Annotated in this window: 89 protein-coding genes (2 of these 89 running past the window's edge); 44 read left to right on the forward strand and 45 right to left on the reverse strand. The window is 70.7% G+C overall.

The features are described 5' to 3' along the window. On the reverse strand, positions 1–1,537 hold the 5' portion of the coding sequence (locus tag ACG83_RS33465; RefSeq protein ID WP_083473798.1) for a class I adenylate-forming enzyme family protein. 56 nt of this gene lie to the left of the window's left edge; 1,537 of the gene's 1,593 nt are visible here — the first part of the coding sequence; it begins with the start codon at positions 1,535–1,537; its stop codon lies beyond the left edge, outside the window. A 110-nt stretch (positions 1,538–1,647) separates the two neighbouring features. Next, entirely contained in the window at positions 1,648–2,454 is an 807-nt protein-coding gene (locus tag ACG83_RS33470; RefSeq protein WP_054570243.1) for a LuxR C-terminal-related transcriptional regulator, read from the reverse strand. Between the two features lie 420 nt (positions 2,455–2,874). On the opposite strand from ACG83_RS33470, the gene ACG83_RS33475 reads away from it, so the two are divergent. The 5 genes from ACG83_RS33475 to ACG83_RS33495 all read left to right on the forward strand — a co-directional run bounded on the left by ACG83_RS33475 (position 2,875) and on the right by ACG83_RS33495 (position 8,102). Then, the gene (locus tag ACG83_RS33475; protein WP_235498348.1) at positions 2,875–4,320 is read left to right on the forward strand and encodes an ABC transporter substrate-binding protein; all 1,446 of its coding nucleotides are present in this window, start codon (positions 2,875–2,877) and stop codon (positions 4,318–4,320) included. A 278-nt stretch (positions 4,321–4,598) separates the two neighbouring features. Next, the gene (locus tag ACG83_RS33480; protein ID WP_063793298.1) at positions 4,599–5,558 is read left to right on the forward strand and encodes an SDR family NAD(P)-dependent oxidoreductase; all 960 of its coding nucleotides are present in this window, start codon (positions 4,599–4,601) and stop codon (positions 5,556–5,558) included. Positions 5,559–5,569: 11 nt separating this feature from the next. Next, positions 5,570–6,112, forward strand: coding sequence for a nuclear transport factor 2 family protein (locus tag ACG83_RS33485; protein ID WP_054570246.1), 543 nt, complete (start codon positions 5,570–5,572; stop codon positions 6,110–6,112). 39 nt (positions 6,113–6,151) lie between these two features. After that, positions 6,152–7,192: an alcohol dehydrogenase catalytic domain-containing protein gene (locus ACG83_RS33490; RefSeq protein ID WP_054570247.1), complete on the forward strand. Its 1,041-nt coding sequence runs from the start codon at positions 6,152–6,154 to the stop codon at positions 7,190–7,192. Between the two features lie 352 nt (positions 7,193–7,544). Continuing rightward, entirely contained in the window at positions 7,545–8,102 is a 558-nt protein-coding gene (locus ACG83_RS33495) for a nuclear transport factor 2 family protein (RefSeq protein WP_161934824.1), read from the forward strand. Positions 8,103–8,390: 288 nt separating this feature from the next. On the opposite strand, the gene ACG83_RS41725 is transcribed toward ACG83_RS33495, so the two are convergent. The 7 genes from ACG83_RS41725 to ACG83_RS33535 all read right to left on the reverse strand — a co-directional run bounded on the left by ACG83_RS41725 (position 8,391) and on the right by ACG83_RS33535 (position 19,591). Next, on the reverse strand, positions 8,391–9,776 hold the full coding sequence (locus ACG83_RS41725; protein ID WP_161934825.1) for a GGDEF domain-containing protein: 1,386 nt from the start codon (positions 9,774–9,776) through the stop codon (positions 8,391–8,393). 1,056 nt (positions 9,777–10,832) lie between these two features. Further along, positions 10,833–12,323, reverse strand: coding sequence for an aldehyde dehydrogenase (locus ACG83_RS33510; protein ID WP_054570251.1), 1,491 nt, complete (start codon positions 12,321–12,323; stop codon positions 10,833–10,835). Between the two features lie 74 nt (positions 12,324–12,397). Then, complete coding sequence (locus tag ACG83_RS33515; protein ID WP_054570252.1) at positions 12,398–13,513, reverse strand: NDMA-dependent alcohol dehydrogenase; 1,116 nt, start codon at positions 13,511–13,513, stop codon at positions 12,398–12,400. A 157-nt stretch (positions 13,514–13,670) separates the two neighbouring features. After that, positions 13,671–14,459 carry an ABC transporter ATP-binding protein gene (locus tag ACG83_RS33520; protein ID WP_054570253.1) on the reverse strand — a complete coding sequence of 263 codons (789 nt, stop codon included), beginning with the start codon at positions 14,457–14,459 and terminating at the stop codon, positions 13,671–13,673. After that, positions 14,456–17,239 (reverse strand): branched-chain amino acid ABC transporter permease/ATP-binding protein, encoded by a 2,784-nt coding sequence (locus ACG83_RS33525; RefSeq protein WP_054570254.1) that lies wholly within the window; start codon positions 17,237–17,239, stop codon positions 14,456–14,458. The genes ACG83_RS33520 and ACG83_RS33525 overlap by 4 nt, the downstream gene beginning before the upstream one ends. 74 nt (positions 17,240–17,313) lie before the next feature. Next, on the reverse strand, positions 17,314–18,582 hold the full coding sequence (locus ACG83_RS33530; RefSeq protein ID WP_131831125.1) for an ABC transporter substrate-binding protein: 1,269 nt from the start codon (positions 18,580–18,582) through the stop codon (positions 17,314–17,316). Between the two features lie 298 nt (positions 18,583–18,880). Beyond that, positions 18,881–19,591, reverse strand: a complete 711-nt coding sequence (locus tag ACG83_RS33535) for an RraA family protein (protein ID WP_054570256.1) — start codon at positions 19,589–19,591, stop codon at positions 18,881–18,883. A 434-nt stretch (positions 19,592–20,025) separates the two neighbouring features. Here ACG83_RS33535 and ACG83_RS33540 point away from each other — a divergent pair, with 434 nt between their 5' ends. From ACG83_RS33540 to ACG83_RS33550, 3 genes are all read left to right on the forward strand, one after another. Next, positions 20,026–20,568, forward strand: coding sequence for a TetR/AcrR family transcriptional regulator (locus ACG83_RS33540; RefSeq protein ID WP_054570257.1), 543 nt, complete (start codon positions 20,026–20,028; stop codon positions 20,566–20,568). A gap of 250 nt (positions 20,569–20,818) precedes the next feature. Beyond that, positions 20,819–21,838, forward strand: coding sequence for an acyl-CoA dehydrogenase family protein (locus tag ACG83_RS33545; protein WP_054570258.1), 1,020 nt, complete (start codon positions 20,819–20,821; stop codon positions 21,836–21,838). Further along, a complete protein-coding gene (locus ACG83_RS33550) occupies positions 21,838–22,965 on the forward strand; it encodes an acyl-CoA dehydrogenase family protein (protein WP_054570259.1) in 1,128 nt (375 codons plus the stop codon). The genes ACG83_RS33545 and ACG83_RS33550 overlap by 1 nt, the downstream gene beginning before the upstream one ends. Positions 22,966–23,274: 309 nt before the next feature. Here the strand turns inward: ACG83_RS33550 and ACG83_RS33555 are convergent, their stop codons facing one another. Continuing rightward, positions 23,275–24,144: an IclR family transcriptional regulator gene (locus ACG83_RS33555; protein WP_083473803.1), complete on the reverse strand. Its 870-nt coding sequence runs from the start codon at positions 24,142–24,144 to the stop codon at positions 23,275–23,277. Between the two features lie 273 nt (positions 24,145–24,417). On the opposite strand from ACG83_RS33555, the gene ACG83_RS33560 reads away from it, so the two are divergent. From ACG83_RS33560 to ACG83_RS33575, 5 genes are all read left to right on the forward strand, one after another. Continuing rightward, complete coding sequence (locus ACG83_RS33560; RefSeq protein ID WP_054570261.1) at positions 24,418–25,686, forward strand: amidohydrolase family protein; 1,269 nt, start codon at positions 24,418–24,420, stop codon at positions 25,684–25,686. A gap of 4 nt (positions 25,687–25,690) precedes the next feature. Then, positions 25,691–26,188: a hypothetical protein gene (locus tag ACG83_RS44745; protein WP_131831127.1), complete on the forward strand. Its 498-nt coding sequence runs from the start codon at positions 25,691–25,693 to the stop codon at positions 26,186–26,188. A gap of 187 nt (positions 26,189–26,375) precedes the next feature. Further along, entirely contained in the window at positions 26,376–26,774 is a 399-nt protein-coding gene (locus ACG83_RS33565) for a VOC family protein (protein ID WP_054570262.1), read from the forward strand. A 131-nt stretch (positions 26,775–26,905) separates the two neighbouring features. Further along, positions 26,906–27,445, forward strand: a complete 540-nt coding sequence (locus tag ACG83_RS33570) for a hypothetical protein (RefSeq protein ID WP_054570263.1) — start codon at positions 26,906–26,908, stop codon at positions 27,443–27,445. Positions 27,446–27,669: 224 nt separating this feature from the next. Then, positions 27,670–28,275 (forward strand): nuclear transport factor 2 family protein, encoded by a 606-nt coding sequence (locus tag ACG83_RS33575; protein ID WP_054570264.1) that lies wholly within the window; start codon positions 27,670–27,672, stop codon positions 28,273–28,275. Positions 28,276–28,440: 165 nt separating this feature from the next. On the opposite strand, the gene ACG83_RS33580 is transcribed toward ACG83_RS33575, so the two are convergent. The 3 genes from ACG83_RS33580 to ACG83_RS33590 form a co-directional block, all read right to left on the reverse strand. Further along, a complete protein-coding gene (locus tag ACG83_RS33580; RefSeq protein WP_054570265.1) occupies positions 28,441–29,328 on the reverse strand; it encodes an SDR family NAD(P)-dependent oxidoreductase in 888 nt (295 codons plus the stop codon). 50 nt (positions 29,329–29,378) lie between these two features. Next, positions 29,379–30,284, reverse strand: a complete 906-nt coding sequence (locus ACG83_RS33585; protein ID WP_054570266.1) for an LLM class F420-dependent oxidoreductase — start codon at positions 30,282–30,284, stop codon at positions 29,379–29,381. A gap of 159 nt (positions 30,285–30,443) precedes the next feature. After that, positions 30,444–31,154, reverse strand: coding sequence for a response regulator (locus ACG83_RS33590; RefSeq protein WP_054570267.1), 711 nt, complete (start codon positions 31,152–31,154; stop codon positions 30,444–30,446). A gap of 176 nt (positions 31,155–31,330) precedes the next feature. Here ACG83_RS33590 and ACG83_RS33595 point away from each other — a divergent pair, with 176 nt between their 5' ends. Then, positions 31,331–32,575 (forward strand): hypothetical protein, encoded by a 1,245-nt coding sequence (locus tag ACG83_RS33595; protein ID WP_152991596.1) that lies wholly within the window; start codon positions 31,331–31,333, stop codon positions 32,573–32,575. Here the strand turns inward: ACG83_RS33595 and ACG83_RS33600 are convergent. Next, on the reverse strand, positions 32,523–34,085 hold the full coding sequence (locus ACG83_RS33600) for an FAD-dependent monooxygenase (RefSeq protein ID WP_054570269.1): 1,563 nt from the start codon (positions 34,083–34,085) through the stop codon (positions 32,523–32,525). The two genes, ACG83_RS33595 and ACG83_RS33600, sit on opposite strands and share 53 nt — an antisense overlap. Before the next feature lie 284 nt (positions 34,086–34,369). Then, positions 34,370–34,561, reverse strand: a complete 192-nt coding sequence (locus ACG83_RS44750) for a keywimysin-related RiPP (protein ID WP_076828136.1) — start codon at positions 34,559–34,561, stop codon at positions 34,370–34,372. A gap of 353 nt (positions 34,562–34,914) precedes the next feature. On the opposite strand from ACG83_RS44750, the gene ACG83_RS33605 reads away from it, so the two are divergent. After that, on the forward strand, positions 34,915–36,366 hold the full coding sequence (locus tag ACG83_RS33605) for an NAD(P)/FAD-dependent oxidoreductase (RefSeq protein WP_054570270.1): 1,452 nt from the start codon (positions 34,915–34,917) through the stop codon (positions 36,364–36,366). A 153-nt stretch (positions 36,367–36,519) separates the two neighbouring features. On the opposite strand, the gene ACG83_RS33610 is transcribed toward ACG83_RS33605, so the two are convergent. Next, positions 36,520–37,671: a glycerophosphodiester phosphodiesterase gene (locus tag ACG83_RS33610; RefSeq protein WP_083473826.1), complete on the reverse strand. Its 1,152-nt coding sequence runs from the start codon at positions 37,669–37,671 to the stop codon at positions 36,520–36,522. Positions 37,672–37,984: 313 nt separating this feature from the next. Between ACG83_RS33610 and ACG83_RS33615 the strand changes: the two genes are divergently transcribed. From ACG83_RS33615 to ACG83_RS33640, 6 genes are all read left to right on the forward strand, one after another. Further along, the gene (locus tag ACG83_RS33615; protein ID WP_369812936.1) at positions 37,985–39,106 is read left to right on the forward strand and encodes a hypothetical protein; all 1,122 of its coding nucleotides are present in this window, start codon (positions 37,985–37,987) and stop codon (positions 39,104–39,106) included. Between the two features lie 11 nt (positions 39,107–39,117). Then, positions 39,118–40,830 (forward strand): VWA domain-containing protein, encoded by a 1,713-nt coding sequence (locus ACG83_RS33620; protein ID WP_235498349.1) that lies wholly within the window; start codon positions 39,118–39,120, stop codon positions 40,828–40,830. Positions 40,831–40,878: 48 nt separating this feature from the next. Beyond that, positions 40,879–41,910, forward strand: coding sequence for a hypothetical protein (locus ACG83_RS45590; RefSeq protein ID WP_054570273.1), 1,032 nt, complete (start codon positions 40,879–40,881; stop codon positions 41,908–41,910). A 345-nt stretch (positions 41,911–42,255) separates the two neighbouring features. Next, a complete protein-coding gene (locus ACG83_RS33630) occupies positions 42,256–43,971 on the forward strand; it encodes a DMT family transporter (protein ID WP_054570274.1) in 1,716 nt (571 codons plus the stop codon). Between the two features lie 130 nt (positions 43,972–44,101). Beyond that, positions 44,102–44,734: a MarR family winged helix-turn-helix transcriptional regulator gene (locus tag ACG83_RS33635; protein ID WP_054570275.1), complete on the forward strand. Its 633-nt coding sequence runs from the start codon at positions 44,102–44,104 to the stop codon at positions 44,732–44,734. Next, on the forward strand, positions 44,731–46,695 hold the full coding sequence (locus ACG83_RS33640; RefSeq protein ID WP_054570276.1) for an MDR family MFS transporter: 1,965 nt from the start codon (positions 44,731–44,733) through the stop codon (positions 46,693–46,695). The genes ACG83_RS33635 and ACG83_RS33640 overlap by 4 nt, the downstream gene beginning before the upstream one ends. Here ACG83_RS33640 and ACG83_RS33645 read toward each other — a convergent pair. After that, positions 46,674–47,384, reverse strand: coding sequence for a helix-turn-helix domain-containing protein (locus ACG83_RS33645; RefSeq protein ID WP_054570277.1), 711 nt, complete (start codon positions 47,382–47,384; stop codon positions 46,674–46,676). The genes ACG83_RS33640 and ACG83_RS33645 overlap by 22 nt on opposite strands. 163 nt (positions 47,385–47,547) lie before the next feature. Here ACG83_RS33645 and ACG83_RS33650 point away from each other — a divergent pair, with 163 nt between their 5' ends. Continuing rightward, a complete protein-coding gene (locus ACG83_RS33650; protein WP_054570278.1) occupies positions 47,548–48,375 on the forward strand; it encodes a class I SAM-dependent methyltransferase in 828 nt (275 codons plus the stop codon). A 267-nt stretch (positions 48,376–48,642) separates the two neighbouring features. Here the strand turns inward: ACG83_RS33650 and ACG83_RS33655 are convergent, their stop codons facing one another. Then, positions 48,643–49,290 carry a methyltransferase domain-containing protein gene (locus tag ACG83_RS33655; protein WP_235498350.1) on the reverse strand — a complete coding sequence of 216 codons (648 nt, stop codon included), beginning with the start codon at positions 49,288–49,290 and terminating at the stop codon, positions 48,643–48,645. 145 nt (positions 49,291–49,435) lie between these two features. On the opposite strand from ACG83_RS33655, the gene ACG83_RS33660 reads away from it, so the two are divergent. The 3 genes from ACG83_RS33660 (at position 49,436) to ACG83_RS33670 (ending at position 51,529) form a co-directional block, all read left to right on the forward strand. Then, positions 49,436–49,873, forward strand: coding sequence for a VOC family protein (locus ACG83_RS33660; protein WP_054570369.1), 438 nt, complete (start codon positions 49,436–49,438; stop codon positions 49,871–49,873). Between the two features lie 151 nt (positions 49,874–50,024). Continuing rightward, a complete protein-coding gene (locus ACG83_RS33665; protein ID WP_054570279.1) occupies positions 50,025–50,831 on the forward strand; it encodes a methylenetetrahydrofolate reductase in 807 nt (268 codons plus the stop codon). 92 nt (positions 50,832–50,923) lie between these two features. Next, on the forward strand, positions 50,924–51,529 hold the full coding sequence (locus tag ACG83_RS33670; protein ID WP_054570280.1) for a TetR/AcrR family transcriptional regulator: 606 nt from the start codon (positions 50,924–50,926) through the stop codon (positions 51,527–51,529). A gap of 16 nt (positions 51,530–51,545) precedes the next feature. On the opposite strand, the gene ACG83_RS33675 is transcribed toward ACG83_RS33670, so the two are convergent. Beyond that, a complete protein-coding gene (locus ACG83_RS33675; protein ID WP_054570281.1) occupies positions 51,546–52,625 on the reverse strand; it encodes a phosphotransferase family protein in 1,080 nt (359 codons plus the stop codon). A 99-nt stretch (positions 52,626–52,724) separates the two neighbouring features. Next, positions 52,725–54,023, reverse strand: coding sequence for an acyl-CoA dehydrogenase family protein (locus ACG83_RS33680; RefSeq protein WP_054570282.1), 1,299 nt, complete (start codon positions 54,021–54,023; stop codon positions 52,725–52,727). 600 nt (positions 54,024–54,623) lie between these two features. Here ACG83_RS33680 and ACG83_RS33685 point away from each other — a divergent pair. Both ACG83_RS33685 and ACG83_RS33690 read left to right on the forward strand, forming a co-directional pair. Next, positions 54,624–55,817, forward strand: coding sequence for an acyl-CoA dehydrogenase family protein (locus ACG83_RS33685; protein ID WP_083473809.1), 1,194 nt, complete (start codon positions 54,624–54,626; stop codon positions 55,815–55,817). A gap of 824 nt (positions 55,818–56,641) precedes the next feature. Beyond that, complete coding sequence (locus ACG83_RS33690) at positions 56,642–57,310, forward strand: HD family hydrolase (protein ID WP_198955567.1); 669 nt, start codon at positions 56,642–56,644, stop codon at positions 57,308–57,310. Positions 57,311–57,431: 121 nt separating this feature from the next. Here ACG83_RS33690 and ACG83_RS33695 read toward each other — a convergent pair whose 3' ends face one another. From ACG83_RS33695 to ACG83_RS33715, 5 genes are all read right to left on the reverse strand, one after another. Next, positions 57,432–58,889 carry an AAA domain-containing protein gene (locus ACG83_RS33695; RefSeq protein WP_054570283.1) on the reverse strand — a complete coding sequence of 486 codons (1,458 nt, stop codon included), beginning with the start codon at positions 58,887–58,889 and terminating at the stop codon, positions 57,432–57,434. After that, positions 58,886–60,427 carry a hypothetical protein gene (locus tag ACG83_RS33700; protein WP_054570284.1) on the reverse strand — a complete coding sequence of 514 codons (1,542 nt, stop codon included), beginning with the start codon at positions 60,425–60,427 and terminating at the stop codon, positions 58,886–58,888. Before ACG83_RS33700 ends, ACG83_RS33695 begins: the two co-directional genes overlap by 4 nt. Next, positions 60,424–61,785, reverse strand: a complete 1,362-nt coding sequence (locus ACG83_RS33705) for a hypothetical protein (RefSeq protein WP_083473810.1) — start codon at positions 61,783–61,785, stop codon at positions 60,424–60,426. Before ACG83_RS33705 ends, ACG83_RS33700 begins: the two co-directional genes overlap by 4 nt. A gap of 252 nt (positions 61,786–62,037) precedes the next feature. Next, positions 62,038–63,255, reverse strand: a complete 1,218-nt coding sequence (locus ACG83_RS33710) for a triacylglycerol lipase (RefSeq protein WP_054570285.1) — start codon at positions 63,253–63,255, stop codon at positions 62,038–62,040. Positions 63,256–63,376: 121 nt separating this feature from the next. Next, positions 63,377–65,884, reverse strand: a complete 2,508-nt coding sequence (locus ACG83_RS33715) for an MMPL family transporter (RefSeq protein WP_054570286.1) — start codon at positions 65,882–65,884, stop codon at positions 63,377–63,379. A gap of 522 nt (positions 65,885–66,406) precedes the next feature. Here ACG83_RS33715 and ACG83_RS33720 point away from each other — a divergent pair. Beyond that, positions 66,407–67,351: an aldose 1-epimerase family protein gene (locus tag ACG83_RS33720; protein ID WP_054570287.1), complete on the forward strand. Its 945-nt coding sequence runs from the start codon at positions 66,407–66,409 to the stop codon at positions 67,349–67,351. After that, positions 67,317–67,535 (forward strand): hypothetical protein, encoded by a 219-nt coding sequence (locus tag ACG83_RS33725; protein ID WP_152991597.1) that lies wholly within the window; start codon positions 67,317–67,319, stop codon positions 67,533–67,535. Before ACG83_RS33720 ends, ACG83_RS33725 begins: the two co-directional genes overlap by 35 nt. Positions 67,536–67,567: 32 nt before the next feature. Here ACG83_RS33725 and ACG83_RS33730 read toward each other — a convergent pair whose 3' ends face one another. Next, the gene (locus tag ACG83_RS33730) at positions 67,568–67,939 is read right to left on the reverse strand and encodes a hypothetical protein (RefSeq protein ID WP_054570289.1); all 372 of its coding nucleotides are present in this window, start codon (positions 67,937–67,939) and stop codon (positions 67,568–67,570) included. Positions 67,940–68,304: 365 nt separating this feature from the next. Here ACG83_RS33730 and fxsT point away from each other — a divergent pair, with 365 nt between their 5' ends. Then, positions 68,305–70,596, forward strand: a complete 2,292-nt coding sequence (gene fxsT, locus ACG83_RS33735; protein ID WP_152991598.1) for an FxSxx-COOH system tetratricopeptide repeat protein — start codon at positions 68,305–68,307, stop codon at positions 70,594–70,596. Between the two features lie 31 nt (positions 70,597–70,627). On the opposite strand, the gene ACG83_RS33740 is transcribed toward fxsT, so the two are convergent. Both ACG83_RS33740 and ligD read right to left on the reverse strand, forming a co-directional pair. Continuing rightward, positions 70,628–73,867, reverse strand: a complete 3,240-nt coding sequence (locus ACG83_RS33740; RefSeq protein WP_152991599.1) for a toll/interleukin-1 receptor domain-containing protein — start codon at positions 73,865–73,867, stop codon at positions 70,628–70,630. 393 nt (positions 73,868–74,260) lie between these two features. After that, positions 74,261–75,322 carry a non-homologous end-joining DNA ligase gene (gene ligD / locus ACG83_RS33745; protein ID WP_054570292.1) on the reverse strand — a complete coding sequence of 354 codons (1,062 nt, stop codon included), beginning with the start codon at positions 75,320–75,322 and terminating at the stop codon, positions 74,261–74,263. Between the two features lie 344 nt (positions 75,323–75,666). Here ligD and ACG83_RS33750 point away from each other — a divergent pair, with 344 nt between their 5' ends. Together ACG83_RS33750 and ACG83_RS33755 are read left to right on the forward strand one after the other, a co-directional pair. Next, positions 75,667–77,229 (forward strand): hypothetical protein, encoded by a 1,563-nt coding sequence (locus tag ACG83_RS33750; RefSeq protein ID WP_054570293.1) that lies wholly within the window; start codon positions 75,667–75,669, stop codon positions 77,227–77,229. 277 nt (positions 77,230–77,506) lie between these two features. Continuing rightward, positions 77,507–79,246: a GAF domain-containing protein gene (locus tag ACG83_RS33755; protein ID WP_054570372.1), complete on the forward strand. Its 1,740-nt coding sequence runs from the start codon at positions 77,507–77,509 to the stop codon at positions 79,244–79,246. 53 nt (positions 79,247–79,299) lie between these two features. On the opposite strand, the gene ACG83_RS33760 is transcribed toward ACG83_RS33755, so the two are convergent. The 4 genes from ACG83_RS33760 to ACG83_RS33775 form a co-directional block, all read right to left on the reverse strand. After that, positions 79,300–79,881: a hypothetical protein gene (locus tag ACG83_RS33760; RefSeq protein ID WP_083473811.1), complete on the reverse strand. Its 582-nt coding sequence runs from the start codon at positions 79,879–79,881 to the stop codon at positions 79,300–79,302. A 44-nt stretch (positions 79,882–79,925) separates the two neighbouring features. Further along, on the reverse strand, positions 79,926–80,162 hold the full coding sequence (locus ACG83_RS33765) for a helix-turn-helix transcriptional regulator (RefSeq protein ID WP_054570294.1): 237 nt from the start codon (positions 80,160–80,162) through the stop codon (positions 79,926–79,928). Continuing rightward, positions 80,162–80,653, reverse strand: a complete 492-nt coding sequence (locus tag ACG83_RS33770) for a DUF2975 domain-containing protein (RefSeq protein WP_054570374.1) — start codon at positions 80,651–80,653, stop codon at positions 80,162–80,164. Before ACG83_RS33770 ends, ACG83_RS33765 begins: the two co-directional genes overlap by 1 nt. Before the next feature lie 291 nt (positions 80,654–80,944). Beyond that, positions 80,945–81,850: an SAM-dependent methyltransferase gene (locus tag ACG83_RS33775; protein WP_054570295.1), complete on the reverse strand. Its 906-nt coding sequence runs from the start codon at positions 81,848–81,850 to the stop codon at positions 80,945–80,947. Between the two features lie 115 nt (positions 81,851–81,965). On the opposite strand from ACG83_RS33775, the gene ACG83_RS33780 reads away from it, so the two are divergent. After that, a complete protein-coding gene (locus ACG83_RS33780; protein WP_054570296.1) occupies positions 81,966–82,976 on the forward strand; it encodes an aminoglycoside phosphotransferase family protein in 1,011 nt (336 codons plus the stop codon). Positions 82,977–83,173: 197 nt separating this feature from the next. On the opposite strand, the gene ACG83_RS33785 is transcribed toward ACG83_RS33780, so the two are convergent. From ACG83_RS33785 to ACG83_RS33795, 3 genes are all read right to left on the reverse strand, one after another. Then, a complete protein-coding gene (locus tag ACG83_RS33785; RefSeq protein ID WP_054570297.1) occupies positions 83,174–83,611 on the reverse strand; it encodes an SsgA family sporulation/cell division regulator in 438 nt (145 codons plus the stop codon). 230 nt (positions 83,612–83,841) lie between these two features. Further along, complete coding sequence (locus ACG83_RS45860; RefSeq protein ID WP_054570298.1) at positions 83,842–84,093, reverse strand: hypothetical protein; 252 nt, start codon at positions 84,091–84,093, stop codon at positions 83,842–83,844. A gap of 195 nt (positions 84,094–84,288) precedes the next feature. After that, positions 84,289–85,188, reverse strand: coding sequence for an oxygenase MpaB family protein (locus tag ACG83_RS33795; protein WP_152991600.1), 900 nt, complete (start codon positions 85,186–85,188; stop codon positions 84,289–84,291). A 127-nt stretch (positions 85,189–85,315) separates the two neighbouring features. Between ACG83_RS33795 and ACG83_RS33800 the strand changes: the two genes are divergently transcribed. Next, on the forward strand, positions 85,316–87,415 hold the full coding sequence (locus ACG83_RS33800) for an NAD-binding protein (RefSeq protein ID WP_054570300.1): 2,100 nt from the start codon (positions 85,316–85,318) through the stop codon (positions 87,413–87,415). 57 nt (positions 87,416–87,472) lie between these two features. On the opposite strand, the gene ACG83_RS33805 is transcribed toward ACG83_RS33800, so the two are convergent. Then, a complete protein-coding gene (locus tag ACG83_RS33805) occupies positions 87,473–88,243 on the reverse strand; it encodes a thioesterase II family protein (protein WP_054570375.1) in 771 nt (256 codons plus the stop codon). Between the two features lie 208 nt (positions 88,244–88,451). Between ACG83_RS33805 and ACG83_RS33810 the strand changes: the two genes are divergently transcribed. From ACG83_RS33810 to ACG83_RS33820, 3 genes are all read left to right on the forward strand, one after another. Continuing rightward, positions 88,452–89,192, forward strand: coding sequence for a HEAT repeat domain-containing protein (locus tag ACG83_RS33810; protein WP_054570301.1), 741 nt, complete (start codon positions 88,452–88,454; stop codon positions 89,190–89,192). Then, entirely contained in the window at positions 89,186–90,244 is a 1,059-nt protein-coding gene (locus ACG83_RS33815; RefSeq protein WP_054570302.1) for a HEAT repeat domain-containing protein, read from the forward strand. Before ACG83_RS33810 ends, ACG83_RS33815 begins: the two co-directional genes overlap by 7 nt. Before the next feature lie 819 nt (positions 90,245–91,063). Beyond that, complete coding sequence (locus ACG83_RS33820) at positions 91,064–92,275, forward strand: amidohydrolase family protein (protein ID WP_054570303.1); 1,212 nt, start codon at positions 91,064–91,066, stop codon at positions 92,273–92,275. Between the two features lie 97 nt (positions 92,276–92,372). On the opposite strand, the gene ACG83_RS33825 is transcribed toward ACG83_RS33820, so the two are convergent. After that, positions 92,373–95,063, reverse strand: coding sequence for a sensor histidine kinase (locus ACG83_RS33825; protein WP_054570304.1), 2,691 nt, complete (start codon positions 95,061–95,063; stop codon positions 92,373–92,375). A 568-nt stretch (positions 95,064–95,631) separates the two neighbouring features. Between ACG83_RS33825 and ACG83_RS33830 the strand changes: the two genes are divergently transcribed. Then, on the forward strand, positions 95,632–96,399 hold the full coding sequence (locus tag ACG83_RS33830; protein WP_054570305.1) for an SDR family NAD(P)-dependent oxidoreductase: 768 nt from the start codon (positions 95,632–95,634) through the stop codon (positions 96,397–96,399). Positions 96,400–96,444: 45 nt separating this feature from the next. Here the strand turns inward: ACG83_RS33830 and ACG83_RS33835 are convergent, their stop codons facing one another. Further along, positions 96,445–97,239, reverse strand: a complete 795-nt coding sequence (locus ACG83_RS33835; protein ID WP_054570306.1) for a class I SAM-dependent methyltransferase — start codon at positions 97,237–97,239, stop codon at positions 96,445–96,447. Between the two features lie 152 nt (positions 97,240–97,391). On the opposite strand from ACG83_RS33835, the gene ACG83_RS33840 reads away from it, so the two are divergent. From ACG83_RS33840 to ACG83_RS33855, 4 genes are all read left to right on the forward strand, one after another. Then, positions 97,392–98,171: a class I SAM-dependent methyltransferase gene (locus ACG83_RS33840; protein WP_054570307.1), complete on the forward strand. Its 780-nt coding sequence runs from the start codon at positions 97,392–97,394 to the stop codon at positions 98,169–98,171. Between the two features lie 645 nt (positions 98,172–98,816). After that, entirely contained in the window at positions 98,817–99,536 is a 720-nt protein-coding gene (locus tag ACG83_RS33845; protein ID WP_054570308.1) for a haloacid dehalogenase-like hydrolase, read from the forward strand. Positions 99,537–99,899: 363 nt separating this feature from the next. Then, positions 99,900–102,443 (forward strand): hypothetical protein, encoded by a 2,544-nt coding sequence (locus ACG83_RS46250; protein ID WP_235498353.1) that lies wholly within the window; start codon positions 99,900–99,902, stop codon positions 102,441–102,443. Between the two features lie 18 nt (positions 102,444–102,461). Further along, the gene (locus ACG83_RS33855) at positions 102,462–103,310 is read left to right on the forward strand and encodes a hypothetical protein (RefSeq protein WP_054570309.1); all 849 of its coding nucleotides are present in this window, start codon (positions 102,462–102,464) and stop codon (positions 103,308–103,310) included. An 86-nt stretch (positions 103,311–103,396) separates the two neighbouring features. On the opposite strand, the gene ACG83_RS33860 is transcribed toward ACG83_RS33855, so the two are convergent. The 4 genes from ACG83_RS33860 to ACG83_RS33875 all read right to left on the reverse strand — a co-directional run bounded on the left by ACG83_RS33860 (position 103,397) and on the right by ACG83_RS33875 (position 107,817). After that, on the reverse strand, positions 103,397–103,912 hold the full coding sequence (locus tag ACG83_RS33860) for a pyridoxamine 5'-phosphate oxidase family protein (protein ID WP_054570310.1): 516 nt from the start codon (positions 103,910–103,912) through the stop codon (positions 103,397–103,399). A gap of 95 nt (positions 103,913–104,007) precedes the next feature. Continuing rightward, entirely contained in the window at positions 104,008–105,009 is a 1,002-nt protein-coding gene (locus ACG83_RS33865) for an aldo/keto reductase (RefSeq protein WP_054570311.1), read from the reverse strand. A 152-nt stretch (positions 105,010–105,161) separates the two neighbouring features. Further along, complete coding sequence (locus tag ACG83_RS33870) at positions 105,162–107,036, reverse strand: TerD family protein (protein WP_063793290.1); 1,875 nt, start codon at positions 107,034–107,036, stop codon at positions 105,162–105,164. Between the two features lie 151 nt (positions 107,037–107,187). Continuing rightward, positions 107,188–107,817 (reverse strand): lactate utilization protein, encoded by a 630-nt coding sequence (locus tag ACG83_RS33875; RefSeq protein ID WP_054570312.1) that lies wholly within the window; start codon positions 107,815–107,817, stop codon positions 107,188–107,190. A gap of 315 nt (positions 107,818–108,132) precedes the next feature. Between ACG83_RS33875 and ACG83_RS33880 the strand changes: the two genes are divergently transcribed. Beyond that, complete coding sequence (locus ACG83_RS33880; protein ID WP_235498354.1) at positions 108,133–108,564, forward strand: helix-turn-helix domain-containing protein; 432 nt, start codon at positions 108,133–108,135, stop codon at positions 108,562–108,564. A 135-nt stretch (positions 108,565–108,699) separates the two neighbouring features. On the opposite strand, the gene ACG83_RS33885 is transcribed toward ACG83_RS33880, so the two are convergent. Then, positions 108,700–109,626 (reverse strand): alpha/beta hydrolase, encoded by a 927-nt coding sequence (locus ACG83_RS33885; RefSeq protein ID WP_054570313.1) that lies wholly within the window; start codon positions 109,624–109,626, stop codon positions 108,700–108,702. 396 nt (positions 109,627–110,022) lie between these two features. Here ACG83_RS33885 and ACG83_RS33890 point away from each other — a divergent pair, with 396 nt between their 5' ends. Beyond that, positions 110,023–111,612, forward strand: coding sequence for an MFS transporter (locus ACG83_RS33890; protein WP_054570314.1), 1,590 nt, complete (start codon positions 110,023–110,025; stop codon positions 111,610–111,612). A 92-nt stretch (positions 111,613–111,704) separates the two neighbouring features. Here ACG83_RS33890 and ACG83_RS33895 read toward each other — a convergent pair whose 3' ends face one another. Further along, the gene (locus tag ACG83_RS33895) at positions 111,705–114,053 is read right to left on the reverse strand and encodes a hypothetical protein (RefSeq protein ID WP_054570315.1); all 2,349 of its coding nucleotides are present in this window, start codon (positions 114,051–114,053) and stop codon (positions 111,705–111,707) included. Between the two features lie 111 nt (positions 114,054–114,164). Further along, on the reverse strand, positions 114,165–115,343 hold the 3' portion of the coding sequence (locus tag ACG83_RS33900; protein WP_054570316.1) for a family 2B encapsulin nanocompartment shell protein. The gene runs 228 nt beyond the window's last position; the window shows 1,179 of its 1,407 coding nt (coding positions 229–1,407); its start codon lies beyond the right edge, outside the window; its stop codon occupies positions 114,165–114,167.

A 115,343-nucleotide genomic window follows, 5' to 3' on the forward strand; every position in this document is an offset into this window, starting at 1 on the left:
TGCCGCTGGAGGTCGTCGGAAGGGCATCGACGAAGTGGACGGCTCGTGGCACCTTGTAGGCCGCCAGCCGCGTGCGGCAGTAGGCCAGCAGTTCCTCGGCGTCGGCCTCGGCCCCCGTGCCGGCCGTGGTGTCCGTTCTGGCACGGGCGGCGGGCACCACGTACGCGTGTGCGACCTCGCCCTTGACCGGATCGGGCTCTCGGCCGACGGCGACCAGCGCAACCGCCGGATGGCCGATCAGCACGCGTTCGATCTCAGCGGGGTAGATGTTGTAGCCGCCGGTCACGATCATGTCCTTGAGTCGGTCGACCACGAAGAAGTGACCCAGCCCGTCGTGGGTGGCGACGTCACCGGTATGCAGCCAGCCGGCCGGGTCGATGGTCTGCCGGGTTGCCTCGGGGTTGTTGTGGTAGCCCAGCATGACGATCGGGCCGCGGACCAGCAGCTCCCCCTTCTCGTTCGGGCCCGCCTCGCGGGTCGGGTCCTCCAGCGAAACGGTGCGGACCTCCACCCCGGGAAGGGAGACCCCGATCGAGCCGTGCACGTTGGGTGCGTGCAGGGCATGGGTGGTGCCGAGCCCGGACAGTTCTGTCATGCCCCACAGCTCCAGCAGCGGCGCACCGCAGCGGGCCTCCCACGCCTCGATGACACTCTTCGCGATGGTCTGACCGCCCACCGTGCAGCGGCGAAGTGAGGTCAGGTCGGCTGCCGCCAGCTCCGGAAGGTCCAGCAGCATCGCGTACATCGCGGGGACGCCCTCGAGGAGGGTCGCCCGGTGCCGCTCGACGAGTCCCAGGACGGTCGCGGGATCGAACCGTTCCAGCAACACCACGGTGCCGCCGACCATCAAGGTGCCGTTGATCGCGATATTGCCGTACACGTGTGAGCATGGCAGGGGACTGACCACCACATCGGTCTCGGTGCGTCCGTGCATCGCCGCGGTGAGGGCGCAGTTGAGCACCAGCGAACGCTGCGACTGCATGGCGCCCTTCGGGCGCCCCGTCGTTCCGGAGGTGTAGGCCAGGCAGGCCAGGGAACCCGGATCGACGTCCAGCGCGGCGAAGCCGACCGACCCGGCGGCGACCAGCTCCGTGAAGGAGAGGGTGTCGAGCTCGGTCTCGTCGAAACTGATGACGTGCCGCAGCGAGGCGACGTCCCGAAGCGCGGCAGCGACGCCGGCAAGGCGTTCGGCGGAGGCGAGCAGGACCGACGCGCCGGCGTCGGCGAGCATGTAGGTCAGTTCGTCGGCCGTGAGCATGACGTTCGCCGGGATCACCACCGCACCGGCCCGCAGGATCGCATGGTAGGAGACCACCCATTCCCACCTGTTCTGGGCGAAGATCGCAATCCGGTCGCCCGGCGCCACGCCCAGGTCCGCAAGCGAGGACGCCAGGCGTCCGGCGTCCTGGTCCAGCTCGGCGAAGGTGAGGGTCCGCGTCGGGGTGACCAGTGCGACCCGGTCCGGGTAGGTGGCCGCGACCCGGGTTGACATCTGTCCCAGGCCGTCTGTCGCCGTCGGCACCGTCGCGATGGACATCGTCCCCCGCTTTCTTCAGGAAGCACAGTGATCCTGTGTCATGAAAGCGGGGTGGAGTCACCTGCGGCACCACCGAAGGGTTGTACCGCGTGATTCAGGTACCGCCCGATTCAGGCCAGCAGGCCGAAACCGCGTGCTGCTGTGATCGCCTCGACGCGGTTGCGCGCCCCGAGCTTGCCGAGGGTCGAATGCCAGTAGGACTTCACCGTGCTGACCATCAGCCCGAGGTCGGACGCGATCTCCGCGTTGGTGCTGCCGGTCGCGACCCGCCGCAGGACATCGAGCTCACGGGGAGTCAGCGCTGGAACCCCGGCACCCGCCCGGCCGACGCACGTGGCTGCCTGCTCCTCGGTGACCCGACGCCGCTCGGCCAGCATCCCCTCACGTCGCGCGATCTGCGCGACCTGTAACGACAGCGCTATCCCCTGCGCCAGGACGCGGATGCGTTCGCTGACGACCCCTCCGACGGCCCCGTTCTCCCTGCTGGCCAGGGTGAGCACCCCGAGGACGCGGGATCCGGCGACCACAGGCGCGGCGATCATCCGTACCACCCTCTCGGCGGTGATCACCTCGTCGAACTCGTGGGAGATCGTGGGCGCGCCGAGATAGCCGTCGACCCAGGCCAGCGCCTGCTCCTGGAAGACCTTGCCGGTCAGGCCCCAGCCACTGGGGATGGACAACCGATCGAGCAGGGGGGTCGTCTGGCCGTGCACATACTCGATCGTCAGCGCGCCGGACTCGGTCGTGAGCGCGACCCAGGCGACCTCGTCCCGGTCGCCGTCACCGCTGAGCAGCCCGTTGAGGGTCTGCCGGGCCGGCGAACCCGCGTCGAAGACGGATCGGGCGTCGAGGGCCGGTCGGGGATCGAGCGCTGTGTCCGCTCCGACCGCCGAGAAAGTGAGCGCATGGTCTGCCATCGGCCCCCCATCGTCCGGAACCCAACCCGCTCCCGTCGTCGGTGACGGTCGCGTCTGCGAGCACCGTGGGCCGGCCGGCGCGGCGATGCTGGCTGACAGTGTGCCAGAGTTCATCGGACTATTGAGCCAGTGACGGTGACCGGGCTCGCCAGAGCCGCAACCGCTGGCGAAGCCGACCCAGACGGCCCGTCACTGTCGAGTTTTTCCTTGTCATGAGCGTGGATGAGAGTACAGTCTGCGCTCAGACGCTCCCGGTCCATCGCGGGATCCGTAGCCATCCTGCTTGCGCTACGTAGGAGTCACGTAACCTTCAGCGCCTCGATGCAACCTTTTCGGAGCAGCCAGTGAGACTATTCGTCCGACTGCCGAGGTGGGATCGATCGCCATCTGCACTCACGAAGCCGCTCAGCGTGCCCGCCGGTGCGCCCGTCTGCGTCCACCCGCACCCGCCCCCGCCGCCGCGAGGCCCAGCCCAGTACGCGCGACTGCGCCCAGAAGAGGAGTTCTCACCTGATGCGAGCACCATTACGCGTGGCCGCGGTGGTCGTGGCCGCCGGTACGTTCATGAGTGGCCTGGCCGCCTGTTCGAGCGACTCATCGGACACCGGCTCCGCCCCGCTCGTCGCTGCCGACCAGGTGAAGGCCGGCCTGCCCACAGGATGGAGCAGCGGCGGCTTCGTTCCCGACAGTGCTGGATTGAGATGCGGCCAGACCGCGGACGACCCCACCCGGGGCATCACCGACACGGAGATCACCATCGGTGGTCTGGCGTATCTGACCAGCGCGAACGGTAGCTCGATGGCAGGATCCGAGCTGGGTGCGCAGGCACGGTTCGACCGGGCGAACGCGGACGGCGGTATCAACGGCCGGAAGATCCACTATGTCGGGACGCTCGACGATGGTAACGACCCGGCACGCAACATCGTTCAGGCCAAGGCGCTGGTCGAGCGGGAGAAGATCTTCGCCGCAGTGCCGGTGATGACCACCAGCGCCAATTATCTCGACACTTTCTGCGAAGAGACAGTGCCATTCTTCGGCTGGGGAACCAACCAGGGGTACTGTGGCACCTCGATTGGGTTCGGGATCACCGGATGCTCGCTCCCGGACGAAAAACTCGGGTATACGCTCACCACCTACGGCCCGCTTTTCCAGGCCATGTTCGACGGTAAGGCCAAGGGCAGGTCGATCGCCCTGATCGGTATCGACAACGATTCCGCGAGGGACGGGCTCGCGGCTGTCTCAAGAAGTATCAGCGCGGTCGGGCTCGACGTTGTCTACGAAGAGAACCCGATCCCACCCTCCGGTGCCACGGACACGACCGCGATCGTCAACGCGATCATGGGTGCGAACGACGGTGCGCCGCCGGATGTCGTCTACTACATCGCGGACTTCAACTCGACCATCAAGCTGACCGCGGCACTGGCCGCCGCCGGTTTCCAGGGCAAGAACCTCAACCCGGTCGGCTACGATCCGCGGCTCGCCGGCTTCGAGGGCCTGCAGAGCTCCTACACGGTCCTGTTGTGGCAGCCAGGCGTCGACACCAGCGTTCCAGCCATCAGGCAGATGGTGGACGATTTCGGAAAATACGCTCCGGGAACGGCGATCAGCCTGCCCGCCATGGCCGGATACTGGGCCGCGGACATGTTCGTCACCGCGGTCACCAAGGCGGGTCGCGACCTGACCATCGACTCGCTGCTCAAGCTGCTCAACAACGACTACTCGAACTACGTCGAGGGAGCGTTGCCTGAGACGAGGTGGCCGACGAATCACTACATCCAGGCACCTTGTGGATCGCTCGTGCAGATGAACGGCGACACGTACGACATCGTGAGCGATGTCGCCTGCGGAGCACTCGTGAAGGAGTAGTGGCGGGCGGTGGGCGGAAGACGACCGGCCGGGTCGTCCGCCGCCCACCCGGCCCGATGACGGGCGCATGTCGCCCCCGCCGAGCGCGACGACTGGCCGGCCGGCTACGGCCAGCCCTCTGCCCACGGTGAGCTGCTCGAAGATCGTCGGGACCGCCGACCGCGGACACCCTTCGCGCTGGAGGCGCTCCGGAGGGTGGCGGCCCTACCGTGCACGAGGGCCACTACATAGATCATCGACGGTGGCCTGAAGGCCCGATGGCAAGTGAGGGTGTGCTGATGTCTGACAGTTCTGGCAGTTCTGGCAGTTCTGGCAGTTCTGGCAGTGTCGAAAAGCTGGCATTCGATGGTGGCGTTGTCATCGTCACCGGTGCTGGCGGCGGGCTGGGCAGGGAGTACGCCCACCAGCTGGCCGCCCGCGGCGCGCGGGTCGTTGTCAACGACATCGGCCGGTTGCCCGCGGGCGATGACGGCGGCCACGCCAGCTCGGCGGCCGCCGTCGTCGCCGAGATCACCGCGGCCGGGGGCGAAGCGGTCGCGGATCACACGGATCTGCGCGCTCCCGACGGGGGGGAGCACATCGTCGCGACTGCCCTCGACACCTGGGGGCGACTGGATGGCGTCGTCAACAACGCGGGTGTCGCGTCAGGTGGATCTTTCAGCGATCTCCCGGCCCCTGACTTCGACGCAGTGCTGTCCGTCAACCTGTTCGGAGCCTTGGCCGTGACGCGGGCCGCCTGGCCTCACCTCGGCCGGTCGGGTGCCGGCCGGGTGGTCAACGTGACCTCTCACTCGATTTTCGGCGCGGTGTCCGCGAGCCCTTACATCGTGTCACGCACCGCTCATCTCGGCCTCACGGCCGCGCTGGCTGCCGAGGGCGCCGAACAGGGCATCAAGGTCAACTGCGTGATGCCGGCGGCCTTCACCCGGATGACCGCGGACATCCCTGATCCCGACCTGCTCGACCTTGTCAGGACCCACTTCCCGACGGAGCGGGTCGCGCCGCTTGTGGTCCTGCTGTGTCACCCGAGTTTCCCCAACTCCGGGCAGGTGTTTCACGCCGGCGGCGGCCTGTTTGCCCGAGTGGCCATCGCTGTCGGATCGGGCCACGTCGACCCCAAAGCGACGCCCGACGACCTGCTTACCCACCTCGACTCGCTGACATCAATGTCAGACCCTGCCGTCCCCACGGACATAAACGACGTCATGAACCGCGTTTTCACCCTGGCTCTCAGCTGAGGAGTGTACCCATGAAGCTGCACCGTTCCGCGATGGTCGAATCCCTCGATGCGCGCATCGAGGTCACCGGCGATGAACGGCACCGGGCCAACCTGGCCGTCGTGCGCGAGCACATGGTCGGGGAGATCGCCGAAGACATCGACGCCCTGCTGCGGACGCTGTCGCCCGATCCCGTCTACCACACCTGGGGCGCCGCACCGGAGCTGAGCCCTCAGGGCACCGAGCGGGTTCGGCGGTTCTACGAGGAGCGGGCCGCGGCCGGCCACCTGTATTTCCAGTACGACATCGAGCACCTGGTGGTCACCGACGACATCGTCGTCACCGACGGAGTCATGACCTCGCTGGTGCCGGCCAGGGGAATGCTCCAGTACGGAATCCCCGACGACGACACCGTTTACAAGCTGGTCGTTCGGATGGCGATCTTCTGGCCGATCGACCCCGACGGTCTGGTCATCGGCGAAGAAAGCCACAGCAGCCTACTCAGCTTCGATGCAGTCGACCCGGCCGACCTGCCGACGGATTTCCCGTCACAGCAGGCCCCGGCCGGGCCCTGACTTCAGCGACATGCAGGGGCGCGGTGAAAAGGAGGCGCGATGAAGGCCGTGATCTTCACCGGCAAGGAGCGGGTCGCCGTCGAGGACGTCGACGAGCCTCGGCTCGAGGACGCGTCCTCGGCGATCGTCGAGGTGGAGCGGACCTCGATCTGCGGCTCCGACCTGCACTTCTACTGGGACGAGTTCAACATCTCGCAGGGAGTCAGGCCGGGCCACGAGTTCATCGGAACGGTGGCCGAGGTTGGATCCGAGGTCGAGTCGTTATGCGTCGGGGACAGGGTCATGGCGATGGGCCTGTACGGGTGCGGTCATTGCTCCGGATGCGCGGACGACCGCCCGACCGCGTGCACCCGCGGCTGGGTGAACTTCGGCACCACGCTGGCTGTCCCGGGCGGTCAGGCGCAGCTGGTGCGGGCTCCCCACGCCGACCATGTCCTGCGCAGGCTGCCGACGTGGATCAGCGACGACGACGCGGTACTGATGACGGATGTCCTTCCCACAGGTGCCTTCGCGGCTCGCAACGCGGGCATCGAGCCCGGCTCCACGGTTGTCGTCATCGGACTCGGACCCATCGGGCTCAGCAGCGTCGCGAACGCGTTCGCCTACCAGCCCGCTCGGGTCATCGCGTTCGACGGGCTGGCGTCCCGACGCGGCCGTGCGGCAGTGCTGGGTGCGGAGGTCTTCGATCCGGGAGAGGCCGGCGTCGTCGAGCAGGTGCTCTCGCTGACCGCCGGCGTCGGCGCGGACAGCGTCATCGAAGCGGTAGGCCGTCCCGAGACGGTCGTCGCCGCGGTCTCCGCCGCGCGGGTCGGCGGTACCGTCTCGGTCATCGGCGTGCTGACCGAGGCATTTCCCGTCCATCCTCTGACACTCGGCACCCGCAACATCACCTTGCGGGTGGGGACGACGGATGTGCCGCTGATGTGGAAGCGCCTCCTCCCTCTGCTCGAGCAGGGGCAGGTGCGGCTCGCCGACGTGTTCACGCATCGCCTGCCGCTGACCGACGCCGCCCGCGGCTACGAGATCTTCGCCAACCGCGCCGACGACGTCTTCAAGGTCGTCTTCGACGCCCAGTCCTGAGAGCTGTGACCACACGACACCTGCGGGGCCATCGGGCGCTTGTCACCGGCGGCGGAACGGGCATCGGGTTCGGCTGTGCCGAGCAGCCTCTCGCCGCCGGTACCGCGGTCACCGTCGTCGTGTGTGGGTGGAGGCAGTAGCTACCGGAAGCGGATTTGCCAGTGGACGACGCGCCGCAGCACCTCGACCGTCGAGGTCGGCGTTTGTCTAGACAAATCCCAGACGACCGTCCTACTCTGACCACCGATCCAGGGTCCGTCCGGACGCTGAACCGCCCGACATGCGGGCGTCACGCGACGCGACGGGTCGAGGCGACGCCGCTGACACCAAATACGACCGAGGGAGGCACATCGTGGCCCGCAGCGAGCCTGCGCACCCAGCCGCCAGCAGAACAGACGACGCCGGTCGAACAGACGACGCCGGTCGAACAGACGACGCCGGTCGAACGGACGCAAACGAGCGGGCTGCGGCGACGGCCAACACACCCAACGCGGGAGGCCTCGTCACCGCTCTCGTGTCCGCCTTCGGCGACCCCGACGCGATCGCAACACTGCTCGCCGAGAACGCCACCTGGTGGATCACTCCGACCACCGGGGTGCTCGGCACTCCCGCCGTCGGCAAAGAGAAGATCATCGCAGACCTGCGGGTCATCTTCGGCTCGCTGTACGGCGACGTCCAGGTCGACATCCACCACCTGATCGAACAGGACGACCTCGCCGCCGTCCGCATAACGCTGCGCGCCAGCGCGCTGTTCGCCGAAGGCCGCCCCTACACCAACGAGTACTCGGTCTGGGCCCAGGCGCGCGACGGAAAGATCGTGCAGGTCTGGGAATACCTCGACGTCGCCCAGGCGACCGCGCAGTTCGCGCCGCCGGCGAACGCCAGCGCCCCGGGAACGGCCACGAATTGACTGCGCGGGACCAGACGGAAGGCGCCCTCGACGCGGCCGGCGCTGTCGACGCCACCACAGATCTGCGGTTCGACCGCCAAGCCGCGGCCATCACCGGTGCCGGAAGCGGCCTGGGCGCCGCCTACGCGACCTACCTCGCCGCCCGCGGCGCGCACGTCATCGTCAACGATGACGTCTCTGCGGGTTCCGGCCGCCGAGCTGGTGCGGTCGCTGTGCGACGCGGCCGACGGTTGTCCGGGGGTGAGACTCCCCCGGGCTACCCGGCGACTCGAACGCCGAACACACAGATTAAGAGCGCAGTTCTGGCGACAGCTCATCGAAAATCGCGTAACGACCGCCTCCGTGGCGCTTAGCCTCGTACATCGCAGTGTCGGCGGCGATCATGAGTCGCCCGGAGTCACTCAGCGCCTCGCCGGACAGCGCCACACCGACGCTGGCGGTGACGGATATGACCTGCCCGTATCTGGATTTGGTGAGATTGACGGCATGGACCAAGGAGTCGGCGAGAGCTCGGATCGGGGCCATTCCAGCGACGACCGGGCGGAGGATAGCGAACTCGTCGCCCGCTATGCGGGCCACGGTGTCGCCGCGAGAGACAGTTTGGGTGAGTATCAATGCCACTTCGCAGAGCACGTCGTCGCCTGCCTGGTGGCCCAGTGTGTCGTTGACGGCCTTAAAGCCGTCGAGATCAATGAACAGGAGGCAGACCCGATCCCGGTCCTGGCCGATACCGCATATGGCCCGGCGAAGCCTGTCGAGCAGTACCTCCCGATTCGGCAAGCCAGTGAGGCCGTCGCGCCGGGCACTTCGACGGGCCTCTGCCGTCGCGATCCATTGCGCATCATCCAGACCCGCCCTGACCACCCCCGTCGAAATCTGGTTAGCCACCAGTTCAACGAAGTCGCTGCGTTCGAGGTCGGTACCGAGGCATCGACCGACCCCAGCGATGAGGAGTCCGATCGGGGGTTTCGAGCGATGACTGACGAACGGCCAGATGACAATCCCTCGCGGCGGTGGTGACGCGCATAGCCCGCCAAGAAGCGGCTCAGGGAGCCGTTCGACGACGCGTACCCGGCCAGACGCCAGCGCCGACGCGAGATCGTGCGGCGGGCTGGGATCGAACACGCCCAGTATACCGAGGGCATCGTGTGCGTCCTCCAGGCCCCACGTGGCCATGGCGCGAAGTGGCCGTCGCTGCTGAGGCTCCTGGATGAGTATTGCTCCGAAGGGCAGGTCGTCGCGAAAGTGATCGAGTACGGTCGCGGCTGCCCGGCAGACCGCCCGCCGACCTCGCCTGCCCGACATTGCTGCGCCGATCTCGCGCAGACACGCGAGACGCCTTGCAGCCAGGACCGCGGGAGTCGTCTCAAGGAATGTCGCCAGGATTCCGGCAACAGCACCCCCGGCGGCGGTATCGCGAATCGGGCTGAAGGAAATCGTCGCAAAGCATACTTCGGGATACCCGTACCGCTCGACGGTTAACTGCCAGTTCTCCGTCCAGGTCGCGCTATCCCCGGAAACCACTCGGGCCAGTATGGGGTGTATAGTTTCCCAGATATCTGGCCACGCCTCTCTATAGGGAAGTCCAAGAACGTACGGATGACGTTGCCCCAGCAGTGGAATTACGGCATCGTTGTACAAGTAGATGTAGTCCGGCCCCCAGTGGACGACCATCGGGAAACGGGACTCCAGGCAGATCGCCACAGCCGTCCGAAGGCTGGGGCTCCAGTCCGTGATCGGGCCGAGGGAGGTGGTAGACCAATCCTTCTCGGCAATTAGCGACCCCATGCGACCGGCAGAGGCTACGATCCGGGAAAAGTCCGCGCCACAAGAGGCAGCCGAACCGTTTCGGTCACCGGACAGGGCCCAGCCGACCGGGCCAAGCTGCCCGTACGGCCCACTGAGATTATTCTGAGACTCCACCGCCCTCACTCTTCTCGGGAAGCCGCGTCGACTACGATTGATCTATAGTTAACCGCCCCTCACCCACAGGCCCCTTCCCTCTCTTGGCTTGCGCAACCGCGCGCCTCGCGTCGCGACCACTATCGGGGAGATCGCCGTCGACCCAGCGCGTGCGCCGATGACCGTCTTTCAGCCATTTGAGACCTGAAATTTGACAATGATAGCCTTTATGGCCAACTTGCACCAGACCCCCCTGACGCTGATTTGCCCGAAAAGATCCGAAATGTTTTGACCCGCGGGTTACGCCAGGGCGGCCGATTTCGTACTAAATGCTGACCCGAACGTAGGTGAGGCTGCGGCGCATCGGGATTGCTTCAAGATTGGTTTGTGCCACGAGGCGCCGCGTTTCGGGTGGAGGGGGGAGACCTTCGCCCTTGGCCTGTTGCAGCAGGTCGAGGTAGTTACGGCGGCTTCGCCGGACGACCTGGGTCGCTTCCTCGATCTGGGCGCGGTCGCCGGCGGCGAGGGTGTGCAGGTCGTCCTCGACGTCTCACGAATCCTGGTACGGATCTCGCCGACCGCGCCCAGTTCCACCACCACAGCGCCAGGGCCGACCGTGTCCCCATAGCCAGGCGATGCGCCGGGGATTTGACGGACGCCAAGACTCCCGTGGAAATCGACGTCGCGGGTTGCTTGGCCAACGAATCCCGGTCAGAACGGGCGCCTGCGCCAAGGCGGCGTGTGCTTCGACCGTCAACAGCGGCGGGTCGGGCGGAATCCACCTGCCTGGGAATTAGGAGAGGCATCGCACGAGGTGGCCCCGGACATCTACGATGCGGCTGTTTCGTCCGCTGTCGTAAGTGGCAGAAAAACGTTCTTGTGATGCACGAACTCTTCGATGCCCGCTCGGCCACCTTCCCGGCCGAAGCCGCTGTGCTTGGTTCCGCCGAACGGTGCGGACGCCGTCATCTGCGGGAATGCGTTGATCGACACGTAGCCCGCCTCGAGCTCCTCTGCGACGCGGTGAGCGCGAACGACGTTGTTGGTGTGCACATAGGCGGCGAGCCCGAAGTCCGAGTCATTAGCCTTGTCAATCGCGTCCCGCTCGTCCGAGAACGGCGTGATGGCGAGAACGGGGCCGAACACCTCTTCGCGGGCGAGGCGGCTGCGATTGTCGACGTCGGCGAAGACCGTTGGGCGAATGAAGCAGCCGTTCTCCAGGGGTCCGAGCAGCCGTTCACCGCCGACGACCAGGCGAGCTGCCGAACGGGCTTCATCGACATAGTCGAGAATGCGGCGGACCGCAGCCTCGTCGATGACTGGCCCCATCAGCACCGCAGGGTCCAGCGGATCGCCGATCGTCGGTGACTCGGCGATCGCGGTGACTCGGTCAACGACCTCCTCGTAGACACTGTCCTGAACGAGGAGGCGCGTCGGGAACAGGCAGCCCTGACCGGCGGCCATGACCGCTCCCATCATCGCCGACATCGTCGTCGCGTTGTCAAGATCGGCATCGGCGAAGATGATGTTGGCTGACTTGCCGCCAAGTTCGAGGACGACCGGCGTCAACGATTCCGCGGCCACCGCCATGACCTTTCGGGCCACAGCGGGTCCACCGGTCAACGACACCTTACGCACCAGGTCGTGTCGGATGATGTGCTCCGCCGTGGATGCGTCACCAGAAAGCAGGTTCACCACGCCTTCGGGAATGCCGGCTTCGTGAAGCAGCTCGACGAACCGGATAAGCGCAAACGGGCCTCGCTCTGGGCTCTTGATGAGGACGCAGTTGCCGGCTGCCAGCGCGGCCGCGATCTTCATCGATGCGTTGATGACCGGCCCGTTCCACGACACCAGCGTCGCCACGACTCCGTACGGAACGTACTGGACGTAGTCCAGCGCGCGGGCCGGATAGCTCGACACCAGCTCGCCGGCAAACTTGTCGCTGTACCCGGCATAGAACTCGAAGTTGTCAATCGCCATGTCCAGCGGGCTGGCCGATACCGGTGTGCCCGTTTCCAGCGCGGTCACGATGCGCAGTTCGTCCGCGTCGCGACGGAGCAGCTCGGCCACTCGCCACAACAGGCCGCGCCGCCGGTCGGCGGGAGTGTGCCGCCATGCACGTGCGGCGGCCGCCGCAGCGCGCGCGGCCGCGTCGACCTCGGCAGCGCCGGCGATCGGGAACTCGGCAAGTACCTCACCCGTTGTCGGGTCCCGGCGCGCCATGACCCCACCGCTCGCAGTCGTGACGTGCTCGCCGCCGATGATCAGGGCGGGCTCGGGCAAGATCTTGAGCACTTCGGTCCGTTGCCGCACGGCCATCTGACTCTCCCTGTCTGACTGTTGATCGGTCGTTCTCCTGCGGGCCGGAGCTGTTCCGAGGTGTTGGAGCACGGTCAGTCGAAAAGGACGACTCCGCGGATGTTGCGGCCGTTGCGCAAGTCGTCGTATCCGTCGTTGATCTGGTCGAGCCGGTACGTACGAGTGATCATCTCGTCGAGCTTGAGGACGCCGCGTCGATAGAGGTCGAGGAGCTCCGGGATCGCCGTTCGGGGATTGGCCGAGCCCCACAGGCACCCCCGAACCTGCTTTTCCCAGAAGGTGAGCTCCGCGAGGCTCATTGTCACGGTTTCCTGCCCGCGCGGGGCGGTTGACGTCACGACGACCCGGCCCCGTTTCGCGGCGAGGCCCATCGCCGGACCGATCATCTCGCCCGCGGCGAGGGAGGACGTGATCATGACGGCATCGGCCATGACTCCTCTCGTCCTGCCGACGAGATAGGCCGCGGCATTCGCGATGTTCTCGGTCGCGTGGGTCGCGCCGAACTGCAGTGCCTGGGTCCGCTTGAACTCGACTGGGTCGATCACCACGATTTCGGTGGCGCCGGCCGCGCGAGCGCCTTGTACAGCCGATATACCGAGGCCGCCGCAACCGATCACGACCACCGTCTGTCCGAGGCGGACGTCCGCGGCGTTAACGGCGGTTCCCCATCCAGTTGTCACGCCGCAGCCGACTAAAGCGGCCCTGTCCAGCGGGATATCATCGTCGATCTTGATCGCCGCAAGTTGGTTGACTACGACGTACGGACTGAACGTCCCCAACGAGGTGTACGTCGACACGTCCTGGTCCCCGACATGGACCCGGTATCCGCCGTCGGACAGCGCCCGGCCCGTCATAATGTGAGCGCCGTTGTCGCACAGATTCTGGTGTCCTGACACACAGAACGCGCAGACGCCACAGGCTGGGATGAATGTCAGGACGACATGATCCCCTTCCGTCAGCTGGTCGACTCCGGGCCCGACCGCGTCGACGACGCCTGCACCCTCGTGGCCGCCGACGATCGGATAGGGAACACCGGGAATGTCGCCGGTCACGAGATGCTCATCGGTGTGGCAAAGGCCGCTGGCGGCGAGGCGGACACGGATCTCGTTGCGTCGCGGCTCATCCAGCGTCACGTCTTCGATCTTCCACGGCTCACCGACGCCCCAGAGAACCGCTGCCTGTGTCTGCATACGAACCCCTCACCTCTTCCGCTACCGCCATAGCGTGACTTATCGCTATAGACACCGAGAAACTGTCCTGAATCTTGGTGGTGTGCACTGGCCGTGGTCCGCTCCTGATCGTGCCGATGTGTTGGCGCGGTCTACAGGTACGGGCTGGTGACAGCGCCTATTCGCCGACAGCGGCTTGGCCGGCACGTTCGTCGACTGACTGGCCGGCATGCATTCCCTGGCCGAGGTACTCCGCGACCAGCCGCGTCTCGTCCAACGTCGAGGGATGGCCGGCATGTGTGACGGTGCCCTTGCGCATCAGGTGGACTGAGTCAGCCATCGCGAGTGCGCGCTGCACGTACTGCTCGACGATAAGCAGGGACCGGCCCTCGGCGGCCAGCGCGGCGAGCGCGGCGAAGATGACATCCACGATCAGCGGCGCCAGCCCCATGGACACCTCGTCGAGCAGCACCACCGATGCCTGCGAGAGGATCGCCCGGGACAGCGCCAGCATCTGCTGCTGGCCGCCGGACATGGTGCCGGCGACCTGCCGCCGTCGGTCGGCAAGCAGTGGGAACGCCTCGTAGGCGGCATCGGGGCTCGCGGGCCGGATCCAGGGCGGGGTGCTCAGCCGCAGGTTCTCCTCGACGGTGAGCGCGCGGAAGATGCCGCGCCCCTCGGGGATCAGGCACAGCCCACGCCGGGCGCGCTCGGCGGGCGACAGCCGGGTGACGTCGTCCTCGCCGAGGTGGACTGTCCCGCCGGTCGCCGGGACCGTTCCGCTGATCGCGCGTAGCAGCGTGGTCTTGCCCGCGCCGTTCGCCCCGACCAGGGCGACGACCTCGCCCCGCCGCACGACGAGGTCCACCCCGCGCAGCACGGTGACGCCCCCGTAGCCCGCGGTCAGGCCACGGACGGTCAGGACAGGCTGCGCGGGCTCGTTCACAGGAGCGGGAGCGGCGGTCACCGCGCCTCGACCTTGACGTGGCTGTCGCTACCGGACGAGGCGTCGGCCCGGTCGGTGCCGTCCATCGGTCCCCCTGTCCCGAGATAGGCGGACCTGACCAGGTCCGACGCGGTGACCTCGGCCGGGCTTCCCGCGAACAGCGGCTTGCCGAAGTCGAGGACGAAGATGCGGTCGCAAAGATCCATCACCAGCGACATGTCGTGCTCCACGAGCAGAATGCCGACGCCGCGCGTGGCGACGACACGCCGCAGGAGCGCGCCGAACGCCTTTGTCTCGTGGGCGTCCAGGCCAGAGGACGGTTCGTCGAGCAGCATCAGGTCGAACGGTCCGGCGAGGCAGCGGGCCAGCTCGGTGAGGCGGCGTTGTCCGGTGGACAGACTGCCCACCACGCGATCGCTGAGATCAGCGATGCCGCACAGATGCAGCGCCTCCCGCGCCGCCCGGTCGATGAGGTGCCGGCTGCGGCCGGCGAAGATCTGGTTCAGCGGTCCGCGGCCGGCGAGCGCTGCCTCGCGACCGAGCCGGACGTTCTCCAGGACGGTGAGGGAATCGTAGAGCTGCATCTGCTGGAACGTCCTGCCCAGGCCGGCCGCCGCCCGCGCCGGCGGGGAGGCACCGGAGATGTCTCGGCCGTGCAGGTGGACCCGGCCCTGGGCCGCGGGATTCAGCCCGCAGATGGCGTCGAAGGTGCTGGTCTTGCCCGCGCCGTTGGGCCCGATCAGGCCGGTGATCTGACCGGCGGGTGCGGCCAGGGCGAGGTGGTCCACGGCGACCAGCCCGCCGAACCGCACCCGGAGGCTGTCGACGCGTAGTCCCTCGCCGACCGGGCGCCCCGCAGCGCCGGGCGGGCTGGGAAGATCCGTCTCATTCGGATCCGGCGTGGCGTCGGGCGCCGCGGGCACCGGCCCTGTGCCGCGCTCGCCGAGAAGCCGGGCGACGCCCGCCGCGCTGAACCGCACCCATCCCGGCACGTGCCGCGTCTGCGGCGCGAAGGCGAGCAGGACGGCGAACAGGCCGAAGACGATCTGCAGCCAGTAGCCCACGGACCCCGAGGTGACGTAGGCGGGGATCAGCATGAGGCCCGCCGCCTGCACGAGCGCGTACCATGGCGCCCCGCCGACGGCCAGCACGATCAGCGCGAGGTAGGTCAGGGACAGCGTCGGGTTGAAGGAGGTCGGGTCAACCTGGATCAGGCTGACGCCGAGCAGCGCCCCCGAGATGCCGGCAAGGAACGCCGAAATGCAGAAGACGAGTACCTGGGTGGTGGGCACGCTGGTCCCGCCCATGGACAGTGCTGTCGGCGAGTCACCGAGCGCGTTCAGCAGCCGGCCGAGCCGGGTGCGGGTGAGCGCGATGACAACGGCTGTGGCGACGGCGAGGACCGCCAGAACCACGTAGTAGAAGCCGGTGTCGGACTCCAGGTCCAGCCAGGACAGATGCGGCCGGGGCATGGGCACCCCGTAGCCGTTGAGGCCGAACATCAGACTGGTGTTGTAGAACATGTTCTGCAGCAGCAGGCCGAAGCCGAAGGTGGCAAGCGCCAGGTACAGGCCGGACAGGCGAATCGCCGGGATGGCGATGACGGCGCCAATGGGGACCACCACGAGCCCGGCGACGAGTAGCGCCAGCAACCACGGCAGGTGAGCCTCGGTCGCCAGCTTCGAGAAGGCGACCGCCCCGATCGCCCCGAATCCCGCGTGGCACAGGGAGACCTGCCCGGACGTTCTGACCAGCAATCCGAGCGACAGGAACATGATCGCTATCGCGAGGAAGCCAGCCCACTGGCCGATGTGGTCGCCGCTGAACTGCGGCACGAACGCCAGGGCGGCCAGGGCGATCAGACAGAAGAAGATCTGCGTGCGCAGCGGGGCGGTCCAGGCCGCGCGCGGCAGCGGGATGCTTTGCAGGCGGGTGGCGAGGCGCCGCCGGGGAAGCACCACCAGGACTCCGAACAGCACCACGAACGGCAGGCTGGCCGGCAGGCCGGCGAGGTATTCGCTGGACGAGGCGTACCTGGTCAGGATCGCCGACAGAACACCGACGGCGAGCCCGCCGGCGTAGGCGAGCGGAAGACTGGCGAACGCGCCGAGGGCCGCGGCGGCGAAGGCCTGGGCGACCAGCGCGGTCAGCGTCACCGGGTCGAGGTTGGTGCTCTGCGCGAGCAGGATTCCTGACATGAGCGCGCAGACGGTGCCGATCATCCAGGCGATCCGGCGAACCGTTGTGGGACGGGTTCCGGCCAGGTCGAGCAGGGCCGGGTCGTCGACGACCGCCCGCATGGCCATGCCCAGCCGAGTGCGATGAAGGAAGACGTAGAGCGCCAGCGTCAGGACCAGCGCAAGGCCCATGATGATCAACTGGCTTGCGCTGACGTACGCGTCGAAGACCTTGAAGCGGTTGTCCGGCAGGAAGGTCGGGAAGGTCTGAGACTCGGTGCCGTGGGCCAGCAGGAAGGCGCCTTCGATGACGAGCACGATGCCCAGCATCGCGACGATCCGTACCGCCAGGGCGGCACGTGAGAGGTGCCGCGCGAACAGTTCGAACACGTAGCCGAGCACGGTGCCCAGCACGACGGTCGACAGCAGCGCCGCTACGGGCCAGGGCAGGCCGTGCGAGACGTTGAGGCTGTAGAAGACGTAGGCCGCGAGCGTGCCCAGGGCCCCGAAGGCGAAGTTGAACACACCCGAGGTCTTGTAGGTGAGAACCAACCCGACGCCCGCGAGGCCGTAGGCCGACCCGCTCGTCAGGCCAAGGATGACAAATGGCAGCAGGTCGCGCATGCGGACCCCCAACTACGGCTGTGGACGGGAAACCGGCGGAGGGCGGCATGGGATGACCAGGCCGCCCCTGGTGGTCAGCCGGTGGGCAGGCAGTCGTACTTGCCGGGATTCGGCTCGACCCACGCGCCGTTGTGGACCTTGGCCGTGAAGTAGCAGCTGATCGGCGGGTTGGGGCTGCCGGCGGCGCCGAACGTCAGTGGCGGGGTCACACCGTCGACCATCCAGCCCTTGGGCAGCGCGTGGATCGCGTCGACCAGATCCTTGGAGGTGGAGCTCGGAGTCAGCTTGCCCTGCTCGGCGATCGCCTTGTACACCTCGAGCGAGGCCCAGGTCTGGGAGATGTTCGCGTTGAAGGTCTGGGACTTCGACAGATCCGGGGCGTACTGGGCGATAGCGGCCTGGAGGGTCTTCTCGACCTCGGTCTCCGTGCCGAACCAGGGGAAGTTCTGCTCTTCGACGAGGGCGCCGTCCAGGGCCGGCTCGGTCAGCCAGCTGTCGTCCGCGGACGGCCCGTAGCCGACGACCGTCGGCTTGAATCCCTGGCTTGCGCAGTCCTTCAGGATGCGAACGGTCACCGACGCGGAGTTCGCGACGTAGAGGGCGTCGACCCCGGCCTGCTTTGCCGCGAGGCACTGCGCGGTGTAGTTCGGCGCGGAGGACGCCACCGTTCCGGTGTACGCGATGGAGATCCCGTTCAGCGCCGCCGAGTACTTCGCGGTCGCCTTGGTCAGCACCTCCGTCTGGGAGGCGCAGGCCGGAGCCTCGGTGCAGTACATGACGCCGAACTTCTTGCGGCCCTGGGAGGCCGCGAGGCTCACCACGCCGGCCGGGTCGGTCGCGCCGGTCGGAAACAGCAGCGGCTCGGTCTGGTACAGGCCCGCGCCGTTCGTCTGCCCGCCGATCACCGGGATCCCGGCGGCGGTCACGAGCTTGTGCCAGCTGGCCACGGTGTTGCTGACCGGGCCGACGATCGCTGTCACCTTGTCGGACATGAGCGCCTTGGCGGCCGCTATGCCCTTCGACGGGATGCCGCCGTCGTCCTTGGCAATGATCTTCACGGGGTGGCCGTTGATGCCGCCATGAGCGTTGGTCCACTGCGCCCACGCGTCGACGAGGGGGGCCGCGCCGCCGATCGAGCTCGCGTAGGTGCCGGTCGCGGACGTGATGTTGCCGATGACGAAGGGCGTGTCCGATCCCCCTGACCCTGCGGACGACGAGCCGTCGGAAGACGAGCAAGCCGCCGCTAACACGGCAGCCGCGAGTAAGGGAAGGCCGAGGCGGGAACGGCCCGCCCGCCGCCAGGGGCGCGCGGAGTCTGTGGTGGCACGGCGGTCTTGGGGCATGGAAGTCAACTCCTGGTTCCTCGACGTGTGGTAGATCGTTGAGCGGGGCGCGCCGGCTGCCCGCAGGCGGTCCGGCCCGCGCCGTGTGGTGACGGCCGGCGGCCGCAGCACGGTCCTGCCTGGCTGCACTCGTTCCCGGCGCCCGATCAGGCTGGGCCGAGCGGTCGGCACCGGCAGCTGGCCGGCTCCGGCTCCATCACCCGCCACGTGGCGGGTGGGGCTGTTGCACCGACACCGACACGTTCGACTAGGCGCGCCAGTACAAGCCGTCGCCGCCGGTTCCCCGGTTCAGATCGGTTCAATATGACCTGGCGGTCCATGCCGCGGCGTAGCCGGGCAGCGAGAAGGCGGACGAGCGACACAGGTCGATCACATTGCGCTCTTTCGCCTCATGTCCGCGTATCGCGTCAGGCAGCGCCTCGACCAGTTCCAGCGGGACCTTCACGACACCGTGGCCGTCACCGTGTAGCAGGTCTCCGGTCGCGACAGCGACACCGCCGATCTCGACGGGTTGCCCGGTCTCGAGGACCTTCACGAAGCCTCCGCCGACGTCGACGCCGCCAGCGTAGGTCTGGAACCCTACCTCCTGCATTTCGTCGATGTCACGCACCGGGCCGTTGGTGATGCCCGCGGTACAGTCGAGCGCCTTGTAGAGATTGGCTGCGACTTCTCCCCAGATACAGACACGGCCCCGCCAGTCACCGACGTTCTCGGCGACGAGGATACGCGGCCCGGGTACCGCGAGGATGTGATCGTCGTGAGCCCCGGGAATATCCAAGGCCGTCAGGCCGCTCGACTCGGGGTTGTCTCGGCCGGTCCATACCTTCCGGGTGGCAGCGAAACCGACTCGTCGGCCGAGCCCCGGCGAGATGCAGCGGACCACGTTGCGGTCGAGGCTCTCCAGCTCGGACGGGTGCTTACCCAGTCGCTTGAGTCCGTTCAGCACTGACGGCGTGCTGAACGCCAGAAGTGCCTCGACAGCCTCTCGGTCTGGAATTCCCACAGTCATGTCAGCCATTCCGATGTGTGCACGGTGGGTCCTGCCTCGTCGTTGTCTCCGGCTGTGAAGGACGCCTGGTCGTCGAGCGGGCGCATGGACTACGACCGGACCGCGCCCCCATCCGTTCCTGATCCGGGCGGGCGGCCCCAAAAACCGAACGCGGTTCGGAAGGTAGCCCCGCGACAGGCGCCCGTCAAGAGGCGCCGCTGCCCGGACGTGACCACGAGCACCAGCTCCTTGCGCGACCGAACCGCGTTCGGTAGTCTCGGCGGACCGGTTTCGCCGCGCTCCGACCGGCAGACCACTCCTCGTCGAGTTCCCCCGGAAGAAAGGTGGATCTATTTGTGCCCAACGGAGCCGGGCGTTCCTCGCGTCCACCAAAGGCAAGGAGGCAGGAAAAGGGTCGGACGAACGAGGAGCGGAGCGCCCAGTCGAAGCAGGCGATGCTCGATTCGGCGCGCCAGCTGTTCGCCGAAAAAGGATACGCGGCGACGTCCATCATCGACATCGCCGAGCGCTCCGGCATCAGCGTCGGCGGCCTCTATCATCACTTCGGGAGCAAGAAGCAGATATTCCTCGCGCTGTGGGCTGAATACCAGCGCGCCCAGGAAGAACATACGCGATCGGCGGTGGCCGCGGCGCGCAAGGCCGATGCCACCGGCAAGGAACTGCTCCTGGCGGGAGTCGAGTCCTACCTTCAGGGAGCGTGGCTGGCGCGGGACTTCGAGCCGATGGTGGTGCTCGGCACCGACGCGCCTCCCGGTTTCGACGGGATCCTGGCCGAGGCCGACCGTCAGTGGGCTCGGCAGAACCGGGCGCTGTTGTCGGAGTACGATCCCCAGTTGGTGAACGCCGCCACGGTGATGTTGGCCGGCGCACTGAAATCGCTCTGCCTCGAATTCCCTCACTGCCGCAGCGACGCAGAAGGCAAGCGCCTGATAGACGACGCGCTGAAGCTGTTCTCCAGCATGCTGGCACTCCTGTAGAAGATGGTTGGCGACGGTCCGCGAGCGGCCTGCCTGTCGCCGCGGCTGTGTCGGCCGGACAGTGCCACACCGGACCGCTCGCCCGGCATGTCCATGGCGCGCTCGATCCGCTGGTGGCTGGGCGGTCTTCGAACCGGCGCGCTGGCAGACGTCATCGCGACGGGCGGCGGTGTTGATGCGGGTCCGCCGCTTTGGGCGGTGGCCGAGATGACACTGAATTTCGTTCAGTATGGAGAGGGATGGTTGTCCGGTGCTTGCGCTGCTGAACAAGGAGCAGGAGCTGCTCGCCATGACCATCAGGTCCATGCGCCCCGTCCTCGGAGTGTCGGGGCCAAGAGATCTCGACGACTTCGACCACCGGCGTGCCTGGGACTCGCTGGTGGAGGCGGGCCTGCTCGGCCTGCGCCTCCGCTCGGACGACGCACCGCTGGGCAGCGGGGTGGACGCGATGATCGTCGCCCGCGGCCTGGGCGAGATGCTGTGCCCCGCTCCGTTCGTCCCGGCGCTTCTGGCGACCGAGCTGCTGCTGCTGGGTGGTGAAGCAGGCGAGCTCGCCGAAGCGGTCGCCGCCGGTGACGTGACAGCAGCCGTACTGCTGCGCCGCGACCTCGGAGGCCTGGCGACTGCCGACGACCTCGAGGGCGCGGTCCGCTGGGGAGACGGGGAGGTCGGGCTGTGCATCGGTTCGCCCGGGACTTTGGCGAGAGTCACCCTGTCACCGGTCGAGCGCCACGGTTCGACCGGTGACATGCTCTTCCCGCTCGAATCGCTGCCCCCCGACGGAGCGATCGAGCGGAGTGGGCGCATCAGTGCCTCGGACCACGACCGTTGGATGTCGCTGGCCATCTCCCTGGTCTGCGCCGACGCCCTCGGTTCGATGCGCGCGGCGGTCGACGGGGCGATCGAATACTCAAAGACACGTGTCGCGTTCGGCGCGCCCATCGGTTCCTTCCAGGCCATCCAGCACATGTGCGCTGACGCGGTGGTCGTCTGCGAGGCGACCGATGCCGCGATCAGCTACGCCGCCTGGGCCGCCGACGAACTCGACGCCCCGGACGCGCGACTGGCCGCGTCGACCGCCAAGGCGTGGCTCGGACACACGGGTCGAGAGGTGACAGAGATCGTCATGCAGGTTCTCGGTGGCGTCGGCCAGACGTGGGAGCACCCGGCCCACCTGTACACGCGGCGTGTGATCGCCGGAAGCTCCCTGCTGGGCGACGCCGATGGCCATCTCGACCACGTCTACGACGCGAGGGTGAGGCAGCGCTAGTGGACTTCCGTGACACGCCGGCCGAAGCGGAGTACCGGCGCGCCTTGGCCGACTGGCTGCGCGCCTTCGTCGCGAACCACGACGCGGCACCGAGCAGCCGTGAGTGGCAGCATGCGCTGTACGAGGCGGGATACATAGCGCAGACCTGGCCCGAGGAACAGGGCGGCAAGGGTCTCTCGCCGGTCTACGACGTGATCCTCAACGAGGAGGTGGCCCGGGCCGGCGCCCAGGCCATACCGCCCAACGTCAACTATCTGTGCCGCGCGATTCTCGAGTTCGGCACAGAGCAGCAGCGGGACCGCTTTCTCCTACCCACGCTGCGCGGCGACATCCAGTGGTGCCAGGGCTTCAGCGAGCCGGGCGCGGGGTCGGATCTCGCGGCCCTCACCACCTCTGGCCGCTGGAACGGCGACGCGTGGGTCGTCAACGGGCAAAAACTGTGGACCAGCGGGGCGAGCGATGCCGACTGGTGCCTGCTGCTCGCCCGGTCCGAGCCCGATGCCCCGAAGCACCAGGGCATCTCCGCGTTTCTCATCGACATGACGAGCCCCGGGGTATCCGTCCGTCCGGTCATGACCGCCGATGGCGAAGCCGACACCTGCGAGACCTTCTGGGACGACGTCGTGGTACCGGCCGACTGCCTGCTGGGCAGTCAGGGCGACGGTTGGCCCATCGCCATGTGGGCGCTGCAACTCGAGCGTGGTCCCGCCGACCTCGGCGTGGTTCCCAACCTGCTCAACAGTCTTGAGGACCTCGAACGGATCGTCACGTCGAGTGGGCTGGACCGGCACGAGCGGATCCGGCGTACGCTCTCACGGGCCTACATAGATGTCCAGATTCTCCACCTGTACTCCATTCGGCAGGTCTCGCTTCGCGCGGCCGATCGGGCTGAGGGACCCTCCGGGCCCGCGGCCAAGCTGCTGTGGGCACGCGCCGCGCAGGCGGTCGGGCACGCCTGGCTGGACGCGCTGGGGGGTCTGGCAGTCACCGGCGCCGAGTCGGACCGAGCGGTCCGGGAGTACTTCCACTCACGGCCTACGAGCGTCTACGGGGGGTCCGCACAGATCCAGCGCAACCTGCTCGCCCAGCGGGTACTGGGGATGCCTCGAGCAGACGCCCGGCGTTGAGCGATCGTCCCGCACCACGCCAATCGGCGGTTTCAGCAGTGGTCGCGGGCGGGCTGGGTGTGGCCGAAGCTGCACCGAGACGGACGAACGCCTCGTGCGCCGTGCCAGGCAATCCCCAGCGTTGCGGCGATCCGCGTGACCGGGACGAGCCAGTCCCCGCATAGACGGCCGATCGTCCCGCGGCCCGGCGGGACATTCCCGGCGCACGGGAGCGACACCCAGTCACCACGGCGCGTCATGATCTGAAGGCGCACCGACACGGTTTCCAGTGAACTGTGCGGAGCCGGTTTTCATGGCCCATTTCAGCACTTATCCGGGAACTGACTGCGTAAGCGTGTTCCGGCCAGGAGTGGCTCGGACCGGCTTGTCGCCGCTGGCGTCAGCGGCGGCAAGCCGCAGCGCCGCCACCAACTTGGACCCATTTTCCTGGAACCGCGAAGAGGGTACAGCCAACGTCACCGCGGCCACCACTCCGTCATTCTCCAGAATTGGCACGCTGGCGCAGGTCAGACCGACGACATATTCGTCCCTGCCCACCGAGACCCGGTCCCGCCGGATCCGCTCGAGGTCACGGTTCAACTCGGACCGGCTCGTGATCGTCGCCCGCGTCAGCCGACGCAGCTTCAGCCCGTCGAGTCGCCGCTCCTGTACCTGCGGATCCGCGAACGCAAGCAGGAGTCGAGCGCTCGTGCGCGCGTGCAGATTCTGCGAGTAGCCCACGACGAGCCCTGAGACGCGCATGACATGGCTTCCTTCGACCACCTCCAGGATCCGTACCTCGCCCTCCTTCCAGGCACTCAGATACGTGGTCTCGCCGGTTGACTCCGCCAGCTCGCGCATCGTCGCTATGTAACGTTCCGGCCCGCGGGCTCCGCGCCTGATGCCGTCGGCGACAATCCCAGCCATTGGACCGAGCACGTACCGCGATCCTTCCTTCGTGAGGATTCCCTCGACGGCCAGCGAGTTGAGTAAGTGGTACGCGGTCGGGAGCGAGAGCGAGAACTGCGCCGCAGCGTCACGAGCTGACAGCCCTCCGTTCATCGCAACGGCGACCAGCAGCCGCGTCGCGCGTCGGGCGGACTGGATCGTCGTAGCTGCGCCCCGACTGGCCAGAGAGCTGGGATCGACAACCGCCGCCAGGGGCTCGGCGGGTTCCGGGTGGGCCGATAAGATTGTCATAATATGAAACTCTACTTCAGCTGTTGACTCCGACGCAAGCTGCCAGCATGCTGCAAACCAGAGCCTGTTAGCTGAGCAGACGGCGCGGGAAACCTACTTCTCAAGCTCGCCAAAAAAGTCGACGAGGGCCGTGCTGGAAACGGAACGGGCATTGGCGATAATCGACTTCGACCTGTCCGCGTGCGGCACCAAGAACAACAGTTTCTGCATGCCCTTGTGGTCCCGCTGCCAGGCAGGGGATCCCTGGGGTCGACAGCAAGGAGACGACGACGGATGGCTGAATCAACGAACTCCGCAGCAGTCGAGATTCCGCCGATCATCTCGGTTGATGACCATGTCGTCGAGCCCCGGGATTTGTGGCAGAGGTGGCTGCCGGCCCGTTGGCGGGACGCAGGTCCAAAGATCGTCCGAGGGCCGTACGAGATGGTCCCGGAGGGCGAGATCTCTCGAGCGGCACGATCGGGCTGGAGCGCGTTCCGGCCGGCTGCGACGGGGCCGGAGACAGACTGGTGGCTCTTCGAGGGCGACATTTCGGCGACCCTGCTCGGCAACGCCGCGGCAGGTCTGCCGTCGGAGGAGGTCGTTCCGGGGCCGATCAGCTTCGACCGGATGAGGCCCGGGTTCTACTCGGTCAAGGAACGCCTCGAGGACATGAGCATCAACCACATAGAGCGGTCGATGTGTTTCCCGACCTACCCACGGTTCGCCGGGCAGCGTTTCCTCGACGCCAAGGACAAGGATCTCGGCCTGGCATGTGTTCGCGCCTACAACGACTGGATGGTCGATGAATGGTGCGGGGACAGCGGCGGTCGACTCATCCCGCTGTGCATCGTGCCGCTGTGGGACGCGGAGCTGGCCGCGATGGAGGTAAGGCGGAACGCGGAGCGCGGCGTCCGCGCGGTCGTGTTCACCGAACTTCCGTCGGCTCAGGGCCTGCCTAGCATCCACGACGCCAACGGATACTGGGATCCGTTCTTCACCGCGTGCAACGAGACCGGGACGGTGATCTGCATCCACATCGGATCGTCCGGACAGGGACAGATGACCTCCGACGATGCCCCGTTGTGCGTGCCGATCGCACTGACGACCACGGCGTCGCAGTTTGCCATGGCCGACTGGCTGTTGTCGGGCAACCTCGTGAGGTTCCCCAATCTCAGGATCGCCTTCTCGGAGAGCCAGATCGGCTGGATGCCGTTCCTCTGGGAGCGCCTCGACAACCTCTGGCACAAGAAGAACTATCATGACGACTGGAGCCCGCTGATCACCCAGCCGCCCAGCAGCTACGTCCCCGGCCACATCTGGGGCTGCTTCTTCGAGGACGCGTTCGGGATCAAGGCCAGGCAGGACATCGGCATCGACATGATCACGTTCGAGTGCGACTACCCACATCAGGATTCCAGCTGGCCGAACACGAAGACCTACGCGGAGAAGGTGCTTGCAGGCCTGAACCCGACGGAGATCTTCAAGATCGTCCGTGGCAACGCGATTGAGATGTTGCAGCTCGAGCCCCACCTCACGGACGTCCAGGTGAAGAAGCATTAGCGCCATGGGTGTCGGATATCGCGTCCGCCGCCGTCCGATCCCGCCGATAGAGGCGAACACAACCTGGTTTGACGCGGGACCGCTGCGAATCGGCGTCGAGAGCCGCCATCTCGATGACGAGGTGCTTCGACAGGCGTACGGGAATGGGCCTTCAGACATTCACGTGGATGACTGGGGAATCTCGATCCACGTCTGCGGTTCCGTTTCCGGAAGCGAATATCTTCGGTTTGACTGTTTCGAGGACGAGCCGCACTATCATTACATTCACCCGACGGATGACTTTCAGGTCTGGGTGCCCTTCGACGAGGGGCCAAACGGCCCGATGCTGGACTGGGCCCTCGGCTGCCTGGCGAACCGCACGCAGGAAATGCTCAGGCGCTCCGGCGGAGCATACCTTGCAGATTTCGTTGATCTGACACGACTGGGCGAGACATGCGCAGCCGTTGCGCGACTCGCTCGCTCCCTGAACAACGCGAAGGTGAGACCGGAAGTAGCTGCATGAGTGGCCTGCGCGATGGCGTGGATGGCAGTTCAGATCTTTCCTTTGGGCCACAGGACTGTCATCCGCGAGATACGGAAGGGGGCAACAGTCTTAGATGGTTGACCCGCTGCCGGCGAACCTGCTTGCTTGTACCAATTGAAAGACTGTTCGGGACTGTTCTGGAGTTAGTCGAGATCGGAGATTGCAGATGGCCAGGCTTCGACACGTCGCGATCAAATGCGACGATCTGCACTGGGCTTCGAAGTTCTACTCCGCTTTGTTCGAGATGGAGGAGGTGGGCCGCGCCGGCGACGTCGACAAGTCGGGCGCCATCTATCTGAGTGACGGCACGGTCAACGTCGCGCTCATCAAGGTCGATGATGACTATGTAAACGGCAAGCCCGAGGGTCTCAACCATATCGGCCTTGTCGTCTCCGACATGGACTCCGCTGTCCAGCGAGCGAGGAGCCTCGGAGTGGAGATGCTCGTGGATCCGGAATCCGAGAACGCTGGCGTCACCTGGGAGATGAAGATGCGGACGCCCGACGGCGTCTACTTTGACTTCTCGACCCATGGCTGGCCCGGAATCTCCGGGATCGACGACTGAGCTCGGCCGTCGGCGACGATTTCGGCGAACTCGGCTCAGGCCTGGATCTTCGAGCGGGCGCCCCGCGGTGGCACTGCATCCACCGTCTTCAACAGATTTCAGACGTTGCCATGCGATGAAGGAGGACGCTCGTGGTCGGCATGGTGTACAGCCTTCCGCCACAACCACCTGTCGCCGAGAACACGCACCTGCATCCGGCCGGGGCACTCACGATCGGCGTCGAGTATCGCAATGTCGACCCGGCGGCGCTCGAGGAGACCTACGCCGACAACGAGGCCCTCCTCACGGAGCTTCGGGAGGCATCGCCGGACGGCGGATTCACCGATGAGGGTGTGTCCATCCATGTGTGCGGTACGGACGACGGCTATGAATACCTGCGCTTCGACCTGTTCGATGACAAGCCGCACTACCACTATATCCGCCGGGATACCGAAGGGTCGGAGATCTCCAACCGGGTCGTCGAGTTCGACACGGTGGCGGGTGGCAGCATGCTTCCTTGGGCCGTTGAAAGAATCAGGACGCGCTTGGCGCCGATGCTCATTGAAGCTGGCGGTGGTTACCTTGTCCCGTTGCTGGACGAGACCCTGATCGCCTCGGCGCTGGACAACGTGTACCAGGAGGCAGACGCCGTCCAGCGCGCCAGAGCCCGGCAGGGCCGATCGGCAGGCTGAACATCGGCTCCGGCCCATCGATCATATTGCATGCGGCCCGAACGGCGCGGGAACGCTCGACTTCCCGTTCCCGGCGATATCCTGCCTTCGGTGCAATTAACAGGCGATCCTTACGGCTTTGGGTAGGCACCCTGCTCCAACGCCCGCCAGATGAATTGTTGCATTTCGAGAAACACTCAGTTTTTCATGTTCGGCCTCTGGAAGGTCGGCAGGGAGGTTTTGGCGTGTCCGAGTCCAGCGTCGACGGCTACGAGAAGCGGATCGCGGACCTCGAGGCTCGGCTTCAGGAGCTCGAGGACGTGCGGGAGATCAACGAGGTGTTCCGCCGCTGGCATCATGCATGTACAGGTGGGTTCAATGGCATCCAGGCGGGACGTATGGAAGCCCTGGAAGTTCTCACCGATGACGCGACGATCGAGATCCAGGCCCTGCATGAACCAGGGAAGGGCCCGAAGGGTCGCGAGGAGTACACCAGGTACTGGGACTTCTACTTCGGCGACGCCGGTCCGCTGCCGTATGTGTTCCAGACCAGCCTCGACCAGCGCATCGAGGTCCACGGCGATACCGCGGTGCAGTACTCGAACCAGCTCGGGATCTTCCAGTCCCGCGGGGCCGCGCCGATGCTTAGTCTCTCGCGACGGGTGAACTACCTTCGTAGGACCGACGGCGGATGGAAGATCTACAAGACGACCGGTGACAGCGCGTTCGCCACCACGCTGGCCGACCTCAACGGTCCCCTCAATCCGCTCCCCCCCGAGGAACAGCGGGTGCAGTGGACCTACGGCGGCCGGGCCGAGGTCGATCCGATGGCGCCGCTCAAGAACCACTGAGAGGCTGAGGACGCTGGCCCAGCATTCTGACCGTATACGGATGGTGCTGTGTTCTGGGACGCGTCCTCTGGGCGCGATCCCGTGGCCGTCGGCTTCGGCACCGTCGGCCACGGGCTTCCTGGTTGGGCCAGTGCCCGGCAGGTTTGCGCGCGACCTGTCGCGAACCTATGGGGCCGGATCGGCGGAGGCGGTGGCGGGCTGTTGCAGGGAGGCCAGGACCGGGGACGGGGCGTGGTTCGCCCAGCCGGTGCCGGGCCAGTTCAGCCAGCCGGAGGAGGCGTAGGTGCCGCCGTCGGGGTGCAGGGTCGTGCCGGTGAGGTAGGACGACAGGCCCGAGGCGAGGAACACGACGCAGCCGGAGACGTCGGTCGGCACACCGGCGCGGCCCATCGGGATGCCCACCTGCAGGCCGGTGGGTGTCGAGTAGGCGCCGTCGCCGCCGACCATCCGGCGCATGTTCGGGGTCGGGGTGAAGTCCGGGGCGACGTTGTTGACCCGGATGCCGTCCGGGGCGACCTCCACGGCCAGGGTGCGGCCGAACTGCTCGACAGCCGCCTTGGCCGCCGAGTAGACCGCGAAACCGGGGGCGGCGCGGTGCGCCTCGATGGTCGTCAGGTTCACGATGCTGCCGCCGCGACCGCCGGCCTGCATCCGGGGGACGGCCAACGAGCAGGCGTGCAGGACGTGCATGAGGTTCAGCCGCAGCAGGGCGTCCCAGCCCTTGGCCCGGGTCTCGACGAACGGGGCGCGGAACGTGCCGCCGACGACGTTGACCAGGGTGTCCACCCGGCCCCAGGTCTCGTCGACGGCGGCGAACAGCCTGTCGAGCTCAGCGGGGTCGCGGGAGTCGCCGTGGTGGACGATCGCGTCGGCGCCCTGGGCGGCGAGGGAGTCGCGCAGGGCCTCGACCCCGGCCGGGTCGATGTCCAGCACAGCTACCCGCACTCCGTTGGCGGCCAGGTCGGCGGTGATGGCACCGCCGAGGCCGCCCGCTCCACCGCTGATGACGGCGACACTGCCCGCCAGACCACTGCGTTCCTCGAACCAGCCCACGCCGGGTTCGCCTCCGTTCGGATTCTGGATCTCGACACCTGCCGGGTGGTTCAGGGGATCAGGGTCTCGCCGAAGGTCTCGATGAAGCTGATGGTCTCGGCCGCCGACCGGGTGTGGGAGGAGATCACGACCCAGGTCACGCCGGCCTTCTCGATCTCGGCGAGGGCCTCGCGGTGCCGGTCGGCCTCGGCGGTGATGCTGGTTTCGGACGGCACCCCGGAGTAGGAGTACGAGACGTCGATCAGGTCGGTCCGGCCGTTCGCCGCGGCGGTGTCGCGTATCTCGCGGATCATGCCGGCGAGGTTGTCGAGGGAGCCGATGGACACCGTCCGGGCGGTCGTCGACAGCTCCGGCCCACCGGACATCGCCATCCAGCCCTGGGCGCGGGCCGCGACGCGACGCCGGCTCAGCTTGGAGTTCCCGCCGATCCAGACCGGAATCGGGTCCTGGACCGGCCGCGGGCGGGCGATGACGTTGCGGGCGTCGAAATGCAGGCCCTGGTAGCTGAACGGCTCGCCTTTCCAGTGCAGCGGCAGGACGTCCAGGATTTCGTCGAACAGCGCGTTGCGCTCCTCGAAGTTCACGCCGAGGGCGTAGAACTCGGACTTCTGGTACCCGGCACCGATACCCAGGGTGAAACGGCCGTCGGAGATCTTGTCGACGGTGGCCGCGGCCTTGGCGAGCAGGAACGGATTGCGGTAGGGCGCGACCGACAGGTGGGTGAGCAGCCGCAGCCGTTCGGTCGCGGCGGCGACATAGCCGAGGCCGACGAACGGGTCGAGGCTCTGGTGGCCGCCGTTCTCCAGCCAGCGGGCGCCGGGAACCGGGTGCTCGGTGAGGGAGAGCGCGTCGAAGCCGGCTCGCTCGGCGGCCTGGGCGACGTCCCGCAGCGGCCCGGGATCGAGCATGTCGCCGTCGGTACCTGACGTCTCCGGGTAATGAAAGATGAAGCGCATCGTTGTCGTCACCCTGTTCATGCGTCCCGCGCGGGCCGGACCTGGGCCGGCGTCTCAAACCTGTCTACCAGAAGGTAGACACGACAGTCAGAAATCCGGCTGGGGTACCCCTTCCGCAGCGGCCCTCCCGGGCCATACTCGCTGGTGGAGCGCCCTGGATCAGGGCTGGAAGCGGTAGCCCATACCCGGCTCGGTGGTCAGATGGCGGGGGCGGGTCGGATCCGGCTCGAGCTTGCGACGCAGCCGGTTGATGTAGAGCCGCAGCGACGACGTGTCGTCGGAGTAGGTCGGGCCCCAGACCCCGCTGACGAGCGCGCGGCTGCTGACGAGCTTGCCCGCGTCGCGTACCAGCGCCTCGAGCAGCCGCCATTCGGTCGGCGTCAGGTGCACCGGCGGCGCTCCGTCCTCCCGGGCGGTGACGGACCTGGCCGCGAGGTCGACCCGGTAGTGGCCGACGTCCACCGCCGGCCCGGCCTCGCTCGTGGAGGCGCGCCGTGCCACGGCTCGCATGCGGGCGAGCAGTTCCTCGACGGAGAACGGCTTGGTGATGTAGTCGTCGGCGCCGGCGTCCAGGGCCGCGATCTTCTCCGGCCCGGACGTCCGGCCGGACAGGACGATGATCGGCACCCTGGTCCAGCCGCGCAGGCCGCGGATCACGTCGAGACCGTCCAGGTCCGGCAGGCCGAGGTCGAGAACGATGATGTCCGGCGGATGGGCCGCGGCCTGACCGAGAGCGTCCCCGCCGTCGACGGCCGTGCGGACGTCGTACCCCTTGGCACGCAGCGTGATCCGCATGGCCCGCAGCAGCTGCGGCTCGTCGTCCACGAACAGCACCCGAACCCGCGCCCGCGGCTCGGACCCGTCGCCCATCCATCAGCTCCCGTCACGTGCCAGTTCGCCACAGCATGCCAGGTTGGCGACCCGGCCGGCGGCGGTCACCCATCTGACAGGCGGCGCTGGACGGCACTGGACGGCACTGGTCCCGGCACCGCCTACCATCCCAGAAAAACTACTGATAGTAGTCATCCATATTCGGGGAGGATCTGGTGGAGGTCACGACAAGAGCGCGGGCGCGCATGCGCCTGCGGACGACGGGGTTCGGCGTGCTCGCCGCGTTCTGTTCCCTCAGCGCGCTCGATCCGCTCGCCGTGGCGCGGGCCGATCCGGGCGCGAGCTACTTCGGGGACCACTTCGAGCTGGTGGCGCTGGCGCTGCCCGCCGGCCTCTCCGCCGGCAACGCCAGCGTGGTGAACAACGACGGCCTGATCGTCGGGCTGGCCTGGGCCGACAACGGGAGCCCGCAGGGCGTCGTCTGGCGCGACCGGGTGCCCGTCGTGATCCCGGACAGCCTGCCCGTCACCGTCAACGACGCCGGCCAGGTCGCGGGAAACCAGTTTCCGTCGGACGCGCCCAGCCGGGGCTTCCTGTGGGCGAACGGGCAGCTCACCACGCTGGCACCGACCTCGCCCGGCCCCGGCCGGTTCAGCACGGTCAGCGCCCTGGCCCCGGACGGGACCGCGATCGGTGTGAGCGGCTCGGACCTGGCGGGGTCGGAGATACCGGGCCCGAACACCCGGGCGACGGTCTGGTACGGCGGCGTGGCGACGGACCTGGGAACCCTGGGCGGCACGTGGAGCAGCGCGGACCTGATCAACGACCGCGGCCAGGTCGCCGGGGTCAGCGCCACGGCGACCGGCGATCAGCATGCCTTCCTGTCCGCGCCCGGGGGCCTGCGTGACCTCGGTACCCTCGGCGGGCGGTACAGCTACCCGATCGCGATCAACAACCGCGGCCAGGTCGTCGGCATGAGTGACACCCCCGACGGGCACGGTCACGCGGTCCTCTGGGAGGACGGGCAGATCATCGATCTCGGCGTGGCACCCGGCTTCGGCGACAGCGCGGCGATCGGCCTGAACGACCGCGGCCAGGTGCTCGTGGAGAACTACGGGACGGCGGGCACCGGCGTGGACAGCCAGGCCCCGGCGTTCCCGGCGAGCACACCGTCGGCGTACGTGTGGACGGCCGGGCAGCGCCAGTACCTCACCGGCTTCGGTGGTGACACGATCTCGCCCCTCGAGATCAACGAGGACGGCGCCGTCATCGGCTCGGCCACCACCCCGGACGGCGTCGCGCGGCCCTACCTGTGGTCCGACGGGGTCGCGCGCGACATCGGCGGTCCGGGGACACTGGCGTCGGGCGTCGTCAGCAGCCGCAACCGGCTGGGTCAGCTCGTCGGCTTCACGACCCCGCAGAGCGGGCGCCAGGTCCCCCTGTTCTGGCAGGCTGACTGACCTTTTCGTAGCCGCGGTTTCCGCCGCTTCCGCCGTCCCCGCCGGCGCTGCCGGCCGCTGACCCGGCCGGCGCCGGCTCGCCCCCGGGACCACGCCCCGCGTCGGTGCGCTCCGCACGGACGCGGACCTGGGCGTCGGGGTTCGTCCGGGTGACGGCGCGGGCCTCGGCACGGGTGGCGGAGTCGGCACGGGTGGCCGAGTCCGCAAGGGTGGCCGAGTCCGCACGGGTGGCGGGCGGGCCGAAGGGGCCCGCGGCGAGGCGGGCCGGCTCACCGCGGCGGCGGGCCAGGTACCACCGCACCGACGTGTCGAGCCAGCGGCGGGCCCGTCGCAGCGCCGGGACCTGCATCGCCCGATGCGCCTGGTAGCTCCACGGCGGCTGGTCGCTCTGGCGGGTCGCCATCGCGTACGCGAACTCGACCGGGTCGGCCCCCGTCGCACCCACCGCCTCCCGGTCGAGCAGCGCGTCCACCCGTTCGAACCAGGACATGCTGGTCCGCGCCCTGGCCTGCAGCGGTTCGAGGGCCGCGTGGCCCTCGTGGTCGAACTGCGCGAGCGCCGGGGCGACCGCGCCGTGCTCGTGGAGCATCTGCGCGAGCATGACCCCGTCGATCATCGCCAGCGTCGTGCCCGAGCCGAGGGTGAAATGCGTCGTGTGCGCGGCATCGCCCAGGAGCACCGTGTTGCCCACCGACCAGTGCTGGTTCCTGACCTGCGTGAACCGCTGCCAGCGTGCCGGCCGGCGCGGGTTGTCGGTCAGGCCGTGCCCGGCGAGCGGCACCGCGAAGATGTCGCTCAGGGTCCGCAGCATCTCCGGGCCCGACGAGATCGCGAACCCGAGCCGTTCCCAGGTCCTCGGCGAGCACTCGACGATGCAGGTGCTCACGTCCGCGCCGGAGGGGTAGGCGTGGAACCACACCCAGCCGGACGGGGTGCGTTCGAACGCGAACGTGAACCGGTCGAAGTGTCGGCGCGTGCCAAGCCAGATGTACTGGTTCGCCCCGACGTCCGTCGAGGTGCCGAACCGGCCGTCGAACATCGATCGCACCCGGCTGTTCGCACCGTCCGCGCCGACGACGAGATCAGGGGCGGGGCGCGGCTCGTCCCCGGGCCGCGTGCCGGCTCCCCCGCGCCAGCCCAGCGCCGCCAGGTCGGCCAGGTCGGTGATGTCACGGCCGTGCTCGACGTGGATCCCCAGCTCGATCGCCCGCCGGGTGAGGATGTCGAGCAGGGCCGCGCGCTGCACGCTGAACCCGTAACCGGCGAACTGCGCGACCCGGCCGGGCCCCAGGCTGATGTCCTGCTCCTGCCACAGGGTCGACGCCGCGCGGATCTCCCGCGCGCTCACCGGGTCGTTGCGGAACAGGACGTCGAGCAGGTTGTCCCAGTAGACGACCCCCCAGCCGTAGGTGGCACCCGGCGGGTCCCGGTCGATGACGGTGATCTCGTGGCCGGCGTCGCGACGTTTCGCGGAGATCGCGAAGTACAGCCCGGCCGGCCCCCCACCCACACAGACGATCCTCACACGGTCCCCCTGCCCTAGACGTGGACGACTCCCCCAAAGCTGTCCCGGAACGACGACTGCCCGGAACAACGAATGCCCCGAGAACGACAACAGCCCCGAGAACAACGACAGCCCCGGGAACGACAAGGGTCGTGCAGCTCGGAGGAAGGTCCACCGACCTGCACGACCAGGAGCGGGTTACCCGGGCTGGGACCCGCCGCGGGGCTCAGTGGCCCCGGGACTCACTCACTTCCTCGGGCGAGTGGCGGTCACGGTTGCGGATTCGGAGCTCACCAGCCCCAGCCACCGCCCCAGCCCCAACCGCCACCCCAGCCCCAACCCCAGCCACCGCCCCAGCCCCAACCCCAGCTGCGGCCCCAGCCCCAACCACCGCCGCCACCGACGAACACGAAGACTCCCCGGGTGACGTCCCGGAACGAGCCCTGAGGTGCAATCGCGGGCGCTTCGTACCTGGCCTTCATGACCTACCCCTTCCGTCCGAGCTCTCGTGCGTCCGGCCCTGTTGGTCCGGCTGCCGAGTCGATCCGGCTGCCGGCCTGGTCCGGCTGTCCGAGCGCGCCTCGTCCGGCGCGGATCTGCCGGACAATCCGTCCGCCCGCCTGGCTCATCGGCGTCAGGCGAGTGGGAGCACCCGTCCGAGCTTCATCGTGCCCCGCACCGGTTCAGTGACGGTTCAGCCACCATGCGCTCATCACACGTCCGCCGCGGCCCGGTTGGGAGGGACCGCGTAGCGGTACGCCGGACTACACGACCCGTGCCCTTGCCATGCCCGCGTCGGCGCCGCTGCGGTGGCCGCGGGGTCAGGAGTACGCAGATGAAGAACTCGCCGACCATCGCCCGCCTCGTCCGCCGGACCGAGCAGTGGCGCCACGCCGGTCCCGAGAACGCGCCGCCCAAGGAGGCGCCGGTGCTGCGTCCGAGGGCGTTGACGTCGGCCGACCTGATCGGGGACGGACGGCGACGGCCCAAGGTGATCGTGGTCGGCAGCGGATACGCCGGGCTCGGCGTGCTGCAGTACCTGGAGGCGCGGCTCCCGGCCCACGCCGCGGACCTCGCGCTCGTCTCCCCCGTGGACCATCTGCTCTACACGTCGCTGCTTCCGCAGGTGGCCGCCGGCGACATCGAGCCACGCCACCTCGCGGTCTCCGTCCGCGGGACGTTGCGCCGCACCGTGTCGCATCTGGGGCATGTGACCGAGATCGATCCCACCGCGCGCAACGTCACCGTCCTGAGCCGAGCCGGTGTCCCGTTCACCCTGGCCTGGGACAGGCTGGTCCTCGCGCCCGGGGCGCACACGCGGACGTTCGACATCCCCGGCCTGGCCGAGTTCGGGCTGGGGATGAAGAACCTCGCGGAGGCGGTCTTCCTTCGTGACCACGTGCTGCGCCAGATGGCCTACGCCGACGCGGCCGTGCACGAGGCCGAACGCCGGGCGCACTGCACCTTCGTCGTCGTCGGCGCCGGGTACACCGGCACGGAGCTCGCGGCGCAGATGCGGCGGTTCACCATGAAGGCGCTGGCGCAGTTCCCGCGGCTGCGGTCCGACCAGGTCCGCTGGCTGTTGCTCGACCTCGCCCCGAAGGTGCTGCCCGAGCTGGACGAACACCTCGGTATCGGGGCGTCCCGGGTGCTGCGGGAGCGGGGGGTGGAAGTCCGGCTGAAGACGTCGGTCCAGCAGGTGCGCCCCGACTCCGTCACGCTCACCAGCGGCGAGGCCATCCCGACCCACACCCTGGTCTGGTGCGCGGGTGTGACCCCGAACCCGCTGGTGAGTTCGTTCGGCGCGGAGACCGTGCGGGGGCGGCTGGTCGTCGACGAACGGTTCCGGGTGCCGGGCCACGCCGGTGTGTTCGCCCTGGGCGACGCGGCGGCCGTACCCGACTCGACCCGGGGCGGTGTCCCCGCGGGACAGACCGCGCAGAACGCCGTGCGGCAGGGCACGGCAGCGGGCCGCAACATCGCGGCGTCACTGGGCTACGGGGCGATGCGTCCCTACCATCACCGTGACCTGGGATTCGTCGTCGACCTCGGCGGGGCCGACGCGGTCGCCAACCCGCTGGGCCTGCGTCTTTCTGGCGTGCCGGCGGCGGTGGTCACCCGCGCCTACCACCTGCTCGCGCTGAAGGCGGGTACCAACCGGGCCTACGTCGCCGCGGACTGGATCCTCGGTGCCCTGATGAAACCGCGGACGGTCCAGCTCGGTTTCCTGCCGCCGCCGCACGCGACGATCGCCCAGGTCGAGCAGACCGAGCTGTACCAGGCCTGACCCGACATACCAGGTCTGACCCGATATACCAGGCCGGACCGCGCATGTCGGCCGGACCGCGGGCCCGGATGACGGGCGGCAGGCGCAGGATGCCGGCGGCGGACCGGTCCCGGCCCGCCGCCGGCTTACACCGGCTCACACCGACGAACCCGATCAGGCCTTGGCGGCCTCGGCGCGGGCCAGCACACCGACGTCGGACTGGTCGGTGAACAGCCCGTCGATACCGGCCTTCAGGTAGGCCACCTGCTCGTCGATGCCGCGGCCGAAGTCGCTCACGACGGTGCCCGAGCGCAGCTCGGCCGGCAGGAAGGAGTTCTCGGCCCGGAAGGTGTAGGGGTGCAGCAGCAGCCCCACCGCGTGCGCGTTCTTCACGAGCGCGGTCGGGGTGCCGAGCTTCCCGTCCACGACCGGGATGACCATGGACTTCTCCGGCCCGATCCCGTTGGCGTAACCCGCGATCTTCTTCAGGCCGTCCGGGGTGATCAGGTCCGCGTAGGTGCGCGGGTCACCGGCGGCGACCAGGTCGTAGGGGGCACCGCTGGCGCTCAGCAGCTGAACGGCGTTCGTCCGCAGCCCCTTGCGGCGCAGCTCCTGCAGGTTCGTCGTCTCGAAGGACTGGACGAACACCGGCGCGGTGCGCGAGTTCAGGCCGTTGCGGCTGAGCAGGTCCAGCAGCCGCTGCTCCAGGGGCAGCCCGGCCTTCTGGAAGTAGGTCGGGTGCTTGGTCTCCGGGTAGATGCCGATCTCCCGGTGCAGCTCCGCGGACAGGCGCTTACGCAGCTCGATGACCTCGGCGAGGGTCGGGATCTCGAAGCGCCCGTCGTACATCGTGTTCTCCTGCCGGATCGCTGGCAGGCGCTCCTTCGCGCGCAGCGTCTTGAGCTCGGCGAGGGTGAAGTCCTCCGTGAACCACCCGGTGACGGAGACGCCGTCCAGCAGCTTCGTCACGCGCCGGGAGGCGAACTCGGGGTGGTCCGCGACGTTCGTGGTGCCGCCGATCTCCGGCTCGTGCCGGCAGACCAGGTGACCGTCCTTGGTCGGCACCAGGTCGGGCTCGACGAAGTCGGCGCCCATCCGCGCGGCGAGCTCGTAGGAAGCCAGCGTGTGCTCCGGCCGGTAGCCCGACGCACCGCGGTGCCCGATCACCAGGATCCGGTTCCGGCTCGGCGACTGCCCGCCCGACGACGAACCGCCACCCGACCCGGAGGACCCGGCCGAGGCGGCCGACGCCGAGGCCACGACCAGCGGCGCGGCGGCGAGACCGGCGATGAGGCCACGACGGCCCACGCCACGCCGGGGTTCCACCGACGGCTCGCCGGACCCGTCCGTGCCGGCAGCATCCAGCCCGCGAGGCTCCACAAATCCTCCAACGCGGCACCGGCGTCCGTCGCCGGCGGCGCGCCACCCAGCGAAGCAATCAGGGAAGACGAGGGAACGGATCAGACGTTTCTTTTCGTGGTCGGGCGGACGTCCAGTGCGCTAACCGATGCCGACGCACGGACAACGCGCTAACCCGGGGCGCCCGGAAAGCAATGATCAGGCGACGTTCCGGTGAACACCCGGCGCGCTGTCGCGGGGCCGACATCGAGCCCTTCGCCCGATGTATGACGATCACGCCGTGCGCCTGACCCGCGTGACCCGTGTGATCGGACCCGCGCTGGCGGTCCTGCTGCTGGCGGGCGTCGCCGCGCTCGCGATCGTGCCGCGGCTGCGCCCGGCCGGCGACGACAAGCTCGTGACCGTCCACGCACTGGTCGGGTCGGAGAAGCGGTCGTTCCTGACCGACCCCGAGGTGGTCTCGGTGCTGGCCAGGGCCGGCTACCGGCTGGTCGTCGACACCGCCGGCAGCCGGGAGATCACGACCCGGACCGACCTCGACAACTACGACCTCGTGTTCCCGGCGAACACCCCGCAGGCCGACCGCATCAAGCAGGCCCGGGGCCTGACCCGGTCGTACTCGCCGTTCTACTCGCCGATGGCGATCGCGACCTTCCGCCCGATCGCCGACCTGCTCGCCCGCGCCGGCGTGGTCCACACCGACGGCCCGGTGGCCACCTTCGACATGCACGCCTACCTGAAGCTGGTCCGCGACCACACCCGGTGGTCCGACCTGCCGGGAGCCGACGCCGTGTACCCCACGGACCGCTCGGTGCTGATCGCCTCGACGGACGTCCGCACCTCGAACTCGGCGGCGCTCTACCTGGCCCTCGTCAGCTACGTGGCGAACGGCGACGAGGTGGTCACCGACCGCGCCGCCGCCGAGCGGCAGGCCGAGTTCGCGGCGGGCCTGTTCGAACGCCAGGGCTACCTCGACAACTCGACCGCCGAGCCGTTCGACGAGTTCCTCGCCATGGGCATGGGGAAGGCGCCGATGGTGATGATCTACGAAGCGCAGTTCCTGGAACGGGTCCGGGCCGCCGACGGCTCGATCCGCCCCGACATGCTGCTGCTCTACCCCGAGCCGACCATCTTCGCCCGGCACACCGTCGTACCGCTGACCGACACCGGTGACGCGGTCGGGAAGCTCCTCTCCACCAGTCCGGACCTGGTCCGGCTGGCCATCCGCCACGGGTTCCGCCCCAGTGACCCGGCAGCCGCCGCGCAGGCGCGCGGGCAGGGCGCCGCGAACGCGGCCTCGGCGCCGCCCGAGCTGGTGAACACCGCGGAACCACCCAGCCAGGAGATCTCCGACCTGATGATCGAGCTCATCGCGGACGCCTACCGGACCGGCACCGGATGAAGCGGCCCCGCATGATCCGGCACCGTCTGAGCCGGCACCGTCTGAGCCGCCGCCGGCCGCGCGGCACACTCGCCCTGCTGATGGTCATCCTCACCACCGCGGCCGCCGCACTCGGCGCCTGCTCGGGCTCCGCCGGCAAGGACGGCGGTGATCCCGACCTTCGCGGCGGCACGCTGCGCATCCTCGCCGGCTCCGAGCTGCGTGACCTCGACGGGCTGCTGGACGACTTCCGCCGCCAGACGGGCATCGAGGTCACCCTGGAGTACACCGGCACCCTCGACGCCGTCGACCGCATCACCGCCGGGACGACGGACGCCGACGCCGCCTGGCTCGCCTCCGACCGCTACCTGCGCCTGGCCCTCGGGGACGCCCCGGACCGGAGCCGCACCATCGTCGACCGCGCGACCACGATGATGTCCCCGGTGGTGCTCGGGGTCCGCAGCGAGCTCGCGCGCCGCTTCGGCTGGGTCGACAACAAGGCGGTGACCTGGGCGGACGTCGCGCGGAAGGTCGCCACGGGCGAGTTCACCTATGCGATGACCAGTCCGTCGTCGTCCAACTCGGGGTTCTCCGCGCTCGTCGGCGTCGCCGCCGCGCTCGCCGGCACGTCCGACGCGCTGACCCTGGACGACATCCACCCGGTCGCGCTGACGTCGTTCTTCGCCGGCCAGGTGCTCACCGCCGGAAGCTCCGGATGGCTGACCGACGCGTTCGTCCGCTCGGCGACCCCGATCGGCGGGATGATCAACTACGAGTCGGAGATCCTCGCGCTGAACGCCGGGGCGCTGCGCGACGACCCACTCACGATCGTCTATCCCCGCGACGGCGTCATCACCGCCGACTACCCGCTGCAGCTCCTGCACGGCGACGCCGCCCACCGCGGCGCCTACGACCGGCTGGTCAGCTGGCTGCGCGCACCCGACGTCCAGCGCCGGATCGCCACCACGACCTACCGGCGCCCGGCGACACCCGGTGTGCGCCTCGACCCGGCTCCCTGGCCGGCCCCCGACCTGCCCGCCCAGCTGCCGTTCCCCGCCACCAGCGAGATCGCCGACCATCTGCTCGCCGCGTACCAGGACGAGTACCGCCGCCCCGCCCACGCGATCTTCGTCCTGGACGTCTCCCCCTCCATGCGGGGTGAGCGGCTGGAGCTGCTGCGCTCCACCCTGCGCGAGCTCGCCGGCACCGGAACGGGCTCCGGCACCGGCACCGGCACCGGCACCGACGACACCCTGGAGCAGCGGTTCGCCCGCTTCCGCGAACGTGAACGGGTCACCCTGATCACCTTCAGCGGGACGGTGCACGACACCCTGGAGTTCACCGTCAACGACCCGCAACCCGGATCGGCCGACCTCGCCGCCATCTCCGCCGCCGCCGACGGCCTGACGCTGGGTTCGGGCACCGCGATCTACTCGGCGCTGGAGGCCGCCTACCGCTACGTCGCGGACAGCGCGGCCGCCCCGGCCGACGGCGTGGCCCCCCTCACCTCGATCGTGCTGATGACCGACGGGGAGAACAACCAGGGCACCACGGCCGACGCATTCCACTCCTCCTATCTGGCCCTGCCGGATGCCGCCCGTTCGGTGCGGACCTTCACCGTGGTGTTCGGGGACGCCCGCGTCGACGAGATGCGGACCATCGCGGACTGGACCGGCGGCGCGATGTTCGACGCGCGGACGTCCTCACTCTCCGAGGCATTTCGGGAAATACGTGGCTATCAGTGAGCCTGTTCCATCGTCGGCTCGGACCTGCCGTATCCCCGGTGGCGCCCCGTGAGATGGAAAAGCCTCGGTAGGCGGGCACTGGCCTGGCTCGGCTCGACCCGCAACACCGTCGGCTGTGTGGCGGCGCTGGGCGGCGTCACACTCGGCGCCACCGGCGTGCTGCCCGCCGGGCTGTGGCCGCTCGCGACCGCGGCCCTCTACGTCGCCGGCGCCCTGGCGATCCCCACCCGCGGACGTCCACAGCCGCCCCCCGAAGCGCACTCCACGTCCGAGACACACCCGGCGCCCGGTGCGCTCACCACGCAAGAACCATTCACCACGCTAGAACCGTTCACCACGTCAGAACTGCTCACCACGTCAGAACCGTTCACCGCAGAGGTCCACAGCGCGCCCGAAACGCACACGGTCCCGGAAACGCACACCGCGACAGAGGCGCACACCTCACCCGAACGGAACCCCACGCCCGAACCGAACCCGTCGCCGGCGGGGCCGCTCGGTGCCGGCGCCCCGGCCCACCCGGCCCACCTGCGGGTGGTCCTGGGCGAGCGGATCGCGGCGATGTCCGGGCAGGCCGTTCCCGTCGAAGCGGACCTGATCTACGCGGTCCGCGTTCTCGCGGACGCTGTCGAAGCCTTCCTCGGGCTGCCGGAACCGGACCGTCGGCCCAGCCCGCACCGCACCCGCGCGAGCCGTACCGTCGAGCGCGTCGTTCTCGATCATCTACCGCGGGTGCTCGACGAGTACCTCGCGCTGCCCCGCCTCTACGCGACCCTGGGCCGGCGCGCCGACGGCCGCACGCCCCACCAGGCCGCACTCGACCAGGTCACGCTGCTGTCGTCCGCGGTCCGCGCGATCACCGCGGCCGCCCGAAGCGGCGATGCGCACCCGGGCGGCCTGGCGGGCGTCGTCGCCGCCCAGGAGCGCCTGCTGGCCGGCGAGCGCTCAGATCCGGGGCACGGTTCAGGTCCGGGGCACGGTTCAGCTCCGGGTCCCGGTTCGGGTTCGGGTCCCGGTTCGGGTTCGGGTCCCGGTTCGGGTTCGGGTTCGGCCGCGGATGGCCCGGTTCGCCCCGCCGGCTGACCCCGAACCCGGCCCACCGGTGCCGCCACGCGTGCATCGCCCGGGCGGCGGCCTCCGCCGTGGGGCATGCTCCGAGTCGATGGCCACCGCAGTCGACACCAGCGCACCGGACCACGGACCGGTCCGTGCCGTGGTCGGCGCGCGGGTCAGCGCATCCGGTTCCCGCACCCCGGCGAGGAGGCGCGAACCGACATCGTGGATGATCACGGCACAAACACGCCTCAACCAACACGGCGCGGGTGGCGACAACCCCCCGACGCATCATTCTGGGACGGTGCCGGTGCGGATCCGTGATCGGGCAGGATGGTCACAGACAGTGCCGATCGGCGCGGGACGTGACCACACATGCTGATGACCTACCTGTTGGGCCTGGGTTCCGCGGTCTGCTTCGGAGTCGCCGCGGTCATCCAGCAGCGCGTCGCCTTCCACGCACCTCCCGAGGACGTCCTGCGGCTTCGGCTGCTGCTGTGGCTCGTACGACGTCCGCTGTGGGACGCCGGTGTGCTCCTGTCCGCGGTCGGGACGTTCGCGGCGGCCGCGGCGTTGGCCCGGTCCACGGTCGCGTTCGTCGCGCCGCTGCAGGTCTGCCAGTTGCTCTTCGCACTGCCCCTGGCGGCGGTGTGGGCCCGCCGGCGGGTGCCGCGGCGGGACTGGGCGGCCGCGATCGCCACAGCGCTGGGGCTGGGCACCTTCCTGTTCGCCGGGGATCCGCACCAGGGCGAGGTGGAGGCCGCGACCACCGTCGGCTGGCTGCTGACCGGCCTGTCGATCGGTGGCCTCGCGACCTGGGCGGTGCTGGGCACCCGCCGGCTGGACCCGGCGCGCCGTGCCACCATGCTGGCCGGCGGCGCGGGCCTGCTGTCCGCCCTGCAGAGCGCCCTCGTGAGCGGTGTCGGCCGCCGCGTGGAGACCTCCGGTGTCGGTTCGATCTTCGGGTCCTGGGAGCTGTACGCGGTCGTCGTGGTCGCGCTGACCAGTGGCCTGCTGCTGCAGAGCGCCTACGAGATGGCCCCGCTGCCGGCGTCGCTGCCGGCGGCGGTGACGCTGGAGCCCCTCGGCGGTGTCGCCATCGGCGTGTTCCTGCTCGGTGGCATGCTCCGTGTCAGCCCCCTCGCGGTGGTGGGTGAGATCGCGGGCCTGGCCATCATGATTGTCGGCGTCCGCGTCCTGGCCAGCTCGCCGCTGGTCACCGGGCAGATGTCCCGGCTGCGCGCGCGGACGTCGCAGGGCCAGCTCTCACGGCTCGAGGATCTGCTGCACCGCGACCTGGAGGTGCTGCGCGACGACCTCGCGCGCGGGCGGCGCGCCAGCACCGACCGCGCCCAGCGTCGCCAGTACCGCCGCCTGCACCACGACCTCGACCGCATCCACTGCGAGCTGGCCCGGCTGGTCGACGACCGGGACCACCTCGATGCCCGCATCAACACGATGCGGGCGGCCAGTGTCGGTATCGGTGCCGGCCGCCGTGCCCCCGGCACCACGGCCGCCGCCGACACGCGCATCGCCGGCGGCACCGCCCCGGGCAGCACCGCCGGTGGCACCGCGGCCGGCGCGCTGCGTTCGGTGACGTCCTCGTCCCGGAACGGAACCAACGGGCAGGTCCCACGCTCGACGACCAGCCGACGCCCGACGGCCGGCCGCCCCTCCACCCGCGTGCCGCACGGTACCGGGCCGGGCCTCGGCCCGGTACCGCCACCCGGCGCCGGGACCGGTCCGGTGCCGATGCCGACACCGGTGCCCGCCGGATCGGTGTCCTCGCTGCCACCGGCCGGCCGCTCGCGGGCACGCGGCGGCGACGACGAACGGACCCGCGCGCGGGCACGCAACGGGGACGGACGCGCCAGGGACCACACTCCCGGCCACCCGGCTCCCGGCCACCCGGCGGGACCGGACCACCGTGCCAACGGGCACCGCGACGGCGACGACCATGCGGACGTCATCAGCGATCACGAGCTGGCGGCGTCCCAGCGCGCCCTCGACGCGCGGGCGGACGCGCTCCTGGCCCAGGCCGAGGTGCTGTCGGCGAAGGCGGAGACGATGCTGCGCTCGCTCGCGTCGTAACGTCGCTCCCCTACCAGGGACACGCTCTGACCTCAGTCGACGCAACACAGAAGACTAATTGTATGATGCACCCAACTTGCTGGCGCCGGGTTTCAGGCACGCCAGTCGACCACAGGAAGAGCACCGCCCCATGGACGAAAAGACAGCCGCGGCCCCCACGGCGAACACCGGACGAGCCCCGGCGATCAGGACCACGGCGCAGGAGACCCCGTCGGACCGCGGGCACCAGGTCGCGCAGCTCGCCGACGACGTCGCCCGGCTGATCCGCGGGCTCGCCCGCGCCCGCAGCCAGTTCCTCGCCCGGGCCCGGGATGACATGGAATGGGCGGCCCAGATCCTGATCTCGTATCTGGCCGCCGGTGGCCCGATGCGCCTCGGCGCCCTCGCCGCCGCCGTGCAGTCGGATCCGTCCACGGTCAGCCGGCAGGTCGCCGCCCTGGTCCGGGACGGCTTCGTGGAGCGACGCGCCGACCCGGCCGACGGGCGGGCCGTGGTCCTGGATGTCACCGAGGCCGGCCGGCAGGTCCACCGGGACCACATCAGAGTGCGCAACGAGCGCTACGAGGAGATGCTCGCTGCCTGGAGCAGCGAGGACCTCGCCACCTTCGCCGCCCTGTTGCACCGCTTCGGCGACGCGATGGAGATCCACCAGCCCAGCTGGTCGGCCAGGCCACACCGGTCCGACGCCGACCCCGACCCCGCCACCGACACCGACACCGACGCCTCGCCAAGACCGGACAAGGAACAGGACGACCGATCATGAGCTCAGCCGGCGCGACCTCCACCTCGGCCGTGCCCGCCACGCCAGGCGGGCCGAACGGGCCAGGGGGGCCCGCCGCGCCGGCACCGGGGGCGCTCACCCATCGACAGATCATGACCATCGTCACGGCACTGCTGCTGGGCACGTTCCTCGCCGCGCTCGACCAGACGGTGGTCTCGACGGCCATCCGCAGCATCGGCGACGACCTGCACGGCCTGTCCGCCCAGGCCTGGGTGACCACCGCGTTCCTCATCACCTCGACGATCACCACACCGCTCTACGGCAAGCTCTCGGACATCTACGGCCGCAAGCCGCTGTTCCTGCTCGCGATCTCGATCTTCGTCGTCGGCTCCGTCCTGTGCGGGATGGCGTCGAGCATGTACGTGCTGGCCGGGTTCCGCGCCCTGCAGGGGCTCGGGGCCGGTGGCCTGTTCTCGCTCGCGATGTCGATCATGGCCGACATCCTGTCGCCGCAGCAGCGCCCGAAGTACATGGCGTACTTCATGGCGACGTTCGCGACGTCCAGCGTCGCCGGGCCGGTCATCGGCGGGTTCCTGGCCGGTCAGGACAGCGTGGCCGGGCTGGCCGGCTGGCGCTGGATCTTCTGGATCAACGTCCCGATCGGCCTGATCGCGCTGGTCGTCGTCAACCGGGTCCTGCGCGGGGGCGGGAAGCGGGGCAGCACCCGCATCGACTGGTGGGGCACCGTCGCGATCATCGCGGCGGTCGTGCCCCTCCTGCTCGTCGCCGAACGGGGCCGGGAATGGGGCTGGGGCTCGGCCGTCTCCATCACCTGTTACGTTGTCGGCGCCATCGGCCTGGCCGGGTTCGTCGTCGCCGAGCGGCACATGGGCGACGACGCGCTGATCCCCCTGCGGCTGTTCGGTGGCCGGACGTTCTCCGTCGGCACGGTGCTCTCGATCATCGTCGGTATCGGCATGTTCGGCGGGCTCGCCGTCGTCCCGCTCTACCTCCAGATCATCAAGGGCGCGTCCCCCACCGAGGCCGGCCTGCTGCTGCTGCCCATGATGCTCGGCGTCATGATCGCGTCGATGACCTCCGGGCGCGTGATCGCGAGGACCGGCCGCTACCGCGTCTACCCGCTCGTCGGCTTCTCGTGCATGGTCGCCGCACTCGGCCTGCTGTCGTTCGTCGGCGCGGACACACCGCTGTGGCGGACGGAGCTCGCCATGCTGCTGTTCGGCCTCGGGCTGGGCCAGACCATGCAGACCCTCGTCGTGGCGATGCAGAACAGCGTCGCCCCGCGTGACATCGGCGTCGCGACCTCGTCGGCCACCTTCTTCCGGCAGATCGGCGGAACGCTCGGCACCGCGGTGTTCCTGTCGATCCTGTTCGGCGCGGCGCCCGAGCGGATCACCGACGCCTACCAGGCCGCCGCTGGCACCACCGCGTTCGGCGCGGCCGCCGCCGCGCACCCCGACCAGCTTCGCCAGGTGACGTCGAGCGGCTCACTGGACGACTCCGGCTTCCTCCAGCACATCGAGCAGGCCATCGCACACCCGTTCATGGTCGGCTTCTCCGATGCGATGGACCTGGTCTTCCTGGTCGGCGCCGCGACCGTGGTGATCGGCGTGCTGCTCGCGCTGTTCCTGCCCGAGGTGCCGCTGCGCACCATGTCGGGCCTGGAGGCCGCCCGAGCCGATGCCGCTACCGCCGACGCGGCGACACCGGCCACCCCCGTCGCCGCCCCCGACACCGCGAGCGTGGAGATCATGATCCCCGAGCCGGCCGCCGGCAACCCGCTGGAGGCGGCCACCGACGACGCCACTGCCAGCGCTGCTGCCAGCGCCACCGACCCCGCCCCGGCCGGCGCCCAGGTCGAGGCGGAACCCCAGGTCGAGGCTGAGCCCCGGGACGAGGCCGAGCCCCAAGACAAGGCCGACGACGAGGCCCCAGACCACCCCCGGACCGAGTCTCAGGCTCAGGCCGGGACGGCTTCCTGATCCTGGCGCTGCCTCGCCCGCCCCAGGCTCTCCGCGAACATCGACGTGATGAACCAGTCCGGGAACTGGCGGACGAGACCGGCCGGACCGGTCAGCCGCACCTGCCCGCTCATCCGCAGCTCCCGGAAGGTGGCGACGCTCATCAGCCACCGGAGCATGGCCGAGGTCGGCGCCTCGATCACGAGGTCGGGCTCACGCGCGGGCTCCTCCTGGCACACGGTGACCCCGCCGTCGGCGATGTCCAACCAGCCCTGGGCCGCGCCGGGGCCGGTGAGCACCAGGTGGACCACGGTCCGCTCGGCTGGCAGCGCCCCGGGATTCACGCACTGGTGCAACCGCCACATGAGCGTCAGCCCGTCGCATTCCTCGTCCGTGGGATCGCCGAACGTCCACTCGGCCGCCCACTGACCAAGGGACCACACCACAGACGACAACGCCGCGCCTGATGCGGTCAGCGAGTAGCGCACCTGCTGACCCCGGGGCGCCGGTTCCTTCCAAACAAGCCCGCGGCGCTCCAGCATGCGCAGCCGCTGGGACAGCAGCGTCCGGCTCAGTCTGGGCAGGCCACGGGCAATCTCGTTGAATCCGGTCGCCCCAACGCTCAGTTCACGGATGACCAGCGGCGTCCACCGGTCACCAAGGATCTCCACTCCGACCGCGATCGGGCAGTACTCAACGTGGCCAGTCATACTCGGATGGTCCCATTACAACGACGTCAACGGGGACGTCGATCCGGTTCCCGACAGCGCCACCAGTACGAGATCGATACTCGTCGACCCACTCCCCCGCGACGCATGCTTACCCCTGTCGCCGCAGCCCGCACGCATGGCGACCATCCGAGGGGAGCACAGCATGTCCACCACCCAGACCTCACCGGACCTGGCCGCGATCACCGCACGTCAGCAGAAGACGTGGTCCAGCGGAAACTTCGCGAAAATCGCCTCCCGCATCGTGCTCTCGAGCGAGCTGCTGGCCGACGCCGCCGACCTCCGCGCCGGCTGGCATGTCCTCGATGTGGCCTCCGGAACGGGAAACGCGGCCATCGCCGCGGCCCGGTCGGGTGCCCGGGTCATCGGCACCGACTACGTTCCCGAGCTGCTGCGGGAGGCCGACGTCCGCGCCCGCGCGGAGGGTCTCGACGTCGAGTTCCGGGTCGCCGACGCCCAGCACCTGCCGTTCGCGGACGACAGCTTCGACGCCACGCTGAGCGTGTTCGGCTCGATGTTCGCCCCCGACCATCGCCGCACCGCCGCCGAGATGGTGCGGGTCACCCGCCCCGCGGGCACCATCGGCCTCGCGTCCTGGACGCCCGACGGCTTCATCGGCGACGTGTTCCGGGTCATCTCCGCGCACGTCCCGCCGCCGGCGGGCGTCGCGTCCCCGCTGCTGTGGGGCACTCGCGAGCATCTGAACGACCTTTTCGGCGGCGCGATCGGAAAGGCCGAGTCGGTCGAGCAGACCTGCACGTTCCGCTTCACCTCCGCCGAGGACTTCGTCGTGTTCTTCCGCCGCTGGTACGGGCCGACCCTGAAGGCGTTCGAAGCGCTCGACGAGGCCGGCCGTGACCAGCTCGCCGCCGAGCTGGTCGACCTGGCCCGTCGCTGGGACCGGTACCGCGGCGCCGAGAGTGCCGTCGCCCTGCCGTCGACCTACCTGCAGACGGTGCTCACGCTCCGCTAGTCGACGGCAGCACCACCGCGTCGGGGCACCGGTCAGTGCCCCGGCAGACGCGGCACCAGCACGACGAGCCCGGCAGGCGGGACGCCATCACCCGTCAGCTGCGGGCGCATTTCAGAATCCATTGGATAAACCGGACAGATTTGCTGGCCTTGTCGCCATCACGACAAAGGCGGTCTCGCTGAAGAAGAAGGTCCCCGCGGCTTCGGCGGCGCGTAGCTGTTCCCGCCATGAGGCGATCTCCTCGGCGGCGACGCGCCCCCTGCCCGCCTACGCACAACGGCGAACCGCTTCGGTCACCTCCCCGAGACGCAGTTCCGTCGCCTCGGACAATGTGGTGCGCACGGTGGTGACCGCACGCACCGATTCAAGGTGCAGCCCGCTGTTGCGGACGAGCCCGGCCAGCCGTCGCCCCATCCAGGGGTCGGCAGCGGCCATGTTGGCGTAGAGAACCGGCAGCTCCGCGTATGTGAGCAGGAAACGGCGGGCGAGATCACGGTTCTCGATCGCCACCACAATCGTCTCGAAATCCGTGTGGGCGACAACCGCCCGTCCCCCCGGCCGCAGGATGCGGGCGACCTCACGGAGCAGCGCGGCCGGCTCGACCAGACATTCCAACGTGTTGTGGGAGACGGCGACGTCGAACGCACCGTCCGCGAAGGGCAGCGGCCTGCTGAGGTCATGCCGGAGAACGCGGACGGCAGGTAGCCGAGCGGCCAGCGCGGCCAGTGCGTCCTCGTCGACATCGACGGCGGTCGGGGAACATCCGCCCGGCGGGACGCGGGCACCGATCTCGACCAGCGTGTCGCCCGTTCCGGCCCCCAGGTCGACCACAGTGCCCGCGTTCCAGCCAGACACGAGATCCGCGACAAGGCTGTGCACCGTGGTCTCCCCGACAGCGGTCCGCTCCTCGCGCACAGCGCCCTACCCCCTGAAGAACCAGCTGACGGAGCCCGCTGCCCGCCACCGATGACTTCCGCCGGCCCGCCTGGTCTACCAGGACGTACCCGTCGCGCTATCGACCTGGAGACCCATCGTGACCACTCCCGCACACCCGGGCCGCATGCTGTTCGTAAGCATCCCCGTCGCGGACCTCGAGCGCAGCAAGGAGTTCTTCGCGAAGCTCGGGTTCGCCTTCAACCCGAGCTTCACCGACGAGACCGGCGCCTGCATGCTGGTCGGCGAGCAGGCCAGCGTGATGCTGGTCAGCCACCAGAAGTTCGCAGAGCTCTCGAAGCTGCCGATGGCCGATCCCGCCACGCACACGCTGGCGCTCTACTGCTTCAGCGTGTCGTCCCGCGAGGAGGTCGACACGGTCGCCGAGGCCGCGCTGGCCGCGGGTGGCGTCGAGGCGGACGGCCTGGAGGACTACGGCTTCATGTGCTCGCGCAGCTTCTTCGACCTCGACGGCCACGGCTGGCAGGTCATGTGGATGGATCCGGCCGCCGTGCAGAAGGGCCCCGAGGAGTTCGCGACCTCGGCGCAGGACGCCCCGGCCTGACCTGACACCGGCGCAGGCCGGCACCGCCCGCGCCTCTCCGGAAAGCGGTGCGGCGCCGGCCTGTCTCCGTCCGGGCCGCCGACGGACCACGGTGGGCGGAGCGGCGTGGCCACACCGCGGTCGCGAGTCGCCGTCGTCCTATCCTGTGCGGATGCGGGAGTCCACGACGAGCAACGAACAGCCAGCGCGCGGCTTCGAGCTGATCTGCGAGATCGAGCCGCCGACCCGGCCGGACCTGACTCACGCGCGCCATCAGATCGGTGTGCTGAGCCCCGTCGCCGACGCCTTCCTCATCCCCGACAACCACATCGGGCGGGCGACCGTGTCGAGCATCGCTGTCGCCCACGAGGTGCAGACGATGGGGGGACGCAGCATCGCGTGCGTGAACTCCCGTGACCGCAACCTGCTGGGCCTGCGCCGCGACCTGCTCACCGCGGCGGCCTACGGCGTCGAGGAGTTCCTGTTCGTCCGCGGCGACAAGCCCAGCGCCGGGAACCGGACGGGCGACCTGACGGTGCGCGCGATGATCGATGAGGCCCGCGCGGCCGGCGAGGATCCCGTCTTCGCGGACATGCCGGCGTTCCGGGTCGGAGCCGCGGCCGGTCTGCGGCCGTTGCCCGCCTGGAAACAGGCTGCCGACTTTCTGTTCGTGCAGGTCAGCTACTCGGTGGACGCCCTGCTGCGCTGGCGCGACGCCCACCCGGTCGAACTGCCGGTCTACGCCGGCGTGATGGTCCTCGCGAGCGCGGGGATGGCCCGCCGCCTCGCCGCGACGATCCCCGACATCGACATCCCCGACGACCTCGTCCAGGCCGTCGAACGGGACCGGGCGGCCGGGGTCGAAGCGGCCTGCGACCAGGTGCTGCGGCTACGCGACAGCGGCGCCTTCGCCGGTGCGCACCTCGTACCGGTCAGCCGCTACCGCCAGGTCGCCGCCCGGCTTGAAGATCTTCTCTGACTCCCGGACGCCGGTTGGATCAGTCGGCGGCCTTCGCTCCCCCGACACCTCGTGACGCGGGCGCGGATCGCGATGTCGGGCAGAATGCCCCCATGGCCACCCCGCGCCGTACCGGCACCGAGAGCTCGGCGACCCGGGCGTTCCTGCTCGACGTCACTGAGCGCATCATGCGCGAGGATGGCTACGCCGCGGTCAGCTCACGGACCGTGGCGAAGAGCGCCGGGGTCACTCCCGCACTGATCCACTACTACTTCCCGACGCTCGACGATCTGTTCGTCGCGCTGTTCCGGCGTGGCGCTGAGCGCAACCTCGAGCGGCAGGAGGTCCTGCTGGCCTCGTCACAGCCGTTGCATGAGATCTGGGCGCTCGTCACCGATGCCGCCCGTACCGCCCTGTTGACCGAGTTCATGGCACTGGGAAACCATCGAAAGATCATCCGCGACGAGATCGCCGAATACTCGAAGCGCTCCCGGCGGCAGCTGACGGACCTTCTGACGAGCCGGATGGCGCAGTACGAGCCCGGCCTTGCGGAGATCCCGCCGCCCGCGCTGATCTTTCTGATCGGCGCCGTGAGTCGTGCGTTCGTCTCGGAGCAGGCCATCGGTGTCTCCGAGGGCCACGCCGAGATGCTGGAACTCGTGGAGCGGCTGCTCGCACGGCTCGAACCCCGCCAGCCGACCGCTTCCGACGGTTCCTGACCTCGGCTCACCGCGGTCAGCCCGCGTGCAGGATCCGCAGGGCGCGGGCGGAGAGCATCGCGGCGCTTCTGCCGCGTGACGCCATCCGCTCGTCGGTGGACTCCCCACGGGCGTAGCGGGCGTAGAGCTGCTGGCGGATGATCGCGATCCGCCAGCAGGCGAACGCCTCGTACCAGGCGACGGCGGCGAGGTCGAGGTCGCTGTGCGCCGCGTAGCGGTCGACCACCTCATCGCGGGTCGGTAGTCCCAGCGTTTCCATGCCGGGGTCGTGCGCGGCGTGGTCGTCATCCGTGTCGGCGGGGTCGGGCCAGTAGTTCAGCAGGGTGCCCAGGTCGACCAGCGGGTCGGCGAGGGTGGTCATGTCCCAGTCGAAGACGGACGCGACCCGTTCCGGGTGGCCCGGGAGGAACTGGCAGTTGTTGATTTTGAAGTCGTTGTGCACGAGGGCCGCGGCCTGGCTCACCGGCAGGCGCCCGGCGAGCAGTTCGGCCGCGGCCGTCATCGCGGCGTCGTGCGCCCGGTCGGCCCACGGCGCGACGCGCCCCCAACGGTCACGCCACCCGGCCAGCTGCCGTTCGAGGAATCCGTCCGGGCGTCCAAGCCGTTCCAGGCCGCAGGCGACCGGGTCGACCGTGTGCAGGTCCGCGAGGGCATCCACGGTGGCGAGGCCGAGGTGGTGGGCCACGGCGTGCCCGCCGAGCTCGTCGGGAATCACGCCCCACACCACGATGCCGGAGCGATACTGCGAGACCATGAACTCGCTGCCGGCGACCTCGGTGTCGTCGCAGAACAGGAACGCGCGCGGCGCGCGGTCATAGGCCTGCCACAGCTGGGACAGCACCCGGTACTCACGCCGCATGTCGTGGGCCCCGGGCGCGATCACGCCGAACGGCGGGCGGCGCAGGACGAACCGGTGGTCACCGAAGCGCACCAGGTAGGTGAGGTTCGCCGCCCCGTTCGGGAACTGCAGCACATCCATCGGCCCGTCCACACCGAGTCGCGGGGCGAGGTGGTCCCTGATCCGTCCCCAGGGCAGATCCTGGCCGGGACGGACCGGTGCGACCTCGGGCGGGATGCCGGCGGCGGGGCCGGTCATCGGTCCGCCTCCCGGGAACCCCCGCACCCGGACCGGCGCGGGGTACCCGGCCCAGTCAGCAGGGACGGCCCAGTTGGCAGGGAGAACCTGGTCGAGGACCTAACCGGCATGGACGGCCCGTTCGATCCGCTCGGCGAACTGCTCGCGCGCGGCGGCACGGCGGGCGGGCAGGTGACCGGACGGGAACAGCCCCGCCGCCGGCTGGTACCCCGCCAGCAGCGAACGCGCCAGGTTCGTCTTGTGGATCTCGGTGGCGCCGTCGGCGAGGCCCATCTGGAAGCTCTCCAGCACCCAGGCCCCGAACGGCATCTCGGCGGAGACACCCAGCGAGCCATGGATCTGCAGAGCCCGCGCGGCGACGTCGTGAAGAACCTTGGGCATCGCCGCCTTGACCGCCGAGATGTCGGCACGCACTCGCTCGTAGTCGTCGTAACGGTCGATCCGCCAGGCGGTACGCAACACGAGCAGACGGAACTGCTCGATCTCGATCCACGAGTCGGCGATCATCTCCTGCACCAGTTGCTTGCGGGCCAGCGGCTCGCCCTTGGTGACACGGCTCAGCGCCCGCTCGCACATCATCGCGAACGCCTCACGCACCAGCCCGACGGTCCGCATCGCGTGGTGGATCCGGCCACCACCCAGCCGGGTCTGCGCCACCGCGAACCCCTGCCCACGCCCGCCGAGCAGGTGATCGGCAGGAACCCGCACGTCCTCGTAACGGATGTAGGCATGTGCCCCGCTCTCGGCATCCTGGCCGGCGACGGCCACGTTGCGCACGATCGTGATGCCTGGCGTGTCCGCCGGGACGACGAACATCGACTGGCGTCGGTGTGGCCCGGCGTCCGGTTCGGTCACCGCCAGCACGATCAGGAACGACGCGTACCGGGCATGGCTGGAGAACCACTTCTCACCGTTGATCACCCACTCGTCGCCGTGCAGCTCCGCGCGGGTGACGAACTGGGTCGGATCGCTGCCCCCCTGCGGCTCGGTCATGGAGAACGCCGACACGATCCGGCCGTCGACCAGCGGCTCGAGATAGCGATTCCGGAGCATGTCGGTACCGAAGCGGGCGAGGATCTCCGCGTTGCCGGAATCGGGTGACTGGCAGCCGAAGACCACCGGCGCCGTGTGCGACCGGCCGAGGATCTCGTTCATCAGCGCGAGTTTGAGCTGGCCGTACCCCAGGCCGCCGAGTTCCGGGCCGAGGTGGCAGGCCCACAGCCCGCGCTCGCGCACCTTGGCCTGCAGGGGTGGGATCAGCTCCGCCCGCAGCGGGTCCCGGATGTCACGCGCGTTCGAGACCAGCATGTCGACCGGCTGTACCTCGGCGCGCACAAACGAGTCGATCCAGTCGAGCTCGGCCTGAAAATCGGGATCCGTCTCAAAGTCCCAGCCCATGCACACTCCCCCGTACCGGACGGCGCCCACCGGTCGGCGAACGAAGCCGAGTCGATGCTAATCGACCGTTCAGCAAGATGCGCGGATTCGCCTCCCGGTCAGGCCGGAGGCTTGACGGGTGCGAGGCCTGAGCGGTCGGCGACCTCGCATCCCACGCAGGCCCGATCCCGCCTCGGCGCGCTCGCAGGCCCGGCGCCGAGGCGCCACCAGGAGAATTCTCGGCGCCAAGACCACGAACGCACGGAAAGCCTTGACCGTTCGACAGACAGCTGCTAAACCATCGTTCAGCACAGTAGGTCGCAGCAGTCCCTGCGCTGGAGCAGCGGAGCCGATCAATGGCTCTTTTCAGTAGGCGCGGAACAGCCCCTCCAGACCGGGTCGGGTTGACACCGGGGCCATTTCCCACACCGCGGTCAAGATCGTATTTGGAGGAGGGACTGCCTTGGCTCGGCGTGTCGTCACACAGGGCCTGTTCGACCGGCCGTCGCAGGCTCCCCGGCGCATCGGATCGACAGGCCAGGCCTGCGTGGCCATGACATTCGTTCGGCGCAACGGCGGGCCCAGCCACAGCGTCCCGCACGTCATCGAGCGGATCGGCCGATGAGCGCGACAGGGCGGTCCGCGGTGGCGCTGGTGCCCGAGGGGTTCGTCCCACCGGTCGATGCCGAGACCGTGACCGTCGAGGAGTTCCGGGCCGCGGCCGGCGCCTGGCTCGACGAGCACGCCACCGAACTGGCCAAGCCCGTGAACGACCACTCCCTCGACGCGGAGATCACCCAGCTGGGCAGGGTCCGCCGCGCGCTCTACGACGCGGGCTGGATGCGCTACGGCTGGCCGGTCGAGGCCGGCGGCCTAGGCGGTCCGGACATCCTGCGGGCGGTGCTCGGCGAACAGATCGCCGAGCGGGACCTCACCGACGCGACCAACTTCTCCCTGGTCGAGGTGCTGGCCCCGACGATGATCTCGTACGCGAGCCCGGAGCTGGCCGCCCAGATGCTGCCCCGGTTGCTGTCCGGGCGCGAGCACTGGTGCCAGGGGTTCTCCGAGCCCGGCTCCGGCTCCGACCTCGCGTCACTGAACACCCGCGCCACGCGGCGCGACAACGGCGACTGGGTGGTCAACGGCCAGAAGGTGTGGACCTCGCTCGCCCAGTACGCGCGGCGCTGCGTCCTGCTCACCCGGACCGCTCCAGGCCACGGCGGAATCACCGCGTTCTTCGTCGACATGGACACCCCCGGGATCACGGTCCGCCCGCTGCGCACCATGCACGGCATCGACGAGTTCGCCGAGGTGTTCCTCGACGACGTCGTCGTGCCGAACGAGCGGATGCTCGGCAGCCCCGGCGACGGCTGGCGACTCGCGAACGACCTGCTCCCCTACGAGCGGTCCACCTGCTTCTGGCACCGGATCACCTATCTCTACACCCGGCTCGACCTGCTGCTGGCGGACGTCGAGAAGGAGGAGACCGAGCCGACGGCGACAACCGACGCCGCCCTCGGCGCCGCCTACCTCGCGCTGCACACGATCCGCAGCCGATCACGCGACACGCAGCGGCGGCTCGCCGCCGGCGAGCACCTCGGCCCGGAGACGTCCGTCGACAAGATCCTGCTCGCGACAGCGGACCAGAAGCTGTTCGACACCGCACGCGACGTCCTGCCCGGCGCCGTCGAGCTGACCGACACGCACTGGCGCACCGAATACCTGTACTCGCGGGCCGCGACCATCTACGGCGGCACCGCCGAGATCCAGCGCAACATCGTCGCCCGCCGGCTCCTCGACCTGGGCAGGGAATAGCCATGGACACGGCGGAACGGAAACTGCCCGCCAGAGCCGCCAAGCCGGCGCTCTCATCCGCGCCCAGCACACCGCCCCCCCGGCTGACCGGGGCGTAGCCGAACGGCCTGGGCCTACCAGCGTGCCGACCGGCATGCTGGCTGACGCGGCCGGTGACGTGCCGGCTGGGTGACCAGACGTCTGCGCCAGGTCGTCGATCTGCGTTCACGCGACGAGTTGTGCGCGAATGGTGAATATGTGGTTCCACCCGCACGGTCGACCCGGCCGCCGATCACACGCGGCGACCTTCGCGCGATCGTCCGCTTCGCCCTCATCCTCGGAGGCCCACGCGCCTACAGGTTCCCCGCGGCACTCCCCAGCGCCGACGAGGGGACATCCGAGACGAAGCGGACCAGATCGCCAACAGAAGACGGATACATCAACAGAAAGACTATCCAAACCGGATAGATTGATGGCCCGTTGTCATCTTGTCAACCCGAAGGATGATCGGACTCTGTTCACATCGCAAGGCGACGCCTGTGGCGGCGAATCCGCGCACACTGGGGGCACGCAGCACCCCTGACGGGCCATCCCGCGATCGCCAGGGCCAGGGCACAGCAGATCAGGGCACCACGAACCACGACCCAAACCGCACCGGAGCAGACCCGGTCCGATCCGGTCACCACCGGGCGAGACCATGTCTGCCCAGGTCAGACGAGATCAGTGGCAGGTCGGCCGGCCAGCGGACATGCTGATCGGCTGGACGGCAACCGTCACGTCCGACCGGTGCCGGGTGCCGTTACGCGAGCACGTGCAAGAACCCGCAGGAAGCAGGAGGAGGACAGGTGTCGACGCAGGCCCCGACCCCACAGGATTCGATGTCTCCCGCCGGGCCGGGTGAGCCGGTCACCGCGCTGCCCTCCACCTCCGACTCGCGGCTCGCCCGGCAGCTCGGGTTCATCCTGGAGATCGACAAGCTCAAGTCCGTGCTGCGCCGCAGCCGCCTCGCCGACGACTCGCGTGCGGAGAACGATGCCGAGCACTCCTGGCATCTGGCGATGATGGCCGTGGTGCTCGGCGAGTACGCCGACGAGGAGGTCGACACCGGCCGGGTGCTGCGCATGCTGCTCGTCCACGACCTCGTGGAGATCTACGCGGGCGACACCTTCGTCTACGACCAGGCCGCGATCGCCGAGCAGGAGGCCCGGGAGAAGGCCGCTGCCGACCGGCTCTTCCCGCTGCTCCCCCGCGACCAGGCGGTCCAGCTGCGCTCGCTCTGGGAGGAGTTCGAGGCGCGGCGCACACCCGACGCGCGTTTCGCCCGCGCGCTGGACCGGCTGCAGCCGCTGATCCTCAACTACGTGACCGGCGGCGGGAGCTGGCAGACCCACGGGGTCCGCGCCCAGGACGTGCTCGCCCACCAGCGGGTCGTCTCCGAGGGCTCGCTGGCCCTGTGGGAGTACATCAACCAGCTGGTAGGGGACGCCGTCCGCCGCGGCTACCTGGCCGCCTGACCAACTGGCCGGCCAGGCCGCCTGACCGGCAGGTCAGCGGCCGGGTCACCGCCAGGCCAAGCCAGGCCGACGGTCCGCTCACCGCCAGGCCGGCGGCTGACTCACCGGCGGGCCGGCTGGCTCAGAGCTGGACCCGGCTGGCCGCCAGATGGGCGAGCATCGCCTGGTTGGCGGCCCAGCCGTCCGGGAACCTGACCGGCTCGCCGAGATGCACCGGGTCGCTGGTCGGGTGGGCGTCGAGCAGCTCCCGGATGCCGGCGCGGGCGACCACGAGGCAGGCCTGCCGATGCCTGGACGCCAGCACGCACAGCCGGCCCGCCTCCAGGTGGAAGGCGGTGGCGTCCCGCCGGCCGGACAGTGGGTGCAGCACCACGGTGACCTCGTACTCCCGGCCCTGCAGCCGGTTCGCCGTGTCCACCACGACCTGGCCGTCCCAGCCCGCCGATCCGGGCCCGGCACCGGAGCCGGAGCCGGCCGCGGGATGATCCGCGTCCCCTTCGGTCGTGGCGAGGCCGCCGAGCGCGGCGCGGATGGCGACCACCTGGTCCCGGTGGGCGGCGCCGACGGCGATCCGTCCCGGGGTGATCCGTGTCTTTTCTCCGCCCGACGTCGCCAGGGTGCCCCGCTCGAGGATCCGTCGGGTGAGCTGCGCGACCGCCGCGACGGCTTCCGCGTCGGTCCGCATGGTGTGGCGGGCCGGCAGCTCCAGCAGGCCCCAGCCGGTCGTGGCGGCGACGTCGAGGACGTCGTCGACGGGGCTTTCGGCGCGTCCGGGCACCACCAGCCCACGCTCACCGAGGTCGGTACCCGTCCGGAAGCCGGTGAAGGGATAGAAGGCGTCCGCGACGACGTCCTGGGCCGTGCGCGGCAGCCGCCAGGACACGGGCAGGCGATGCACCGGCAGGTCGGGGTTGTTGCGCTGCAGCACCGCCACTGCGCTCTGCATCGGGTTCCAGACCAGCCCGTGCCAGCGGTCGCCCGTGACCGTGGAGAACGGGTCGAGCTGACCGGGGTCGCCGACGAACAGGGCGCGCTCGAAGCGTGCGGCGATGGCCAGCAGGGTGTCGGAGCGCATCTGGTAGGCCTCGTCGACGATCGCCCACGGCCAGGTTCCTTCACGGACGTAGGCCCATTTCGCCGCGGTCGAGATCGTCACCTCGGGATCCCCGAGGCTGTCGACGTCGCTGGCGGTGACGACGTTGGACAGGCCGGCCAGGCGGGCCGACGGAAGGTAGCCGGTGCGGCCGAGACGTCCGATGCGGGCGGCAGGCAGCTCGTCGGCCAGCCGGGCCGCGAGCCGTTCGACCAGGTCGTCGACCTGTTCGTTGGTCTGGGCGACGATCATCAGCGGGGCGCCGGAGGCGGCGAGGACCGCCGCCGTCCGCACGACCAGGGTGGACTTCCCCGCTCCGGGCGGCGAGTCGACGATGACACCGCGATGCCGGCCGGCGCGCAGGTCGTCCAGGATGGCGAGGGTGACCGCCTCGGCCTGCGCCGCCGGCGAGAGCCCGGCGGATCCGGCGAGCCCGGCGGACCCCGCAGAACCGGGGAGCCCGGCGACCTCGCCGACAGCGCTCACTCCCAGGCCTCCGCGGTGTCCTTCTCGGTCGGTTCGTAGGGTTCGGGTGGGCCGCCGTGAGTCCAGGGGGTGTCGGCGGTGTCCGGCATCGGGGCGGAGCGCACACCGTCCGCGAGGACCGCGCTGTAACAGAGCGACTCGCCGACCTCCGCCACCGTGCCGGGCGCCGGTGCCGCCGACCGGCCCATGCCGCTGCGCGCCTCCAGGGTGATCAGCAGGCCACCGCCCGCAGGCGGGACGTCGATCGCCTCGATGACGCATTCCTGCCTGCGGCGGCTGCTCGCGACGACCTTGGCGCCGACGGTGAGCCGGACCGGGTCCTCGGTGCGCACCGTGAGCAGCGGACGGGTCACCAGGCGGCCCTTGCCCCGCCCGTTCGGGATGCGGCGGTCCCGCTCGACGGCGACGACGGTGCCGCTGAAGGCCTCGCCGGTCACCCGGTGCTGCGCCATGACCAGTGGGTCGTCGAAGGCACGGTCGGCGTCGTAGCCGGCCTGTGCCTGCTCGATCCGGTTCAGCCGGCGCGCGGCGGCGACCGCGCCGTCCCGGCGGGCCTGCGGGAGCCCTTCTTCGACCATGTAGGTATGGAAGCCGGTGTAACGGGCGCGGTCGGTCTCCCACCGTGCCGGTACGGAGGCCCCGGCAGGCAGGCCGCCGAGCAGGTCGAGGGCACGCCAGACAAGGTCCCAGGTCGGCTGGAGCTGGGTGCGCAGCAGGTTCTCCAGGCGGGTCACCGCACGCGCGACGCCGGCCGGCCCCGCCGCCGGGCCGGCGGCGGGAGCCGCGGTGTCGGCTACGGTTGCCGCGACGGCCGTGTCGTAGGCGGCGATCGCGGGCGCGAGCTGCTCGGTGTCGAAGCCGGGGTCGGTGGTGGGCCCGGCCGGCGGGCAGTGCCGGGGATCCTCGGCCAGCCGGGCGGCGGCCGCCCCGGGCAGGCCCGGCGGTGGGTCGATCCATCCCAGCAGCGCGGCGAGGTTCGCGTCCTCCAGCGCGCTCTGCCCGGTGGCCCAGTGCAGGCCGAGCAGGTCGGTGACCGCGAGCATCAGCGAGGACCCCGGGATCTCGGCCCGCTCGGCGAAGAACGTCAGCCAGCGACCCAGCAGGGGCACACTCGGCGCGACCGCGTACTCGCCTTCCGTCGAACGGAAGCGGGTCGACCGGGCGAACAGCCGGACGAACTCGACGCCGGCCGGGTTGGGCACGACAAGCTGCGGCGCGTCGAGCGACCGTGGCCCGTTGGTGAGCTCCTCGGTCGCCGCCGCGAAGCCCAGGACGTGCGGCAGCATGATCTGGGCAAGCTGGTCGGCGAACGCGAAGCGCAGATCCCGGTTCCGGGGCTGGGCCACCACGAGCAGCGTGGCCTCGTCCCGCGCGGTGCCGACCATCGCGGCGAGCGGGGCGTTCGCCTCCCCGGCCAACGTCAGCGGCACGAGGACGAACGGGCGCGCCGACAGGTGCGCATGGCGCACGGTCGCGGTAGGCGCCGCGTTCCCGGTCGCCACCGCGAGCGCCCGGGCGTACGAACTGATCGCCGTCACCCGCGCTCACCACCGGAAGCGGATGCCGCAGCGACAACCTGGGCCGGCGGCGGAGGCGGGGCCGGAGCCGGGCCCGGGCCCGTTGCCGGCGGAGGGACCGTTGCCGGCAGAGGGACCGGGGCCGGCGGAGGGACCGGGGCCGGCGGAGGGACCGGGGCTGGCGCGGCAGCCAGGACCTCCGCGTACATCCGCGCCGTGATCATGAGGTGGGCGGCGGCCTCGGCCTGGCTCTCGGTCGGTGTCCGGGTGCCGCCGGCGAGGTCGAGCACCTCGGCGACGGTGTCGATGCCGCCGAGTTCCTCACGCACGCTCACGCCCAGCGCGGCGGTGCGGCCCGCGGCCTCCTGCCGGCAGCGGAACGCCAGCTCGCAGACGGACAGGCAGTCCGGCGCGTAGCGGGCCGGCAGCTGGTCGAGCGCCTCGGTGAGCTCCCCGGCGGGCCTGCTCGGGGCACCATCCGCGGCCGGTGCGAGATCGAAGGTCAGCTCGGGCGGCAGTGCGTCCAGCAGGGTCTGCACCGTCGTCAGCCGGGCCAGCTGATGGTCGAGCGCGAGCAGCTGGCGCCGGACGTCGACCCTGGTCGCCATGGGCACGTTCGAGAAGTCCTTCGGGCAGACCAGGACGACGTCGTGGGAGACCGCCCCCGGCGTGCCGAGCATCCGGCGCAGCGCCAGCACGTAGACGGCGGCCTGCACCGCCGCGGCGGCGACCTTCTCCCCGTCCGCCTGACCGTCGACGACGGCGAAGGACTTGATCTCCACCACGTGCGCCCGCCCGTCCGGGCGGATCACCAGCAGATCGGGCTCGAGGTACACGTCCTGCCCGCCGACGGCGAGCCGCAGCAGCGGATGCGCCAGCAGCACCGTCCGCGGCGCCTCGGCAGGCGACCCGGCACCGGCGCGGGACGCGGCCTCGGACCGCAGCACCGCCTCGGTGCGCTCCAGCCGCCGCGCGGGACCCTCCGCGTCCGAGCCAGCACCGGACGCACCCAGATCCAGGTAGATCACATCGCCGGACGTCGCCTCGTCGACGCCGGCGTCCACGTCCGCGTCGGAGTCGGAGTCGAGGCACTCCGCGAGCAGGGTGAGCAGCGCGGCGCACTCGTCCGCGGTCACCCGCGCCTCGAACACGTTGCCGCGGACGATCGCGAACGGGGACTGGCCGAAGGGGGCCGCGAACCCGATCTGGCGGGCCAGGAGCTCCTTGTCGATCCCGGCGGCGTCCAGCACGGCCCGGCGGGCACAGCCGGGGTTACGGGTCAGCGCGGCGATGGTGCGGGCGTCGTGACGCCGTCGCGGGGCGCGGCCACGGAGGCGGTCCAGGCGTTGCTCGGTCCGCTCCTCGGTCCGGTTCTGCACTGGCCTCCCGCGCCCCTCCCGTCGTGGCGGCCCTCGCCGCGGAGCAACCGCGGCAAACGATGCCTTCGACAGGGACGTCCGTCCAGTCTTGTGCCGGCATGTCGGTCAAAGAGTTGTCCTGGAAGCCGACTGGACCGGCCCCGGACTGCCGCCCGAACGGATCGCGGGCACGGCGGCGCGTGGACGGGCGGGGTGGCACCGGTCCCGCCCACGCACCGTTCGTCGGCAGTCAGCTCGTCGGCAGTCAGTCGGTCATCTGGAGATGGCGACGCGGTCGACGATCCACTGACCGAGCTCCTCGGTCATGGCGGTGTGCGGGGTCGGACGGGACGAACAGAGGAAGTCGTCCAGGTCGGACTGCTCCGGCGGCAGCGCGTTGATGTCGACGTAGAGGTCGTCGTTCGTCTCGACGCCGCGCACCGAGACAGCGCTGACCGACGGGACGAAGCACGCGGTGCGGTGGGCCACGTCCAGGCCCTCCCCGATCTCCTTGAGCGCGTCGGCGAGGATGCCGAACGAGTCGAGGGTGCCGCCCGGAGCACCGTCGATGTCGGGGAAGTCGTTCGTGGTGATCTTCCGCTCGCCGAGCAGCCCACGCAGGTCGGCGACGAGGCGGTCCCGCCCGCCCGCCTGGGTGTAGAGGACGGTGTCCGTCAGGTACGGGCCGCTGCTGCGCAGGGCCTCGACGCCGGGGGCGATGCCGTTGTGCCGCCCGTCGCCCACCCCGTTCGCGACGCCGATCAGGCGCGGAATCTGGGGCCAGCCACCGGCCCGCTCCAGGGCCTCCAGGAACTTCCTGCGAGCCGGATCGACCCGCGGCGTGCCGTCGACGGTCTCCAGGTGCCGCCAGAGCAGCTCCCGCGACGCCGGGCTGTTGATCTGCCGGGCCAGGGTGTCGTCGACCGGAGCCAGGTGATGCGCGATCGCCTGCAGCGCGATCGGGACGGACGCACCGCGGTGCGGGCTGTCGAATGACAGGTACACGCCGGTCTGGTGATCGATCCGCTGCGTCTCCAGCTGCGCCAGCGCGAGGCGGGTGACCAGCCCGCCCATGCTGAAGCCACCGACGACCAGACGCTCGTCACCCATCCGCTCGGCCATCGCGCGCATGATCGCCTCTTTCGCGACCTCCGCGTTGACGAGAATGGATTCGCTGCGCTCGTTGAATCCGATGAGCACGACGTCCCGCTGGCGGTCACGCAGCTGCGTGATGAAACGGTAGGGGTCGCTGTCGAGACCCTCCCAGAGCCAGTCGAAGTCCGTGGGCCCCATGTTGAAACCGTCCGCCAGCAGTACGGGACGGACAATTCCGTTGTTGCCCTTTCCGTACCAGACGCGAGCCGATCCGTCCCGGAACTTCCAGACCGCGTCGGGCTTCGGCGCCACCACACCGGCGCGCGCGTCGGCGGGGATGACGAGCCCGACCGGGCCCATCGCCTGCTTCATCTTCCCCAGATCCTTGCCCGCCATCGATGAATCCCCCTCGGTAGGACGACGAGTACGCGAGGAGTATCACCGAGCACCGGAGAGATCGCCGGGCCGAGCCGTTCAGGCCCGGTCACGGCGAAATTCACCGGCGCGAGAAATCAGGTCAGATTCCGGCTCGGCGAAGGAACTGCCGGAATTCGCCGCCGACGTTACCGGTGCCTCCCGATGTCCCCGTTCCCGACGCCTTCCCGCCGGCCCCGCCGCCCCCGGCACTCCCGGCACTCCCGCCGCCCCCGGTGCCCGAACCGGCGGCCGAGCCGGCCGAAGCCGACGACACCGACGAGGCGGACTTGGACTCCTTCGGATCCTTCGACTCCTTGGACTCCTTGCCGGTGGCCGCGGACTGCCGGGCGCGGGCCGCCCGGTCGGTCTGCCAGCGCTGCCCCAGGTGCACCGCGGCGGGCAGGATCGCGGCACGCACCAGAAGGGCGTCCACCGCGATCCCGATCGCCAGGCCGCCGCCGAGCATCTTGAGGGTTCGGGGCGGCTGGGCGGCGACGGACAGGAAGATGAACATCATCACGAAGTTCATCGTGAGCACGACGTGCCCGAGTTCGGCGTGGCCGCGCCGGATCGCGTCACGCCCGTCGCGGATCGGGTCGGGGCGCGCGCCGTCACGGCGGCGGGCGAGCAGCCGCGCCGCCCCCCGCAGTCCGCCTGCCCCGCCAGCCTTCGACGGTTCCGCCGCACCGCCACCGCCGCCCTCGCGCAGGCGGGCGAAGAGGATCAGGTTCATCACCGGGGCCAGGCCGAACACGCAGACCATCACCGGTATGAGGACGAACGGCTCGACCGGGCTGGTCATGACATGGAGGTGCCGGGCGGCGTCGACGTCCTGGAACACGGGGCGGAGCATGCCGCCGGCGGCCACCACGGCGAGCACCGCGGCCACGCCCAGCAGAACCGCGAGTGCGGGCAGCCCGGAGGCGACGAACACCATGAGACCGACGGCGACCAGCACCACGGCCAGGAACAGCGGCAGCGTCGAACGGAACTCGTCGGCCGAGTCGTCGAACATCGCGGTGGGTCCGCCGACCGCGGCCTCGGTGATGCTGCCGCCGAGGGTTGCGGGGAGCACGTCGTCACGCAGGTGCCGGACCAGGTCGCTGGCCTCGGTGGTGCGCGGGCCGGCGACGGGCAGGACCCGGATGACGGCCGGGCCGAGGGTCGGGTCGTCAAGGGAGATCTCGGCCGTCCGCACCCCCGGGGTCGCCCGGATCGCGGCCGCGACCTGGGCCGGCTGCACGATCCGGTCGGCGGGGTCCACGGGCGTGCCCCGGTCCACCGTCACCAGGACGGGGCCGTTCAGGCCGGGGAAGAATCCGTCACTCACGAGGTCGTAGGCGCGGCGAGTGGTCAGCGACGTCGGATCGGTGCCCGCGTCGCCACCGCCGATGCGCAGCCCGTCGGTCTGGTTGGCCAGGGCCATCAGGACCACGCCGACGGCCACCGCGACCAGCGCCGGGTACCGCCCGACCTGGGCCGCCCACCAGGACCGCAGGCCGGGCCGCCGGGCCAGGCCCGCGCCGGCCATGGCCAGGTAGTGCCGCTCGGCCCAGCCGAGCAGCCGGACTCCGCCGGTGGCGAGCAACGCCGGCAGCAGCGTGAGCAGCGCCAGCACGGCGATCATCACGGCCGCGGCGGCGGCGACGGCCAGGCCGCCGAACTCGTTCGGGAGCAGGCCCGCCACGACCAGCAGCGCGATGCTCACCCCCAGGCCGCCGATGACCACCGCGGCCCCCGCGGCCGTCGTCGCCGACGCCGCGGCCTGCTCCCTGTTCTGGCCGCGCAGCAGGGCCGACTGGGCCCGGTGCACGGCGACCACGGCGCCGCCCAGGCAGGTGCCGAAGGCGAGCACAGCCGCGGTCACCGGTGCGAACGGGGTCAGCTGCGCCGTGTGCGACAGCCGGCCGGTCACCGCGACGGCCTGCACCGCGCACACCCCCGCGGGCAGCAGGCAGACCACGACGCCCAGGCGTGACCGCAGCGTCACCCCCAGCAGGACGATCATCGCGAAGGCGGCGACGGCGAGCGGTGCCGGCGAGAGGTCGACGGAACCGATCATCGTCGCACCGGGGCCGGACATCTCGACCTGGATCTCGGGGCCGTCATAGGCCCGGGCGGCGGCGATCACCGCGCGGACCGCGTCGAGGTCCGGGGTGAGCGCGTCGTCGGCCATCAGGACGGACACCAGGGCGGTGCGCCGGTCCGCGCTGATCGGGTCCACCCCGGCCGTCGTCGCGCCGAGCGGTCCGGCCGGGTCCGCGACCAGGGTCACGCCGCGAAGCCGCCCGATCTCCGCCACCAGCGCGGTGATCCGTTCCCGGGCCCGCCCGGCGTCGACGGTGCCTCGGCGCGCACGGATCACGATCGTCTCGACGTCGGGCAGCTGTCCACCTGGCGACGCCCGCGCGACACCGTCCATCGCCCGCGCGGACTCGGAGCCCACGGGCGCGACCTCCTGGGCATACCGGGCGCCGCCCTCGCGGATGTGCTGCACGGCGGGCACAAACGCGACCAGCCATGCCGCCAGGACAAGCCAGCGATGACGGGAGCAGGAACGCGCGAGAATCCCCACGACCCCGGCAAGTTTCTCGGGCCTGTCGGTCATTCGAACACCCTAGAACGGAAAAATGACCCCCTTTCCGCCTTTGGTGGGGGCGGCGGCAATGGTCCGCGTACTCTCTTTTCCCACCCTTTGCCGGCGACCAGATCGCACCAACACCCGAAACGCCGTCGAACTCCCCCAAGGTGCTCTTCGTCTGGCCGGTCACGAGGGGCGTCCCGAGCCACCGCCGTAATTCCCGCTCAAGGCACCGGCGGCGACGCGAGCCCGCCAGAGGCTCATCCGGAACCGGCCAGTGATACGCCCCACCTGCCGCCGACCGCACGATTCCCCACCACCGCAGCGCCATCGCGGACGGCGCCGCGCCACTGCACCACCTCTCATCACGGCATCACCTCTCATCACGTCATCACCACCGCACCGGCGCATCACCGCCGCGGTCATCGCGGCGACGCCGGAATTCCGGGCAAGGGCCACCCGGCTACCGCCACGGCGGCCGTGGCGGCGATGATGACGACGGTTTGACGATGGCGACGGTCTGACGGCACCGAGAATCGAGGACGCGCGATGGAGACGACCGCACCGTCCGGGCGGCAGCTTGAGCTGGAACACGGCGACAGCCGGGTGGTGATCACCGAGGTGGGCGGGGGCCTGCGTGACTACCGCGTCGGAGGGTTCGCGGTCCTCGACGGGTACGGGGCCGACGCCATGGCCAGCCGCGGGCGCGGCCAGCTGCTGCTGCCCTGGCCGAACCGCGTCGACGGCGGCCGCTACACCTTCCGCGGGACCGAGCACCAGCTGCCCGTGAACGAGGTCGCGCTGAACAACGCAAGTCACGGCCTGACCCGCTGGCTAGGGTGGGGCCTCGAACGCCTCGACGTGAACGCCGCCCGCGCCGACGTCATCCTGCGGGCCCAGTCCGGCTACCCGTTCACCGTCGCGTTCTCGGCGCTCTACCGGCTGGCCGACGACGGGCTGACCGTCACCGTCACCGCGACGAACCTGGGTGCGCAGGCGGCGCCGGTCGGCCTGGGCGCGCACCCGTACTTCGTCCTCCCCGGAGCGGACGGGGCCCCGGTGATGGTCGACGACCTGACGGTCACCGTGCCCGCCGAGACCCGCCTGCTCGTCGACGGACGCCTCCTTCCCGTCGGCACCGAGAAGGTCGCCGGCGGCCCGTACGACCTGCGTCACCCCCGCCCGCTCGGGGATCTCGCGCTCGACACCTGCTTCACCGACCTGACCCGCGACGCCCAGGGCCGGGCCGTCGTCACACTCGCCGCGGCCGGCGGCGCGCTCACCGTCTGGCAGGACGAGACCTGGCCCTACCTGCAGCTGTTCACCGGCGACTCGTTCGGCCCCGGTCAGGCGCGGCGCAGCATCGCCGTCGAGCCGATGACCTGCCCGGCGAACGCCTTCAACAGCGGGGACGGGCTGCGGGTGCTGGAACCCGGCGAGTCGTTCGGCGGCTCCTGGGGTGTATCGCCCCAGCTGGGTGCCGGCCCGGGCTGACCCGGACCTCGCCGGCCCGGACCGCGCCGACCCGGACCGCGCCGACCCGGACCGCGCCGTCGGGGGCCGGCGCCGCGCGGGACCGAGCGCCGGCGGCCACGCCCCGCTGGCGGCGCCGCCCCCCGACGACGGCACCTCGACGGCGACGTTCCCACCGGGCTCGCCCCGCGCGGCGAGCCCCTGACCAGAAGCCACCGCCTCCGGCAGCGCCTCGACTCAGTCGTGACGGACGCGAAAGAGCAGCAGGAACGCCGCGCCGGCCGCGGGCGCCCTCCGATCGAAGCCGAGCGGCTCCGGCCTCACCTGCCCGATCAGAACACGCCCGTGCTCCCCGCGGGTGAACACCCGCCCGTACCGGTCGACCTCCCCCACGCCGTGACCGCGACGCGAGACACCAGCCCCGCAGATGTATCCCCGCCGGTCCGCGTTCCCGACTATCGACTCCACGGGGCGCTCACCTCGGTAGATCTCCCCGTTTCGGTCCACCCGGCCGATCCGCCGGCACCCCCTGATACCGGTGGCGTACACCTCCCACGACGCGTCGACGAAGCCGATCCGCCGGAGCCCATAACGACGGTAGATGTCCATCGAGCCTATTTCCGCGTCGACTCGAACCCGCGATACACCCGACGATGCACCACAAGATCGAAAATGCTCATTGTTCCGCTCCCCCGAATCCGCTTCACGACCGGCGCGGCGCGCGGTACCCGACCAAGGCCGCCCGATTCCGGATAATCGCGATCCGACCGGCGGCGACACGCCGATCCTCCCCCGCCACAGAACGGTGAACAACAAATCTGATTTGTTTATTTGTTGCCAGGTTTGTAGCTTTGACCCATACAGCCCCGACCGGTGCCCTGGTACCGTTACGCCCATCGGCCCGCGCGAGCGGAGCCCGGCCCGGCACCGGGAAACCGACGCCGGCAAACCATCCACGTTCGGGGGGGCGTCGGGTGTCGGTCAATCGTCGTGGGCGGCCCGAGGCTCCCATCAGGAGCGGCCCGGGGCCGCTCCGGGACTTCACGCAGGCGCTGCGCGCGCTGCGCGTGGCGGCTGGCACGCGTACCTACCGTGAAATGGCCGAGGCAGGGCATGTGTCGGTGTCGGCTCTCACCAGGGCCGCGAGCGGCGAGGCGTTCCCGTCGCTGGCGGTCACGCTCGCCTTTGTCCGCGCCTGCCATGGCGACCTCGACGAATGGCGCGCCCGCTGGCAGGAGACACACGCTCGCCTCGACGCGGAACGCGAACGCACTCACCTCGGCGCCGGCCCCGACACAACCGGCGCCGCACTCACGTCGGTCCCCGCCCACTGGTCCGTCCCGTGGCCACGCAATCCGCATTTCGTCGGCAGGCGCCTCGAGCTGGCCACGCTGCGGGCCCGGCTGACAGGCGACCAGCAGGCTGGGCTGCCCCAGGTGCTGCTGGGTCCTCCCGGGGTCGGGAAAACCCAGCTCACGGTCGAGTACGCCTACCGGCGGGCGGTCGACTACGACATTGTCTGGTGGATCGACGCGGAACAACCCGCGACAATGCTCGCCGCCCTCAGTGACCTCGCGTCCCGGCTTGGCATCGCCGTCCGGGGCGACGTCCAGGCGTCCACGCGGGCCCTCACCGAGCACCTGACCGCTCCCGGCCCGCACAGACGCTGGCTGCTCGTGCTGGACAACGCGGGCGCGCCAGCACCTCATTTCGGGCTGCTCTCCGCCGCGGCCCTGGCACCCGGCGGACATCTGCTCATCACGTCCCGAGATCCGGGCTGGTCAGCCTTCGCCGGCCAGCTCGAACTGGACGGCCTGCCATCGAGCGACGCGGTCAGACTTCTGGTCAGCCGGGTCCCATGGCTGACCGACGCCGATGCCGACCGCGTCGCGCACGCGTTGGGCTTCCTCCCCCTCGCCCTGGAACAGGCAGGATCCTGGCTGGCCGAGACCGCGACCCCGGTCGATACCTACCTTGAGCATCTCGCCGTCCGGATACGTGACGTGATGAGCCGCAACACGCCGCACGCCCATGCCTCGGTCGCCGCGACGTTCAGCGAGGCGTTGGACAACCTGGGCGACCCGGCCGCGGCGAGCCTGGCCCTGCTCTGGGCTCACTTCGGGCCCGAGCCCGTGCCACTCGGGTTGTTCCATCCGGGCGCGGCGACCGTCCTGCCCGAGCCGCTGCGGACCGCGGCGAAGGATCCGATGCAGTTCCGGGATCTGGTGCGCGTCCTGGTCCACACAGGCCTGGTCCGCCCGGTCGGAGACAACCGGGTCGCGATGCATCGCCTGGCACGGCTGTTCCTGCAGGAGTCAGCTCCGCCCGCGCTGCGCCACGAACTGTCGACGTCCGTACACGGGCTCCTGACAGCCGCCTGGTCCGGGAACCAGGCCGCGCTCTCGACCTGGCACGGCTACGCGGAGATCTATCCGCATGTGGTCGAGTCCCGCCTGGTCCAGAACACCGCACCGGAATGCCGCGCCCTCATCCTCTGGCTGATCTGGGCGCTGCGGGCCGCCGGCGACTACCCGAGCAGCCGCCAGCTGGCGGAACAGGCGTACCAGCACTGGAGCACCACCATCGGGTCCCACCAGTTGGACACCATGCTCGCCGCGGTCAACCTCGCGGCCACCAGGTGGGCGCAGGGCGAGCCGGAGGCGGCACAGCGAGTGATCGCCCACGCCTGGCGCCGGCACCGCGCACCCGCCGCCGCGAGCTCTGACGGCAGCGCTTTCCCGGACTGTCCTGACGACATCGAGAACACCCTGCTCCCGCGGGTCCGGCGGACCTACGGCGCCGATCATCCTCATGCGATCACCGTCACCGCTCATGTCGCCGCCAGCAACTGGGCGCTGGGCGACTTCGCTGCCGCGGAGCGCCTCTTCCAGGATGTCTGCGCCAGAGCCGGCCGAGTTCTCGGCGCAGACCATCCCCACACCATCCGGGCCAGTGCCTTTCTGGGCTCCGCCCTGCACGAACAGGGCGAGCGGGGCAGTGCGCGCACGCTGCTGCGCGCCACCCTCGTCCGCGCGCGGGAGTTCCTCGGCGACAGCCATCCGGACACGATCCGCACAGCGGCGAACCTGCTCACGGTTCTCCGGGCCGACGACGCCGACGGTTTCCCGGGCGCCGTCGCGATGTCTCCCGATGCCGATACCGGCGCCGGCGCTGATGCCGGCGCAGTTCCGCTCTCGCTGTGCGTCGACATCCTTGCCAGGGCCGCCCAGGCTGCCCGGTCCGGAGCCGACAGGCCGGGCGACTGAGCCGGCCGGCGCGGGTGAGCCCGTTCGCGCCTCAGGTTGGTCGACGTGCCGCAAGCAGGTCGAACTCGGCCTGCGCCTCCTCCGGCGAGGAACGCAGCCGGCGGACCAGGCCGCGCACGGCCTCGATTCCCTCCGCCTGGTAGCGCTCCTCCAGGACGTCCGCGCCGCGGTAGGGCCAGGAGCGCGCCGGGCCGGACCGGATGTAGTGGACGCATTCGCGGGCCATCCGCGGATCGTCCCGGTAGAAGTGCAGCTGCGCCCAGGTCGCGAGCGCCTCGTTCAGGCCGGTGCCGGCGGACCAGGCCGACGTCCCGACCGCGGCGGCACGGGCGCCGTGTTCGTCGAGGCCGGTCGCGATCGCCGCGTGGGCGTGGTCGTGCAGCAGGGCGAGCTCGCAGAACTCGGCGGCCCGTTCCCAGATCGGCTCGTCGAGCACCGCGTCGCCCCGCAGTGCCGCCGCGACCTTGGTCAGCGCCCCGGCGCCGATGAGCACCGCCGGCGCGGAGGTCGGCACCAGCATGCCGGACCGCCCGAACCGCCCCGCGCCACCGGAGAACCGGAACACGCCGAAGGTGTTCGCGCCCGAGCCCAGATAGTCGGAGACGACCTGTTCCCGGGCGCCGACCAGGGCGCGCAGCTCGTCCAGGGCCGCGGCGAGCCCGGCCCGGAACTCGAGGTCGACCGGCGGTTCGGCGACGACACCGCCCACCGACCGCTCGATCGCCGCCGCGGCACGCGGCCCCAGCTCCGCCACCAGCCTCGCCCGCACCTGCGGGTCGATGCGGTTGCGGGACCGGGCGCGGACGTGCCGGTCGACGTACCGGATGACCAGCTCGCAGTAGAGGCCGGCGAAGCTGGGGAAGTCCTCGGCGCAGCGCTGCCGCCAGATCATGGGCGGCTCCGGGAAGCCCGGCGGCACGGCGGAGTCTTCGTCGAGCCGGGTCGGGCGCCCCGCCAGCGCACGACGGACGTTGCGGACGAACCCGCCCATCGCCTCCCGCCGCACGTGCACGAGATCGGTGTCGGGGCCGACGTCGACGACATGGGCCCCGAACGTCAGCAGGAGCTCGCGGACCCGTTCGACCAGCTCCTCCTCACCGGCGTCGAGGACCCCGGGCGCGACCTCGCCGGCCTGTTCCTCCGCCAGGAAACGCGCGTCCGGTTCACAGGTGCGGCGCAGGCGGGTGGCCGTCGTGTCATCCGTGACGTAGGTCGGCGGCGGGTAGTACCGCAGGCCGGTGAGGTCCTCCAGGAACGGGACGATCGTGCGCAGCGACTCCCCGATCCGTTCCACGTTGCCGTTCGCCAACGTCGGCACCAGCGTGAAGACCGGGAAGGTGACGTCGACACGCCGAGGCCCCACCGGCGGTGGACCGGCGGCGGGCCCGGATCCGGCCGTGGGACCGAAACCCGCAGCGGGACCAAGGCCAGCAGCAGGACCATGGCCAGCAGCGGGACCGGAACCGGCAGATTCGGCCGCGATGGGCACCTCGTTCTGCTCCGAGGCCCCGACGGGCCGGCCTGGCTGCGCCGGCTCGGAACCCGCGGCCACACCGAGATCACCCAGCTCGGGACCGGCCGCCATGCCGAACTCCTCCGGCTCGGAACCCGCGGCCGCTCCGAACTCCGCGAGCTCGACCCCCGCCGCCACGCCGAACTCCCCGGCCTCACCCTCGCCGGTCACCGCCTCGCCGGACTCGCGCCGCAGGCCCTGGCGCGCCACCAGCGCGGACGACCAGGGATCCATCCGGCGCAGCCGAAGCTCGGCCAGGGGCGGCGGCGGGGCGGGCACCGACGGGGTCCAGCTCATCGGGCAGACGAAGGCGTCGAGGGAACCCCGGGAGCCCGCGACCTCCAGCGCGCGGCGCCATTCGGTCTCCACATAGCCGGACACCGCGCTGGCCTCCGACCAGAAAAGCCCGAACAGATCAGCACGTTCGATGGCGGCTTCGAGCTCGGGCTTCCATTCCCGGGGACCGGGCGTGTCGAACCCGTCGAGGAACAGCGTGATGCCCAGGCTCTGATAGTTCTCGCGGAAGCGGCGCACGATCTCGGCATCACTCGACGCATACGATCCGTACACTTCACGGAACATCGCGCCCGACCGGATGACGACCTGCGGCAGCCCCGACGACACCGCCGGCTCGCCGGCCGCGGCGGTATCCGCCACCTGGCTGTTCTCGACCGCGAGATCCAGCGGGAGCTGCGCGATCGGCAGCCCGCCCACGCTGACCTCCACCTGCCCGAGGCGCCGTCGCCGCGCGTCACCACCCGCCGTCGCAGCGACCTCGAACGACGCGGTCTGCGCGGTGCCCTCCCACTCGACAACACGGCGAGCGGGGCGGAACCGCAGGCCGGACGCACTGGGAACGATCTCGATCCAGGTACCGGACGCGATCCCGTCGGCCGCCGGCGGCACGGTGACCAGGACCGGATACCAGCCGGTGGCCGCGACAGCGGCGGGCTGCCGGACGACGAACTCCCCGGCGGCCGGAGCCGGACCCGACTCCGGCCGCGACTGCGGTTCCGGCTCCGACTGCGGATCCGGCTCCGGCTGCGGTTCTGGCTCCAGATCCGGCCGCGGACCCGACTTCGGCTGCGGTTCCGGCAGCGGTTCGGGCTGCAGATCCGGCTGCGGAACCGGATCCGGCTGGACCACAGCTGCCTGGGCATCCGGGCGCGACGCCCGTGCGGTGGGGCTGGGCAGCGCCTGCCCTGGCACCGTGCCGGCCGGGCCCGCTTCGCGCTGCAGCGACTGGTGGGCGACACGGCGGCCGGCCGCGGAGATCGCGCGGCCGAGGTCCTCCTCCCCCGGGGCCGCCTCCCAGGTTCCGCCGGTGACCTTGACGATCACTTCGGCCAGCTCGGCAGCACGCGGCGATCCGTCGAGGACGACCACGTCGACGGTGATGCCCGCATGCGCACAGTCGTAGGCGGCCTGGAGCAGGTCACCGGGAGCGGTGAGGGCATCGGTGACCAGCAGCAGGCGGGCGAAGGCCGGCTGCTGCTCCAGCCCGGCCAGGTGGCGCCAGGCCCGTTCCAACGCGGAGGCCACGGTCGCCTCACCACTGCCGCTCCCGGCAGCAGCGCCGCCTGCGCCCGCGCCGGTTCCGGCGTCGGCGCCCGGCGCGGTGGCGGTGGCGGTGCGCATCGTTCGTTCGAAGGTGGCCCGATCGCCGGCACGGCCCTCGTACACGACATCCGCGGAGTCGGTGAAGCCCACCAGCACCGTGGGCAGGGCCGGCGGCAGCTCGGCCAGTGTGTTCGACACGCTCTCGACCGCGACATCGAGCTTGCCGCGGCCGGACCGTCCGTGCTGATTCGAGTCCGCTTCCGTGGTTCCCGACTGGCCCGGCGGCCGGTTATCGGAATCGGGCCGGCCAGCGGGCTGCGTGGATCTGGCGAGTTCCTCGGCCAGCCGCACCCGGCGACGCCCGGCGGCGGGGAATGCCCGCGTTCGGGCCCGTGCACGGCCATCTCTACGGCGCCCGAACAGCGGGCGGGCAGAATCAACGGCGAACGGCCGCGCCATGGACGCCGAATGGTCAACCAGAACAATCCACACCGCGCCGACTCCCCCCTGACCGACGGCAACCGGAACGGGACCTCGGGTATGTGGATCAGCGTACGCGAAGGTCGGCCCACGGCCTGCCACGGGATGTCGTCAGGTGGTCTTCTTCGCACGGCTGGGCTGCACGCGGCGGGGCTCGCCGGCCATCTTGGGATGGTCCGGCGGGTAGGGCAGGTCCGTCAGGCCGCGCTCACCGACGTCCCGCTCCCACCACTGAAGCAGAGGTGTGAGCTCGTGCCGGGTGTCGTCGATGCCCGCCCACGGGTCGCCGAGGCGGGCGAGGCGGGCGGGCACGGTGATGACGGTGAAGTCGCGCGGTTCGAGGCCGGGCAGCTCGTCCCAGCTCACCGGGGTGGACACCGGCGCCCAGGGCCGCGGCCGCGCCGAGTACGCCGACGCGATCGTGCGGTCGCGGGCATTCTGGTTGTAGTCGACGAACACCTTGGCGCCGCGTTCCTCCTTCCACCAGCTGGTGGTGACCAGGTCGGGGCGGCGGCGTTCCAGCTCCCGGCCGAACGCGATGGCCGCCTGGCGGACCTGCGTGAACGTCCACCGCGGCTCGATCCGGACGTAGATGTGCAGGCCGCGGCCGCCGCTGGTCTTCGGCCAGCCGGTCCAGCCCAGCTCGTCGAGCAGCGCGTGGGCCTCGCCCGCGACGACGACCGCGTCGGCGAAGTCGGTGCCCGGCTGGGGGTCGAGATCGATCCGCAGCTCGTCGGGGTGGTCCACGTCGGAGCTACGCACCGGCCACGGATGAAAGGTGATGGTGCCCAGGTTCACCGCCCAGGCGACGACCGCCGCCTCGGTCACGCAGATCTCGTCGGCGGCGCGGCCGCTGGGGAAGGTGATGCGCGCGGTCCGGACGAAGTCGGGCGCGTTCCTGGGCACGCGTTTCTGGTAGAAGGCGTCACCCGGTGTGCCGTCGCGCTGGGTGAGACGAGCACCCTCGATCACGCCGTTCGGCCATCGCTCCATCGTCGTCGGCCGCTGGTTCAGCGCACGGACGATCCCTTCGCCGACGGAGAGGTAGTAACGGACCAGGTCGATCTTCGTGACGCCCGCCTCGGGAAAGTAGATCCGGTCGGGATTGCTGACCCGCACCGTCCGGCCGGAGACGTCCAGCTCGATGGGCTCGCCGTACTGCGCTGCCGCCATCGTGCGACGCTATCGCCGCCGCCGGTCATTGCAACCACCTCGGCCCGGGAATGTCCGCCGGTCCGTCAACCGTCCGCCGCACCGGTCGCATTCGGGACGAAAGGCCCGGGCAGCGGACCGGTCGCACGGCCCGGTGTCCCCGGCGTTCGACGGTCACCGGCCGGGCCGACCGGTCAGGGCAGGGCCATGACCAGCGCCGACGCCTCCGGTGCCCGCGCCATCACCCCGCCCGCGGGCACCGCCCGCCCGGGTGACCTTCCGCCCCCGAGGGTGCGACCTTCGGACGCCGGCAGCCCGACTCACGCACGCTGCGATCCCCGGGGGTCGACCGGCAGTCTCATTCCATGGGTATGGCGACGACCGGCATCGCGGTCCCCGTAGGCGCCGGACACGGTCTCGGCGCTGTGCCAGGCCTGCCCGCGGCTCTGTCCGAGACGCTGACGTCCGTCCTCGTGTTCCTCGGTGACCGGGTCTACAAAATAAAGAAGACGGCCGATCTCGGGTTCCTCGATTTCCGTACGCGTGAGGCACGTCTCGCCGCCTGCCAGGCCGAGGTCAATCTCAACCGCCGGCTCGCCCCCGACGTGTATCTGGGCGTCGCCGACATTCTCGGCCCCGACGGCACACCGCTGGACCACATGGTCGTGATGCGCCGCCTGCCCGCGGAGCGCCGGCTCTCCGCCCTGCTCGCCGCCGGCAGCGACGTCACCGGGCCGCTGCGGGCCGTCGCCCGGCTGCTCGCCGACTTCCACGCCCGCGCCGCCACCTCACCGGAGATCACCGAGGCCGGGTCCACCGCGAACCTGCGCTGGCTGTGGGACGAGGTGCTCGAAAGCATCGAGCCGTTCCTCGGACCGGTGCTCGACACGACCACCATCGACGCCATCCGCCACCTCGCGAACCGCTACCTCGACGGCCGGGCTCCGCTGCTGCGCGAACGGCAGCGCGACGGACGCATCCGCGACGGCCACGGCGACCTGCTCGCCGACGACATCTACTGCCTCGACGACGGTCCGCGCATCCTGGACTGCCTGGAGTTCGACCGGCGCCTGCGGGTCGGGGACGTCCTGTCCGACATCGCCTTCCTCGCGATGGACCTCGAACGCCTCGGCCGGCCCGACCTCAGCCGGTTCCTGCTCGACCAGTACCGCGCCTACACCGCGGTGACCCATCCGCTGTCGCTGGAAAGCCTCTACATCGCGTACCGCGCGTTCACCATGTGCCGGATCGCCTGCACGCAGTACGCGCAGGGCGCGACCGCCGCCGCGGCGGAGGCCCGGGCGCTGGCCTCGTTGGCCCTGGCGAGCCTGCGCCGCGGGCGGATCCGGCTCATCCTCGTCGGCGGCGCGGCGGACACCGGCCGTTCCGCGGTGGCCGCCAGACTCGCCGAGAGCGAGGGCTGGACGCTGCTGCGGGCCGCGTCGGTCGAGCGCGAGCTCGCCCACCTGGCCCCGGCCGGCTGGACGGACGCCCCGGCCACCACCGCGGTCACCGCGAACGCCATCGCTGCCACCGCGACCACCGCAACCGCAACGACAACCGCCACCACCACCGGGACCGCCGCCACCGCGACGGCGGTCCGCGACGAGCTGCTGCGCCGGGCCAGAACCGCCGTCGAACGGGGTGAGACGGTGGTCATCGACGCCTCCTGGGCCCGCCGCCATGACCGGGAGCAGGCCGCCGCCCTCGCCCGCGCGACGTTCACCGACCTCATCCAGCTCCGCTGCGCGCCCCCCGGGCCCGGAGCGGGAATCGCCACCGCCGGCGCTGGCACCCACCTCGACCGGTCGACGTCGGCCGGTCCGGAGCACACCTTCCACACCGACCCGTGGCCGGAGGCGAAGACCCTTGAACACGGACCCACGCCGTCCGACATCCACCGGGCGGCGCGGCGGGCGGCCCGGTGAACCGCCGGCCACCCGCCCGCCGGAGGCCACCCACCCAGCCTCCGCACCGACCGCCCACCCGCTCCCGGGCCCGCTCGCGCCCGCGGCCGCGTCGCGGTCCGCCGCGTCCCCGCCTCCGGCCAGGCACCCCGCCCCGCGCCCCACGGGCACCAAGGGCCCTTCACTCACACCGCCCCTACCGCCGGCTGGGCCGCTGCCACAGGCCGGGCCATTGCCACCAGTGGCGCCCGTCGCGCCCGTCGCGGTCGCCATGACCGGCGGGCCCGGCGACGGCCTGATGTTCCCGACGGTTGCCCGGCTCGAGCTCGACGACCTGCTGACCCAGCTCGTCGAGCGGGCCCAGGACGTCCTGGCGACCCAGAGCCGGCTGCGCGGCCTGCTGCAGGCGAACCGGCTCATCGCCACGGACCTGCGGCTTCCGGTGCTGCTCCGGCACATCGTCGAGGCGGCGACGGACCTGCTCGGGGCCCGCTACGGTGCCCTCGGTGTGATCGCTCCCGACCGCACCCTCGAGGAGTTCGTGCACGCGGGCATGACCGACGCCGAGGTCGCCCGGATCCGCTACCTGCCCACCGGGCAGGGCATCCTCGGGCTGCTGATCGACGACCAGCGGCCGCGGCGCGTCGACGACATCGCCGAGGACCCCAGCGCCTACGGCTTCCCGCCGGGCCACCCGCCGATGCGGACGTTCCTCGGCGTCCCGATCATGGTGCGCGGCGCCGTGTTCGGGAACCTGTATCTGACCGACAAGCACGACGGCATGCCGTTCACCGCCGAGGACGAGGAGCTCGCCCTCGCCCTGGCGGCCAACGCCGGTGTGGCCATCGAGAACGCCCGGCTCTACCACGAGTCGCAGCAGCGGCACCTGTGGATGACCGCCTCGGCCGAGATCACCAGGCTGTTCATGGCCGGAGCCGACGACGCGCTCGACGCGCTGGCCCAGCGTGTGCTCGAAGTCGCCGACGCCACGTTCGTCGCACTCGCGCTGCGCGCCGAGAACGGCCCGGACGACCACGCCCGCATCGCCGTCGCAGCCGCAGGTGCACCCGGAGCGGCCGGTTCCGGGGCCGCCAGCGGCAACGGTGGCGGTGGCGGCAACGGTGGCGGCGTCGCAGGCCGGGCGGGTCGGCGGATCCCGCTGGAGCACACCCTGACCGGCCGGGTCCTCACCGAGCGCCAGGCACTACGGGTGGACAACGCCCAGCTCGACGCCCTTCCCGACGAACGCACCGAAGGTACCGGGCCGCTGATGGTCGTCCCGCTCGTCGCCGGCCTGGACCAGTGCGACGGCGCCCTGCTCGTCGGGCGTGACCACGGCGCGCCGGCCTTCACCGACACCGATCTCACCCTGGCCACCAGCTTCGCCGGCCACATCGCGATCGCCCTCGAGCTCGGCCACGCCAAGGCCGACCAGGAACGCCTGCTCGTCCTCGCCGACCGCGGACGCATCGCGCGCGACCTGCACGACCATGTCATCCAGCGGCTGTTCGCCGTCGCGCTCGGCATGCAGGACCTCGCGCAGTACGAGAACCCGTCCAACTCCGACCGCATCACCAGCTACATCGAGGACATCGACGCCACCATCAAGGACATCCGGCGCACGATCTTCGAGCTCCGCAGCGCCCACCCAACCCGGGTCGCCCGGCTGCGCGGCGCCCTGGAGGAGATCTGCGACGACATCCGGCCGGCCCTCGGCTTCACCCCGACGATCACGCTGACCGGCCCACTGGACTCACTGGTGGACGACCGCCTCACCGACCATCTCATCGCCGCCGCCCGGGAGGCCCTGACCAACACCGCCCGCCACGCCCGCGCCGGCACCGCCGAGCTGCGACTCGCCGTGCAGGGCGACAGCGTGACCCTCGACGCGATCGACGACGGCGTCGGCATCGGCAGCTCGACCCGCCGCAGCGGCCTGGACAACCTGCGCACCCGGGCGGAGATCGTCGGCGGCAGCTTCTCCCTGTCGACCCCACCCGGCGGCGGAACCCACCTGCGCTGGACCGCGCCTCTGTGACGTCCTGGTCCTGATCCTGGTACCTCCGGTACCTCCGGCTCCGAAGGGTGAGATCACGCGGCAACGATCGTTGCCGCAAAGGCGACCCGATGATCCTTTGCCCAGGGCGGCCCCAGCGTTGCCCGTGGTCGGCGCAGCACGTCATCCGTGCCCTCGCCCAGAAGGCGGGCCGCCTCAGCCTCAACGGTTCTCGAGTCATAGAGATGGATCGCCCAGCCGCGGTTCCGGGCCACGTCGGCCAGCACCTGCCGGTACATGATGGCGTCGGCACGACTCTCGTACGGGACGCGTCGTTGCACGGCGATGTCGGCCGGGAAGCTGGCCGGCCAGGTCCGCAGCGAGAGTGAGGTGATCGGTGCGGGCACCGCCGCGGCCAGCTCCGCCAAGGCCGCCGAAGCGGCTCTGACCACCGAGGCGCGGACATCGGCCACCAGCACCGCGAGTTCGGTGTCGCGCAGCGGCTCACCCGACCGGTGGAGCTGGTGAGGACCACCACAATGGTGGATCGGTGCGACCGGCACGCCTGGTTCGATCAGCTCTATCCGCCGACGGTCCACGACCTGATGGTCCGCCGTAGCCGCGACAACCACAGCCCAGCCGAGATGATCGGCGGTACCCAGACGCATGGCGGTCATGGTGCCACCATGCGCGGGAACAGCCGCAACGTCGGGCTTGCCATCTATTCGCGATTACCGCATCCGCCCGCGGCGTCCTCAGGCTCCCAGCGCAGCAGGTCGCCCGGCTGGCAGTCGAGCACCTCGCAGAGCGCGGCGAGGGTCGCGAAACGCACCGCCCTGGCGCGGCCGTTCTTGAGTACCGCCAGGTTGGCGGGAGTGATCCCGACGCGGTCCGCGAGCTCGCCCACGGACATCTTCCGCCTGGCCAACATCACGTCGATGTCGACGGCGATCGGCATCAGATCACCGTGTCCAGCTCGGCCTGTAGCCGCGACGCCTCGACGTCGCGGGCGACGGCCTGGGCGAGCAGCATCCGCAGCACGAGCACGATGAGCGCGACCCCCAGGATGGCCAGGCCGACCCCGCCCATGATGACGGTGACGCCCGGATCGTCCCGCTGACCCGGCGCGTTGAGGCCCGTGACCGTGAACCACACGACGGCGGCCGCCACGATCGCGGCGATCACGCCGTCCACGTACCGGAAGGCGGCGTGCGAGAACACGGTTCCGTGCCGCACCATCGTCACCAGCCGCCCCACGCAGACCAGGACGACCTGGACCGACACCAGGCCCAGGATCGTGATCACGCGCAGCGAAGTCAGTGGCAACGACCCGTCCTCGGGGTCGCTCCCACTGACCAACGCCCACAACATCCCGGCCTGTACGAACACGGTGCCGGCGAGCACCACCATGAGCACGGCGCGCAGCGCACCCACCGTCAGCTTCCCCATGACCCACCCTCCCATCGAGCCACGATGGGAATCTATCGAATCTCGATAGGTAGCGCAATGGCAGGGACGGGAGACAGGCGGCGATGTCGCGCCGTGGCGGACGCCACCGCCACGCTTCCCTCGCTTCCCTCGCTTTCAGCGGCGGCCAGGGTCCGGCCCTGGGACCGGAGGACGCGGCACATTCACGGCCACGCCCGGTGGCGGGACATCCGATCAGCCGTTCATGACGTCAGCGACCCGCACCCGGCCCGTCGTGATGGTCTTCCGACCAGTCGAGGCCGCAGAACACCTTCACCCGCGGCCGAGTTCGGCGATGAGGAAGCGTGTGTCGAGCCAGGGCCGGGTGGCCTGTCCGGTGAACGGGTCAGTCAGGTCGCGGCCGTAGCGGTCGGCGACATCGGTATCGTCGTCCTCGCGGACGGTCCAGCCATTCGGGTACAGCCACCGGGCCGGGTGCGGACGGGGCTCGGTGTTGAACAGCGATCGCGCCTCGATACCGGACCGACGGCTGAGCCGCTCCAATGTCGCGGTGTCGGAGGCCAGGCGGTCCAGGTCCGCGAAGCGATCCAGCGCGAGGCGGCTGCCGACGGCGGACAGCTGGTGGATCCGCCGCAGCAGGTGTTCCTCGGCGGCGGCGGGCAGGTAACCGAGCAGGCCCTCCGCGATCCACACAGTCGGCGCTGTCGGAAGAAACCCCGCCGCAGTGAGCGCCCCCGCCCAGTCCTCCCGCAGGTCGATGCCGACCGCAACACGCCGGCAGCCAGGCGCAGTCCGGCTCCCGCGCAGCACGTCGTTCTTGAACGCGAGTACCTGCGGCTGGTCCAGCTCGTAGACGGTGACGTCGGACGGCCAGGACAGTCTGAACGCCCGTGTGTCCAGGCCCGCGGCGAGCAGGACGACCTGGCCGGCGCCGGCGCGGACCGCGTCCAGGATGACGTCGTCGTAGAACCGCGAGCGCACGCCGATGAAGCGGGAGGCATGCAGCGACAGCTTGTGCTGGTCACTCACCGGCTCCCCGTCGGCGGGCCAGCGCAACGGGAACGGGACCGGCGAGTCCACCGCACCCAGGAACTCGGCCCCGAACGGGTCGTCGATGAGCGCGTCGGGCATCGACGACTCCACGCTCCGAGACGCGGCTATACCGAGGGCCGTGATGCCGGGACCGGTGACGATGTCCCAGGTCTGCTGCTCTGCCATGCGTGATTCCCTTCACCGTGGGGAAACGTCTGACACAGGATGGCGTCCCACTGGCACATCGTGGTTCGACCGGACCATCGCAGCCGTTCACGCCGACGCATGGGGGTAGCAGGTCGTGCACGTGGTACGCAGTGTTGCCACACGGGATCATCTGGAAGGCGTCGCGTATACGGCCCTGGGCACCGAACATCGCCTCGTGGGCGTCTCGCGACTCCGAGGCGGAAGCAAGAAGGGCGTGTACCGCCTCACGTTCGACGACGACTCCACCACGATCGTCTACATCTGGGACGACGCCGAGAACTACTGGACCACCCCACAGGCCGACGACACCGACAGTCATGCGGACCCGTTCTCGCCCGCCTCCGGCATCGAGCTCTTCGAGGCCGCCCACCGGCAGCTGGACGCCCTCGGAGTCCGCACGCCCCGGATCCGCCTGATTGACCGGAGCAGGTGCCACTACCCGGCGGACGCTGCCGTGGTCGAGGACGTGCCCGGCGACACCCTGGAAGACCTGCTCCGCCAGGACCCGCGCAGCGTGGAGACAACCATGAAGCGACTCGCGGAGACACTCGGTGCGATGCATCGGCACCAGGGCCCACGTTTCGGCAAGGTCGCCCTGATCGACAGGGGTCGCACCGCCGAGGGCAGGTCATGTGAGCAGGCCGTCCTGGACCGCGCGCTCGACGACCTCGCCGAGGCCGCCTCTCGCGACACGCGGATCAAGGGCTCCCGCGACCGCCTGGAGACCGCAGTTCGCACACTGGCTGCGGCCGTTTGCCCACGCTCGCAGCACGGGCTCATCCACGGTGAGCTCGGGCCGGACCACGTGTTGGTGGACCGACACGGGCAGCCGGTGCTCATCGACATCGAGGGATTGATGTTCTTCGATGTCGAGTGGGAGCACACGTTCCTGCGACTGCGCTTCGGCGAGCACTACCGGTGGCTGGAGCGCAGTGACCTCGACGAAAAGCGTCTGACGCTTTACACGCTGGCGATGCGCCTGTCTCTCGTCGCCGGACCATTGCGGCTTCTCGACGGCGACTTCCCCGACCGCGTCCTCATGAGAGGCATCGCCGAGCGTAGCATCCAGAAGGCGCTCGCCTTCCTATCCGTGAACGACCACTGAACCTCCCTGGAATAGGAGCTTCATCAGGCGATACTCGCTCGCCGAAGTACGCCTCGCTGCAGTCGCAACGCAGAACAAACATCACCGGACCACCATCGGCGCCGACCCGGTGCCGGCGCCGGATCGCCCTGCACCGGATGTCCGTCCAGACCAGGTCCGGACGTCCGGATGCCACCGGGTAGATCAGCCGCCGCGGGTCAGCTGCGGCTGCGGCCGCGCAGGACGCGCAGCTCCAGGTCGTGCTCGATCACCGCGTCCTCCGCCGAGACGGGCAGCAGGTCGTAGGTGTGGTTGACGAAGTCGTTCACCCGGTTGGCGGGAAGTTCGATCAGCGCGTGCCCACCGGGGCTGGAAAGCTCGACGAGCAGCACCCGGCGGCGATCCCGCACCATCGGCCGGACCCGGACGTCGCCCAGGCCCGCGCAGCGGCGGGAGCCGTCGACGAAGAGGCGGCGGGCGAACGTCCACACGACGGCCCGCTGGTCGGTGACCCACATGCTCATGGTGATCGCGATCGGATCTGTCGGGTCGTAGCGCAGGCTGGTCGGCAGCGGTACCCGCTCACCGCTCTCGGCCAGGTACGTGGCGTTGAACTCCCAGGTCACGGCGTCTGACACGATCGGACGGCGGCTCATCAGGCCCTCCCACCCCGGCGGCTGGCGTTGTGTGAAGACACACGACTCTGTCGTTACAGAACGGTGTCATCCACGGCGGCCGGCATCATCCGGCCTTTGTCGCCGGGGTGAAGTACGAACGACCCGACCTGGCGGGACGCCGCCGTCAGGCCGCCCGCCCCGCCCCACCACGGCCGGGCCACCTCCCGGGCACCGCCACCACACCACCACACCGCCGCCCAGCCGCGGGCTCAGTGGTCGCCGGCCCAGCGACGGTCCTCCTCGTCCCAGTCCTCGTTGCGGCGGTCGAGCTCGTCCCGCCAGTTCTCGGCCGCCGCCGCGGTCGGGTACGGGCCGAGGCGCCGGTGCCCGGGGGCGTCCGGCGGGTTCTCCGCCCGCTGGTGCTGCATGCACCACCACCACCCGGACGGATTCCACGCCGAGCTGTCCACCCGCTCGCCCGCACGCCTGCCAGACGCCTGCCGCCGCAGCCAGTTCAGCATGGTCGATCACCTACCCAGCCCATCATGCGCCTATCCGAGCCGGCTGGGAAAGATCGTCGCGGGTGTGGCGGGAGCCCGGCGTACTTCTCAGGAGGACGTTCTGGCGCGGGCGTGGCTGCCCGCCGAGGACGGCCCGCCCGGTCCGGTGGGCAGGTGCGTCCGTGAGGGGGACGCGCCTGCCCACCGACGAGGATCTCAGGCCGCCGGCTCCGCCTCGCCAGCCGCCTCGCCACGGGCGGCGGTCGCCCAGCGGATCGTCGAGACGACTCCCCTACCGGCGAGGCGCCCCCAGGTTGCCTCGGTGACGGGCAGGTAGGGCAGCCGCAACGGCCAGCGGGTCCATCGCGGCATCAGCCCCACCGCCGCGCCGACGAGCGCGCCGTAGGGCACCCGGGCCACCGCCGGCAGCGGGGCGCGCACCAGCAGGTAGCGGGCCGCCGCGCGGGCCTCGGGGGTCCCTTCCAGCTCGTCGCGGAAACCGGCGAGCTGGTGGGCCAGCTCCGCGCGGGTGCGCGGCGGGTCGGGCACGCCGAGCCTGCTCGCGACGAGGCTGGCGTCCAGGACGTAGTCGTCGCACTCCGCCGGGCTCAGCGGCGCGGCCCCGTACCGCTGGTGGGCGGTGAGGAAGCTGTCGATCTCGGCCACGTGCACCCACCGCAGCAGATGCGGGTCGGCCGCCGAGTAGGGCCGGCCGTCCGGCGCGGTGCCGTGGACCCGCCGGTGGACCGCCTGCACCGCGGCGACGGCCTTCTCGGCATCCTGCGCCGAGCCGAACGTCGTGACGGCCAGGAAGTAACTGGTCCGCTGCAGTCGGCCCCAGGGATCCTGCCGATAGTCGGAGTGGTCCGCCACGCCCGCCATGGCCAGTGGGTGCAGGGACTGCAGCAGCAGGGCGCGCAGCCCGCCGACGAACATCGCCGTGTCGCCGTGTACCCGCCGGATCGGGCGGTCCTCGCCGAACCAGCGTTCCCCCTCGGCGCGCAGGATCCGTTCCCGCCGTGCGGGGCCGCGGGTACCGGCGACCCGGCTGAAGACCTCCCCGGCCACGCGGGTGCGCAGGGATTCGGTGCCGATCCGCAACCTGGGGGACGTCACCCATCCATCATGCGCCCCAGCAAGGCAGGCGGGACCAACCGTGTGGAACCGCTCAACCCGCCGGCTGCCGCCGCCTTCCCGACGGCGGATGTCAGGCCGGCCGCGGCAGCATGCTTCAGTGGCGGGTATGGGGGCCACCGGATCGGCGCACGCCGACCACGTCATCGTGTGTGGGCTCAACGACCTGGGGCTGAGCATCGTCGAGCAGCTCGACGCCGCCGGTGTGCGGGCGGTCGTCGTCGACGACCACGAAGCGCCTGGGCTGCGCCGGCGACTGGAGCGGATGGGTGTCACGCTGGTCCCCGAAAGCGGCCGACTGTCGGAGTCGCTGCACGACGCCGGGCTCGGCACGGCGCTGGCGCTGATCACCTGCCACGACCGGGACCTGGAGAACCTGCAGATCTGTCTCGTCGCCGCCGACAGCGCGCCGCGGACCAGGATCGTCGCCAGCATCAGCAACGTCGGGCTCGGTGAGCAGCTGCAGGACGCATTCGCCCAGGTCCGGGTCCGCAGCGTCGGCGACCTGGCCGGGCCGGGCTTCGTCGAGGCGTGCGTGCGGTCCACGGTGATCCACGCCTTCACCCTGGACGCACCGGCCGACGGAGCCGGACCCGGGGAGATCTTCGCGGTGGTGGACGAGGAGGCGCCCACCGAGGCGCCCTTCCGCGCCCTCTACGGCGACCTGACGCCCGTCGCGCTGCGCCGGGCCGGTGAGCGGCTGGCCGAGCTGTGCCCGCCCCGGGACGTCGTCGTCGCACCCGGGGACCGTCTCGTCGTCATGGGCCGGCTCGCCGAGCTGCGCGCCGGCGGCCTGGCGGTGGACGACGTACACGACGCCCGCGTGTTCGCCTCCTTCACCGCCGACGGCCGGCCCTCCACGGCCGCCACGCCCACCGTCTCCCCCGTCGGCGCCGCCGCCGCGGCAGCGGGTGGGACGTCCGTGGAAGCGCCCGCGGGATTGTGGTCGGGGCTGCGGGCGGCCCGGCTGCGCCGGGCCGGGAGGGTACGGCTGCGCCGGCTGCGCGAGCTGTCCGCGACCGTGCGCGCGGAGCTCGACCGGCCGTTCCGCCGGGCGCTGGCCGTCGTCACCAGCGTGATGGTGGTGAGCACCATCGTGCTGACCCTGACGTACCAGGACAACAACCCGGCCGCGCCGGAGAGCTTCGACGCTCTCGACGCGCTCTACCTCACCGTCGAGACGATGGTGACGGTCGGCTTCGGGGACTACAACTTCGGTGCGGCCGACGCCTGGCTGCAGGCCTACGGAGTCTGCCTGATGCTGTTCGGGGCGCTGTCCGTCGCCGTGGTCTACGCCTTCATCACCAACGTCATCATCAGCCGCCGGCTGGAGCGGTCGTTCGGGCTCGGGCAGGCCAGCACCGTCCGCAGGCATGTGATCCTCTGTGGTCTCGGCTCGGTCGGGCTGGCGACGATGGAGGGGCTGCTGCGTGCCGGCGAGCAGATCGTCGTCATCGAGCGGGATGTGAACAACCGCTATCTGCCGGTCGCGCGGGAACGCGGGGTCCCGGTGGTGGTCGGGGACGCGACGGTGCGCTCGACGCTGCTCGAGGCGGGCGTCGCGCACGCGGCCACCATCGCGGCGATGACGAGCGACGGGCACGCCAACCTCGAGACCGTGCTGTCCGCCCGCGAGACCCGGGCCAGCACACACCGGGCGGGGTCCGGTGCCCCGCTGCGCATCGTCATGCGGGTCTTCGACGCCACGATGGCCGACGAGGTCGAGCGCCGGTTCGGTATCCACACGGCCCGCAGTGCGACGGCGCTGGCCGCCCCGCACTTCCTCGCCGCGGCCATGGGCCACGAGGTGATCAGCGCGTTCTACGTGGAGGGGACGCCGTTCCTGGTGGCCCGCCTGACGATCCGGGCCGGCGGCGGCCTGGTCGGCCCGGCCCTCGCGGAGCTGGCCACCGGCACCCGGGTCCTGGCGGTGACCCGGTGCCAGAGCAACGAGGGCCCCCAGGACGAGGCCCCGGGCACGGCAGGTGCGACGGACCCCGCGGGCGCCGCCGGCCCATCCGGCACCACGGGCGTGGCCGGCACCGCCGGCTCGGCGGATGGCGGCCCCGGCCCGACGGCGGACTACCGCCCCGGGCGGCACACCCGCCTGCAGGCCGGTGACGAGCTGCTCGTCGTCGGCCCGGTGACCAGGATCATCGGGATGGTCCGGCGCAACCAGCTCGCCGGCCACGCCCCGGCGCAGCCCTGACGATCAGGACACGGCGGCGTTCAGGATGCGGTGTGGTTCAGGACGACGCGATGCCGCTCAGGATGCGGTGACGCCGAGCAGTCCCGTGCGGATCCGATCGGCGACGACCTCGATCTGCTCGGTGAGGTAGAAGTGCCCGCCCGGGAGAACGAGCAGGTCGAAGTCGCCGGTGGTGTGCTCCCGCCAGGCCAGCGCCTCGTCCTCGGTCACCGCCGGATCGCTGGCGCCGATCGTCACCCACATCGGCACGCTGACCGTCGCGCCCGGTTCGGGGCGGTAGGTCTCGATGGCCTGGTAGTCCGCACGGGTCGCCGGCAGGATGAGCGCCAGGAGCTCCGGGTCGCCCAGCAGACGGGGGTCGGTGCCCCCCAGCGCCGCGATCGAGCCGATCACGGCCTCGTCGCCGCCGAGGTGGACGCCGCCGGGACGCCCCCTGGACGGCGCCGGCCGCGCGGAGGGGAACAGGATCAGCGGCTTCGGCGCCGCGGGGTCGGCCTCCAGCCGCCGGGTCACCTCGAACGCCACGATGGATCCCATGCTGTGCCCGAGGAAGGCTGTCGGACGGTCGTCGAGCTGCGCCACCCTGGCGACAACCTCGTCCGCGAGTGCGGCGATGCTCGTCAGCGGCGGCTCACCGAGCCGGTCCTGCCGGCCCGGGTACTGCACGGCGACGACCTGGGCGACGTCGGCGAGGGCCACCGACAGCGGATGGAAGAAGGTCGAGGCGCCGCCCGCGTGGGGGAAGCAGACCAGCCGCGGGCCGGACTCGTTACCTCGGTTGAACCGCCGGATCCACCGATCCACGTCGCCGGTCAAGGTCACCACCATCTGGACGGAGACAAACAGCGACAAGGCGGGTCAGCCTGGCGCCTTCGTCATCAGACCACTCACCAGGCGCCTTCGACCAGTCATCCCGCCGCGAGTGCCGGCTACCTCACGTTGCCGCCGCGGCGCGGGTGCGACGGGGCCGGTATGCACGCACGACTGTTCGCCGGTCACGAGCTTGACCTTGACACCGTGACAAGGTGTCCACTGGGTGCAGGAGGTGGTCCCGATCAACGCGACAGACGGAACCCCGCGAAGCACCCGGGTGGCCGACGCGCTGGGCGCCCGGGACTCGTCGGTCCGGCTTCAGGCGGCCCTGGCGGCCGGCTCTGACCCCGACCCCGGCGTTCTGGAGACGCTCGTCGAGCGGTGCGCGGTCGAGCCCGACTTCTTTGTGCGAGACATGCTGTCCTGGGCGCTGACCCGCCTGCCGCCGGAGACCACGCTGCCCCGGCTCCGCCGGGAACTCGGCTCCGAGCGCCCCGCGGCCCGCGGCCAGGCGCTGCACACCCTCAGCAAGATCGGTGACAGGAGTGCGTGGGCCTGGATCACAGCCGCGTTGCTGCACGATGCCGATGACGAGGTCGCGCGGACCGCGTGGCGTGTCGCGGTCGCCCTCGCTCCCGAGGACGGCAGGAGGGGCCTGGTCGACGAACTGGTCACGGAGCTCGGCCGCGGCGACCGCGACCTGCAGCGGAGCCTGAGCCGGGCCCTCGTCGAGCTCGGCGACGTGATCGAGCCGGCTCTGGAGAAGGCCGCCGCCGGCCCCGACCCGGCCGCGGCGGCGCACGCCCGTGCCACCAGGGTTCTTCTGCACGACCCGGAGACCGCATTCAACGCGGCCATCGACGAGGCGAAGCGCGTGGTCGCGCTCGGCCCCGAAGGAGCCGCTGTCACCGCCGGCACGAAGGCCGCCGAGGGGGCGGGAGCCACGGGGGCCGCGGATTGCTGATCGGGGATGTGGCCCGTCATTCCGGGGTGAGCACCCGGATGCTGCGGCACTACGACGCCCTGGGGCTGGTGCGACCGAGCGGCCGCACGGTCGGCGGCTATCGCGACTATTCCGACGAGGACATCCGCAGGATCTTCCACGTGGAGAGCCTGCGGTCCCTCGGACTTTCGCTCAGGCAGGTCGGACGTGCCCTGGAGGACCCGTCCTTCACACCCTCCGCCCTGGTCAGTGACCTCGTCCGGTGGGCGGAAGACCGCCTGGAGCGGGAACAGGAGCTACTCGGGCGGCTCCGCACCATCGACGCGTCGGCACCCACCGGCTGGCGGGACGTCCTGCGCATCGTCGAACTCATGCAGGAGCTTGCCTCGACCAGTGCCGCGCGCAGGCAGCAGGCCGTCCTGACCCGGCCGGAGAGTACGACGGTGGCCGCCGAGCTGCTGGCCGGTGCGGTGCTGGCCGAGCCCGACCCCAACGTGGCGGGCGCGCTGCGCTGGGCGCTCGCCCGGTCGGGCGGCGACGGCGTGGCGGCACTGGCCGCCGGCGTGCGCTCGGAGGACGTCGGCATCCGGCGGCGCGCCGTGCGAGCGATCGCCGGGATGTCCGAGGCCCCCGGTGTGACCGCGGCGCTCGCGGACGCCCTCGAGGACCCGGACCCGACGGTCCGCGGGCACGCCGCTCTGGCGCTGGGCCGGCGTGGTGTGACCGCGACCGTGCCGACCCTCGTCGGCATGGTGGTCGAGGGCTCCTACGACGTCGACGCGGCGGAGGCTCTGGGAACACTGGCCCGGGATCCCGAGTGGGCGGGCCGGATCATCACCGCCCTGGCCGACGAGCTCGCCGCGCACACCGCGGACTCCGCGGTCCGGATACGCCTGGCCCAGGCCCTGGTCGAGCTACCGGGAGCGGCCGCGCGGGAGATCCTGCGCCAGCTGGCCCACGACAACGACCCTGCCGTCGCCCTCGTCGCCTCGGCCTTCGTCGGAGTTCTCGAGGCGCGGACCCCCGAGGACCGAACGCGCGGGGGCAGACCGCCCGGAAATCCCGACACCTGACCGGAAAATCCCAACCGAAATCTCGCCGATCCGGCGCCCGGGCCGCTTGCGTGCACAGGAAATCCACTCGTCATCCCAAAAAACCTTCGCACAATGCTTCCACAACCCCCGGGGCGGTTCTAGAATCACAGCGGCGGGTGGTGGCGCCGCAATCAGCAGGCCCAGCCGCCGACCGGGTCGGCCACCGCATTCCTGCACGGTGGCCACTCACGCCGCACCGGGGGGTAACGTGCGAACAATCAGCGGCCGGGCGTCCGCCGGCAGCTGCCGGCGAAGACGTCTTCCGGCGGTCCCGGGCGGGGTCCACACAGTTCCCGCACCCGTCATACCACCCGGCCATAGCAGCTCTGACCTGCGTGGATCTACGCCAGTCTGACCGGTGGGCGGGGAACGACGCGCACCTGCCGCACGCCACGGCGAAGCCGGAGAGGCCGGCACCCAGCTGGCCGCCCGATATCCGTTGAAAGTCAGCTCGCCTTGACGCGTTTTCTCGGCTCCACCCTTCCGGACATTCGGCGACGTTGAATCCGCGAACGGATCAGACCAGGCTTCCACGGCCGCATTTCCGCATTTCTACGGGATCGGGCCGACCGGGTGCGGTGACGCGTTTCCATCCATCACCGGAATAACTGTCCGGCATCTCCCGGCGCCCGTTACCAAACTCTTCTGCACCGTCAGGAGCGACGGCTCCGACGCGTCGAAATTTCCCGAACACCAACGGCCCTCGCCGCTGCGGCTCCCGCGGCCCGGCCCCGCCAGGCGCCGCCTACCCGGTCCAACCCATCCATCCACCTGCGTTCCCGCGGAGAGGACCTCGCCATGACCGACCACCAGCTAATGCTCACCCGCGGCGGACCGACCCCCGACGGGCTGGCTCCCGACGGCCCGACTTCCGACCGCCCGACCTCCGACAGCCGGGATCCCGTCGGCTCGTCTGCCGGTGCATCCCGACGTGGTCTGCTCCTGGCCGCGACCGGGGTCCTCTCCAGCGCAGCCGTGGTGGCCGCGTCCGCCGCCCCCGCCGCGGCGGCGACCGAACCGGCCGGCGGCTCGGTTCCTGTCGCCCGGTCGGCAGCGCGTCTTCCCCCGCTCATCGACGTCCACCATCACGCGATGATGCCGACGGCGGTCCGTGACTGGCTGGTCGGTCACGGCGCGATTCCCGCCTCCGGCGGCTTCCTGCCCACCCGGTGGGACGTCGAGACGACACTGAGCACCCTGGACGGCCATGGAATCCAGCTCGCGCTGCTCTCCGCCGCGGTGCCGGCGGCGTTCACCCCCACGCCGGCGCTCGCCGTCGAGCTGAGCACCATCGTCAACAACAGCCTGAGCGAGATCGCGCACGGGCATCCGCAGCGGTTCGGCTGGCTCGCCACGATCCCGTTGCTGGACGCGGCGGACGCCGTCAGCGAGATCAACCGGGCCTTCGACGGCCTCGGCGCCGACGGGGTGCTGCTGACCACCCACACCGGCACTCGCTACCTGGGCGATCCCGGCTGGGAACCGGTGCTGGCCGCGTTGGACGAGCGGTCCGCGGTGGTGCTGGTTCATCCGTTCGACCTGCCTGGAGCCACACCGATCGCCGTGCCCGCCTTCCTGGTGGACTACGCGGCGGACACCGCCCGCGCGGCCATCCAGCTCGTCGTCTCCGGCGCCCTCGACCGCCACCCGCGCATCGAGTGGATCCTCGCCCACGGCGGCGGCGTCTTCCCCTACCTGGCCGGACGTCTCGCGCTCGGTCGCGCGCTCGGCTACGGGGCGGACCCGGGAACCATCCGCTCCGCCCTGCGCAGGTTCTGGTACGACACCGCCGGCCCGATGTCCCCCTATTCGACACCGAGCCTGCTCGCGGCCGCCGGCGCGGACCGGATCCTGTTCGGCTCCGACTACAACATGGTCCCCGCCGCCACCCTCGGCGACGGGATCGCGGCCCTGCGCTCCGACCCCGCGTTGGACGGACGGACCCGGGCTGCGATCGCCCGTGGCAACGCGCTGCGCCTGTTCCCAGCCCTGGCCCCACGCCTGCCCTGACCGCGGGGTGAGCACCGCCGGGTGAGCGCTTCGGAGGGAGACTGCTTCGGAGGGTGAGCGCCTCGGGGGTGAGCGCCGCCGCGGGCGCCGGCCGGGCTCAGTCCTCCCGGTTCTCCCAGCGCAGCTCCACGGTGAGACGTCCGTCGTCGACGTCGACCAGGGCGGCCACGGCGCCGGTCAGGGTGGGTGGCGCGCGGTCCCCGGGCCAGGCGGCGGAGACGAACACGCTGCCACCACCGGCGTCGCTCCACATGGTGAGCAGCGCCCTGTTCTCCGGCAGCATCGCGAGCGTCCGGTCGAGCAGGTCGACCAGTCCCGCGCGCAGGTCGAGCGGGACGGGGAAGCCCACCCGGCCCGCTTCGGTGGCGATCTGGACCTCGACCGTCAGCCCACGGCCTTCGGCGGCGGCGACGACGGTCTCGATGTCGGCGGCCAGGGAGGCCAGGGTCGCGCTCTGGTCCTCCTGGGCGAGCTTGCGCCGGATGCCGGCCGCCTGCCGGGCGCAGAGCCAGCGCCAGCCCTGGTCCCGCGGATCGGCGTCGCCCGCGGCCAGGGTGTCGAGCATGGGCAGCACGTCGTCGCGGATGGCCCCGAGCCACCGGGCCCGCTCACGGCGGATCATCGCGTCGGAGTCCTGCCCGGCGTGCGTCTCGGCCTCGGCGCGGGTGGCCCGCGCGGTCGTGTCGGCCGTCCGCCGCAACAGCGAGCCGATGATCGCGACGAGGAGCTGGAGCCCGACGATTCCGTAGACCAGTGCCAGCAGCCGCGACAGGGTCAGCGGATCCGTCGCCTGACGGACGATCACGGTCACCACGATCGCGGCGAGGCCCACCCCGGCGGCGGCGACCGCCTGCAGGGGCGGGCGGGAAGCGGTCACGAAGGCCAGCAGCAGGGCGACGACGATGACGGGCCAGTTCGTGATCCGCAGCAGCTCGGCGTTGTCGACGTTGACGCTGGCCAGCGCCGCGCCGACGGTCAGCATGGTCACGCCCGCGGCATCCGCGGCCGACAGCGGCCGACGCCGCGCCACAGCCGCGAGGAGGAACGTCGCGGCACCGAGCGCGCACCACACCCCCACCGCGGCCAGCGGCGAGCGGACCCGGCCGAGGGTGACCAGCAGCGGCACCACCATGATGATCTGCCAGGCCAGGGCCACCCCCGCGACCGCGACCCGCAGGCCGGCGGCGTAGTCGCGGCGAAGATCCTCAGCGGTCTCCTCCCGTGCCAGCTCCGCTCCGGTACGAGTCCCGCGATCGGCCCGGTCCCGGTCCGCTCCGCCGCGGACCGCCCGGTCCCGGACGGCACGGTCAGCGGATGCCCGCTCCGTCGGGGGCCGGGCGATCTCCGGCCAGCGCATCGTGACCACGGTCCCGCGGCCGGGCGCCGAGTCGACCGACGCCAGGCCACCCGCGTCACGGACCCGGGCGAGCACCGACTGGCACACGCCCAGGCGGTCGGGGGCGGACCGGCCGGGCTGGAACCCGCCACCGTGATCATGGACCCGGACCGTCAGCTGCCCCGATGCCCGCTCCAGCCGGACCCAGGCCTCACCGGTGCCGGCATGCCGCTCCACATTGGCCAGGGCCTCACCGGTGGCTCCCGTCAGCGCGGCGACCACGGCGGCCGGCGGGTCGCCGGTCACCGCGCCGGTCACCGCGCCGGTCGCCGTGTCACCCACCGCGGTCGCCGTACCGCCCGCCGCGGTCGCCGTGCCACCCGCCGCGACCGTGGCCGGTGGGTCGGTGAGGGGCGCGATCCCCTGAAGGTGCACGACAAGACCACGTTCCCGAGCCTGCGTCACCGCCGCGGTCAGGGCGGCGTCCAACCCGACCGCCGGCGGGCCGATGTCATGGGCGAGCAACTGCCGGATGGCGTCCGCACCCGCCGCGCAGCGCCGCCGCGCGAGCACCAGGTCCTCACCGCCGCCCCAGGCCAGCCCGGTCAGCGTGTTCAGGACCGTGTCGTGAAGGACCCGCTGCCGCTCACGGCGGTCACGGTCCAGGGTGAGCACGAGCACCCGGGCCCGATGCCCGAGCATCGCCGAGGTGAGACGGTCGTCGGCCCGGCGGGCGGTGGCCCGCAGCCGCCTCGTGGCGAACGCGAACAGGACCGGCACCACCAGGGTCAGCACCACCGCCGTGAAAACCTGTGGGCGGCCCTGGTGGCCGCCGACGGCGACGGCGGCGAGCAGCGCGGCCTCGGCGACCGCGAAGCCACGCCGAGGCAGCACCCACGCCGCGGTGAGGCCACCGTGCAGCACGCTGAGCGTCACCCAGTTCCCGGTGTCACCGACCGATTCGGGCGGCAGGCAGTGCGGGCTCAGCGCCGCCGCCACCACGGCCAGCGCGACGGTGCCGAGCGCGAGCCGCGCCCCGGCTCCGTGACGATAGATCCGGACCACGAGGAAGGCACCCCACGCGGCCGTGAACGCGACGAATCCCAGCGCGACCGGTTTGTCGCGATACCAGTCCCACCACAGCACGACGTAGATCAGGGTGATGGCGCAGGTGGCCATCCGCAGGACCGCGAGCGCCCAGAGCACCGATCGCTCGAGAGCCTGGCCCGCCCGTGACGACGACGCGAGCGGCTGATCGCCTGGCACCCGATCTCCGGGCAGCCGATCCTCCGGCGCCTGGCGCCCGACGGCGCCCGAACGGCCCGCGAGGCCTTGCTCCCGCACCCGCCGGCGCGGCACCGGCAGGCAGCCCGACGACTCGGCGCGCCGGCCGACGGCCTCCGGGCCGAGTGGATTCCGGCCGTCAGCCACGCCCCCGTAGCGTGCTCTCATGATTCCAGCCTGCCATGTCGGCCGGCCGGCATTCCGGATGTGTCACCTCCTGCCGTGCGGTGGTGGCGCCGGGCAGTGACCTGGTGGTCACTCTCGCCTGCGTTCACAGCGCCGGACGGATCAGCGGGTCGGCGCATCCGGACCCGGGCCGACCGCGGACGCACGTTCGATCGATGTGTTGATCAGGTGACGCGGGCGGGCCCGCCGTCCGGACTGGATGCGCGGGCGGCTCGCGCCAGCGCCGGACCACTCCCGCGCCGAGGGCGGACCGGACCGGGCGCCATCCCGCCACGACGAGTCCCAGGCCGGTGGACGCCAGGCCGCTCTCCGACGACGACACCGACGCGGACGCGGACCGGCTGGAGACCGCATCCGCGCCGGGCACGGCGCGTTGAGCACATGCACCTGCCCGGCCAGGTGCACCGTGGCAGGACAGCACGTCGGCGGACCACCACGCTCTGTCCGGACCCACGGAGCCGCACCGCCGGCACGGCACACAACCGGCGCGGCACACAACCGCAAGGCAGACGACCACGAGGCAGACGACCGCAAGGCAAGGAGGACTCGCATGAGCAACAGCACAGGGCTTCGGGACAGGAGCGTCATCGTGACCGGCGCCGGCTCGGGGATCGGGCGGGCCGCAGCCCTTCTCTTCGCGGCCCAGCACGCCAAGGTCGTCGTGTCGGACATCGACCAGAAGGCGGCCGAGGGGGTCGTCGCCGAAATCGACGCTGCCGGCGGCACCGCTGTCGCGGTGGTCGGCGATCTCAGCGAGCAGCCCGTTGTCGACGAGGTGACCAGCACCGCTCTTTCCGCGTTCGGCGGCCTCGACGTCCTGGTCAACAACGCCGGAATCATGGACCGCATGTCCGCCGCGGGCGAAACCTCCGACGCCGAGTGGGAGCGGGTCATCCGGGTCAACCTGACCGCGCCTTTCCTGCTCTGCCGCGCCGCCCTGCCGCACATGCTGGCGGCCGGGAAGGGCTCGATCGTCAACACCGCGTCCGAGGCGTCGTTGCGCGGCAGCGCCGCCGGCACCGCCTACACCGTCTCCAAGCACGGCATAGCCGGGCTGACCAGATCCCTCGCCGTGATGTACCGAGACCGGGGCATCCGCGCGAACGCGATCGCGCCCGGCGGCACAGCCACCGGAATCACTCTCGACCCGTCCGCCGGGGCCGTCGGCCCGACCGTGGTGCGCGGGTACGCCGCCAATGCCGGCCGCTGCTCCAGGGCGGAGGAACAGGCAGCGGCCATCGTCTTCCTGGCGTCGGATGCCGCCAGCAACATCAGCGGCGTCATCCTGCCGGTCGACAACGGCTGGTCCGCCGTCTGAAGCTGGTCTGCCGTCTGCCGTCTGCCAGCGCCCGTCTGCGGGCCGCTATCCGCCCAGGTCAACCCGAGCGATGCCGGCGGGAAGGGCAGTGATCAGCCGGAGCGCGCCGACGAAGGTCGGTTGCCGGCGCAGCTCGCCGTACCGGTCCTCCCAGGCACCGGACTCCAGATCCGACCGCAGCCGCGCGAGCCCCCGGTCCACCGCCACCGGGTCGACGAAGCCCCAGGCGGACTGGCAGCCCCGCACGGACGGGTCGAGAAATCGCTCAGGCCTGTTGTAGAAGGCCTCGGTGAACCCGTCCACACAGTCGGCGGGCACGGGCACCGGGCTCACTGTCGTGGCACCGCCCAGGACGGCCTGAACACGCTCGATCGCCGGGAACCTGCGGCGTTCGGCTGTGACCAGGTCGGGCACGTACTCGGCGAGCCACAACCGGTCGAGGGCGTCGCCGTCGAAGGTGAGCACCACAACCGGCCCGCGGCTGACCCTCCGCAGCTCCCGCAGCCCCTGGTCGGGATCGGACCACTGGTGCACGGTGACCATCGCCATCGCGGCGTCCACGCTGGCATCGTCGAACGGCAGATCCTCGGCCACCGCGTTGATCGCCGGGGGCAGGTGCGGCGGGCGCGCGGCACGCATCGACGCCGACGGCTCGACCGCGAGCACCTGACGGTCGTCGGGTTCGTAGGAACCAGCACCGGCACCCACGTTGAGAACCGTGCGCGCATCCCCGAGCGCGGCGTGAACGAGGGCCGCGATACGCGGATCGGCGCGACGCCCCCGGGCGTAGCCGCCTCCCTGGGCCTCATAGTCCACATCACCGAAGGCTGCGCCGGGCATGAGGTGACTCCCTGGGCCGGATCACGGGCACTCCCACCGAACAGCATATACGGATAACACTCATGCCCGGCCCGCCCGAGACCCGTTCAGGCGGCAACTGGTCACCGGAAAAATGGGATGCGTGAACAGCGCCTCGGCGCCAGAATCACGCCATGGTCAGCACAGGTTCCGAAGACGCCGTTCTCGGCGCGGCGCTTTACGGTGAGCAGATCGCCGGTGTCTACGACGACTGGTTTTCCCTTCCCGGTGGCAGGCCGGAAGGTGCTGCGGCCGTCGACTTCCTGGGTACGCGGGCCGAGTACGGGCCGGCGTTGGAACTGGGTGTCGGGACGGGCCGGGTGGCATTGCCGCTCGCCGCGCGGGGAACAACCGTCGTCGGAATCGACGCCTCGCCACGAATGCTCGCCCGGCTGGCGGCCAAACCCGGTGGGCAGGATCTCGAGGTCGTGGTCGGCGATTTCGCCGACGTCACCGCCCCGGGCGGCCCGTTCAGCCTCGTGTACGTCGTGTTCAACACCTTCTTCATGCTCTGTGATCAGGAAACCCAGCTGCGCTGCTTCGCCAACGTCGCCGCGGCGCTGCGCCCGGGTGGACTGTTCGTTCTGGAGGCGTTCGTCCCCGACCAGACGCGCTACGACCGCGGCCAGCGGGTCCTCGTCGACAGCCTGACCGCGGACGCGGCCAGGCTCAGCCTCGCCCTCCACGACCCGGTCGAGCAGCGGGTACAGGTCCGGCATCTGACTCTCGGCCCGGAGGGATTGCGTACCTATCCGATCGAGCTGCGCTACGCCTGGCCGAGCGAGCTGGACCTGATGGGCCGCCTCGCCGGTCTGGAGCTCGCCGAACGGTGGGGCGGCTGGTCCGGTCAGCCCTTCACCGCCGCCAGCCTCACCCATGTCTCCGTCTGGCGAAAGCCGGACCCGCGGCGATGATTTCGGGCCGGCCCGCGGGGGCCGGAACGGGCAGCGAGATGCCGAGCTTCGTGCTGCCACTGCCACTGCCACTGCCGGCGAGCAATCCCTGACGGTATTCTCCGACGGAGATCGCATCTCAGGATCCCGAGAGGTGGTGGATCCGAGACCACCGATACTGGCCTGGTGGCCGGGTGCCCATTAACCGAATGCCGACCCGCCGGGGATCCCGCGCCACCAGAGCGTCTATCAAGGTCGCGAAAAGCGGCGGGGATCCGGGGTCCCCGGCTGGGCCGAGCGGCCCGTGCCCAGTCGCCGCCCGACCCCAGGGATCCGGCACCGACGCGCCACCCCCGACAATTCACCTCAATAGCGAAAAAGGGGTCGTGAAGTCGTTTGACGATCCGCAAGAGCTGAGGATTTCGGTTGCCGGAACGACCAAAATCCTCAACTCCTTCTTGGCAGTAGCCAAGGTTCGAGGGACGGGTTCTACCACAGTCTCCGCAGGAGCGGAAATCCTCGTTTGCTACTCAGGGGCGGCGGCAAAGAGGGCGGCAGCGGAAGCCCGGGGCTCGGCATTCTGCGGCAGTTCCGGTCCCGGGTGCGCACGGTGACGGCTGCCAGGCTTGCCGGTGTCCGTCCGCGGCGGCGTGGAATCATGGCGCGGTGCCTGAGCCTGCCCTCGTCCTGTGGGACATCGACGCGACCCTGCTGACGATCCGGCCGCTGGGCCGGGAGATACACGCGGCGGCCTTCGCCGAGACGATCGGACGTCCGCTGCGGGAACGGGCCGTGACGACGGGCCGCACCGAGCAGGCCATCGTGCTGGACACGCTGCGGGCCAACGACGCTCCCACCGACGACGACACCATCAGCGCGCTGTTCGAGGCGATGGGGCGGGCGGCCGTCACGATCGAGGACCGGATGCGGGAGTTCGGCCGGCAGATGCCCGGTGCGGCGGCAGCCATCGCGAGTCTCGCGGTCGCGGGGGTCATCCAGTCGGTGGTGACCGGCAACCTGCGGTCGGTGACCGGATCGAAGCTGCGTGCCCTCGGGCTGACCGACCACCTCGACCTCTCCGTCGGAGGCTACGGAGACGACGGCCTGGATCGTGCGGACCTCGTCCGCCGCGCGATCGAGCGCACGCAGGCCGCCTACGGCCGGACGTTCGCGCCCGCCCGCGTCATCGTCATCGGTGACACCCCGCATGACGTGCGGGGAGCATTGGACGTCGGCGTGCGGGCGGTCGCGGTGGCGAGCGGTGAGACCACAGTCGAGGATCTCGCCGCCGCGGGTGCGGACGCCGTCCTCGCCGATCTGACCGACCTCGACGCCCTGTGGCAGGCGATGTTCGGCGGTGCCCAGACCCGCGGTCTGCCGGTCTGAGCCCCGGCCGGCACAGGCAGCACGGGCCGCACGGGCAGCAGGCGTCCTGAGAGGAACAGGGAGATGCAGGGATTCCAGGGCCCGGCAGGGCGGAGTCAGGGGCCGGGAGACGGACAGCCACCGAGACCATCGCAGCCAGGCCCGGGGCCGGCGCCAGCGGGTCCGGGGCCGAGCGATCCAGGGCTGATGACTCGGGGTTCGGCGGGTCCGGCGGGTCCGGCGGGTCACGGGCAGGCACAGCCAGGGCACGGTCCGGGGCAGGGACAGGCGGGGCTGGGGGCGCTCGCCGGGAGGGCGGCGCGGCTGGCCGGCCGGCAACCTGGCGGTCCAGCGCCCGTACCCGGACCGGTCCAGGGCCGGATCGTGTTCGACAGCGCGTGGTTCCCGATCCGCGAACACGGGTCCAGCGGGTTCTCCATGATGGGCAGTCGCCGGCTGCTGCTGACCGACCGTCCGGCTGTCTACGTCCACGAGACGAACGTGCTCGGCGCCGGGGTCTTCTCCGCCCTGGAACCTGCCGTCGACCCGGATGCGTCCGTCGAGCTCGTCGAGAGCAGCACCCGCCTTTTCGTCAACGCGCGACTGCCCGGCGACCGGACACTGAGCGCGTCCACAGTGGCGCCGCTGCCACCCGACGCTCTCGCGGTGCTGACCAGCCTGCAGGGCCGCCTGCTCGCGGACGCCGCCTCGACCTCGTTCGTCAGCCCGTGCGCGGTGTCGGTGACGCTGCTGTTCGAGGACGACCCGGCGGCCGGGGCAGCTGCCGAGTCCGGAGCTGTCGGCGGGGCTGGAGCGGAAGCAGCCAGCCCGGGCGTCGATCCCACGGCGCGCAGTGGCGCCGCGGTCGGGATCGGGCCCGTGGAAGCAGGTGCTACCGCGCCGGGGATCGGGGGCGCCGGCAGACCGCACTCGTCAACGTTCCCGTTCCCCGCGGCGCCAGCGCCGCCAGCCGCTCCCGCACGTCCGGTACCGCCAGCACCTCCGGTTCCGCCGTTACCGCCGGCGGCTCCGGCGGCTCCGGCGCTTCCGGAGCTGACCGCGTATGTCGTGCTGCGAGGAGGGCGGCTGGAGCTGCGTTCCCGCGGGCGCACGCTCGTCGACTGGCCCCGCAACCGGATCGAGCTGACCGCCATGGGGCCGACGGCCGCACGGCTGCGAGGCGGCGCCGTCCTGGATGGACGCTTCCTCACCGGCGTGATCCTGCACCTTGTCACCCCGCAGGTGCTGCACGCCTTCCTCACCGCGGCAGCCGCGGCCACAGCCACCGGGTCCCACCGGGTGGCCGGCGCGGCGAGACCGGCGGGATCGCCGGAGGCAGCGGGTGTCGCCGCGGCGCTGGGCGAGGGTGCGACAACCGCGGACGAAGCCGGCAGGGACCACTCCGGAGAACACCCCACGCCACCGCGGACAGGACCGGCACAGTTCGGGACGTCCGCTGCCGTCGCCGCGCGTGGGGTGGCAGGCAGCGCCGACGTCGCCCGGCTGGACTGCGTCCTTCATGACACCACCCTTGAGCTGCAGGAAGTGCACAGCTCCCAGGTCGTGGCACGTTTCGATCTGACGGACTCGCGGCTTCGGGTCGCCGGCTCCGCCGAGCGGTTCGTTCTGTTCGACCCGGAGCACGGCCCGGTGACGGTGCAGTGTGAGTCGGCGGCGTTCGGCCGGCGTCTGCAGGAGCATCCAGGCGTGCGGACCGCGGCCGAGCGGACGTTGGCCACCGGCCCCTACCCCGCCGAGCTCGCCGATGGACGTCCGGTGGCCTGCGCCGTTTCCACGGACGCGCTGCGGGTCCGTGGGCCTGGAGTGGACCTGTACCTGCCGTTCTCCGCCCTGCGGGAGGTGGCGGGGACATCCACCCAGGCGCGGGCGGAACTGCGGGTGACCGCGGCGGCAACCGCGGCGACCGGAATGGCCAAGGCGGCCGAGGCCGCTGACGCGACGATCGTGGGGCAGCTCGAGCTGGTGCGGGCGGTGCACACCGACATCGTCGCCGGCCGCAACGCGCTCACCGACCCTCGGCACATCGCGGACATGCTGCGCGCCGCCGCGGGCCTCGAGGAAGACTATTTCCTCTACACGATCTTCGGCCCGTTCTACGAGCTGCATGCGGTGCTGCTCGGCGACGGGATCGGCGCCAGGCTGGGCGGCCAGGTGCCGTTGCCGGGCGATGACGAGGGGCGTGCGCGCACCGCCGCGACCCTCGCGGAGGGGCTGGTCGAGCTGCAGCGCCACCTGGACCAGGTCGGCTCGGTGCTGCCGGCGTTCGTCCGGCATCGCGACGCACGGCTGCTGGAACCACTCACCGGGGGCCGCGAGCCGGCCTGGCTGAAAGCGCAGGAGGGTCGGCTGCGGGCCGCGCTCGCTCCCGCGCAACGTGCCGCCGCCGAGACCGGTCAGCTCGCCGCGCAGGTGTCGCGGCTGCTCGACCTCGACCCGGCGACCCTGCCACGACCGGACTACACCGGCGCCGCCGTGTCCCTCGGGGTCGCCGCGTTGCTCAATCCGGTCTTCCTCGTCTCCGGTGCGAGCCAGGTCTACAGCCGGTACGCCCAGGGCGAGAAGCGCGTCGCGGCGGTCGGGGCGCAGTCCGCCCGCGGCTGGGCGACGGTGATCGACCGGTGGAACACTCTTGTCACCACCACACTTCCGGTGCTGGGCTATGTACTCACCGAGAACCTGTTCGCGCCACGCTGGGAGACCACCCGTCAGATGGCCCTCGAACTGCGCGGAGCGCCGGTCGACGTCCGCCACGAGGTGCTGCGGGCCGTCGCGCGACGCCTCGCCAGGCTGGACGTACTGCGGCGCTATCCCGCGAACTCCGGGATCCGGGTGGGTCGCGGCGCCATCGCCGACCATCTGCGCGCAGCCCGGGACGCCGTCAGCACCCCTCGGTTCGCCGACTTCTGAAAGGCGCAGGCCGCGGATATGCCCCTTTTCAGCAGCCAGTTCGACCGGACACGCCCCCACGTCGACACCTACGCCGGGCGGCACAACGACCCAGGTCTGCCGCCCCTGCTCGCCTCGGCCGCCGGCGGCGCGGTCGTCGGCGCCACGGTGGTCGCCACTGCGCTTCTCGCGGACACGTTGGCCGACACGGACCACCAGGCCCACGACCTCGACACGCCACACGACCAGGAGCCGGCCCACGAGCTGGACCCGGACTCGACGGCCCACCACGACGGCCGAGCCAACCAACACGACGGCAGTGCGGCCCACCCGGACAGCGATGGCGATGGTGATGGCGCAGAGAAGTCACCGGAGGACGACAGCCTCGCCAAGCACGCGGACGAGTCCGCCGAGCTCCGACTCACCGATCACGACAGTGGCAGTGACGGCGCCGCTGCCGGAAGCGGTGGCGGTGGCGGTGGTGAGGCCGAGTGGGGCCATGGATGGGACACCGGCTGGGATCTCGACCCGCACGCCGGCCAGCCGGAGATGTCCAACGCCGCGGCGGCACTGGCCGACAGCCGCACAGCCGCCGATCACAACGACGACCAGGCCGGCGCCAAGCAGGTCGCCGGGCCGGGCGCCCACGAGTTCCAGCACGCCTCCCAGGAACACGAAGGCGGCTTCGGTGACGGGTTGGATGACCACGGACCCAAGGAGCACGCCGACGACACCCACGACTGGAAAGGCCCCGCCGATCACAGCGATCACGTCGATCATCTCGACCCGGCCGCCGACTCGGTTCTCGGGCATGACGTCGCCTTCGACGACCACCCCCTGATGCACCCGGACGATTTCACCGGCGGCCCGGATCTCCTGCATGGCTGAGGAGGCGAGCAGCAGCGCCTTGTCTGCCCGGGCGCAGGCGGGCACCGACCTCGGTCCTGGTACAGGCGGGCTCTGGCGCAGAGGTTCTAGCGCGCTGGGGGCTGCGGGTGATGGGGTGCCGTCGTCCCGCCCATCGGGATCGGAGGCAGGCCAAGCTTGTGATGATCCCAGGAACGGACGCGCTCGACATCGACCCGCACGGCGACCCGCTTGTGCAGCATGTTCTCCACAAGCGGCTTCACCTCGTCGCTGTACGGGCCGTGATAACGCTCCCAGACGTTGACCCCGACCTTCCACAGCGCCTCGGCGTCATCGACCATCTCGGCCCGGCCCTCCAGGGACACGCCGCGCAGCGCGTCATAGGTCAGGCCATCCTCCATCAGGACGGTCACCCGCGGGTCGCGGCGAATGTTCAGCGCCTTCTGCGCCTTCGCCTTCGTCTCGAACCACAGGACCCCGTCGAGGACGGCGAACCACATCGCGACCGCGTGTGGATGCCCGTCCGGACCGAGCGAGACAAGCGTCGCCGTGCGTCGCGTGGCCACATAGGCCGAGACCTCCTCCGCCGTCATCTCGACCTGGGATCGCTGGTTGACACCCACCGCTCAGACCCCTTTCCGGGAGGAACGCCCGATGACGAGCCGAGATATGCGGCTCTGGAACACCCGGCCGGCACGGCCGAGCCCACGACGCGGTGTCAGCGGCTGGCCCCGGCACGGCGGGGTGGGACGGAGATGCCGGCGACCGGGCGGGTCCGGTAGGGGGCTTCGAGGCGGGCGGCCTCGTCGTCGGTGAGCACCAGGTCGAGCGCGGCGACAGCCTCGTCGAGATGCTCGGGCTTGGTCGCACCGACGATCGGGGCGACGACGACCGGATTACGTACCAGCCAGGCCAGTGCCACCTGGGCCCGGCTGACACCGCGCTCAGCCGCGATCTTGGCGACCTCGTCGACGATCAGCCGGTCGTCATCGTGGTAGAGGGTCCGGGCGAAGGCGTCGGTCTCGGTGCGGGTGGTGGTGGTGTCCCAGTCCCGGGTGAGGCGACCGCGGGCGAGCGGGCTCCACGGGATGACGCCGATCCCCTGGTCCGCGCACAGCGGGAGCATCTCCCGCTCCTCCTCGCGATAAAGGAGGTTCAGATGGTTCTGCATGGATACGAAGCGTGTCCAGCCGTGGCGTTCCGCAACGAACAGCGCCTTGGCGAACTGCCAGGCGGCCATCGACGAGGCGCCGATGTACCGGGCCTTGCCGGCACGGACGACGTCGTGCAGTGCTTCCAGGGTCTCCTCGATCGGGGTCGAGTCGTCCCAGCGATGGATCTGGTAAAGGTCGATGTAGTCGGTGCCGAGGCGACGCAGGCTGGCGTCGATCTCGGTCATGATGACCTTGCGGGAAAGTCCCGCACCGTTGGCGCCGCGCCGCATCCGGCCCTGCACCTTGGTGGCGATCACGACCTCGTCACGCCGGGCGAAGTCACGCAGGGCTCGGCCGGTGATCTCCTCGCTGCGGCCCAGCGAGTAGACGTTCGCGGTGTCGAAGAAGGTGACGCCGGCCTCGACCGCCCGCTCGAAGAACGGCCGGGACGCCTCCTCGTCCAGCGACCACGGATGCGTCCCCTGCCCAGGCGTCCCGTAGCTCATGCAGCCCAGGCAGACCCGGGAGACCTCCAGACCGGTCGACCCCAGCTTCACGTACTCCACGAGAACAGCACCCACTTCCGCGGTGAGGAACCTGCGAGGATCCGCCAACCGGTAACTCTCCCACGGACCGGTCGCCGGGGATGTCCCACCATCACCGCCGCCGCCGACGCTCCTGATCATCCCGGCCGGTGGCCCAGCCGGTGGCGTCTGCCTCAGTCGGTGGCGTCGACGCCGTACCCGCGGGCCAGGTCGACCAGGCCGTGGTCGTGGCCCTGGCCGACCGCGCGGAACCGCCACATGCCGTTGCGGCGGTACACCTCGGCAAGCACCATGGTCCGCTCGGTGGTCGCCGCGTCCAGGGTCGCGTGCAGCCACGGCTGCCCGTCCGGGGTGCGGGCCGCCACGTTGACGGGCCCGATGTCACCGAAGGTCCGGCCGTCACCGAGTGCCGCCGCGATGACAACCCGATGCACCGAGCTTGGCAGGGTCATGAGATCGAGAGTGATCGCCTGCTCCGACGGGCCGTCCACGCTGAGGCTGACGGCACCGTCGTCGGTGTGCGGCTGGTTGAAGAAGACGAAGTCGTCGTCGTCACCGACCAGCTCGTTCACGCCCACCAGGAACGCGACCAGGTCGATCTCCACCGTGCTGTCCCAGGCCCAGGTGGCGGCGACGGTCCAGCGCGCACCTGCCGTCGCGACCGGGAGGTCCACGACGGCGCCCCGCACCAGCGACCGCGGCGCGCCGGGGCTCGGCTGGACGGGCACCCGGCGCCCGGTGGCGAGCAGGTCGTCGAGCAGCCGCAGGAACGTGTCGGCGGTGGTCACCGGGAGTCCGAGGGTACGGATCCGCGCCATCCTGCGGTCAGCCTCCCCGCCGGGAAGGCACACCACGTCCGTCACGCTGGCGGTCAGGTTCACCGCCGCCAGGCCACCGGCGTCGATGACCCGTTCCCGCAGGGCGGCCGCCTCGGCGTGCGGCCCGCCGAGGACGAGGACGCGCCGCACCGCGAACGGTCGCCGCGCCGCCGGCCCACCACCGCCACGCGCGGCGGGAACCTGCGCGGCCGTGGAAGCAGCCGACGCAGCCGCGGGAGCCGCCGGAGCAGGTGCTGTGGCAGGAACAGGGGTGGGAACCAGCGCCGGGGCGCGAACCAGCGCGGGTGCGGGGACGTCGCGGGGGCTGCCGGCGGCGACGTCGGCAGCCAGCCGCAGGAAGGTCGCCTCGTCGATGACGGGAACGCCGTGCGCCACAGCGGCCTTCGCCTTGCCGCTGCCGGAGCCGGCGTGGTTCGTCACGAGCACGCTCGTGCGGCGGCTCACCGAGGTCGCGACGGCGAGTCCGGCATCGACGGCGAGCTGTTCCAACCGATCTCTGGGAGTGTCCGTCTCCCCGGTGAAGGCGATCCGCATGCCCTGGATCAGGCCGGCCTCGGCGAGCGGGCCCGGGTTGACGAACGCGCAGCGGGCTCGCGGCGCCCGGGCCGGCCGCGGTGCGGGCGTCCGGTCGGCGGCGGTGATGGGCAGCTCCAGGTCCTGCTCCCCGGCCAGGGCGAGCATGCGCGGCAGGACCTCGGCGACCACCAGGGCGTCGGCCAGCGCGTCGTGCTGGCGTTCGAAGGGCACCGCCCAGAAGTCGGCGATGGTCGCCAGCCTGAAGTCGGGGACCGGCAGGTCCAGCCGCCGGGCCAGCACACAGGAGCACATCCGTCGTTCGATCGGCAGCTCCCGACCGGCCCGCGCGGCCTCCGCGGTGAGGAAACGCCAGTCGAAGGACGCGTTGTGCGCGACCATCACCCGCCCGGCGAGGCGGGCGGCCAGCTCGTCGACGACGTCGACAAAGGTGGGGCTTCCGGCCAGCAGCTCCCGGGTGAGGCCGTGGATGTGTACCGGGCCGGGATCGCAGCCGGGGTCCAACAGCGTGGTCCACCGCTCACCGACCGAGCCATCCGCGCCGACCTGCACGACCGCGATCGACAGGATCCGGTCCCGGTCCGCGGCCAGCCCGGACGTCTCCACATCGACCACCGCGAACGGGTGCGAGTGCGCTGCCGGGCGGTCCGTGGGCGAGATGGCAGGAGCAGTCACAAGGTGCACTGTGGACGATTACGCCCAACAAGGTACACACAAACGAAACACCACTTGAACAAATAAGCGCTCATGGGTGACGCCAGAACACCCGCTCCGGCCCGCGGCCGGCTGCGGACCCGCCGCGGCCGGTCCGCAGCCCCGTGCCGGATCAGAAGCCGATGGTCTCCCGCACAAGAATGACCGTCCCCCGGTCGGGGAAGGCTTCGCGCTCGAGGATCAGGATGCGCCCGATGAAGGACGACTGCCCGTAGAGGTCGGCCAGCCGCCGATGCTCGCGGGGCAGGCTGTAGGTGCGGAGTCGACGTAGGGCGGTTTCCAGGTCCGGGACAATCTTCTGCGCGCCCACGACCCAGATCGCGCGCCGGGCACCGGACGCATAGGGAGCGAACTGGCTCCCACTCGCCGAGCCGACCACGAGATGGCCGCCCTCGGTCACGGCGTGGACGCTGCCGACGACGACGTCCGGAGTGGCACCGAGCCGAATCGTGGCGTAGACGTCGGTTCCCGGCGCCGGCGCCGCGGCACGAACAGACTGATATTTTCCGGATTCGTCGATATCGGCCTGGATGCCGGACTCGCGCAGGGTCTCACTCGACGCGGTGAAGACCGACTGGTCCGTCGGCAGGATCTCGGCAACCAGTGCGCGAGCCTGCTCCACCGTGTCCACCACGTGCACGGCGAAGGCGTTTTCGCGAAGCGCGGTCGCCGCCCGCCCGATGCTGCTCTCCGCGGCGACGGCTGCGAACGCCTCGTCCAGCGCAGGTGCCTCTATTGTCATTTCTTCCCTCTCCGACAAAATGCCGTCCATCTCGGCGGCTCGTTGGCCCGGATCACATTCTTGTGACCGCGCGGAGTCCGGGGAAGAAGGCACTTTTTTCTGCCCTGGTTCGGTGCAGGTAACCAGGATGGCCAGCGGCGCCCGCCGCGCCGCGTGGGCCTGACGGGTGCCGGCTCCACCACCGGGCCCGATGTCGCGCCGACTCCCCTGCCGGGATGCACGACAGGCCGATCGACTGGCGTATTACCTACTTGACCGGTGAGAAAAGTAGTATTCAGGGAGCAGGGCCACCGTCACCGCTGAGCGGAGGTCGCGTTGACCGAGAACACGCTGGACCGGACGGGGCGGGCCCACCGCCCGGAGCCCGGTGAGGGGACCTCCGGGGCCCCGCAGCCGCGCGACGACCTCAACTGCCAGGCCCGGTCGGTCATGGACCGCGTGGGCGACAAGTGGTCCCTGGCTGTGGTCAACCAACTCAGCGCCGGCCCGCGACGCTTCACCGAGGTCCGGCGCATGCTCCCCGGCATCAACCAGCGGATGCTGACCAGCACGCTGCGGGCCCTGGAACGTGACGGCCTGGTCAGCCGCACCATCCACGCGCAGATTCCACCGCGTGTGGACTACGAGCTCACCGCGCTCGGCCGGACCCTGCTCGACACGGTCTCCTCGCTGTTCGACTGGGCGGCAAGCAACGCGGCTGACATCGACGAGGCCCGGCGCCGCTACGACGCCAGAGACCGGCCCTGATCTGGCTGTCACCGACGACCGCCGCACCACGGCGTCACCGTGTGCCACCGCGTCACCGTGTGCCACGATGTCACCGTGTGCCACGATGTCACCGGTGGGCTGCGTCAGCGTGCCACGGTGGGCTGCCCCTGGCGCTCAGGCTTCTTCGCCGAGCACGTGGCGCAACCAGTCCCGCGCCGCGGCCAGATAGGCGCGGCTCAGGTCGGTGTCCGGGGCCCAGGTCTCGAATCCGTGCGGTGCGCCGGGCACGACGTGGAAGGTCGTCGGTACCCCGGCGGCGCTCAGCCGTCGCGCGTAGTCCCTGTTCTCGCCGAGGAAGAGATCGACATCGCCCACCCCGACCCAGGCGGGCGGAAGTCCCCGCAGGTCCTCGCGGCGGGCCGCGACGGCGAACTCCGGCAGGGCCTGGGCTCCGGGATCGGTGGCCAGGTAGGAACGCCAGCCGAAGCGGTTGAGCCGGTTGTCCCACACCGGGTGACGGGCCGCGTCCAGCTCACGTCGTGCGGCGGTGCGATCGTCGAGCATCGGGGCGTGCAACCACTGGGCGGCCGGCGCGGGCCCGTCGGTGTCGCACAGCCGCTGGACCAGGCAGGCGGCCAGCCCGCCACCGGCGCTCTGGCCGCCGATCGCCACTCGCGACGGGTCCACACCCAGCTCACCGGCCTGCCGCACGAGCCATTCCCACCCCGCCTGACAGTCGTCGAGCGCCGCGGGAAACGGAAAGGCCGGGGCGAGCCGGTAGTTGACGGACAGGACGACGATGCCGAGCTCGAGCGCGGTCTGACCACATTGACGATCGTCCTGGACCGCCGACCCCATGATCATTCCACCGCCGTGGATCCACAGCAGCGCGGCGCCCGAATGCCGCACGTCCGGACGGTAGAGCCGGGCATCGTGGCCCGCGACAGGCACGGTCTCCACGGTGACACCGGCGGTTGTCACCGTGGGCATCCGACGGATCGCGAGCCGGACCAGGCCGCGAACCCAGGTGCGGTCGACGCGTACCCGTGGTGACCGGCGCAGCCTGGCTCGCAGCTGCGGCGCGACCGCGCCGGACGTCATCGACTCCCCTCCCATTTGCCCACGGTAGCCCGCATTCGCCCACACCCGCCACGGAACCGTGTGCAGGTGCGGCCGGGCACGATCACGGGCTTGGCCAGGAGCGCCGCCAGAAGTTGCCAGGGGTGTGTCCGGGCTCACCTCCCCGCCGGAAGGCCGTCTCACTCGTACCGCTGACCTGCACATATGCGATTTCGATCGGGCGGCTCGCCGCGCGTCACGGGCCCGCTGGCCTCGATGCGGCGGCCTCGGCCGGGAATTCCGAATCCGCGCGTGGACTTCTGCAGTGTCGATCGGCCGGCAGTGTCGATCAGCCGGTGGGGCCCGCTCACGTCGAAGGCGCAGGTAGGCGGGACTGTCCGGCTCTACAGACTCGGTTGTGGAAGGAGCCCGGTGCGTATGTCGGGCGGTGTCGACACAGCGGCGCGTCAGGCCGGGAGCGAACACGGCGGGGCCGGCGAACACAGCGGAGCCGGCGAACACAGCGGAGCCGGGAAACACGGCGCCGTCGGCGGCGTCAGCGGGGCCGCAGGCAACCCCGGGCCACCGGCCGCGGTGGTGGATTCGCGGCGGTGGCGGGCGCTCCCGGTGATCCTCATCGCCAGCTTCATGAGCCTTTTCGACGTCTTCGTCGTCAACGTGGCGGCACCGAGCATCGAGAGTGACCTGGGCGCGTCCAACGCCGGCCTCGAGCTCATCGTGGGCGGCTACTCGTTCACCTACGCCGCCGGTCTGGTCACCAGCGGTCGGCTCGGTGACCGGTTCGGACGCCGTCGCCTGTACCTGATCGGCATGGCCGTCTTCACCGCCGCGTCGGCGCTGTGTGGTGTCGCGCCGAACGAGGCGACGCTCATCGGTGGCCGGCTGCTGCAGGGCGCCGGCGCGGCCGCCATGGTGCCGCAGGTCCTCGCGCTGATCACCGTGACCTTCCCGCCGGCGGAGCGGGCGCGGGCCTTCGCCTTCTTCGGCGTCACGATCGGGCTCGGCGGCGTCTGCGGGCAGGTCCTCGGCGGGGTGCTGCTCGACCTGGACATCCTCGGTCTCGGCTGGCGTCCGATCTTCCTGGTCAACGTCCCGATCGGGCTGGCGGCGCTGGTCGGCGCGCGGCGGCTGGTCACCGAGTCGCGGGCCGCGCGTCCGGAGAGCCTCGATCCGGTGGGGCTCGGCGCGTTGACGCTCGGTATCGGCCTGGTGCTCGTCCCGCTCACCCTGGGCCGCGACGAGGGATGGCCGCTGTGGACATGGCTCGCGCTCACCGCCGGCCTTCTCGTCCTCGGCGGGTTCGTCGGCTGGGAGGCACGGCTGGCCCGCGGCGGCGGGCACCCGATCATCCCACCGGCGGTGGTGCGGTCCCGGCCGGTGGTCGGCGGCATGGTGATGAGCGCGGGCTACTTCCTGTTCTTCGGCGGTTTCCTGCTCTCGCTCACGATCTTCCTGCAGGCCGGCCAGCACCGCTCACCGTTGAACGCCGGGCTGATGTTCGCACCGCTCGGTGTCGTGTTCGCGCTGGCGTCGCTGTGCGCCCGGCCGCTGGCCGCCCGGTTCGGGCCGCGCGTGCTCAGCGCCGGTGCGCTGGCCACCTCGTTGTCGCTGGTCGGGTTCGCGGTGGCGGTCGCGGCGGAGGGCACCGGCGTCTCGGCCTGGGAGCTGACCCCGCTGCTGATGCTCGCCGGTGTCGGCAACGGTCTGGTGATCCCGGCGTTGGCGGCGACCGTGATGGCCGCCGCCCCGGCGGACATCAGCGGGACGGTCAGCGGCGTCCTCACCACCACCCAGCAGTTCGCCTCGGCGCTGGGGGTCTCCGGCGGTGGCGCGCTCTTCTTCGCCGAGAGCGCCCGGAACGGCCCGGACGCCGGACTGCTCGCCACCGTCCTCGTCGGCCTGGTCTCGGTCGCCGTCGCCTTCCTCGGCTCGCTCGTGCTCCCCCGCGGTACGGTCGCCACGCCGTCCGTACCGACGGCTGCTCCCGTCCCCGCGAAGGTCGCCTGACCAGGGTGTGCACCGGACGTCCGAGCGGTAAGGGGACGTCCGGAATGCCAGGAGATGTTCGGGCGGTCAGAAGGCGTCCGGGCGGTCAGTGGTCAGGGCCGAGCCGCCAGGCCGCCTGTGCCGGTGCGCGCGATGCCGGCGGCGAGACGCGCGGCGGACGTCCCGAGCCCGGTCGGGGAGCCGAACGGCGGGACACCGGCCGCCGGATGCCGGCGCAGCTCCGACTCGTCGTAGCGGCGGGTCCCCTCGTGCCAGCGGAGCACGCCCGCCATCCAGTTCCGCAGCTCACCCACGTGACGCCCGACCGCGGCCCGGGCATCCTCGGCGAGGCCGAAGGCGTCGAACATGGCGGGCAGCTCACGGTCCACGATGTGCTCGAACTGCCGCATCCGGGCGGTCATCAGGTCGTTGACGACCGCCATGGCCCGCTCGGCGGGGCAGTCGAGGAAGTTGCGCACCACCAGAACACCGTTGTTGAGCTCGCCTTCGAACTGGATCTCCTTCTGGTACGAGTAGATGTCGTTGAGCAGGGCGGCGTAGTCAGCGGCCGAGTTCTCCAGCGCGCGGATCGGGCCCGCCGCACCGACCTCGGCCGGCAGTCTCGATTCGGAGCCGATCCGGGTGAGGGTGATGGTCAGGTCGGCGCCGAAGGTCGCCCGCCGCATCTCCAGGTAGTCCACCGGATCGGGTATCCGGTTGGCGGCGTGGTTCGCCAGCTCCCACAGCCAGCTGTCGAGCATCCTGTCGACCGCGCCGCGGAAGGCGCGGCGGGCGTCGCGGTCCAGCGGCGGCGCGGTGTGCGCCCACAGGTCGGCCAGCGCCTTTTCCAGGGGAATCACCGGAGGTGGAGCCGCCGCGCTCGCCCCGGGCTCCAGGGGAAGGAATTCCTTCAGCCGTTCGGTGCACGCCCGCGCGCCGGCGAGGTCCCGGGTTCTTCCGAAGACCACCGGATAGTAGTCGTCCGCGTAGGTTCCCCAGGTGAGCCAGCGCGCGGCCAGGAAAAGCGCATCCCGGTCCGCCGCGGGGTGGATGCAGGCGGCGCAGAGCGGGAAGTCGTAGGAGACGAGCTTGTGCTCGTCCCAGATGCCGGGGACCGGGTCGAGCAGGCCGGTCGCCCGAGACCATCGGACGGTGTCGCGCCGGGCGCTCGCCAGGTGGGGGTTCTCGCCCGTCTCGAAGGGCATGTAGGGAGCCGGAACAGGCATGGATCCGACGGCCTGGAAGGGCACGTGGCTGAAGGCCCGCAGCCGCTGCGGCGCCGTGGCGAGGATCGATTCCAGCACTCGGGCGGTGGACGTGCCCAGGCCACTCGGGCCGGGCGGCAGCAGGCTCGGCGTGGCCGCGCTGTCGTTCATGTAGCGGCTGGAGCGAAGATGCCATTCGTGGCCGCCGGACTGCCAGTCCTGCAGGCCCTTGACGTAGGCGAGAACGGCGGCGCGGGCAGGCAGGTCAGCGCCGTTCTCGTCCAGCAGCGGCGGGACCTCGACGACCGCGGTGTGCTCGAACTGGTGCAGCCGGGACGTGAGCAGGTCGTTCACGAGCTCGGCCGCGCTCTGGGTGTCGCAGCCGAGGAACCGCTCGAGCACCAGGACCCCGTTGCTCAGCTCGCCTTCGACCTCGACCTCGCGCTGGTAGGAGAACAGGTCGTTGCGCAGGTGGATGGCGTCGGCGAAGGTGTCGAGCAGCACGCGCATCGGACGCCGGTCCGCGACGGACGCCGGCACCTCGGCATCGGCGGCATGCTCGACAAGGTTCGCCGACCAGGGCGCTCCCCCGACCTTGCGCCGCATCTCGATGTACTCGATCGGGTTCGACACCCTGTTGTCGTTGATGTTGGCGAGTTCCCACAGGGATTCGTCCAGCAGGTTCCGGGTGTTCGCGACGAACCGCTGCCGCCACGCCGCGGTGCGGTCGGGAACGGTACGCGACCACAGGTCGACCAGGCCGTGTTCGACCGGGTTCGCCGGCGCCGGCGCGCTGCCGGAAGAGCCTTCGGCGGCTTCGCCGACGGCCTTGTCGACTGTCTTGCCAGCTGTCTTGTCGGCAGCCTTGTCCGCCGCTTTTCCGGTGGCCCGCTCGGCAGCGCCGTCGACCGGCATGAAGGCATGCAGCCGGTCCAGGTACTCGCGGGCGCCGGCCATGTCGCCGGTTCGCTTGAAAAGCTCGAGAAAATGGTCATCGAAGTAGAACACCCACACGTACCAGTCCGTGATGAGCGCAAGCCGCTCGGCGGCGGCGTCGGGATGGGTGTACGCGCACAACAGGGCGTAGTCGTGCGACTCGAAGTCACGCTGCGTCCAGATCGCGGGCCCTCCGTCGGCCGGGCCGATCATTCCCATCTCGCCGGCCCAGACCAGACTGTGCGCGCGGGCGGCCTCCAGGTTCGGGTTGAGCCGCGCCGGATACGGTACGTAAAACCGGGGTAGCGTGAACGGTTGCATAACGCGCTGCACACCTTCCTCTGTGCTCGGATCACCGACGAGAAACATCCCGGGAAACCGCGCCGCCGCGCCAGGGTCTCCGTCGCGGCGGCGCCGGTCGACGGTGCGCGGCTAGTGCCGCCCGATCTCCACGTTCTCCAGGATCCCGAGGGCGTCGGGCACCAGAACGGCGGCGGAGTAGTAGGTCGTCACCAGATAGGAGATGATTGCTTTCTCGTTGATCCCCATGAACCGCACGGAAAGCCCCGGCTCCAGCTCGTCGGGGAGACCGACGTGGTGCAGCCCGATGACGCCCTGGCTCTCCTCACCGGTGCGCAGGGCGAGGATCGAGGTCTTCCCGGCCACGCTGACCGGGATCTTGTTCACCGGCAGCAGGGGAACACCACGCCAGGCCGGCACATGCTGGTCATGGAACAGCACCGTCGCCGGGTAGATGCCGCGCGCCGTGCACTCCCGGCCGAACGCCGCGATGGCGCGCGGATGGGCGAGCAGAACATGCGTGCTCCGCCGGCGGCTCAGCAGTTCGTCGAGGTCGTCCGGGGTCGGCGGCCCCGTCCGGGTGTGAATGCGCTGGCGCAGGTCCGCGTTGTGCAGCAGGCCGAAGTCGGCGTTGTTCACCAGCTCCTGCTCCTGGCGCTCACGCAACGCCTCGACGGTGAGACGCAGCTGTTGCTCGAGCTGGTTCATCGGCTCGTTGTAGAGGTCGGCGACCCGGCTGTGCACCCGCAGCACGGTCTGGGCGACGCTCAGCTCGTACTCGCGGGGCGCCAGCTCGTAGTCGACGAACGTGCCGGGCAGCACCGGCTCGCCGACGTGGCCGGCCGAGATCGCGATCTCGGCCTCGCCGTACCGGTTCTGCACGGGCACGACACGGGCGCGGTAGTCCTCCACCCAGGCCCGCAGTGTGTCGGAGGCGTCCAGAAGCTGCTGGTACCGCTGGCGAGACAGGACGAGCACCGTCGTGCCGGTGAGGGCACGGGCCGTGTAACCCCAGGTCGCGTCCGCCTCGATCAGGACCTCGTCACCGAAGTACTCGCCGCTGCTGAGGATTCCCAGTGACCGCTCGTCGTCGTAGGCTCCGGGCCCGAACCTGCCGACCTTGCCGTGCGCGATGAGGAAGACGGCGTCCGCGGCGTCTCCACTGGTGACGAGGACGTCGCCCGCGGAGTACTCCCGCTGGACGAAGCCGTCGGCGAGCGCGGCGAGCTCGTCACCCTCGAAACCCCGCAGCGGGGGGAGCTCGGTGAGCTCCGCAGGGACGACCTGGATCTGCGAGCCGGTGCTGGTGAA

The sequence above is a fragment of the Frankia sp. R43 genome (assembly GCF_001306465.1).
Lineage (GTDB): Bacteria > Actinomycetota > Actinomycetes > Frankiales > Frankiaceae > Parafrankia > Parafrankia irregularis.

What these genes read in the sequence shown, in the direction of transcription:
- ACG83_RS33485 (WP_054570246.1), top strand. Translation starts at nt 5,570, where the DNA reads ATGAAGCTGCACCGTTCCGCGATGGTCGAATCCCTCGATGCGCGCATC.
- ACG83_RS33540 (WP_054570257.1), top strand. Translation starts at nt 20,026, where the DNA reads ATGCTCGATTCGGCGCGCCAGCTGTTCGCCGAAAAAGGATACGCGGCG.
- ACG83_RS33890 (WP_054570314.1), top strand. Translation starts at nt 110,023, where the DNA reads ATGTCGGGCGGTGTCGACACAGCGGCGCGTCAGGCCGGGAGCGAACAC.
- ACG83_RS33660 (WP_054570369.1), top strand. Translation starts at nt 49,436, where the DNA reads ATGCTGTTCGTAAGCATCCCCGTCGCGGACCTCGAGCGCAGCAAGGAG.
- ACG83_RS33765 (WP_054570294.1), bottom strand. Translation starts at nt 80,162, where the DNA reads ATGCCGATCGCCGTCGACATCGACGTGATGTTGGCCAGGCGGAAGATG.
- ACG83_RS33775 (WP_054570295.1), bottom strand. Translation starts at nt 81,850, where the DNA reads ATGGCAGAGCAGCAGACCTGGGACATCGTCACCGGTCCCGGCATCACG.
- ACG83_RS33640 (WP_054570276.1), top strand. Translation starts at nt 44,731, where the DNA reads ATGAGCTCAGCCGGCGCGACCTCCACCTCGGCCGTGCCCGCCACGCCA.
- ACG83_RS44745 (WP_131831127.1), top strand. Translation starts at nt 25,691, where the DNA reads ATGGGTGTCGGATATCGCGTCCGCCGCCGTCCGATCCCGCCGATAGAG.
- ACG83_RS33525 (WP_054570254.1), bottom strand. Translation starts at nt 17,239, where the DNA reads ATGCGCGACCTGCTGCCATTTGTCATCCTTGGCCTGACGAGCGGGTCG.
- ACG83_RS33535 (WP_054570256.1), bottom strand. Translation starts at nt 19,591, where the DNA reads ATGACTGTGGGAATTCCAGACCGAGAGGCTGTCGAGGCACTTCTGGCG.
- ACG83_RS41725 (WP_161934825.1), bottom strand. Translation starts at nt 9,776, where the DNA reads ATGGTCGTCCACTGGGGGCCGGACTACATCTACTTGTACAACGATGCC.
- ACG83_RS33750 (WP_054570293.1), top strand. Translation starts at nt 75,667, where the DNA reads ATGGGTATGGCGACGACCGGCATCGCGGTCCCCGTAGGCGCCGGACAC.
- ACG83_RS33560 (WP_054570261.1), top strand. Translation starts at nt 24,418, where the DNA reads ATGGCTGAATCAACGAACTCCGCAGCAGTCGAGATTCCGCCGATCATC.
- ligD (WP_054570292.1), bottom strand. Translation starts at nt 75,322, where the DNA reads ATGGCGGCAGCGCAGTACGGCGAGCCCATCGAGCTGGACGTCTCCGGC.
- ACG83_RS33840 (WP_054570307.1), top strand. Translation starts at nt 97,392, where the DNA reads ATGGTCAGCACAGGTTCCGAAGACGCCGTTCTCGGCGCGGCGCTTTAC.
- ACG83_RS33875 (WP_054570312.1), bottom strand. Translation starts at nt 107,817, where the DNA reads ATGACAATAGAGGCACCTGCGCTGGACGAGGCGTTCGCAGCCGTCGCC.
- ACG83_RS33715 (WP_054570286.1), bottom strand. Translation starts at nt 65,884, where the DNA reads ATGACCGACAGGCCCGAGAAACTTGCCGGGGTCGTGGGGATTCTCGCG.
- ACG83_RS33770 (WP_054570374.1), bottom strand. Translation starts at nt 80,653, where the DNA reads ATGGGGAAGCTGACGGTGGGTGCGCTGCGCGCCGTGCTCATGGTGGTG.
- ACG83_RS33605 (WP_054570270.1), top strand. Translation starts at nt 34,915, where the DNA reads ATGAAGAACTCGCCGACCATCGCCCGCCTCGTCCGCCGGACCGAGCAG.
- ACG83_RS33645 (WP_054570277.1), bottom strand. Translation starts at nt 47,384, where the DNA reads ATGACTGGCCACGTTGAGTACTGCCCGATCGCGGTCGGAGTGGAGATC.
- ACG83_RS33835 (WP_054570306.1), bottom strand. Translation starts at nt 97,239, where the DNA reads ATGCCCGGCGCAGCCTTCGGTGATGTGGACTATGAGGCCCAGGGAGGC.
- ACG83_RS33530 (WP_131831125.1), bottom strand. Translation starts at nt 18,582, where the DNA reads ATGCCCCAAGACCGCCGTGCCACCACAGACTCCGCGCGCCCCTGGCGG.
- ACG83_RS33685 (WP_083473809.1), top strand. Translation starts at nt 54,624, where the DNA reads ATGAGCGCGACAGGGCGGTCCGCGGTGGCGCTGGTGCCCGAGGGGTTC.
- ACG83_RS33800 (WP_054570300.1), top strand. Translation starts at nt 85,316, where the DNA reads ATGGGGGCCACCGGATCGGCGCACGCCGACCACGTCATCGTGTGTGGG.
- ACG83_RS33760 (WP_083473811.1), bottom strand. Translation starts at nt 79,881, where the DNA reads ATGACCGCCATGCGTCTGGGTACCGCCGATCATCTCGGCTGGGCTGTG.
- ACG83_RS33675 (WP_054570281.1), bottom strand. Translation starts at nt 52,625, where the DNA reads ATGACCGGCCCCGCCGCCGGCATCCCGCCCGAGGTCGCACCGGTCCGT.
- ACG83_RS33565 (WP_054570262.1), top strand. Translation starts at nt 26,376, where the DNA reads ATGGCCAGGCTTCGACACGTCGCGATCAAATGCGACGATCTGCACTGG.
- ACG83_RS33635 (WP_054570275.1), top strand. Translation starts at nt 44,102, where the DNA reads ATGGACGAAAAGACAGCCGCGGCCCCCACGGCGAACACCGGACGAGCC.
- ACG83_RS33855 (WP_054570309.1), top strand. Translation starts at nt 102,462, where the DNA reads ATGCCCCTTTTCAGCAGCCAGTTCGACCGGACACGCCCCCACGTCGAC.
- ACG83_RS33785 (WP_054570297.1), bottom strand. Translation starts at nt 83,611, where the DNA reads ATGAGCCGCCGTCCGATCGTGTCAGACGCCGTGACCTGGGAGTTCAAC.
- ACG83_RS33590 (WP_054570267.1), bottom strand. Translation starts at nt 31,154, where the DNA reads ATGGGCGACGGGTCCGAGCCGCGGGCGCGGGTTCGGGTGCTGTTCGTG.
- ACG83_RS33510 (WP_054570251.1), bottom strand. Translation starts at nt 12,323, where the DNA reads ATGGCCGTGCGGCAACGGACCGAAGTGCTCAAGATCTTGCCCGAGCCC.
- ACG83_RS33585 (WP_054570266.1), bottom strand. Translation starts at nt 30,284, where the DNA reads ATGCGCTTCATCTTTCATTACCCGGAGACGTCAGGTACCGACGGCGAC.
- ACG83_RS33720 (WP_054570287.1), top strand. Translation starts at nt 66,407, where the DNA reads ATGGAGACGACCGCACCGTCCGGGCGGCAGCTTGAGCTGGAACACGGC.
- ACG83_RS33620 (WP_235498349.1), top strand. Translation starts at nt 39,118, where the DNA reads ATGATCCGGCACCGTCTGAGCCGGCACCGTCTGAGCCGCCGCCGGCCG.
- ACG83_RS44750 (WP_076828136.1), bottom strand. Translation starts at nt 34,561, where the DNA reads ATGAAGGCCAGGTACGAAGCGCCCGCGATTGCACCTCAGGGCTCGTTC.
- ACG83_RS33470 (WP_054570243.1), bottom strand. Translation starts at nt 2,454, where the DNA reads ATGGCAGACCATGCGCTCACTTTCTCGGCGGTCGGAGCGGACACAGCG.
- ACG83_RS33670 (WP_054570280.1), top strand. Translation starts at nt 50,924, where the DNA reads ATGGCCACCCCGCGCCGTACCGGCACCGAGAGCTCGGCGACCCGGGCG.
- ACG83_RS33730 (WP_054570289.1), bottom strand. Translation starts at nt 67,939, where the DNA reads ATGGACATCTACCGTCGTTATGGGCTCCGGCGGATCGGCTTCGTCGAC.
- ACG83_RS33885 (WP_054570313.1), bottom strand. Translation starts at nt 109,626, where the DNA reads ATGACGTCCGGCGCGGTCGCGCCGCAGCTGCGAGCCAGGCTGCGCCGG.
- ACG83_RS33515 (WP_054570252.1), bottom strand. Translation starts at nt 13,513, where the DNA reads ATGCAGACACAGGCAGCGGTTCTCTGGGGCGTCGGTGAGCCGTGGAAG.
- ACG83_RS33830 (WP_054570305.1), top strand. Translation starts at nt 95,632, where the DNA reads ATGAGCAACAGCACAGGGCTTCGGGACAGGAGCGTCATCGTGACCGGC.
- ACG83_RS33650 (WP_054570278.1), top strand. Translation starts at nt 47,548, where the DNA reads ATGTCCACCACCCAGACCTCACCGGACCTGGCCGCGATCACCGCACGT.
- ACG83_RS33805 (WP_054570375.1), bottom strand. Translation starts at nt 88,243, where the DNA reads ATGGTGGTGACCTTGACCGGCGACGTGGATCGGTGGATCCGGCGGTTC.
- ACG83_RS33825 (WP_054570304.1), bottom strand. Translation starts at nt 95,063, where the DNA reads ATGAGAGCACGCTACGGGGGCGTGGCTGACGGCCGGAATCCACTCGGC.
- ACG83_RS45860 (WP_054570298.1), bottom strand. Translation starts at nt 84,093, where the DNA reads ATGCTGAACTGGCTGCGGCGGCAGGCGTCTGGCAGGCGTGCGGGCGAG.
- ACG83_RS33555 (WP_083473803.1), bottom strand. Translation starts at nt 24,144, where the DNA reads ATGACAATCTTATCGGCCCACCCGGAACCCGCCGAGCCCCTGGCGGCG.
- ACG83_RS33680 (WP_054570282.1), bottom strand. Translation starts at nt 54,023, where the DNA reads ATGGGCTGGGACTTTGAGACGGATCCCGATTTTCAGGCCGAGCTCGAC.
- ACG83_RS33895 (WP_054570315.1), bottom strand. Translation starts at nt 114,053, where the DNA reads ATGCAACCGTTCACGCTACCCCGGTTTTACGTACCGTATCCGGCGCGG.
- ACG83_RS33665 (WP_054570279.1), top strand. Translation starts at nt 50,025, where the DNA reads ATGCGGGAGTCCACGACGAGCAACGAACAGCCAGCGCGCGGCTTCGAG.
- ACG83_RS33820 (WP_054570303.1), top strand. Translation starts at nt 91,064, where the DNA reads ATGACCGACCACCAGCTAATGCTCACCCGCGGCGGACCGACCCCCGAC.
- ACG83_RS33630 (WP_054570274.1), top strand. Translation starts at nt 42,256, where the DNA reads ATGCTGATGACCTACCTGTTGGGCCTGGGTTCCGCGGTCTGCTTCGGA.
- ACG83_RS33490 (WP_054570247.1), top strand. Translation starts at nt 6,152, where the DNA reads ATGAAGGCCGTGATCTTCACCGGCAAGGAGCGGGTCGCCGTCGAGGAC.
- ACG83_RS33480 (WP_063793298.1), top strand. Translation starts at nt 4,599, where the DNA reads ATGTCTGACAGTTCTGGCAGTTCTGGCAGTTCTGGCAGTTCTGGCAGT.
- ACG83_RS33755 (WP_054570372.1), top strand. Translation starts at nt 77,507, where the DNA reads ATGTTCCCGACGGTTGCCCGGCTCGAGCTCGACGACCTGCTGACCCAG.
- ACG83_RS33710 (WP_054570285.1), bottom strand. Translation starts at nt 63,255, where the DNA reads ATGGCGGGCAAGGATCTGGGGAAGATGAAGCAGGCGATGGGCCCGGTC.